The sequence below is a fragment of the Priestia flexa genome (assembly GCF_021441905.1).
In the GTDB taxonomy this organism is placed as follows: Bacteria; Bacillota; Bacilli; order Bacillales; family Bacillaceae_H; genus Priestia; species Priestia flexa.
Genome location: NZ_CP090431.1, coordinates 3,567,187 through 3,682,529, shown reverse-complemented (window position 1 = coordinate 3,682,529; position 115,343 = coordinate 3,567,187). Strand labels below are relative to the sequence as shown.

112 protein-coding genes (2 of these 112 only partly in view) are annotated in these 115,343 nt (G+C 37.8%); 82 read left to right on the top strand and 30 right to left on the bottom strand.

Features of this window, described 5'->3' with window-relative positions; genetic code table 11:
* The 5 genes from LZP85_RS18930 to LZP85_RS18910 all read left to right on the top strand — a co-directional run.
* A protein-coding gene (locus tag LZP85_RS18930; protein WP_234561874.1) for an ATP-binding protein crosses the window boundary here: on the top strand, positions 1-970 show its 3' portion. It extends 617 nt beyond the left edge of the window; only the last 970 of its 1,587 coding nucleotides appear in the window; the start codon falls outside the window, past its left edge; the stop codon is at positions 968-970.
* Between the two features lies 1 nt (position 971).
* The gene (locus tag LZP85_RS18925; RefSeq protein WP_062687023.1) at positions 972-1,652 is read left to right on the top strand and encodes a response regulator; all 681 of its coding nucleotides are present in this window, start codon (positions 972-974) and stop codon (positions 1,650-1,652) included.
* Between the two features lie 213 nt (positions 1,653-1,865).
* Positions 1,866-2,813 carry a tripartite tricarboxylate transporter substrate binding protein gene (locus LZP85_RS18920; protein ID WP_090752837.1) on the top strand — a complete coding sequence of 316 codons (948 nt, stop codon included), beginning with the start codon at positions 1,866-1,868 and terminating at the stop codon, positions 2,811-2,813.
* A gap of 13 nt (positions 2,814-2,826) precedes the next feature.
* On the top strand, positions 2,827-3,285 hold the full coding sequence (locus tag LZP85_RS18915) for a tripartite tricarboxylate transporter TctB family protein (RefSeq protein WP_062687025.1): 459 nt from the start codon (positions 2,827-2,829) through the stop codon (positions 3,283-3,285).
* 26 nt (positions 3,286-3,311) lie between these two features.
* Positions 3,312-4,811: a tripartite tricarboxylate transporter permease gene (locus LZP85_RS18910; protein WP_226639130.1), complete on the top strand. Its 1,500-nt coding sequence runs from the start codon at positions 3,312-3,314 to the stop codon at positions 4,809-4,811.
* A gap of 66 nt (positions 4,812-4,877) precedes the next feature.
* Here the strand turns inward: LZP85_RS18910 and ahpF are convergent, their stop codons facing one another.
* Positions 4,878-6,407: an alkyl hydroperoxide reductase subunit F gene (gene ahpF, locus LZP85_RS18905; RefSeq protein WP_062687029.1), complete on the bottom strand. Its 1,530-nt coding sequence runs from the start codon at positions 6,405-6,407 to the stop codon at positions 4,878-4,880.
* A 13-nt stretch (positions 6,408-6,420) separates the two neighbouring features.
* The gene (gene ahpC, locus LZP85_RS18900) at positions 6,421-6,984 is read right to left on the bottom strand and encodes an alkyl hydroperoxide reductase subunit C (protein WP_061786066.1); all 564 of its coding nucleotides are present in this window, start codon (positions 6,982-6,984) and stop codon (positions 6,421-6,423) included.
* Between the two features lie 634 nt (positions 6,985-7,618).
* Here ahpC and LZP85_RS18895 point away from each other — a divergent pair.
* The 6 genes from LZP85_RS18895 (at position 7,619) to LZP85_RS18870 (ending at position 16,896) form a co-directional block, all read left to right on the top strand.
* Positions 7,619-9,355 carry a cache domain-containing sensor histidine kinase gene (locus tag LZP85_RS18895; RefSeq protein WP_234561872.1) on the top strand — a complete coding sequence of 579 codons (1,737 nt, stop codon included), beginning with the start codon at positions 7,619-7,621 and terminating at the stop codon, positions 9,353-9,355.
* 55 nt (positions 9,356-9,410) lie between these two features.
* Positions 9,411-10,583: a response regulator transcription factor gene (locus LZP85_RS18890; RefSeq protein WP_025910432.1), complete on the top strand. Its 1,173-nt coding sequence runs from the start codon at positions 9,411-9,413 to the stop codon at positions 10,581-10,583.
* Positions 10,584-10,607: 24 nt separating this feature from the next.
* Positions 10,608-11,882 carry an ABC transporter substrate-binding protein gene (locus LZP85_RS18885; protein WP_061786068.1) on the top strand — a complete coding sequence of 425 codons (1,275 nt, stop codon included), beginning with the start codon at positions 10,608-10,610 and terminating at the stop codon, positions 11,880-11,882.
* 239 nt (positions 11,883-12,121) lie between these two features.
* A complete protein-coding gene (locus LZP85_RS18880) occupies positions 12,122-13,612 on the top strand; it encodes a glycoside hydrolase family 68 protein (protein WP_061786069.1) in 1,491 nt (496 codons plus the stop codon).
* 145 nt (positions 13,613-13,757) lie between these two features.
* Entirely contained in the window at positions 13,758-15,302 is a 1,545-nt protein-coding gene (locus LZP85_RS18875) for a glycoside hydrolase family 32 protein (protein WP_119543859.1), read from the top strand.
* A 148-nt stretch (positions 15,303-15,450) separates the two neighbouring features.
* Positions 15,451-16,896, top strand: coding sequence for a DEAD/DEAH box helicase (locus LZP85_RS18870; RefSeq protein ID WP_119543858.1), 1,446 nt, complete (start codon positions 15,451-15,453; stop codon positions 16,894-16,896).
* 35 nt (positions 16,897-16,931) lie between these two features.
* Here LZP85_RS18870 and LZP85_RS18865 read toward each other — a convergent pair whose 3' ends face one another.
* Positions 16,932-18,383, bottom strand: coding sequence for an alpha-amylase (locus LZP85_RS18865; RefSeq protein ID WP_119543857.1), 1,452 nt, complete (start codon positions 18,381-18,383; stop codon positions 16,932-16,934).
* Positions 18,384-18,563: 180 nt separating this feature from the next.
* Here LZP85_RS18865 and proB point away from each other — a divergent pair, with 180 nt between their 5' ends.
* The 3 genes from proB to LZP85_RS18850 all read left to right on the top strand — a co-directional run bounded on the left by proB (position 18,564) and on the right by LZP85_RS18850 (position 20,736).
* Positions 18,564-19,385, top strand: a complete 822-nt coding sequence (gene proB / locus LZP85_RS18860; protein ID WP_119543855.1) for a glutamate 5-kinase — start codon at positions 18,564-18,566, stop codon at positions 19,383-19,385.
* A 118-nt stretch (positions 19,386-19,503) separates the two neighbouring features.
* A complete protein-coding gene (locus LZP85_RS18855; RefSeq protein WP_025910425.1) occupies positions 19,504-20,265 on the top strand; it encodes a threonine/serine exporter family protein in 762 nt (253 codons plus the stop codon).
* Positions 20,266-20,280: 15 nt separating this feature from the next.
* Positions 20,281-20,736 (top strand): threonine/serine exporter family protein, encoded by a 456-nt coding sequence (locus LZP85_RS18850; protein WP_025910424.1) that lies wholly within the window; start codon positions 20,281-20,283, stop codon positions 20,734-20,736.
* Between the two features lie 56 nt (positions 20,737-20,792).
* Here LZP85_RS18850 and LZP85_RS18845 read toward each other — a convergent pair whose 3' ends face one another.
* From LZP85_RS18845 to LZP85_RS18800, 10 genes are all read right to left on the bottom strand, one after another.
* Positions 20,793-22,865, bottom strand: a complete 2,073-nt coding sequence (locus tag LZP85_RS18845; RefSeq protein WP_234561870.1) for an alkaline phosphatase family protein — start codon at positions 22,863-22,865, stop codon at positions 20,793-20,795.
* Between the two features lie 167 nt (positions 22,866-23,032).
* Positions 23,033-24,406, bottom strand: a complete 1,374-nt coding sequence (locus LZP85_RS18840; RefSeq protein ID WP_119543851.1) for an O-antigen ligase family protein — start codon at positions 24,404-24,406, stop codon at positions 23,033-23,035.
* Positions 24,407-24,431: 25 nt separating this feature from the next.
* Entirely contained in the window at positions 24,432-25,937 is a 1,506-nt protein-coding gene (gene murJ, locus LZP85_RS18835) for a murein biosynthesis integral membrane protein MurJ (protein WP_119543849.1), read from the bottom strand.
* Between the two features lie 27 nt (positions 25,938-25,964).
* Positions 25,965-26,300 carry an EamA family transporter gene (locus LZP85_RS18830; RefSeq protein WP_224840091.1) on the bottom strand — a complete coding sequence of 112 codons (336 nt, stop codon included), beginning with the start codon at positions 26,298-26,300 and terminating at the stop codon, positions 25,965-25,967.
* Positions 26,290-26,631 carry a DMT family transporter gene (locus tag LZP85_RS18825; RefSeq protein WP_076512284.1) on the bottom strand — a complete coding sequence of 114 codons (342 nt, stop codon included), beginning with the start codon at positions 26,629-26,631 and terminating at the stop codon, positions 26,290-26,292. The genes LZP85_RS18830 and LZP85_RS18825 overlap by 11 nt, the downstream gene beginning before the upstream one ends.
* Positions 26,628-28,334: a DUF6020 family protein gene (locus LZP85_RS18820; protein ID WP_224840088.1), complete on the bottom strand. Its 1,707-nt coding sequence runs from the start codon at positions 28,332-28,334 to the stop codon at positions 26,628-26,630. Before LZP85_RS18820 ends, LZP85_RS18825 begins: the two co-directional genes overlap by 4 nt.
* A 5-nt stretch (positions 28,335-28,339) precedes the next feature.
* A complete protein-coding gene (locus LZP85_RS18815; RefSeq protein WP_025910415.1) occupies positions 28,340-29,269 on the bottom strand; it encodes a glycosyltransferase family 2 protein in 930 nt (309 codons plus the stop codon).
* Positions 29,270-29,271: 2 nt separating this feature from the next.
* Complete coding sequence (locus LZP85_RS18810; RefSeq protein ID WP_035320951.1) at positions 29,272-30,366, bottom strand: glycosyltransferase; 1,095 nt, start codon at positions 30,364-30,366, stop codon at positions 29,272-29,274.
* A gap of 261 nt (positions 30,367-30,627) precedes the next feature.
* Complete coding sequence (locus LZP85_RS18805) at positions 30,628-31,416, bottom strand: endonuclease/exonuclease/phosphatase family protein (protein ID WP_119543845.1); 789 nt, start codon at positions 31,414-31,416, stop codon at positions 30,628-30,630.
* A gap of 2 nt (positions 31,417-31,418) precedes the next feature.
* Positions 31,419-33,056, bottom strand: coding sequence for a PTS transporter subunit IIBC (locus tag LZP85_RS18800; RefSeq protein ID WP_025910413.1), 1,638 nt, complete (start codon positions 33,054-33,056; stop codon positions 31,419-31,421).
* A 220-nt stretch (positions 33,057-33,276) separates the two neighbouring features.
* Between LZP85_RS18800 and pgmB the strand changes: the two genes are divergently transcribed.
* Complete coding sequence (gene pgmB / locus LZP85_RS18795) at positions 33,277-33,942, top strand: beta-phosphoglucomutase (RefSeq protein WP_234561868.1); 666 nt, start codon at positions 33,277-33,279, stop codon at positions 33,940-33,942.
* A gap of 115 nt (positions 33,943-34,057) precedes the next feature.
* Complete coding sequence (locus tag LZP85_RS18790) at positions 34,058-34,921, top strand: Cof-type HAD-IIB family hydrolase (protein WP_061785894.1); 864 nt, start codon at positions 34,058-34,060, stop codon at positions 34,919-34,921.
* 21 nt (positions 34,922-34,942) lie between these two features.
* Here the strand turns inward: LZP85_RS18790 and pdxK are convergent, their stop codons facing one another.
* From pdxK to LZP85_RS18775, 3 genes are all read right to left on the bottom strand, one after another.
* The gene (pdxK, locus tag LZP85_RS18785; RefSeq protein ID WP_061785895.1) at positions 34,943-35,767 is read right to left on the bottom strand and encodes a pyridoxine/pyridoxal/pyridoxamine kinase; all 825 of its coding nucleotides are present in this window, start codon (positions 35,765-35,767) and stop codon (positions 34,943-34,945) included.
* Between the two features lie 242 nt (positions 35,768-36,009).
* Positions 36,010-37,143, bottom strand: coding sequence for an alanine dehydrogenase (gene ald / locus LZP85_RS18780; protein ID WP_061786190.1), 1,134 nt, complete (start codon positions 37,141-37,143; stop codon positions 36,010-36,012).
* Positions 37,144-37,383: 240 nt separating this feature from the next.
* A complete protein-coding gene (locus LZP85_RS18775; protein WP_119543841.1) occupies positions 37,384-38,631 on the bottom strand; it encodes a PucR family transcriptional regulator in 1,248 nt (415 codons plus the stop codon).
* Between the two features lie 229 nt (positions 38,632-38,860).
* On the opposite strand from LZP85_RS18775, the gene LZP85_RS18770 reads away from it, so the two are divergent.
* Both LZP85_RS18770 and gndA read left to right on the top strand, forming a co-directional pair.
* Positions 38,861-40,270 (top strand): alanine/glycine:cation symporter family protein, encoded by a 1,410-nt coding sequence (locus tag LZP85_RS18770; protein ID WP_025910296.1) that lies wholly within the window; start codon positions 38,861-38,863, stop codon positions 40,268-40,270.
* A gap of 180 nt (positions 40,271-40,450) precedes the next feature.
* The gene (gndA, locus tag LZP85_RS18765) at positions 40,451-41,863 is read left to right on the top strand and encodes an NADP-dependent phosphogluconate dehydrogenase (RefSeq protein ID WP_025910295.1); all 1,413 of its coding nucleotides are present in this window, start codon (positions 40,451-40,453) and stop codon (positions 41,861-41,863) included.
* A 109-nt stretch (positions 41,864-41,972) separates the two neighbouring features.
* On the opposite strand, the gene zwf is transcribed toward gndA, so the two are convergent.
* Together zwf and LZP85_RS18755 are read right to left on the bottom strand one after the other, a co-directional pair.
* Positions 41,973-43,475: a glucose-6-phosphate dehydrogenase gene (gene zwf / locus LZP85_RS18760; protein ID WP_025908700.1), complete on the bottom strand. Its 1,503-nt coding sequence runs from the start codon at positions 43,473-43,475 to the stop codon at positions 41,973-41,975.
* Positions 43,476-43,679: 204 nt separating this feature from the next.
* On the bottom strand, positions 43,680-44,126 hold the full coding sequence (locus LZP85_RS18755; RefSeq protein ID WP_119543839.1) for a staygreen family protein: 447 nt from the start codon (positions 44,124-44,126) through the stop codon (positions 43,680-43,682).
* 183 nt (positions 44,127-44,309) lie between these two features.
* Here LZP85_RS18755 and LZP85_RS18750 point away from each other — a divergent pair, with 183 nt between their 5' ends.
* The 3 genes from LZP85_RS18750 (at position 44,310) to LZP85_RS18740 (ending at position 45,784) form a co-directional block, all read left to right on the top strand.
* Positions 44,310-44,990 (top strand): uracil-DNA glycosylase, encoded by a 681-nt coding sequence (locus tag LZP85_RS18750; RefSeq protein ID WP_119543837.1) that lies wholly within the window; start codon positions 44,310-44,312, stop codon positions 44,988-44,990.
* Positions 44,991-45,091: 101 nt separating this feature from the next.
* Positions 45,092-45,400 carry a YwdI family protein gene (locus LZP85_RS18745; RefSeq protein WP_234561866.1) on the top strand — a complete coding sequence of 103 codons (309 nt, stop codon included), beginning with the start codon at positions 45,092-45,094 and terminating at the stop codon, positions 45,398-45,400.
* Positions 45,401-45,415: 15 nt separating this feature from the next.
* Positions 45,416-45,784 (top strand): DUF423 domain-containing protein, encoded by a 369-nt coding sequence (locus LZP85_RS18740; protein ID WP_025908704.1) that lies wholly within the window; start codon positions 45,416-45,418, stop codon positions 45,782-45,784.
* Positions 45,785-45,824: 40 nt separating this feature from the next.
* Here LZP85_RS18740 and gerQ read toward each other — a convergent pair whose 3' ends face one another.
* The 3 genes from gerQ to hemQ form a co-directional block, all read right to left on the bottom strand.
* Positions 45,825-46,307, bottom strand: coding sequence for a spore coat protein GerQ (gerQ, locus tag LZP85_RS18735; RefSeq protein WP_061786193.1), 483 nt, complete (start codon positions 46,305-46,307; stop codon positions 45,825-45,827).
* Positions 46,308-46,334: 27 nt separating this feature from the next.
* Complete coding sequence (locus LZP85_RS18730; protein ID WP_119543834.1) at positions 46,335-46,757, bottom strand: cell wall hydrolase; 423 nt, start codon at positions 46,755-46,757, stop codon at positions 46,335-46,337.
* 115 nt (positions 46,758-46,872) lie between these two features.
* Complete coding sequence (gene hemQ, locus LZP85_RS18725) at positions 46,873-47,616, bottom strand: hydrogen peroxide-dependent heme synthase (RefSeq protein ID WP_119543832.1); 744 nt, start codon at positions 47,614-47,616, stop codon at positions 46,873-46,875.
* Positions 47,617-47,892: 276 nt separating this feature from the next.
* On the opposite strand from hemQ, the gene pta reads away from it, so the two are divergent.
* Positions 47,893-48,864 carry a phosphate acetyltransferase gene (pta, locus tag LZP85_RS18720; protein ID WP_119543831.1) on the top strand — a complete coding sequence of 324 codons (972 nt, stop codon included), beginning with the start codon at positions 47,893-47,895 and terminating at the stop codon, positions 48,862-48,864.
* A 33-nt stretch (positions 48,865-48,897) separates the two neighbouring features.
* On the opposite strand, the gene LZP85_RS18715 is transcribed toward pta, so the two are convergent.
* The gene (locus tag LZP85_RS18715; protein ID WP_025908708.1) at positions 48,898-49,752 is read right to left on the bottom strand and encodes an octanoyl-[GcvH]:protein N-octanoyltransferase; all 855 of its coding nucleotides are present in this window, start codon (positions 49,750-49,752) and stop codon (positions 48,898-48,900) included.
* A gap of 124 nt (positions 49,753-49,876) precedes the next feature.
* Positions 49,877-50,542 (bottom strand): RsfA family transcriptional regulator, encoded by a 666-nt coding sequence (locus LZP85_RS18710; protein WP_025908709.1) that lies wholly within the window; start codon positions 50,540-50,542, stop codon positions 49,877-49,879.
* Between the two features lie 209 nt (positions 50,543-50,751).
* On the opposite strand from LZP85_RS18710, the gene LZP85_RS18705 reads away from it, so the two are divergent.
* From LZP85_RS18705 to LZP85_RS18695, 3 genes are all read left to right on the top strand, one after another.
* Positions 50,752-50,976, top strand: a complete 225-nt coding sequence (locus LZP85_RS18705; RefSeq protein ID WP_025908710.1) for a YuzB family protein — start codon at positions 50,752-50,754, stop codon at positions 50,974-50,976.
* A gap of 112 nt (positions 50,977-51,088) precedes the next feature.
* Entirely contained in the window at positions 51,089-52,390 is a 1,302-nt protein-coding gene (locus LZP85_RS18700; RefSeq protein WP_206783016.1) for an HD domain-containing protein, read from the top strand.
* A 29-nt stretch (positions 52,391-52,419) separates the two neighbouring features.
* Complete coding sequence (locus LZP85_RS18695; protein ID WP_061785338.1) at positions 52,420-52,935, top strand: YwgA family protein; 516 nt, start codon at positions 52,420-52,422, stop codon at positions 52,933-52,935.
* 63 nt (positions 52,936-52,998) lie between these two features.
* Here the strand turns inward: LZP85_RS18695 and LZP85_RS18690 are convergent, their stop codons facing one another.
* Positions 52,999-53,184, bottom strand: a complete 186-nt coding sequence (locus LZP85_RS18690; protein WP_119543827.1) for a 2-hydroxymuconate tautomerase — start codon at positions 53,182-53,184, stop codon at positions 52,999-53,001.
* 146 nt (positions 53,185-53,330) lie between these two features.
* Here LZP85_RS18690 and LZP85_RS18685 point away from each other — a divergent pair, with 146 nt between their 5' ends.
* Positions 53,331-53,978, top strand: a complete 648-nt coding sequence (locus LZP85_RS18685) for a site-2 protease family protein (protein ID WP_025908714.1) — start codon at positions 53,331-53,333, stop codon at positions 53,976-53,978.
* Between the two features lie 18 nt (positions 53,979-53,996).
* A complete protein-coding gene (locus LZP85_RS18680; protein WP_025908715.1) occupies positions 53,997-54,506 on the top strand; it encodes a YwhD family protein in 510 nt (169 codons plus the stop codon).
* A 40-nt stretch (positions 54,507-54,546) separates the two neighbouring features.
* Here the strand turns inward: LZP85_RS18680 and LZP85_RS18675 are convergent, their stop codons facing one another.
* Entirely contained in the window at positions 54,547-56,619 is a 2,073-nt protein-coding gene (locus LZP85_RS18675) for a transglycosylase domain-containing protein (protein ID WP_206833346.1), read from the bottom strand.
* Positions 56,620-56,987: 368 nt separating this feature from the next.
* On the opposite strand from LZP85_RS18675, the gene speE reads away from it, so the two are divergent.
* The 4 genes from speE to argS all read left to right on the top strand — a co-directional run bounded on the left by speE (position 56,988) and on the right by argS (position 61,180).
* Positions 56,988-57,815 (top strand): spermidine synthase, encoded by an 828-nt coding sequence (speE, locus tag LZP85_RS18670; protein WP_025908717.1) that lies wholly within the window; start codon positions 56,988-56,990, stop codon positions 57,813-57,815.
* A gap of 222 nt (positions 57,816-58,037) precedes the next feature.
* A complete protein-coding gene (gene speB / locus LZP85_RS18665; RefSeq protein WP_234561864.1) occupies positions 58,038-58,916 on the top strand; it encodes an agmatinase in 879 nt (292 codons plus the stop codon).
* Between the two features lie 157 nt (positions 58,917-59,073).
* Entirely contained in the window at positions 59,074-59,523 is a 450-nt protein-coding gene (locus LZP85_RS18660) for a YwiB family protein (protein WP_025908719.1), read from the top strand.
* Positions 59,510-61,180 carry an arginine--tRNA ligase gene (argS, locus tag LZP85_RS18655; protein ID WP_206783015.1) on the top strand — a complete coding sequence of 557 codons (1,671 nt, stop codon included), beginning with the start codon at positions 59,510-59,512 and terminating at the stop codon, positions 61,178-61,180. Before LZP85_RS18660 ends, argS begins: the two co-directional genes overlap by 14 nt.
* Before the next feature lie 29 nt (positions 61,181-61,209).
* On the opposite strand, the gene uvsE is transcribed toward argS, so the two are convergent.
* Together uvsE and cls are read right to left on the bottom strand one after the other, a co-directional pair.
* On the bottom strand, positions 61,210-62,163 hold the full coding sequence (gene uvsE, locus LZP85_RS18650) for a UV DNA damage repair endonuclease UvsE (protein ID WP_225002383.1): 954 nt from the start codon (positions 62,161-62,163) through the stop codon (positions 61,210-61,212).
* Between the two features lie 22 nt (positions 62,164-62,185).
* Entirely contained in the window at positions 62,186-63,382 is a 1,197-nt protein-coding gene (gene cls, locus LZP85_RS18645) for a cardiolipin synthase (RefSeq protein ID WP_119543823.1), read from the bottom strand.
* A 191-nt stretch (positions 63,383-63,573) separates the two neighbouring features.
* On the opposite strand from cls, the gene LZP85_RS18640 reads away from it, so the two are divergent.
* The 9 genes from LZP85_RS18640 (at position 63,574) to LZP85_RS18600 (ending at position 76,783) form a co-directional block, all read left to right on the top strand.
* Positions 63,574-65,688, top strand: coding sequence for a 4Fe-4S dicluster domain-containing protein (locus tag LZP85_RS18640; protein ID WP_025908723.1), 2,115 nt, complete (start codon positions 63,574-63,576; stop codon positions 65,686-65,688).
* A 142-nt stretch (positions 65,689-65,830) separates the two neighbouring features.
* Positions 65,831-67,009, top strand: coding sequence for an acetyl-CoA C-acetyltransferase (locus LZP85_RS18635; protein ID WP_076512290.1), 1,179 nt, complete (start codon positions 65,831-65,833; stop codon positions 67,007-67,009).
* Between the two features lie 15 nt (positions 67,010-67,024).
* Positions 67,025-67,879 carry a 3-hydroxybutyryl-CoA dehydrogenase gene (locus LZP85_RS18630; protein ID WP_025908725.1) on the top strand — a complete coding sequence of 285 codons (855 nt, stop codon included), beginning with the start codon at positions 67,025-67,027 and terminating at the stop codon, positions 67,877-67,879.
* Between the two features lie 11 nt (positions 67,880-67,890).
* Positions 67,891-69,003 (top strand): acyl-CoA dehydrogenase family protein, encoded by a 1,113-nt coding sequence (locus tag LZP85_RS18625; RefSeq protein ID WP_119543821.1) that lies wholly within the window; start codon positions 67,891-67,893, stop codon positions 69,001-69,003.
* A 16-nt stretch (positions 69,004-69,019) separates the two neighbouring features.
* Entirely contained in the window at positions 69,020-70,159 is a 1,140-nt protein-coding gene (locus tag LZP85_RS18620; protein ID WP_119543819.1) for an acyl-CoA dehydrogenase, read from the top strand.
* A gap of 22 nt (positions 70,160-70,181) precedes the next feature.
* Complete coding sequence (locus tag LZP85_RS18615; protein WP_119543817.1) at positions 70,182-70,811, top strand: TetR/AcrR family transcriptional regulator; 630 nt, start codon at positions 70,182-70,184, stop codon at positions 70,809-70,811.
* Positions 70,812-70,829: 18 nt separating this feature from the next.
* Positions 70,830-74,057 carry a fused isobutyryl-CoA mutase/GTPase IcmF gene (gene icmF, locus LZP85_RS18610; protein WP_119543815.1) on the top strand — a complete coding sequence of 1,076 codons (3,228 nt, stop codon included), beginning with the start codon at positions 70,830-70,832 and terminating at the stop codon, positions 74,055-74,057.
* 210 nt (positions 74,058-74,267) lie between these two features.
* Positions 74,268-74,816 carry a DNA-directed RNA polymerase subunit delta gene (rpoE, locus tag LZP85_RS18605; protein ID WP_119543813.1) on the top strand — a complete coding sequence of 183 codons (549 nt, stop codon included), beginning with the start codon at positions 74,268-74,270 and terminating at the stop codon, positions 74,814-74,816.
* A 359-nt stretch (positions 74,817-75,175) separates the two neighbouring features.
* The gene (locus LZP85_RS18600) at positions 75,176-76,783 is read left to right on the top strand and encodes a CTP synthase (protein ID WP_119543812.1); all 1,608 of its coding nucleotides are present in this window, start codon (positions 75,176-75,178) and stop codon (positions 76,781-76,783) included.
* 45 nt (positions 76,784-76,828) lie between these two features.
* Here LZP85_RS18600 and LZP85_RS18595 read toward each other — a convergent pair whose 3' ends face one another.
* Positions 76,829-77,359: a DUF2529 domain-containing protein gene (locus LZP85_RS18595; RefSeq protein ID WP_119543810.1), complete on the bottom strand. Its 531-nt coding sequence runs from the start codon at positions 77,357-77,359 to the stop codon at positions 76,829-76,831.
* Between the two features lie 237 nt (positions 77,360-77,596).
* Between LZP85_RS18595 and LZP85_RS18590 the strand changes: the two genes are divergently transcribed.
* The 41 genes from LZP85_RS18590 (at position 77,597) to LZP85_RS18390 (ending at position 113,649) form a co-directional block, all read left to right on the top strand.
* Positions 77,597-77,971 carry a response regulator gene (locus LZP85_RS18590; RefSeq protein WP_094911018.1) on the top strand — a complete coding sequence of 125 codons (375 nt, stop codon included), beginning with the start codon at positions 77,597-77,599 and terminating at the stop codon, positions 77,969-77,971.
* Positions 77,972-78,196: 225 nt separating this feature from the next.
* Positions 78,197-79,054, top strand: a complete 858-nt coding sequence (locus LZP85_RS18585) for a class II fructose-bisphosphate aldolase (protein WP_094911019.1) — start codon at positions 78,197-78,199, stop codon at positions 79,052-79,054.
* Between the two features lie 121 nt (positions 79,055-79,175).
* Positions 79,176-79,820 carry a fructose-6-phosphate aldolase gene (gene fsa / locus LZP85_RS18580; RefSeq protein WP_025908735.1) on the top strand — a complete coding sequence of 215 codons (645 nt, stop codon included), beginning with the start codon at positions 79,176-79,178 and terminating at the stop codon, positions 79,818-79,820.
* 204 nt (positions 79,821-80,024) lie between these two features.
* Positions 80,025-81,311 (top strand): UDP-N-acetylglucosamine 1-carboxyvinyltransferase, encoded by a 1,287-nt coding sequence (locus LZP85_RS18575; RefSeq protein ID WP_025908736.1) that lies wholly within the window; start codon positions 80,025-80,027, stop codon positions 81,309-81,311.
* A gap of 498 nt (positions 81,312-81,809) precedes the next feature.
* On the top strand, positions 81,810-83,084 hold the full coding sequence (gene rho / locus LZP85_RS18570; RefSeq protein WP_025908737.1) for a transcription termination factor Rho: 1,275 nt from the start codon (positions 81,810-81,812) through the stop codon (positions 83,082-83,084).
* Positions 83,085-83,300: 216 nt separating this feature from the next.
* On the top strand, positions 83,301-83,501 hold the full coding sequence (rpmE, locus tag LZP85_RS18565) for a 50S ribosomal protein L31 (RefSeq protein ID WP_025908738.1): 201 nt from the start codon (positions 83,301-83,303) through the stop codon (positions 83,499-83,501).
* A gap of 200 nt (positions 83,502-83,701) precedes the next feature.
* Positions 83,702-84,313 (top strand): thymidine kinase, encoded by a 612-nt coding sequence (locus tag LZP85_RS18560; protein WP_119543865.1) that lies wholly within the window; start codon positions 83,702-83,704, stop codon positions 84,311-84,313.
* A gap of 91 nt (positions 84,314-84,404) precedes the next feature.
* Entirely contained in the window at positions 84,405-84,791 is a 387-nt protein-coding gene (locus tag LZP85_RS18555) for a hypothetical protein (protein WP_119543808.1), read from the top strand.
* Between the two features lie 86 nt (positions 84,792-84,877).
* Positions 84,878-85,945 (top strand): peptide chain release factor 1, encoded by a 1,068-nt coding sequence (gene prfA / locus LZP85_RS18550; RefSeq protein ID WP_119543806.1) that lies wholly within the window; start codon positions 84,878-84,880, stop codon positions 85,943-85,945.
* A 2-nt stretch (positions 85,946-85,947) separates the two neighbouring features.
* Positions 85,948-86,790: a peptide chain release factor N(5)-glutamine methyltransferase gene (gene prmC / locus LZP85_RS18545; protein ID WP_119543804.1), complete on the top strand. Its 843-nt coding sequence runs from the start codon at positions 85,948-85,950 to the stop codon at positions 86,788-86,790.
* Positions 86,791-86,870: 80 nt separating this feature from the next.
* Entirely contained in the window at positions 86,871-87,638 is a 768-nt protein-coding gene (spoIIR, locus tag LZP85_RS18540) for a stage II sporulation protein R (protein ID WP_119543802.1), read from the top strand.
* Between the two features lie 81 nt (positions 87,639-87,719).
* Positions 87,720-88,163: a GNAT family N-acetyltransferase gene (locus LZP85_RS18535; protein WP_061785827.1), complete on the top strand. Its 444-nt coding sequence runs from the start codon at positions 87,720-87,722 to the stop codon at positions 88,161-88,163.
* Positions 88,164-88,350: 187 nt separating this feature from the next.
* On the top strand, positions 88,351-89,391 hold the full coding sequence (locus LZP85_RS18530; protein WP_119543800.1) for an L-threonylcarbamoyladenylate synthase: 1,041 nt from the start codon (positions 88,351-88,353) through the stop codon (positions 89,389-89,391).
* Between the two features lie 70 nt (positions 89,392-89,461).
* The gene (locus LZP85_RS18525) at positions 89,462-90,022 is read left to right on the top strand and encodes a manganese efflux pump MntP (protein ID WP_076512295.1); all 561 of its coding nucleotides are present in this window, start codon (positions 89,462-89,464) and stop codon (positions 90,020-90,022) included.
* A gap of 196 nt (positions 90,023-90,218) precedes the next feature.
* Positions 90,219-90,653 carry a low molecular weight protein arginine phosphatase gene (locus tag LZP85_RS18520; RefSeq protein WP_119543798.1) on the top strand — a complete coding sequence of 145 codons (435 nt, stop codon included), beginning with the start codon at positions 90,219-90,221 and terminating at the stop codon, positions 90,651-90,653.
* Between the two features lie 50 nt (positions 90,654-90,703).
* The gene (gene rpiB / locus LZP85_RS18515) at positions 90,704-91,141 is read left to right on the top strand and encodes a ribose 5-phosphate isomerase B (RefSeq protein WP_119543796.1); all 438 of its coding nucleotides are present in this window, start codon (positions 90,704-90,706) and stop codon (positions 91,139-91,141) included.
* A 24-nt stretch (positions 91,142-91,165) separates the two neighbouring features.
* Complete coding sequence (locus LZP85_RS18510; RefSeq protein WP_061785831.1) at positions 91,166-91,717, top strand: TIGR01440 family protein; 552 nt, start codon at positions 91,166-91,168, stop codon at positions 91,715-91,717.
* A gap of 122 nt (positions 91,718-91,839) precedes the next feature.
* On the top strand, positions 91,840-93,084 hold the full coding sequence (locus LZP85_RS18505) for a serine hydroxymethyltransferase (protein ID WP_025908750.1): 1,245 nt from the start codon (positions 91,840-91,842) through the stop codon (positions 93,082-93,084).
* A 274-nt stretch (positions 93,085-93,358) separates the two neighbouring features.
* Complete coding sequence (gene upp, locus LZP85_RS18500; RefSeq protein ID WP_025908751.1) at positions 93,359-93,988, top strand: uracil phosphoribosyltransferase; 630 nt, start codon at positions 93,359-93,361, stop codon at positions 93,986-93,988.
* A 24-nt stretch (positions 93,989-94,012) separates the two neighbouring features.
* Entirely contained in the window at positions 94,013-95,161 is a 1,149-nt protein-coding gene (wecB, locus tag LZP85_RS18495; RefSeq protein ID WP_234561862.1) for a non-hydrolyzing UDP-N-acetylglucosamine 2-epimerase, read from the top strand.
* Between the two features lie 68 nt (positions 95,162-95,229).
* On the top strand, positions 95,230-97,425 hold the full coding sequence (locus LZP85_RS18490; RefSeq protein ID WP_326490223.1) for a S8 family serine peptidase: 2,196 nt from the start codon (positions 95,230-95,232) through the stop codon (positions 97,423-97,425).
* A 319-nt stretch (positions 97,426-97,744) separates the two neighbouring features.
* Complete coding sequence (locus LZP85_RS18485; protein ID WP_025908754.1) at positions 97,745-97,966, top strand: AtpZ/AtpI family protein; 222 nt, start codon at positions 97,745-97,747, stop codon at positions 97,964-97,966.
* 6 nt (positions 97,967-97,972) lie between these two features.
* Entirely contained in the window at positions 97,973-98,356 is a 384-nt protein-coding gene (locus LZP85_RS18480; protein ID WP_025908755.1) for an ATP synthase subunit I, read from the top strand.
* A gap of 6 nt (positions 98,357-98,362) precedes the next feature.
* Positions 98,363-99,076, top strand: coding sequence for a F0F1 ATP synthase subunit A (gene atpB, locus LZP85_RS18475; RefSeq protein ID WP_025908756.1), 714 nt, complete (start codon positions 98,363-98,365; stop codon positions 99,074-99,076).
* Positions 99,077-99,167: 91 nt separating this feature from the next.
* Positions 99,168-99,380 (top strand): F0F1 ATP synthase subunit C, encoded by a 213-nt coding sequence (gene atpE / locus LZP85_RS18470; RefSeq protein ID WP_025908757.1) that lies wholly within the window; start codon positions 99,168-99,170, stop codon positions 99,378-99,380.
* A 119-nt stretch (positions 99,381-99,499) separates the two neighbouring features.
* A complete protein-coding gene (atpF, locus tag LZP85_RS18465; RefSeq protein WP_025908758.1) occupies positions 99,500-100,012 on the top strand; it encodes a F0F1 ATP synthase subunit B in 513 nt (170 codons plus the stop codon).
* Positions 100,009-100,554, top strand: a complete 546-nt coding sequence (locus LZP85_RS18460) for a F0F1 ATP synthase subunit delta (protein WP_025908759.1) — start codon at positions 100,009-100,011, stop codon at positions 100,552-100,554. The genes atpF and LZP85_RS18460 overlap by 4 nt, the downstream gene beginning before the upstream one ends.
* 15 nt (positions 100,555-100,569) lie before the next feature.
* Entirely contained in the window at positions 100,570-102,078 is a 1,509-nt protein-coding gene (gene atpA, locus LZP85_RS18455) for a F0F1 ATP synthase subunit alpha (RefSeq protein WP_078989078.1), read from the top strand.
* A gap of 110 nt (positions 102,079-102,188) precedes the next feature.
* On the top strand, positions 102,189-103,046 hold the full coding sequence (locus LZP85_RS18450; RefSeq protein ID WP_119543788.1) for a F0F1 ATP synthase subunit gamma: 858 nt from the start codon (positions 102,189-102,191) through the stop codon (positions 103,044-103,046).
* 36 nt (positions 103,047-103,082) lie between these two features.
* Positions 103,083-104,504, top strand: coding sequence for a F0F1 ATP synthase subunit beta (gene atpD / locus LZP85_RS18445; protein ID WP_094911040.1), 1,422 nt, complete (start codon positions 103,083-103,085; stop codon positions 104,502-104,504).
* Between the two features lie 25 nt (positions 104,505-104,529).
* Entirely contained in the window at positions 104,530-104,937 is a 408-nt protein-coding gene (locus LZP85_RS18440) for a F0F1 ATP synthase subunit epsilon (protein WP_100346572.1), read from the top strand.
* Positions 104,938-105,116: 179 nt separating this feature from the next.
* Positions 105,117-105,356: a DUF1146 family protein gene (locus LZP85_RS18435; protein WP_025908764.1), complete on the top strand. Its 240-nt coding sequence runs from the start codon at positions 105,117-105,119 to the stop codon at positions 105,354-105,356.
* 105 nt (positions 105,357-105,461) lie between these two features.
* Entirely contained in the window at positions 105,462-106,205 is a 744-nt protein-coding gene (locus tag LZP85_RS18430) for a YwmB family TATA-box binding protein (RefSeq protein ID WP_076512298.1), read from the top strand.
* 31 nt (positions 106,206-106,236) lie between these two features.
* On the top strand, positions 106,237-107,544 hold the full coding sequence (murA, locus tag LZP85_RS18425) for a UDP-N-acetylglucosamine 1-carboxyvinyltransferase (RefSeq protein WP_206782892.1): 1,308 nt from the start codon (positions 106,237-106,239) through the stop codon (positions 107,542-107,544).
* Positions 107,545-107,699: 155 nt separating this feature from the next.
* A complete protein-coding gene (gene spoIID, locus LZP85_RS18420) occupies positions 107,700-108,731 on the top strand; it encodes a stage II sporulation protein D (RefSeq protein ID WP_025908767.1) in 1,032 nt (343 codons plus the stop codon).
* A gap of 170 nt (positions 108,732-108,901) precedes the next feature.
* Entirely contained in the window at positions 108,902-109,768 is an 867-nt protein-coding gene (locus tag LZP85_RS18415) for a stage II sporulation protein SpoIIQ (RefSeq protein ID WP_061785671.1), read from the top strand.
* Positions 109,769-110,015: 247 nt separating this feature from the next.
* Entirely contained in the window at positions 110,016-110,279 is a 264-nt protein-coding gene (gene spoIIID, locus LZP85_RS18410; RefSeq protein WP_025908769.1) for a sporulation transcriptional regulator SpoIIID, read from the top strand.
* Positions 110,280-110,463: 184 nt separating this feature from the next.
* A complete protein-coding gene (gene mreB / locus LZP85_RS18405; RefSeq protein WP_206782893.1) occupies positions 110,464-111,465 on the top strand; it encodes a rod shape-determining protein in 1,002 nt (333 codons plus the stop codon).
* A gap of 114 nt (positions 111,466-111,579) precedes the next feature.
* Positions 111,580-112,395 carry a flagellar hook-basal body protein gene (locus LZP85_RS18400; RefSeq protein ID WP_234561860.1) on the top strand — a complete coding sequence of 272 codons (816 nt, stop codon included), beginning with the start codon at positions 111,580-111,582 and terminating at the stop codon, positions 112,393-112,395.
* Positions 112,396-112,426: 31 nt separating this feature from the next.
* Entirely contained in the window at positions 112,427-113,251 is an 825-nt protein-coding gene (locus LZP85_RS18395; RefSeq protein ID WP_234561858.1) for a flagellar hook-basal body protein, read from the top strand.
* Positions 113,252-113,376: 125 nt separating this feature from the next.
* A complete protein-coding gene (locus LZP85_RS18390) occupies positions 113,377-113,649 on the top strand; it encodes a hypothetical protein (RefSeq protein WP_206782896.1) in 273 nt (90 codons plus the stop codon).
* 33 nt (positions 113,650-113,682) lie between these two features.
* Here LZP85_RS18390 and LZP85_RS18385 read toward each other — a convergent pair whose 3' ends face one another.
* Positions 113,683-114,105, bottom strand: a complete 423-nt coding sequence (locus tag LZP85_RS18385; protein WP_025908774.1) for a helix-turn-helix transcriptional regulator — start codon at positions 114,103-114,105, stop codon at positions 113,683-113,685.
* Positions 114,106-114,572: 467 nt separating this feature from the next.
* The gene (locus LZP85_RS18380; protein ID WP_119543779.1) at positions 114,573-115,040 is read right to left on the bottom strand and encodes a YwpF family protein; all 468 of its coding nucleotides are present in this window, start codon (positions 115,038-115,040) and stop codon (positions 114,573-114,575) included.
* A 121-nt stretch (positions 115,041-115,161) separates the two neighbouring features.
* On the opposite strand from LZP85_RS18380, the gene ssb reads away from it, so the two are divergent.
* Positions 115,162-115,343 carry the 5' portion of a single-stranded DNA-binding protein gene (gene ssb / locus LZP85_RS18375; RefSeq protein WP_025908776.1) on the top strand. 163 nt of this gene lie beyond the right edge of the window, so the window shows 182 of its 345 coding nt (coding positions 1-182); the start codon lies at positions 115,162-115,164; the stop codon falls past the right edge of the window.

Genomic DNA, 115,343 nt, shown 5'->3' with positions numbered 1-115,343 from the left:
TCAAATCGCTAGGCTGTACAAAGAGAGAGGAGCTATTTTAGAAGCGCTAAATGAAGGGTTAATTGCGACAGACCAAAAAGGGAATGTGACGCTCATTAATCATTCAGGCAAAAAGATTCTTGGAATTAGAGAGAATATCATTGGCCAACCGGTTCAAAAAGTTTTAAGAGATTCGGAAATTTCGCATGTGCTCGCTAATCAGCTGGCCACCGGTCACTATGAGACAATCTACGATAAAAAGCCGTTGATTGTACATTATAAAATAATTGGTGAAAAAGATAGTTACGCGGGCAAATTGGCTAGCTTTCAAGAGAAATCTGGTGTTCAAGAGCTAGTCAACACTTTATCGGAGGTTCAACAGTATTCTCAAGACCTGCGTGCACAAACTCATGAATATACGAATAAGCTATATGCCATTTCTGGATGGCTGCAGCTGGGGTATAGTGAAAAGGCCAAGCAATTCATTCACGAAGAAATTGGCCAACAAAAAATATATGAGCGTGTGTTATTCGAACGAATTACTGATTCGACTATACAAGCAGTTTTAATTGGCAAGCTTTCTAAAGCTTCTGAAAAGAAGATTGACTTTATTATTGATGAAGATAGCTTTATTCAGATGACTTGGCCAATTAAGATGACGGCAACTTTAGTCACTATATTAGGAAATATTATTGATAATGCGTTTGATGCTGTGGCAGAAGAAGCAGAACCACTTGTCGATTTGTTTCTAACAGATATAGGCGATGAATTAGTTATTGAGTTAGGAGATAATGGTTGCGGTATTGAAAAGGCGGATATCAACATGATTTTCAACGAAGGGTACACCACAAAAGCAGGGAGACATAGAGGTTTTGGATTAGCGCTTGTGAAAGCTGCTTTAGATGAACTCAATGGAACAATCCATCTATCAAAAAATCAGCCATACGGAACTGTTATTCATATACATATACCAAAAACAGGAGCGACATGATATGAAGGTTTTAATTGCAGAAGATGACTACAGAGTAGCAGATATTCACTGTCAGTATGTAAAAAGCTTAAAGCAAGTAAAAGAAGTGAAAACAGTTGCAACAGCGAAAGAAACTCTAGATGAAGTAAAGCGTTGGCAGCCTAATTTAATCTTATTAGACGTATATTTACCTGATCAAATAGGAATTGACTTGATTCACCAATTGAAAGAACAGTGTTTAACCGTACAGGTGATATTAATTACAGCTGCAACTGATATAAGCGTATTGAAAGATGCATATAACCTTGGTGTCATTGATTATCTAGTTAAACCAATTGAGCTTCAACGTCTTTCTGATGCTATTGAGAAGGTAAGCAGAAATAATCGAGTCTTAAATTCTCAGCAAAAAATTACTCAAACGATGGCAGACCAACTTTTTCAGTTTAAAAATACTAAAAAAATAGATGGAAATCATCTTCCAAAAGGTATCGATCAGTTAACTTTAGAAAAAGTGAGAGAATTATTAAAGCAGCAAAATGAAGGGATTACAGCAGAAGAACTTGGCAAACTTCTAGGCGCTTCTCGCACTACTTCAAGACGATATTTAGAATATCTAATCTCTATTCATGAAGTGAAAGCTGAGCTGGTATATGGGATTGTTGGAAGGCCAGAGCGAAAATACTATGTTGTTTATTCCGAATAAGGAGCTTTCAAAGAGTTCACTCTTTGAAAGCTTTTTTTGTGAACAAAATGAACTTAATTTGCAAAATAACCTTAATACACTTTAAAAAGAAAACGGTTACAAAAATGAACTCGGTAGGTAAAATTAGTTAAAAATAAAAAGGAGGCGCTTTCATTGATTAAAAAATGGTTAGTTTTACTTAGTGTAAGCTTAGTTGCATTAACCGGTTGTTCCATGCCAGTTCAACAAGGAAAAGTTAATGAACAAGGAGAGTGGGAGCCAGACCGATCTATTGAAATTATTGCGCCATCTGCAGCAGGTGGAGGATGGGATACTACAGCACGTATGTTAGCACGTACAATTGATGAAGAAAACTTAGCAAACAAAGGATTTGGCGTTGTAAATAAGCCAGGTGGGGGAGGCGCTGTTGGTTGGGCATACATTCATAAGCGAAATGACCCTCATAATCTGTTTATTAGTTCACCTCCTCTACACTTTGTTGCATTGAATGGACAGTCTCCATATGGTTACAAAGACTTTACGCCTATTGCAAATTTAATTGCAGATTACGGAGCTTTTGCAGTGCGCGGTGATGCTCGTTGGGACAGTTTAGATGAGCTTTTTGAAGAGATGAGAAAAACGCCAGAAAAAGTTACTGTTATTGGAAACTCATCACCAGGAAGCATGGACCATATGCAGTTTGTGTTATTCGCAAATGCAGCGGGTGTGGATATTACAAAAATTCGCTATATCTCTGATCAGGAAGGTGGAGCGATGACGGCTGTTTTAAACGGTAGTGTAGATGTGGTGTCAACCGGCGTATTGGACGCGGCTGAACAAGCACGAGCTGGGAAAATGAAAGTTTTGGGCATCACTTCACCTGAAAGGCTAAAAGGAGATAAGTTTTTAGGTACTTTGCCAACAGGAAAAGAACAAGGAATTGACGCTGAGTTTATTGTATGGCGTGGTATTTTCGGACCACCTAATATGACAAAAGAACAATTAGATTACTATCAAAAAATCTTTAAGAAAGCATCCGATTCAAAATCTTTTGCAAAGGTTCGCGAATCGTACGGCTGGGATGAACAATATATGGACAGCGAAGAATTTAAATTATTTTTAGATGAACAATCGAAAGAGCTAGAGACTTTATTAAAAGAGCTAGGGTTTATAAAAAAATAAAGGAGGTAACCGCATGAAGTGGTCTGTTAATAAGGGGTTAGGTTTAGCATTAATGACTCTATCAGTCGTCTATTTATTTTTAGCATTTAATTTACCTGAGTATGCGTTTGTTCCTGTAGATTCAGATCTTATTCCAAAAATGCTCGGCTTTGGCTTATTCGTGTTAGCTATCGTTCTCTTTTTTAGTCCAGATAGTGATACAGAAGAACAAAAGAAAAAGCGCGTCATTAAGCGGAACGAATTATTTATGCTTTTAGGGGTTATGGCTCTTATTTTAGCTTATATTACCGTACTAGAAGTAGTCGGCTTCGTTATTATGACAACGGCCTTTATTATTTTCTGCTCTCGATTTCTCGGTTATAAAAATTGGGTGGCGAATATTTTAACCGCCTGTATTTTTTCGATTGGGTCTTATGTTTTATTTAACTATGGTTTAGCTATTCGATTACCCGCAGGTATTTTGCCATTTTAATGAGATAAGAAAGGGGGAAGAGAGTCATGTTTGAAGGAATTGTACAAGGGTTTCAAGTTGCTTTTAGCTGGGAAGCTATACTATTTGTCTTCATTGGTGTTTTTATTGGAACAATTATCGGAATGATTCCAGGTCTAGGACCAATCAGTGCAATTGCGATTATGATTCCAGTGACGTATGGAATGGATACAACAAGTGCACTGGTTATGATGGCAGGAGTGTATTATGGTTCGATGTACGGTGGATCGACATCTTCCATTTTATTAAATGCCCCTGGAGTAGCAGGAACCGTTGCAGCATCATTCGATGGTTACCCGATGTCTCAGCAGGGAAAAGCGGGTAAGGCGTTAGCCATCTCAGCTATTTGTTCATTTATTGGGGGTACTGTTAGCGTTGTGCTCTTGATGATGTTCGCACCGATGCTGGCCAGCGTGGCCATCGTATTCGGTCCTCCAGAATACTTTGCGCTAATGCTCCTTGGGCTGACGGCCATTGCTAGCCTATCGGAAGGTTCAACAATTAAAGCGTTAATTTCAGCAGTTGTTGGTTTTATGGTTGTGACTATTGGAATTGATGCACAAACGGGTACGAGTAGATTTACATTTGGCAGCGTGAACTTATTAGATGGAATTGATTTTTTAATTATTGCACTTGGCGTATTTGCTTTAGCTGAAGTTTGCTTTTTAATATTAAACCGTAAGCAAAAACTAAAAGGATTAAATAATATCGGTAGTTTAAAGTTAAGTAAGCAAGACTATAAAGACATGGCTGGACCTATGACGAGACAATCCTTTCTTGGCTTTATCTTAGGGGTTTTACCGGGTGCAGGTGCGACAATTTCTTCGTTTGTAGCTTATATATCTGAAAAGAAGCTAGCTAAAAAGCCAGAGGAGTTTGGGAAGGGCTCTATTAAAGGTTTGGCAGCACCAGAAACAGCGAATAATGCAGCAACAAGCGGTGCGTTTGTACCATTATTAAGCCTAGGAATTCCAGGTTCAGGTACAACTGCTGTTATGTTGGGCGCATTTCTTGTTTTAGGTGTTCAACCAGGTCCATTACTCATGACGGAAAATCCATCTATATTTTGGGGAATTATTGCAAGTATGTATATCGGAAACGTATTTTTGTTAATTTTAAACCTTCCGTTGATACCATACTTCGTAAAAATATTAAAAGTGCCGCGTCCACTTTTAATTTCACTCGTTATTATTTCAAGCTTGGTGGGAGTGTACGCTGTAAGTTTCAGCACGTTTGATTTATATCTCCTCGTTTTGTTTGGAATTCTAGGTTACTTAATGAGAATCTTTGTGTTTCCAGCAGCACCATTCATTTTAGCTTTTATTTTAGGTGGAATGATGGAAAATTCGCTTCGTCAATCGTTGACGATTTCAGGGGGATCCTGGAATATTTTCTTGACGAGTCCATTGGCTATGTCACTGATTGTACTAACGATCTTAGCAGTGATAGTGCCAGCATGGAGAGGGCGTTCTAAGCGTAAAAAAGAAAATACTCAAATTGAAATGTAACTATAAAAAAAGAACCCTTGTCCAAAGACAAGGGTTCTTTCAATTGGATAAATCGTTAACTTTTAATCAGTTACGGATTAGATAATCAAAAGCACCTAAAGCTGCTGTTGCACCTGAACCCATGGAGATAATAATTTGTTTATAAGCACTGTCTGTGCAGTCTCCCGCAGCGAATACGCCAGGGATGTTAGTCGCACCATGCTTATCAACAACGATTTCTCCCATACGTGTACGTTCTACATCATCGCCTAACCAATCAGTGTTTGGTACTAAGCCTATTTGAACGAATACACCTTCTAATTCAACGTGTTTTTCTTCCTCTGTCTCACGATCAATGTAAGTAATACCGTTTACTTTATCAGTTCCGGTAATTTCTTTTGTTTGAGCGTTTTTCACGACAGTTACGTTTGGAAGGCTGTTTAGGCGCTCTTGTAATACAGCATCGGCTTTCAGTTCAGACATATATTCAAAAACAGTTACGTGATTTACGATACCTGCAAGGTCAATCGCTGCTTCCACGCCTGAGTTTCCACCGCCAATAACGGCTACGCGTTTACCTTCGAATAAAGGACCATCGCAGTGTGGGCAGTAAGCTACACCTTTGTTTTTGAATTCTGCTTCTCCAGGTACACCAACATTACGCCAGCGAGCACCTGTTGAAAGGATGACTGTTTTACTTTTTAAAACAGCGCCATTATCCAGCTCAAGTTCGACAAGGTCTTTTTTCTTTAAGCTACGAGCGCGTACTAAATTCATTACGTCAATGCCGTAATCTTTAACATGCTCTTCTAAGCTTGCTACGAGTTTAGGACCTTCTGTTTTCTTAACGCTAATAAAGTTTTCGATGCCCATTGTGTCCATAACTTGTCCACCAAAGCGCTCGGCTACAATACCCGTGCGAATACCTTTACGCGCTGCATAAATCGCGGCACTTGCACCAGCCGGACCGCCACCAACAACAAGTACATCGTAAGGATCTTTATCAGCAAACTCTGCTGCATCTGGGCCGCTGCCCAGTTTATTTAAAATTTCTTCGATTGTCATACGACCGCTGCCAAACTCTTCACCATTAAGGTAAACAGTTGGAACTGCCATAATATCTTTGCTTTCTACTTCTTCTTTATAAGCCGCACCGTCAATCATTGTGTGAGAGATACCATTGTTTAAGATACTCATTAAGTTTAGAGCTTGTACAACATCTGGGCAGTTATGGCAGCTTAAGCTGATATAAGACTCAAATTTGTATTCGCCCTTAATGTTCTTAATCTGGTCAATCACTTTTTGATCAACTTTTGGTGCACGTCCACTTACTTGTAATAAAGCAAGAACTAATGAAGTAAATTCATGTCCTAAAGGGACGCCAGCAAATGTTACACCTGTATCTTCACCGATACGATTTACGCTAAAGCTCGGTGTACGCTCTAATTCAGCTTTTTCAACTTTAATGCGAGATGACATTGTTGCTAGTTCATCTACTAATGAAAGCATGTCGCGAGATACTTTATCTTCTCCCGCGCTTACTTTTAGCACAATGTCACTTTCTAATAATTGAAGATACTGATCTAGCTGTGCTTTGATATTTGCATCTAATAACATGTAATCAAACTCCTTAGATTTTACCTACAAGGTCAAGTCCTGGTGTTAGTGTTTCAGAACCTTCTTGCCATTTAGCTGGGCAAACTTCACCTGGGTTTTTACGTACATATTGTGCTGCTTTAATTTTGTTAACAAGTGTGCTTGCGTCGCGGCCGATACCACCAGCGTTGATTTCAATAGTTTGGATAATGCCATCTGGATCGATGATAAATGTTCCGCGATCAGCAAGACCTTCTTCTTCGTTTAATACTTCAAAGTTACGCGAGATTTTTTGTGAAGGGTCACCAATCATAATGTATTCAATTTTGTTAATTGTTTCTGAATGGTCATGCCATGCTTTGTGTGTGAAGTGTGTATCTGTAGAAACTGAATATACTTCTACGCCTAATTCTTTTAATGCTGCGTATTGGTCTTGTAAATCACCTAATTCAGTTGGACATACGAAAGTGAAATCTGCTGGGTAGAAGCAAACTACGCTCCATTTACCTTTAAAGTTTTCTTCAGTAACCTCAAGGAATTCACCTTGTTGGTAAGCTTGTGCTACGAATGGTTTTACTTCAGTTCCGATTAATGACATATCGAAATTCCTCCTCAATAAATTATAATAATTCTAATTCAATACTCATTATTATATAAAACCTGTTGTTTTGTCAAAGGAAATATAGCAAGTTTTTTAAAAAAGTTGTCTGATCGTCTGATTTCCTTTGAAAAGCAAGGTTTTGTACAGTGTTTCTACATATATCTTATCACTCTTGTGCGTTTTTTATCTAATAATATGATTGTATAAACTGGAAATGTATAAGTGTCTTTTTTATCTAATGGAGGAAAGGAGGTATGAAAATAAAAGGTGATGATTGAGAATAATTGAAGCCCGTTACATTAGCTTCATTTTGCTGACAACAGAAAAGTATACGGTGTCATTTGAAATAGGATAAAAATGGTATTTTATTTATATTCTAATTACATTTTTTGAGTTTAAATACCTATATAAAAAAATATCTTAAGAAGAAAATGTATAAAAATTCATGAATTATAAATAGTAAATCTTATAAAAAAACCAGTATAAACCAAAAAAACATTATTTTACATATTTTTAGGGGTAGTAAGTATTACTTCGGTATGATTGACGTAATATAAGCCCTGTTATAGTCTATAAATGCTTTAGGAAGGGCTTTTCAGGTGGTTTAACAAGATAGAAAAGGAGCCAATAAATGAGAAGCTTTCAAGTTCGATTATTACTGCTTCTAGTAATATTTATTATCTTACCATACTTCCTGTCGGTGTTTATTATTTATGGAAATACAAAAAGTAGCATTGAGAACAAGGAGTTGGAAAAAAGCCGTGAAGAGCTACGTGAAGCGGGAAATGATCTTGAGCAACACTTTGAAAAAATGATTACATTGCCGTATTCCGTTTATAACATGCCAGATATACTACAAGTTTTTGATGAGGGCTTGCCAAAAGAAAATAGCAGTAATTTTTTATCTTTTGAAAAGAGTATTGAAACATTTTCAGCGACAAGGCCAGAATTGGTGCAGCTCCGCTTTTATTTTCACAAGGAAAAAGAATCATTGATTGTTTATAAATCAAATTTGAGCGCACCAAAAACACAAAGTAATTATGTCAAGCACCCTCCATTTAAACAGCTTTATCAATCAGAGCAAGATTATGTGATTGAAGAACCGCATAAAGCTAAAAATTATGACAACGTTCCAATTATCCCTAAGACAGAAGATTCCATGGTAGTAACAATGCATCATAAAATTAAAAACATTTTAAGTGAAGAGTTTCTTGGCTTTCTAACAATGGATATTGATATTACTTCGTACTCTCCATTAGTAAAACAGCTTGAGGGAGACGATGGTACATCGGTTTTCTTACTTAACGAAGATTATAAAGTAATGTATTCCAGTGATTCAAAGCAAATGGGACAAATGATTAGTAAAAAGGAGCTTACAGCATTGAGTGAGTCAACAGAGCTTGTACTCACTGAAAGCTTACAGGCACCACTGAATAACTGGCGAGTAGTGAAGATTATTTCTAAAGATGCCTTGTTTCAAGATGCTAAAAAAGCGGCTTATACAAACGTTGTGTTGGGATTGGGCGTGGTAGTGCTGGGAGTAATTATGGTTTTTCTAATCTCACGCATTGTCACAAAGCCAATAAGAGTTTTGAGTGATAAAGTACGATCCATTGAAGGTGGAAACATGGATGTGATGCTTACAACTTCTCGCAAAGATGAGATTGGCCATTTAGAAAATCATATGCAAGAAATGCTGCACCGTATTAACAATCATATTGATCGGGAATATAAGTTGGAGATTGAAGTAAAGAAAAGTCAGCTAAGAGCGCTCAAGTCTCAAGTGAATCCACATTTCTTATTCAATGCTTTGCAGTCAATAGGCGCTGTTGCTTTAGATTCTGGAGCAAAAGGGGTTTATGGATTGATCATTTCTTTATCAAAGATGATGCGTTACTCATTGCAAGCAGATCAATTAGTAACAGTAGATAAAGAGCTAGACTATATCCATTCTTATTTGGTGCTACAAAAAGAGCGGTTTGGTGAAGAGGTCGATGTTCAATTCTCAGTAGATAAAGAAGTTGAGAATGAGCTTATTCCGAGTATGCTCCTACAACCTTTAGTTGAAAATTATTTTAAGCATAGCTATGAAAAGTATAGTGACGAATCACGTTTAGAAATTATTGGTGAAAAAGAAAGGGGAGTTATTAAGCTAGCAGTGAAAAGTTATGGTCCAACCCTTCAAGAAGCTGAGCTGAATTCACTTCGTCAAACCATTTATAACCGTAGTGCTACACAAAAAGGTATAGGGTTGAAGAATATTTATGATCGGCTATTGCTACATTTTGGTCATGAAGCAGCGTTTCATATTGATAGCCTAGAGGGAAAAGGCTTTGAGGTAATGATGACAATTCCTATTAATAAGTAGAATTTCAATTTGAATAAAACAGCTATTGATTTGACTGCTAAGGGAGGTAAATATAGTGAAAGCGTTGATTGTTGATGACGAGAAAAATGTTCGTAAAGTGATGCGCCAACTAGGAGAATGGGAAAGCGTAGGAATCAATGAAGTGTTAGAAGCTACTAATGGCATAGAGGCTTTGGAGATAATTGAAAAAGAAAAGCCTGGTGTGATTTTTACGGATATTAAAATGCCAAAAATGAGTGGTTTACAGCTGATTGAAAGGTTAAATCAACATTCGTATACAGGAAAAGTCATACTTGTTACGGGGTATGATGATTATACATTTATGCGCAAAGCTATTCAATTAAATAGCTTTGATTACTTGCTGAAACCAATTGACCCCGAAGCTTTTCAACAAGTGTTAACAAAAGTAGTAGACTCTTTAGAGGCAGAACAAGAAGAAAACGAAGAAATACTAGCCGAGGCTAAAAAACTTCGTCACAGTCAACTAATGACGTCCTTATGTTTAAATGAAGGAACAGATACAGCATTTTTACATTCAATAATTCCAGAAGCGGAAGACATAGATTTTACACTGCTATATTTTTATCAAGGACATCAACCTGATCCTTGTATTAATGAGCTTTCAAATGAATTACAAGCGCGGAATATGGGAGCAACTTTTACATTTCAGGGTGAGGAGAATCTGTACATTGTCCTAACGGCAAAACATCAATGGGTTTATGTAGAGCGGTGGATAAGTGAAAATATTTCAATTCCAATTCGTTTGGTTCAAGATTCATTCTCTTCCTTTAATCAAATTCCAGAGGTGTTTAACGGTCTTTTGACAGCACTAAAGGGCAATCAATATCGAGCAATTCGTCAAGTGGATGAGCTAGAAGCACTGAAGCGTATGCAAGAAATAGTAGCATATGTAGAAGACTATTATATGGAAGATATTAGCCTCCAGAAACTATCAAAAATGTTTTTTTTAACAAGAGAACATATATCAAGGAAATTTAAAAAAGAAACGGGTATGACGCTATCTAAATATGTAACAAATTTAAGAGTAAGACAAGCGAAACAGTGGTTATTAGAAACGGCTGAAACCATTCATTCTATTTCGTTAATGCTTGGTTATCAGGATGAAAAGTATTTCTCGAAGCTGTTTAAGAAGGTAGTTGGTTTAACTCCTTTTGAATACCGGGCTTTATACGCCAATGTAAGAGATAGTGAAAAATCATCTATATAGGCTAAGAGAGGCAAGGGTGAATAAATGAAAGAAAAAATATGCTACCTGTTTTTTGTCTCTCTTTTACTGAGTGTGTTGACAAGCTGTGGTTCTTCAAACGCTCAAACTGAAACGGAAAATAAAGAAACAGAACAGGTCGTCTTAACTATACGTAATCCTAAAGTCGAAATTGCAACGCAGTTTGAACAAATGGTACAGGAGTATGAAAGACAGAACCCAAATGTCAAAATCCATGTCGAAACGGTGGGTGGAGCATCAGATGATTTCTCTGATATTATTGCCCAAATTGCTGCAGGTCAAGGGCCCGATATCTTTACAAATATCGGCTATGATGCGACAAAAGAATGGATTAATTATTTAGAGGACTTGAGTAGCCAGCCTTGGGTTGAAAAAGCATATCCTGATACGTTAAAGCCAATTACGGTAGAAGACAAAGTATATGGCATGCCGATGGATATTGAAGGTTTTGGAATTGTTTATAATAGAGAGCTATTTCAAAAAGCTGGTATTCAATCTATTCCTCGCACGTATTCAGAGTTAAAAGTGGCAGCAGAGAAGCTTAAAAACATCGGTGTTACGCCTTTTGCAAACGGCTATTACGAAGAGTGGAAGTTGGGTTATCACTTAACTAGCCTTGCTTTTGCAATTCAGCAAGATCCAATAAAATTTAATCATCAGCTGAAAAAAGGGAAAGAAAGCTTTACGACAAACGTAATCGCAAAAGATTTGCTATCATTCTTAGACTTAACTCTCCAATATGGAAATCAATCTGCAACGAAAACAGATTATTATACTGAAGTGGAGATGTTAGCAAATGAAGAAGCAGCGATGATACTGCAGGGAAGCTGGGTACAGCCGCTATTAGATGAGGAAGCTCTCGATAAGTCGTTTGGTATTTTTCCAGTTCCATTAAATGATAAAGCCAACAGCAAAATCTTAACAGGTGTTCCAAACTACTGGGTTGTGAATAAAAAAGCATCTTCAATAAAAAAGCGAGAAGCTAAAAAATTCTTAAATTGGATGGTTTCATCAAGTGAAGGTCAGCAATTTATGACTGAACGGTTTGGCTTTGCTCCAGCTTTTAAGCATATAAAAACAAATGATATAGGTCCCATTAGTAAAGAAGTACTGAATGTTTACCACACGAAAGAAACCTATAATTCCAATTGGTTTGCTTATTCATCATCTGCTAAGCGAGAAGCAGGTCGTACGCTAAAAAGATACTTAAATCGAGAGCTTTCAAAAGATGAAACACTTAGACAGTTAGATGAAGTTTTACGAGAAGATAGCAAGCCATAATCATTGAAGTCCTTTTTCAATTTGAGAAAGGGCTTCTTTTGTCATTCTTTTGTCATGTATATCAATTTAAGACGAAAACTCAATCAATTTATGCCGTATTCAGCCAAAGCATTGTTTTTTATACTTAATGTATCAGGTATGGAACGAACGATCAATCAAGCCAAAACTAATTAAAGTCAAAGAAGTATCGTCCGTGTCTTGCCAAAGCATGAAAAACTATCTACTAGGAGGAAAACTTGATGAACTTTCGTAATTTTGCGTCAAAAGCAACGGTAGCATCCCTAAGTGCAGCAATTTTATTAGGAGGTAGCTTTACACCTGCTTCTGCTAAAGGTAAAGGTGTAGATGAAGCACAAGCAAAATCCTATAAAGAAACGTACGGTACTTCACAAATTACGCGTGAAGCAATGAAGAACATGGTAAACCAACATGGTGACAAGCGCTATACGGTACCAGGCTTTGATGAATCAACAATCAAAAATGTAGAATCAGCTGTTAAAACAGATAAAAATGGAAACAAAATTAAAATGGACGTATGGGATACGTGGCCATTGCAAAATGCTGACGGTACGGTAGCGGAATATAACGGTTATCACATTGTATTTGGTTTAGCTGGAGATCCTAAGAACCCTAACGATACATTTATCTACATGTTCTATAAAAAAGCAGGAGACAATTCCGTTGACGCTTGGAAAAATGCTGGTCGTGTATTTGACGATAATGACAAGTACGAAGCAAACGACGAGCACTTAAAAGGACAAATAGAAGAATGGTCAGGATCTGCATTATTCACAGATGACGGTGAAATTCGCTTATTCTATACAAACCGTGGTGATTTTAATGAAAGCCAAAAATTATTCGGTAAACAAACTCTTACAACAGCACAGGTTAATGTTTCTGAACAACAAGAAAACACGCTGAAAGTTGACGGTGTTGAAGATCATAAATCAATCTACGAAGGTGGAGACAGCAAAACGTATGAGTCTGTAAACAAAGCTTTCGAAGATCGTAACTTTATGAACAACCATACGCTACGTGACCCTCACTACATTGAAGATAAAGGTCGCAAATATTTAGTTTTTGAAGCAAACACAGGTACTGAATATGGTTATTCTGGTGAAGAGTCTCTTTATAATCGCGCTTACTACGGCAACGGTATGAAGTTCTTCCGCGATGAGTTTAAGAACCTTGACAATAGTGACAAGAAAGATGAAGCAGAGCTTGCAAACGGTGCGATTGGTATCGTTGAAATTAACGATGACTACACGTTGAAAAATGAAATGAAGCCACTAATTGTATCAAATACAGTAACAGATGAAATTGAACGTCCCAATATCTTCAAAAAAGATGGCAAGTTCTATTTATTTACAAGCACACGTGGTTCTAAAATGACGACTGATGGTGTCGATGATAAAGATATTTACATGCTTGGCTATGTGTCAAATTCTTTAACAGGTCCATATAAACCAATGAATGACACAGGTATTGTATTGCATCAAGATTTAGATCCAAATGATGTAACATGGACATACGCACACTACGTGATTCCACAAAAAGACTCTGACAAATTTGTTGTAACAAGCTATATGACAAACCGCGGATTCTTTGAAGATAAGAAATCAACGTTTGCACCTTCATTCTTACTTGATATGAAAGGCAACAAATCTTCAGTTGTCCAAAATGGTACTTTAGAACAAGGTCAAATCACGTATGATGAAAAGAAAAAATAATCTTTGATATGAAATGAAAAAGAAAATGTCATGATAGTGGCATTTTCTTTTTATTTATTGGGTAAAACCATTGGGTGACATAATACTTTTAATGAAGCGTGGTGATAGTATGGGCAGGTTGAATTCAATACAGAGAAGGTGGACTATGCTAGTTATCATTTTAGCAATCATAATAGGCGCTAGCATTTATGTATGGATGAATCAAATGAATAAAGAAGATAAGAGCGAAAAAAAACCTGTGGAATCAACATTTTATCGCTCGTCTTACCATTTTACGGCACCTGATAAATGGAAAAATGATCCACAAAAGCCGATTTTCTATAATGGACAGTATCACTACTATTACCTTTACAATAAGGATTATCCCGATGGTAATGGAACTGAATGGCGCCATGCAACTTCGGAAGACCTTGTTCATTGGAAAGATGAAGGAGTAGCAATTCCAAAGTACACGAATAAAAATGGAGATCCATGGTCAGGTTCTGTTGTTGTTGATCGTAACAATACAGCTGGATTTGGAGAGAATGCATTTATCGCAGTTGTAACGCAACCTTCAGAAGACGGAGGGAAGCAAGAGCAGTATTTATGGTATAGCACAGATGAAGGAAAAACGTTTCAAAGTGCTGGCGATGAACCTGTATTATCCAATCCTGGCATAGAAGATTTTCGCGATCCCAAAATTATATGGGACGATGAACGTGATAAATGGGTGATGCTGCTTGCAGAAGGTTCTAAAATTGGATTTTATGAATCAGGGAATCTGAAAGAATGGAAGTTCACTGGTGACTTTCAAACGGAGGATTATGGCGTATTAGAGTGTCCAGATTTATTCCAAATGAGAGGCCCTAATGGCACTGTTAAGTGGGTGCTTGGTATGAGTGCAAATGGTGAAGCAGTCGATAAACCAAACAACTATGCTTATTGGATCGGTGACTTTAATGGAGAGAACTTTGAAAAAGAGCATGAAGAGCCTCAGTGGCTAGATTACGGTTTTGATTGGTATGGTGGCGTTACATTTGAAGATGGCCAGGCTGACGACAAGTTAAACAAGCGTTACGGACTTGCTTGGATGAACAAATGGTCATATGCAGACAACACTCCTACCATGGAAGCCGACGGATTTAATGGAACGGATTCAATTGTTCGAGAAATTACGCTACAAGAAGATGAACAGTACGGTTACGCATTAGCCTCTCAGCCTGTGGCTGATTTAAAACAGCTTGTAAAATCGGAGAAAAAATATAATGATATAACATTAATAGATGAATCTAACACACTGGACATGAAGGGAGAAACGTACCGAATAGAAGCTGATGTGTCTTGGGAAGACAGCGAAAATATTGGTTTGCGTTTACGTGAATCAGAGGACAAGTCTCGACATATTGATGTGGGATTAGCTATTTCTGAAAACTATTCCTACGTAAATCGAGCGTTTGTAGAAAATCCAGACGAAGAGAAAAAGTTTCAAGAAAGCCAAGCGCCTTTTGGTGGTAATAACAAAAATGCACGTCTTACGGTTCTCGTTGATAAAACAAGCGTAGAAGTGTTTATAGACGGTGGGAAAGTGGTGCATACCAATTTAGTATTTCCCTTAGCTGAAGACCAAGGCATTTCGCTATTTTCTTCTGGTGGTACAGCTACGTTTGAAAATGTGAAGGTTGAAGAGTTAGGAACAAATCAAAAAAAGTAAATAAGAATATGAAAAAGCTTCGGCCATAAGTAGCCGAAGCTTTTTTATTGTTTGTTCTCTCTCATAAATCGTTTATACTAATAAAAGCTTATAAAGTGAATTCTATATGTAACAAGGAACGTTAAATAATAAAAAAGCGAGGAACCATATGTCCAGTTCAACATTTACTGAATACGCAATTAGTGATCCAATCATAAAGGCCATAGATGCCTTAGAATATAACCAACCAACACCAGTTCAAGCGCGTGTTATTCCCAAAGTATTAGAAGATAAAGACGTAATTGTAACCTCACAAACAGGAAGCGGAAAAACGGCTTCCTTTGCCATTCCACTATGTGAAAAAGTAGATTGGCTTGAAAACAAGCCACAAGTACTTGTGCTGACGCCTACCCGTGAATTAGCGGCACAGGTTAGTGATGAAATGAAGAGTATCGGTCGCTATAAGCGTGTTAATAGCGTGGCCATCTACGGCCGACAGTCTTTTATGAAGCAAAAGACTATGCTAAAACAAAAAACGCATATCGTAGTGGGGACACCCGGCCGCGTCTTAGATCATATTGAAAAAGGCACGTTATCTGTTGAATGTTTAAAATATGTTGTATTAGACGAAGCAGACGAAATGTTAAATATGGGTTTTATTGATCAAGTATCAGCGATTCTAGATAAGCTTCCGACTAGTCGAACTACGATGCTTTTCTCTGCAACGTTTCCAGCTGATATTGAAGGTTTAGCTAAGAAATATATGATTAATCCTGAGCGTATCCAAATCGAAACAGTAGGAAAAGCACCGCAGCTTATTACACATCACGTGATGGAAGTGGAAGAAGGGAGTAAGCTTTCCTTGTTATCAGATGTCACGGTTGCTGAAAACCCAGATAGCTGCATCATCTTTTGTCGAACACAAGAACGAGTAAAAGAAGTTTTTCAGTACTTAGACGAACGTGATTATTCTGCTGATTTACTGCACGGAGCGATGGTTCAAGAAGATCGATTTGAAGTAATGGATGACTTTAAGCGAGGTGAGTTTCGCTATCTAGTAGCCACTGACGTTGCTGCTAGAGGAATTGACGTCGAAGATATTACGCTTGTCATTAACTTTGATTTCCCACTTGAAAAAGAAAAATACGTGCATCGTACGGGTAGAACAGGACGTGCTGGTAAGTCAGGAAAAGCCATTACGTTTATGACGTCTTATGAGCAAAAGTTCTTAGAAGAAATTCGTGAATACAGCCAAGCTGATATTCAGTTAAGTAACCCACCATCTGTTGAAGAAGTAAAAGCTAACAGAACGGCTTTTCAAGATAAAATGGAAGCACCGGTAGTTCTAAGAGAAGAGAAGCGTGAAAAAGTTAACCAAGATATTATGAAGTTATATTTTAATGGCGGTAAGAAAAAGAAAATTCGTGCGGTTGATTTTGTGGGAACTATTGCTAAATTGCCTGGTATGTCCGCTCAAGATATTGGGATTATTACCATCCAAGATAATCATTCGTACGTTGAGATTCTAAACGGTAAAGGTCCATCTGTATTGAAGGGATTAAAAAATAAAAGCATCAAAGGCAAGAAGTTAAAAGTGCATGAAGCGAAAAAGTGAAAAAAGCTCATCTACACGTTGTAGATGAGCTTTTTCTATTGTTTAATCCATACGGATACACTTTGACTATTAACTGTAAAACAACCATAGCCATTCTCATCAATTGTAACCTGATCGTCTCGTTTTTCAAGCATATCAATCCAAGTACTACCAGCGTGCTCTTTTCCTACAAACATTTGCTTATCTCCTTCATCTCCATTTGAAAGAATGACAGCACAGCCAGAGCCTTCAATAGAGGGGTCTCCGTGACGAACCCAGCCAATTGTATTGGGATGATCGAAATAGTCATCTTGGTCTCCATACGCTTTGTGGTAGCGCACCGATAAAAGCTTTGTGAGCATGTCCTTTTTTGCATCCATAGGGTTGTCCCCAGAGATACCGAAGAAATCCCCATAAAATATGCATGGGTATCCATCTTTTCGAAGTAAAATTAAGGCGTACGCTAATTCTTTAAACCAGTCTTCTATCCATGATTCAAGGGACTCGTTGGGCTGCGAATCATGATTATCTACAAAGGTAACCACATCTAATGGATGGATTTGGACAAGTGTATCATCAAATACTGTTTGTAAATCAAAATCTCTTCCTTTTTGTGAAGCTTCATATAACTTGTAGTGAAGAGGAACGTCGAAAATATCAATACCGTGTTCAACATGATCTAAAAAATCTGCTGCTGTTCTTAAGTCAGGATGCCAAAACTCGCCTATAAAATAAAAATCTTCTCCTTGCTCAGCAGCGACTTCTGATACAAATTCTTTGATAAAGTTATAGTTAATATGCTTAATGGCATCCAGTCGGTAGCCGTCACAATTTAACGTTTCTGCTAGCCATTTTCCCCAGGAAATCATTTCACCCTTAACATCGGGATGGTCGTAATCAATGTTGGCATACATGAGATAATCATAGTTTCCAAATTCCTGATCCACCTCTTCGTTCCACTTTTTATTTTCACCAAGGATTTTAAAGATACCAGAACGATCTTCTTTAGCATCATAGTCTGTTCCATTAAAATGTGTAAAATTCCATTGGAAATCTGAGTACTTATTGTTTCGACCGTTAAACGTAAATTTTGTCCACCCTTCAATATCAAAAGGCTCAGATATTTCGTTTGTTCGATTATCAGCATCTACTTCAATTACCTGAAAGGTCTCTGTTTCATCAGCCCCTGCTTTGTGGTTCATGACAATGTCAACATACACGCTGATTCCGTGGTCATGACACGCTTGAATTGCTTCGTGTAATTGCTCTTTTGTTCCATACTTTGTAGCGGTGCTTCCTTTTTGCTCAAATTCACCTAGGTCATAGACGTCGTATACGCTATAGCCATTGTCATCAGGTGAAGATGCCTTTGTAACTGGAGGAATCCAAACAGCATCAATGCCAGCTTCCTTTAGCTCAGGTGCTACTTCCTTTAAACGATTCCAATGATTTTGGTCAGCTGGCAAGTGCCATTCAAAAAACTGAATCATTGTGTGATTACGTTCCATTCATCTCATCCTCTCACACCCGTTTTCTAGTTATATTCCTACTATGCGTCTTATCTAAACCATGTATAAAGGAAATAATTTCAAAAACAGAAATTATCGAGTAATCAAAAAGAATAAGACTTTTCTGATGAAGTCTGCTATAATTTTTTAAAATTATAAGCTTTTGGAGGAATGAACAGCATGGGGTATCGAGATCAATTACATAGCTGTAAACGTATCGTTGTCAAAGTAGGGACATCAACTTTAACATACGACAATGGAGAGATTCATTTAGGGCGCATTGAAAAATTAACGCGTGTTTTGTCTGATTTAATGAATTCGGGTAAAGAAGTGGTATTGGTTACATCAGGTGCAGTGCAAGTAGGAGTCAAGAAATTAAAGTTAGCAAATCGACCAACGTTAATTCGCGACAAGCAAGCAGCGGCCGCTGTAGGACAGTCTGAATTAATGCATATTTATAGTAAATTTTTCGGAGAATATAGTCATATTGTGGGGCAAGTGTTGTTAACCAAAGACGTTATTGAAGATGAACACGTTCGAAATAACGTCGTCAATACATTTGAAAAGTTGATTGAAGACCGCGTCATTCCAATTGTTAATGAGAATGATACCGTAGCAATTGACGAAATTGAGAATATTGTACGCTTTGGAGATAACGATAATTTATCGGCTATCGTTTCAGTACTTATTCAAGCTGATTTATTGGTGATTTTATCAGATATTGATGGCTTCTTTGACTCAGATCCAACAAAAAATGAGAATTCGATGCTTATTAAAGTCATTGAAAAAATTACGCCTGAGCTAGAAGAGTTTGCGGGAGGCAGTGGAACTTCTGTGGGAACAGGTGGAATGGTAACAAAATTAACGGCTGCGAAGCGTGCTACGGTAGAAGGGATTAACGTGATTTTAGCAAACGGTAAAGACCCTGCTATCCTACGCGATTTAATTAATGGTAAAGAGCTAGGAACGCTGTTTTTATCTCAAAAGCAAAAAGTCCGTTAAGAAAAAAAGTGTGGGAAATCCACACTTTTTTTAATTAAGCATTGCGTATCATCCTTTGTTTCTTATACACTGTATGCTGTAAGAAACAAACCAGACTTTAGACGTTTGGAGTGAGAAGATGAAAGAAAAGAAATTAGATAGATATGACATTATGGACGTCTGCTTACTGGCAGGGAAAATTATGCTAGAAAGTGGAGCAGAGACATATCGAGTAGAAGATACAATGATGAGGATTGCTGCTTCATTTGGCATTAAAACATCACATAGCTATGTAACTCCAACCGGAATTATGTTTTCTCTGGAGACGAGTGAGCCCACTAAAACGAAGCTCATACGTATTTCTGAACGTACAACAGATTTAAAGAAAGTAACGTTAGTTAACAGCGTATCGCGTCAAATCAGTCAAGGTCAACTGCAATTAGAAGAAGCATATGACGCTTTAGAAACTATCGCAGAATCCAACGTTGCGTTTCCTTTATGGGTCCAGCTCGCGGCTGCTTCTATTTCAAGCGGCTGTTTTTTAATCATGTTTCAAGGTCAATGGTTAGACTTCATTCCAGCTATGTTAGCCGGAGGACTTGGCTTTTTAGCACTTGTCTATTTCCATCGTATTATTCCAATTAAATTCTTTGCCGAGTTTACTGCTTCTCTAACCATTGGTACGCTTTCACTGCTATTTGTCACAATCGGTGTTGGAAGTGAACTTGATAAAATTATTATTGGATCGGTTATGCCTCTGGTGCCAGGGCTTTTAATTACCAATGCTGTAAGGGACCTAATGGCAGGACACTTGTTATCGGGTTTGTCTAAAGGTGCAGAGGCTTTCTTAACGGCTTTTGCGATTGGTGCTGGAATCGCAGTTGTATTTACATTGTTATAAGAAGGAGGGCTGCATATGACAATCATTGAGCAAATTATTACAAGCTTTATCGCTTCTGCTGCGTTTGGTATTATTTTTAACGTTCCACGTGAATCATTATTAAAGTGTGGTTTTGTTGGAATGATTGGCTGGTTAATTTACTTTCTGATGACGATGTACAATATTGATGAAGTACCAAGTACAGTAGCATCTGCGTTTTTTATTGCAATTATTAGCCAAATTTATGCAAAGGTATATCGCATGCCCATTATTATTTTTACAGTTGCAGGTATTATCCCACTCGTACCGGGGGGAATTGCCTATGACGCCATGCGAAACTTCGTAGAAAATGATTACAATACAGCAATTAGCTTAGCTGCAAAAGCATTTATGATTTCAGGATCAATTGCCATTGGAATCGTGTTTTCGGAAGTAGTTAATCAAATTATTCGACAGTCGAAATTAAATGTGAAAGCAAAATATCGTCCATAAAGAAAAGAGGTCCCCCAACCTCATTGAAACGAATCAATTGAGATGAGAGACCTTTTTTATTTATATAATGACTCTTTTCCATATTGCTTTCCGGATAAGGTGTCGAATTCTAATAGTTGATATTGCTTCATATATTGAATAGCGTCTCGCTTTAAAGAAGAAGTGTCATGAACAACTTCTCCTTCATCATTTAGATAAATTTGCTTACGAAATGCTGGAATATGTTCTTTCATTTTTGATAAATAGCTATAAAATAGAGTTGGCTTATAGTTTAATTCATCTACAATCATTGGCGCAAAATACATAGGACTAATCGTTCCTAACTCTTGCTCCATGTTTAAATTAAAGTTCGCCATAAATAAGAGTGGTGTTTCATAAAATTCTTTTGATTTTTGAAATTCGTCTGTGTTGCCAAACCCACCCTCTATATAGCCTTGAAGATTTTTTCCTAGAGCAGGTAAATGATCTCCCCAAAATACAACAAGTGTAGGTTCATCGAGTTTTTGTATTTCAGTTTCTAATTTCTTCAGGGCGTCATCGGACTGCTTAATACCTTCAGCATAAATTTCAATTTCGCTTTTCATTTCAGGAGATAAGTTGTCACCTTCAACAGATATTGTTTTTTCACCATTATACTTTGTAGTTGGATATGGAAGGTGATTTCCGATTGTCACGGCGTGAATAAAAGCTGGCTTATCTGATTTTTTTAACGTATCTAAAACTTGATTAACAACTGAATCGTCCGAAACAAATCCTTCGTTATCTTTTTCCGTAAAGTCCATTTCATCAATAAATAAACTTTTTTCAAATCCTAGGTTTGGATAGACGTTTTGACGCATGTACATAATGCCGTTATTTGGATGCATTGCTTCCGTATAGTAGCCTAATTGATTTAGATAAGAAGCAAACGAAGGATATTCTTTTTTGCTTAAAATGTGTTGAAAAGGCAAACCACCAGGGTTAAACGTATTCATTGAATAACTTGTTAGTGCTTCAAACTCTACGTTAGCTGTTTCGCCACCAAATGCAGGGCTGAGCATGGACCCAGAAGGGTACTTCTTCATTAGTTCTTTTGTGTGCTCTAATGGATCTTTTGAAAAAGAAAGGTCTAGCTTGGTAGGGTCCCAAAAAGATTCATTCATGACAAAGACAATGTTTGGTTTTTTGTCTGCTTTAGAATCACTACTGAATGGCTTCACTTCTTTTTTCATATTCTCGACAGCAGCTGTGACGCGTTTTTCAGAGTAACCCTCAGGTTCTTCCAAAATATTTGTCTTGATATTCGAAATCATGCCGATAATGGGACCGTTATAATAATAATTATTTTGCTGATTCCACGGCATAATGGCTGAATATTTTTCATAGTACTTTTCCGCAAAGGTATCTTCAAAAAACAGGAATGATTTTGAGATAAACATGATTGGAAGAATGAGTATAATACGGATTCGCCAATCAATTTTTAACTTAGGTGAACGTAACCATAGAACGAACAAGGCTATTACGCTAATAACCACAAATATGGTGGTTGAAAGGGAGATAGACTCTCGAATCATTGGTATAACCTCTTTTAATTGGGTAACTTGAATGAAATCATTCGGGAAGAGCGGTTCGTTTCTAAAAATCTTTTTGTAGTGGTTCGTTAACGCAAGGATAAAAAACAATAGAATTGAAATTCCACTACCAATATAGACTTCCCCCGTCAGCAAAATGACTCCAAATGCTAGTAAACCAAGAATAAATGAGCTTAATAAATAGCGATCTGTATACTCTTGAATCCATTCAATCGATTTACCAAGCTGATGTAAATCAATATGATAAATGAGAAATAAAAGGGCACCTACCAACCCAATAAACGTTGCAAATAAAAATGCAGAAATGAGATGGTAAACTCTAGAATTAGCAACCTGAGTAATTAGTTCTTTTTTAACAAGTATCCAAACAGTTAGAAAGCTTAATAATAAAGCGATAAGGCTAACAAGTATCGTAAAAAAGGCGGTGTGAATCTGCGCCCAATCAAAAGCGAGATTGTAGTCACCTGTAAATGAAATTATGGTTATCCCATATAAAAATATCGTTAGGAATAAGTAAAAGATAAAGGTAGGTAAAAACTGAATGATGCGCTGATACATAAAGCATTCCCCCCAAAAAATAATAGCTTTACAAGCTTAACATAAAATTAACATTTTTGAAGGGAAAATGTTTTGGGAAGCTTAAGCAAAGGTAAACAAAGAAGAGGAAATTAGTTGTACTGACTATAAAAGCCGCTAAAGGCAGATGACCTCTAACGGCTTTGAAATTAATCTAACGCATTTGATTTATAAAAGTGAATACAAGCAAGATAAGCTGCTGTTACAGCAAAATAAATGGTTACAGCAGGAGCTGTAAAGACATGACCTGCAACAAATGCAATACCTAATGCTAAAACAACAGAGGTACTATACATCATAAATGACTCATTCCAAAGCTGAGAAGGCTCACGAATGAATCGTTTTATTACGTATAGAGCAATTATTAGAAGAGGTAAAATCCACAGAATAAATCCAATAATTCCAAGTGAGAAGAAAAGGTCATAAAAGTCCATTTCAATCATTTTTGGCTGCTGTTCTTCTGTGTAATTTCCTGCATAGCCCATTCCGACAAGCTTACGGGCGATAGGAGCTTCTGCATACTGCTCTTTATGGTGAGCTAAAAAGTCTTCGCGACTACTTAAAATAAGATTTTCAATATCGCTATTGTCTAACTTTTGTCGCTTTTTCTTTTTAGTATCAGTAGCATCATCTTCTTCTGGCTGCTCTGGTTGCTGCTCTTTCTTTTTATTTTCTAGCAAATCGATATGCGCATATGTGTTTGTGAAAGCAGGAGAGATAGGAGTTGTAACTCCAACTACTACCAACAAAATAATTGAGATAACTAAATTAGATTTTACTGCACGTTGTTTTGTTGCAAAGAGTTTAAGTACTAATACAACAAATGCAACCCCTAACGATAAAATAACAGCTCCTAATCCTACCTTTGTTCCAATCATAATTGAAGATACTGCAAGTAAAATAAATGGAATCCAAAAGTAAAATTGCTTTAACGACTGTGTTTTCTTTAAGCCAAATAAAAGTGTTAAAGGTAATAATAGAGCAACGATTGCTCCAAGTTCGTTAGCAGCGTAAAACCAGCCTTTAAATCCAGTTTTATTGTATTGATAACTTTCTAAAGCTGTACCAGTAAGCATGGTGCCAATGAACACAATACTGATAATAAGAGAAGCAGTTAATAAGTTTTTATTGAGAGCTTTTGAGACATTTACAGATTGGCGATACATTGTAAAAACCACAATAGCTCCTAAGAGCGTTACGTTCATATAAACAACTTTATTAAAGAACTTTACTTCTTGAGCTAAATAGTAAGGGTCTTTCCATTGACTATTAAAGTAAATATTAACACCAAGGAATAGTGCAAAGACAATTAAATAAAGAATTGAATATCTGGCCCACTTGGACTTTTTGAAAAATACCAGTAAGATAATCCCCACAAATACCATATACATGAACCGGATAATAACACCGATTGAAAGAGGACTTTCTACATTTAAAATCATGTATGTTGTTAGCATATCAATAATTGGCTGTATTGAAATAAAACCAACAAACAGAAAAAATAACCAGTATGTGTTCTTCATATAGTAATCTCCTGTTTTAGTGAATTTAACGTTTTCGTTTACGTAAAACCATCATAATGCCATCTACTTTAAATATAAACGTCGATATTAAGTATACTAAACCTCCCACTAAGCATACAACCGTAAATCGAACCAGAACATGCAGGTTGTTTAAAGCTTGTATATCCTTCAGGATGTACATAGCGACCATAACGGGGATGCTAGCTACTAAAATTTTTGTTGTTTCCTTTAGTAAATAGCGGAAGTGGAAGCCATTGATGAGACGATTTAGCATAACGAACACAATGGCAGTATAGAAAAACCCCACAACGGACATTGAAAGTGCAAGCCCTTGATAACCTAAAAACTTCGTGAATGTTAAGTTAAAAATGACATTCAGTAGGATTGACAGTAGTCCGATACGCATTATAACGTGGCCTTTTCCTAATGAATAGAAGCCTTTTGCTAAAATTGCTTGTAGTGAGTAAAAGAACACCGATCCAAAATAATAATAAGAAGCATCAGTAGTTTTCAAGGTAGATGTAGTGTCAAATGCACCACGTTCATAAGCAATTTGAACAATATCTTTCATATAAAAGCTCATAATCACAAGTGTCGGAACAAGTAACATCAGCATAAATGTTAGCCCTTTTTCGATTCCTGTTTTAAACCGCTCTTCATTTTTATCGTTCAGAGCTTTTACAATGAGTGGGTAAATGATTGTCGCAACGGTCACACCAAAGATTGCTTGGGGAATACTAACTAATCGAAAGGCATAGTTCAAGTAAGAAATAACGCCTTCTCCAAATGACCCTGCAAAAAAGAAGTTAACTGTTAGGTTAATTTGTCCCACCATGATGGTAACACCCACAGGAATAAAAACTTTATAAAAGATCTTAACTTCTTCTCTATCTATCTTCTGCTTCCATAGCAGCAGATTCTTTGGTTTAAAGTACACAACTTTAATGAGAAAGGAAGCAAGAGTTCCTAATAGATATCCTAAGGCAATAGCGTATCCACCCATTACATCCTGAAGTAAAATCGTACTTAAGATAGTAAATAAGACAACAACGGTTTGAGAAAATACAGAGAAGGAATATTGACTGTTAGCATCAAATACACCTTCATATACCGCGTTTACCCCAACTAAAGAAAGCGATAAAAAGTATAAAATTGCGGTATAGATACCAATATCAATCGCTGCTTTAGAAAAGTTAGGGTAGCTAGCAGGAAAATAAAAGAATGCTGCTATCGAGCCTAAAATAGAGATGACTAAGCAAATAAAAAACGTAGACTTTACAATGTTTGTAAGGTGCGATTTCCCTTTTCCTTCTTTTTCGTAGCGCAAATAGCTAGGGATAAAAGCATCTTTCATTCCCGTGAGCATAAATAGAATAAATGCGTTGGGAATAATCATCGCTGCGTTATAGGCATCTACGATATAGCTTGTACCAAAGTAATTGGCGATTACTAAATCTCGAATCATACTGGAAAACTTTAAAAACAAGGTTGAAACAAGTAATAAAATACTTGCAATCTTTAAGCTTTTCATAAATTAAAACTCCTGCCTTTATGCTGTTTAGCTATTAGCAATAATAAAACAACCAATGATGATAAGAGCGCATCCAATCATTTGTTTGACAGTTACTTTTTCTTTTAACAAAAAGTAGCCAAACAATAGTGTCCATACATAGGTAATGGACGTTAACGGGAAGACAACAGAGTAAGGCAGCAAGGTTAAGACATATACGTTTAACAATGCTGATATTCCGTAAAATGAGCCCCCACCTATCAAGTAGATAATAGCCATTTTCGTGTTTTTAGCGCTTAAAGCTGTGGAGATCTGTTTGAAAAAGACAGCTCCAACTGAACCTAGAAGTGTCATAATAAGTAAAATCGGTATACTAATCATCATGGCCACCTACCAATAGTACCCCAACAATAATAACAGCTGTACCAATTAGTTTCGTAAAGCTAACAGCTTCATTTAATAAAAAGAAACCTAATGCAATACTGATGACATATCCTAAACTTAAAAAAGGGTGAAGAAGTGAAACTCTTTCATATTTAAAGGCTAAAATCATAAAAATAGCTCCAAATCCGTAGAGTAAGAAGCCAATTATTAACATAATGTTGAATGAACCATTGGACAACTTCCAGAGAAGCTGCCCAATGGCTGTAAACATGGAGGCAATGATAATTAAAAATATGCCTAATTTTCTATTGTACTGTACGTTGTTTGTCAAAACTGACCCCTCTCTTCTTCACCTTTTCTAACAAAAGCTAATCCGACAAAGAAGAAGCTGACAAATACGCTTGCTAGTAAGTAGCGGAAGTCTTGTGCAGGTAACGCTGCTAAAACTGATAACGTATTTAATAGCCATGGAAATAAAACAATGGAAGACGTGATTCCCTTTCTTGCAATGAAGAAAAGAGAAAATAATAAGATAACACAGTGATAAAAAGCAGGCTTCCATAAGAAAAATAAAGAAGGGTTTTTAAAGACTTCCAAATATGCTTTTGCTGTGTTTGTAATCAACGGTGAAACCACGGTATTTTCAAGTCCAAATTTATTTCCGTAGTATACGTTGGTTACATACGTGTCGGTATATCCATCTTCAAATGGCGTTGTTTGCCATACCAGTGCCGTTTGTTTTAGAAATCCTTCCATTGCTAGATATGGATTCTTGATAACAATGCTCATGTAATTTTTAAAATATAAACCAAGGTCTTGAAAAATAAACTCTCGGTCGTAATATTCCCACGTGAATTTAATTGGGTCACTTTTATATGGATTATATTTTTCTTTCCAAAGCTCAATCGGGAGAACGTTGTTAAAGTATTCACGCTCAGATTTAGACATCTCTCCATCATTGACAATAATGTTGGCAATTTGTTGTGTCGGAATCGATAACGCTTCATTAGGATCAGAAGGTTTAACATCTAACCAGTTGAACACAGGGCCTGTGATAATTCGTTGTAAAATAAAAATCACTAAAAATAGCGGAACCAAGCGTTTCCAATACTTTCTAAACAATACGATTAAACATAAAAATGTAATAACGAACACAGGGAATCCATTATGTCTAAAAAAGGCTACACCAAAAGATGATAAAAGAAGCATAAAGATTCCATATTTAGACTGAATAAATGCTCCGTTTGATAAATACACTCTCGCAATATTTACCGTAAAAAATAGCAAAAAGGCGCTGTATAGGATATCTTTCCAGATAACAATGGAAAAGATTAAAAAACTCGGTATTAATAATACGAGTAATGTTAGAATTCCTAAAACAATAGGTGGAACTTGCTTTTTAATAAGAAAGTGAAACGTGTATAAATAAATACTAGACACGACTAAGATTTGAACAATCGTAATCATTCCAGGGTGATCCCATATTTGAGTTAGTATCATAATTAACCAAGTGATCATGATCGGGTGCCAGTCATTAAATTCACGAGTATGTGCTTGTTCCCACTGAGCCAGAGAATCGGGCGTCATTCCACCTGGGAAAAAGGCTAACCAATAAAAGGCGCTCATAGCTAAAATACAAATGCCAATAATCCATTTATATTTGTTTGGATAATCAACAGACGAATCTGGATTAAAATGTGCTTTAAAGGTTGTTGCACAAGCAATTACAAACCCTAATGCAATCACCCATCTTCCAAGAATATAAAGAATAAAGTTGAAGATAGTGGATGCTGTCATATGCAAGTTACTTAATAAAGAAAACTGTATGATGAAGCTGACTGCTATGATCAGGAGCCATTGTATTGATGTAAATGAAGCATAAGCTCTATTTTTATAAATAAAAATAGAGCTTATGCCTACTAATACTAACAACATAAAAACAGAAGAAAAACTTACTCCGTCAGGGGCTCCAATAAAAATACCTATCAATGCAAAAGCAGTCGCTATTAAATAAAGAATAGGTTTTTTATTCACGGTAATTACTCCCTTATTTGTTCAATCTTCTTATTTAATTCTAGTTCATATTGTTTGCGGTTTAACGATGCAATTGTATCTAGGATAAGTCCGGAAACAAACGATAATACACCAAGCAGAATTAAGCCCGTTGCTAGGATTGATGAAGGGACCTTTGTAATAAAGCCTGTTTTGAAAAATTCATAAATAACAGGTGTTCCTACCGCTAATCCAGCAACTAAGAATAATAAAGTCCAAAGTGAGAAGAACTGTAACGGCTTGTACTCCTTGAATAGAGTAAAAATCATTTTAAGTACTTTATATCCATCAGAGAAGGTGTTTAGCTTTGACTCACTACCCTCTGGACGATCTCGATAATCAATAGGAATCTCTTTCAAACGGAAGCGTTTGTCCAAAGCATGTAAGCTCATTTCTGTCTCAATTTCAAATCCAGGGCTCATGACAGGGATTGATTTTACAAATAGCTTGTCGTAAGCTCGGTATCCTGTCATGATATCGGTAATGTTACTTTTATATAGCTTATTAATTAATGAACGAACTAGGTTGTTTCCAAAGTTATGGAATGGACGTTTATTTTCTTCAAAATACGTACCGTTTGAAAGACGATCACCAATAGTCATATTTGCTTCTTTGTTTCTAATAGGTTCAATAAGCTGGTGAACAAACTCAGCTGGGTACGTGTCATCACCATCAACCATTACATAACAATCAGCGTCTATATCTTGGAACATTGATCGAACAACGTTTCCTTTTCCTTGCTTTAATTCTTTTTTAACAATAGCCCCATGAGCTAATGCAATTTCACTTGTTTTGTCTTTAGAATTGTTATCATAGACGTAAATATCAGCTTCGGGTAACTCTTGCTTAAAGTCATCAATTACTTTTCCAATTGTTACTTCTTCGTTGTAACAAGGAATTAAAACTGCGATTTTCATTCTTACACCTCATTAAAGAAAATTGTTGGTAGTTGCTGAGAAATCTCATCTACACTGTATAACTTAGCTGTTTTCACAGCTTGTGACGACATGTTTTCCTTCTGTTCCGCAGATGATTCCATAAAAAGGCGCAATTTCTCCTTCAGCTCTCCTGCCTGACCAGGTTCAAAGAAAAGGCCATTTTGACCATCAATAATGTAATCTTTGAGTCCACCGATACGGCTACCGATTACAGGAGCTCCACAGGCCATGGCTTCTAATCCTACTAGACCTAAGCTTTCTCCTTTACGGATTGTTGGAAAGACAAATGCGTCGATTACATTATAGACATAGGCTAAAGAGGATTGTGGGAGCAAAGGAAAGTGAATGATTTTATCTGCTAAATTCAACTCTTGAACCATCTGTTTAAACTTTGGCTCGTCCTTTCCACTACCAACATAAATGTATTTATAATCCGTAAGGCTTTCAGCTTCTAACTGCGCGATGGCTTGTAAATAAAACTCCCATCCTTTACCGACATCAATGCGACTTACACAGCCAATATAACGTTGCTTTGGATTTAAATTCAACTCTTTATAAGCCTCTTCTTTAGTAGAAAATGAATAAAACAATTTAAAATTAACGCCTCCGCTAGGAAAGATATAAATAGGCGTTGTCACTCCATACTTCTCTTGAACTAGTTCTTTATAGTAAGGAGATGGAGTAATAATTTTATGTGAACGATGCAACAGTTCTTTTACCCGTGGCTGAAACTTTTCTTGTGAAGGGACTTCGGGAACGACATCTGAACCGTGAACGTTTGTTACAATCTTCACACGTTTATTTAACTTCTTTAAAATAAGCAAGGGTAGAGCATTGTGAGAAGCATAATGCACATAAAGGTAGTCATACTTTTTTGTTAAGCCACTTGCTATTATTTTTAAATAATGCGAAGCATATCCAACTAGCTTTCCGAGTTTGCCTGTTCGTTTTGTCATGACAGCTTTGTCTACTGAAACACCATTATCAAGTAATATCTGCTCAGTATTTTTCACAAAGACACCATAGCTTGGAAAATCTTTAGATGGATACATATTAGAAATGAGCAAAATTTTCATTTTGATTCTGCACCTATCTTCTTTGATTTTAGTATTTTCGCTATGTTAACACATGAATTAAATGTTAGATAAGTAAATAAAAGGAATATTAATTCTTGTATTAACAACAACACATTATAGCATATTTACATTTTTAAATGTCAAAGTATTATACAATCAACAAAGATTTAATAAAGCTTTATATTATTATCATGTGCATTTACTATCATTCCATGTGAAAAGCTGTTGAAGTCTAGACTTCAACAGCTTTGTTTAACGTGATTATGTTAATGCTACTTCTACGCCAAAATGGTCGGAAACAACAGGTTTATTAGTACCATTAAAGATGACGTGGGATTTAGCTGTCTTATAAGGGTCACTTGTTAAGATTAAATCAATACGAAGCTTCTCTTTGTTTTCATCCCATCCAGCAATTTTACCTTGGACCGTAATTCCTTCATCTTTTTCAAGAGCAAGGTCATAGGTGTCGTATAAAGGGTGCTTTTTCATATAGTCATATCCTTCATTTCGAATAAAGGCATTGTTGTTAAAGTCACCTAATAAGAAAAATGGATGATCTTTTTTTATGGAAGTCCATAGAGAGTCAAACTGGTCTTTAAACGGTTCTTTATCATCTTCCCACCAACCTAGATGACAAGAGTAAAATGATAGCAGTTCGTCGTTATAAGAAATTGTTGCTCCAACAACTCTTCTTGTTTTCCAGTCGTTTACGTCAGATGTTCTTGAAATGAAGAAAGAGTGCTCTTCAACAACAGGGTGCTTTGTTAAGATAGCCAAGCCTTCCTCGTAAACTTCATACCCGATGTGAGCCATGTCCCATACAAGCTCATAATCGTGAACACCTAGCTTTTTCAATTCTTGTAACAGAACATATCCATAATTATCGGATTTAATATGCTTATTCACATAAGGAGCCTCCATATGCTGGCTAACTTCTTGTAGAGCAATTACATCATAATCTTTCTCTTTAATTACAGAAGCTAGACAAGAAATCTTGTCTAGCTGGTTTTCTTCTTGCCAAGAATGGCAGTTTAAAGTGAGTAATTTCATCTTCACGCTCCTAGTAAGTCTTGAATATCAGATTTAAGAACATCAGCTTTTGGACCATAAATAGCTTGAACACCTTTATCTTTTACGATTAAGCCTAGAGCTCCGTTTTGTTTCCATTCCGCCTCAGTAGCCACGGAGCTAGTATCTTTTACTGTTACACGAAGGCGAGTCATACAAGCGTCAACATCTTCAATGTTTTGTTGACCACCTAACAATTCAATAATAACAGGTGCTAGAGAATCATTTTTTACGTTTGAAGTACCGCTAGTTGAAGCTTCATCTTCGATATAGTTTCCGTTACGTCCCGGAGTAGGGAAGTTGAAACGTTTAATCATAAAGTTTGCTACTGCAAAGTTTAATCCGAAGAATACAAGACACGCAATAATAAAGTTCACTAAATCTAACCATAATCCTGCTTTAACAATCATTGGCGTACGTGTAATCAATTCGATAACACCGAATGCGTGAACGCGGACATCAATAATATCAACAATGGCAAAGGCCATACCTGTCATGATTGCGTATACAACATAAAGAACTGGAGCAGCAAACATGAACATGAATTCGATTGGCTCTGTAACGCCAGTTAGGAATACAGCTAGTGCAGCAGAGAAGAACATTGATTTATACTTTCTGCGTTTATCTGCATCAACGTTGCGGTACATTGCAAAAGCAATACCGATTAACGCAGCACAAGATAGAATCATTTGACCAACTTTAAAGCGAGCTGGCGTTACTTCATTTAACAATTGTTGATAGCTAGCTGTGTCACCAGCTGCTAGGAAGTTATTTAAGTCAGCAATCCAAGCTAACCATAATGGATCTTGACCAGCTACTGTTGAGCCAGCACCAGAACCTGTTAAAATTTGATACGTTCCACCAAGTTCAGTATAGTTGATTGGAACCGTTAACATATGATGTAAACCGAAAGGTAATAATAGACGTTCTAATGCACCAAAAATAAATGGAGCCAAGATTGGTGCTGTGTCACGAGATGTTGCAATCCACTGACCAAAGCTGTTTAAAGCACCTTGGATGAATGGCCATACAATCGATAAAATAATTGCTGTAACAATTGATCCACCAATAACAACAAAAGGTACAAAGCGTTTACCGTTAAAGAATGATAAAGCTTCAGGTAATTTATCGTAGTTGTAATACTTGTTAAATAAGTTGGCTCCAAGGAAACCGGCAATGATACCAACGAATACGCCCATGTTTAAAGCAGGAGCACCTAAAATTGATGTGAAGTAATCTTTTACAACAAGTTCTTGTCCGAATAGAGACGTAATTTTTGCTTCAGGATCTGCTAGCATATCGGCGTTAACCCCGAAGATTGCACCAGTAATACGGTTAATCAACACAAAAGCGATTAGTGCAGCGAATGCTCCACCCGCACGTTCTTTTGCCCAAGATCCTCCAATCGCTACCGCAAACAAGATATGGAGGTTTGTAATAATACCCCAACCTATATCTTCCATCACTCGGGCAATCGTTTGCACAAGTGCCATTTCTCCACCAGTCATACCAACTAGCTTTCCAAGTGAAATCATAATACCTGCAGCTGGCATAACAGCTACAACAACCAGTAAGGCTTTACCAAACTTCTGCCAAAAATCAAATGAAAAGAATTTCTTCATGACTATTTCCCCTCCCCGTTGTATGGGCTTTCAATATGTTGTGTGCGTTTACAGTTATTTTATAGCTGAAACGAATATAAATAGTGCAACCGTTTGCATAAACTTATTTTAATAAAAGGGCTTTCATAATGCAATACTTTTTTGAAAAATAAAAGTAGGAAATTTATTTCAATAATCGATATGATAAAAAGAATAGATAGTTGAAGAGGAGAGATTTCATATGCAGGCACAGTTTGAAGCGCTTATTTTTGACTTAGATGGTGTAATTGTTGATACAATAAACTTATACTACCAAGCAAATAAAATGATTGCTGATGAAACAGGTGTTCATTTTACACACGATTGGAATCAACAAATCCAGGGAATTAGCCGCTATGAGACAGTTAAGCAAATTGTAAGACAAAGTGACAAATTTTATTCTGAAGAAGAGATGCATGCATTAGCGGAAAAGAAAAACCGTCATTATCAAGTGTTAATTGAAACGTTAGATGAAAAGGCCATCTTACCAGGCATTTTTCAGTTGATAAAAGAAGCAAAAGCAGCTGAGACCAAGCTTGCAATCGCTTCTTCTAGTTCAAACGCGATGCATGTATTAGAAAAAATCGGTTTGCAGTCTTATTTTGATAAGGTTGTAACCAGTAGAGACGTAACGCGTGGGAAGCCAAATCCAGAAATTTTTTTAACAGCAGCAAAAGCGATAGGTACCCACCCTAAAAACTGTGTTGCGATTGAGGATGGAATTGCAGGCTTAACCGCGATTAAACAAACGGATATGTTTTCCATAGGAGTAGGATTACATGAAGGAATGGAACAAGCGGATTGGCAAGTAGCTTCTACTCATGAACTAACGTTTAAGAGCGTGAACAAGAAGTTTGTAAACCGTTAATTGGCTGAATGTAACGTCGTCTATACAAATACTTATTATATTGTTTACATAGAAGTCAAAGACTACGTAATAAAACATGTTAACCTAAAAATAAAAAACAGCAGGGGGACTCAGAATGATTAAATGCGTTGCAACTGACATGGATGGAACATTAGTAAATAGCGAACAAAAAATTAGTGTAGAGAACAGCAAAGCAATTAAAGCTGCACAGCGTGAAGGTGTAGAAGTTATTGTGGCGACTGGACGCTCTTATGAAGAAGCTGCTTTTTTACTAAAAGAAGCTGGCATTGAGACGTTTCTTATTTGTACAAATGGAGCAGAGGTAAGAAATAAAAAAGGTGAGAAGTTAGAAGCGTTTGGAATGTCTCTGGATAAAATTAAAGCTGTTGAAGAGGTTTTTAATAAGCATGAGCTGTACTTTGAGGTGTATACAAGTGATGGAACATACTCAAATGACTATGATAAAGCACTTTCTGTTGTAATGGATATTTATATGAGTGCTAGCTTAAAAAATCAATACGATGAGTTATTAAAAGCAGCTAAAAAGCGATTTGAAGAAGGAAAAGTAAAGTTAATTGAAGAGTATGAGCCACTCTTTCAGGATTCAAATATATTGATTTATAAAATGTTGGCTTTCTCATTCGATGATGAGAAGCTAAATCGTGCGCGTGAAGAGTTAAAAGCTTTTCATGGAATTGCTGTAAGCTCTTCAGGTAAAGAAAATATTGAAGTGAATAGTGAAGAAGCTCAAAAAGGAATTGCATTAGAAAAGTTCGTCAAAAGCCGAGGTATCTCCTTACAAGAAACAATGGCAATTGGTGATAATTATAATGACCTTTCGATGTTTCATAAAGCAGGAAGAGCCGTTGCAATGGGCAATGCACCGGATGAAATAAAGCGTCATGCTCATGTCGTAACAAAAACGAATGATGAACATGGTGTAGCGGAAGCTATTGAGAGTATCTTTAAGCCAGTATAAAAAGCACGCTTGCGCGTGCTTTTAATTTGTTATTAACACATTTTTACGACGATAAGCACCGTGGTTTGTTGGACCTACGTATTGGTTTAATGGGAAAGAATGGCGAATTGCTTCAGTAATAAACTCTTTAGCTGTATAAATAGCTGATTTTACATCATTACCTTTGGCTAATTGTGCTGTAATCGCTGCAGAGTATGTGCAGCCAGCCCCATGAGTGAAAGTCGTTTGGATTAGTTCAGATTCTAACAGTTCAAATGTTTGGCCGTCATATAGAACGTCTACAGCCTTATCGTGATTTAGTTTACTTCCGCCTTTAACTAATACAAACTGTGCACCTAGTTCATGGATTTTTTTCGCAGCTTCTTTCATTTCATCAATTGTTTTAATAGCTCCAATGCCGCTTAGTTGTCCTGCTTCAAACAAGTTTGGAGTAACAACCGTTGCTCTTGGCACTAATACATCGCGTAGACTAACTGCTGTTTCTGGGTGTAATACTTCATCTTCCCCTTTACACACCATAACAGGATCAATTACTACATTTTTAAGAGCGTGCTCATCAATTACTTTTGCTGCTAGCTCAATAATTTCAACTGAGCCCAGCATGCCTGTTTTAAGAGCCTGCACACCTACGCCTTTTACAATGGTATCTAACTGTTTGGCAACAGTTGATGTTTCTTGTGGAAAAACATTGTGTGACCAGCCGTTTTCTGGATCCATTGTAACAATTGTAGTAAGAGCGGTCATGCCATAAACACCTAACTCTTGAAATGTTTTTAAATCGGCTTGAATACCTGCACCACCACTAGTATCTGAGCCAGCAATTGTTAGTACTTTATTCATACTCATGGAAAATCTCCCTTCGATCTAAGCTATTTATTTTCTTCTATTCTAGCGCTTTTATAGTAGAGATTCAATTTACAAAATTAAACTTTTTAGAATTAACAATAACTATTCAATGAGAGGTAATAATATTTTACTAATATATAATTCAAAAGGGAGGAATAGGAGGGTGAGAGATGATGGATGTTTTCTTTGAATAACTCGTTATAAACAACAAAGGCCTCTCTAGATAGAGAGACCTTGATTTATTAAATAGAAGTTAATTCTTTGTTTAAAGCAACTTCAACCGGTACATAATCATAGCCTAGGTCGCGTGCAACTGCTTCATACGTAATTGCGCCATTTGCTACGTTTACACCTAATTTAAGTGCTGGGTTTTCTTGAATTGCTTTATAAGCACCTTTAGATGCAATTTGTAAAGCGTATGGTACAGTTACGTTTGTAAGAGCAATTGTAGATGTACGAGGTACTGCACCTGGCATATTTGCAACAGCATAGTGAACTACACCGTGCTTTTCGTACGTTGGTTGATCGTGAGTAGTGATATGATCAACTGTTTCAACAATACCACCTTGGTCAATTGCTACGTCAACAATAACAGATCCTGGTTTCATTGATTGTACCATTTCTTCTGTTACAAGCTTAGGTGCTTTTGCACCTGGGATTAACACAGCGCCAATCAATAAGTCTGCTTGAGCAACAGCATCAGCGATGTTATAAGGGTTTGAAACCAGCGTATTGATTTGGTTTCCGAAAATATCGTCTAATTGACGAAGGCGTTCAGGGCTTAGGTCAATAATTGTTACATCTGCACCAAGTCCGATTGCTAACTTAGCAGCATTTGTTCCAACAACACCGCCACCAATAATTGTTACTTTTCCACGGCTTACTCCAGGTACGCCAGCTAATAGAATTCCTTTACCGCCGTTTGATTTTTGTAAGAATTGAGCACCGATTTGAGAAGCCATGCGTCCCGCTACTTCACTCATTGGTGTTAATAATGGCAACGTTCTGTTTACTGCAACTGTTTCATATGCGATAGCTGTGACACCTTTATCTTTAAGCGCTTGTGCTAAAGCAGGTTCTGCAGCTAAGTGTAAATAAGTAAATAAAATTAAACCTGGGCGGAAATAATCATATTCGCTAGGTAGAGGCTCTTTTACTTTCATGACCATTTCAGCTTGAGCCCAAACGTCAGCAGCTAATTCAACAATTTCTGCTCCAGCTTTCATGTAGTCTTCATTCGTAAATCCACTTCCGATTCCTGCTTCTGCTTCTACTAAGACACGATGACCTGTACCAACAAATGATGCTACTCCTGCAGGCGTAATCGCTACACGGTTTTCGTTGTTTTTAATCTCTTTTGGTACACCAATAATCATAATATGTTTCCTCCCTTAAAATAGACGAAATCTTATTTCTAGCTACAGTATATAAAAAACTTCTTTCTTTTTCTTTGTCAGGAAAAAAGAAATCAATCGTATTATTTTGTGAAAACACACAAATGGAAGCGTTTACTATTTTGATTTTTCTGATTATTTGTTAGTTGTTCTGACATAGGTTGGGTCTTTTGGTCTATCAATAAGCAAAGAGCCATCCTATATGCAGAATGGCTCTTTTACTTAATTTGATGGGTTATTTTTATATTTTTGTAATTTAATATCTAAATAAAGCGTAATTTTTTGGTTTGTATCTTTTAAGTTAATATCACCAATCTCTGAAATACGCTTTAAACGGTAACTTAAAGTATTAATGTGAACGTTTAAAACTTTAGCAGCATCGTTAATGTTGTTGTCTGAATCTAAAAATACTTCGAGTGTTTCCACTAAGGTACTATTGTGGCGCAAATCATACTCGTTTAATTTAGCTAATGAGTAATTTTCAAAGTGATCTTGCGTTCTTTTCTCTAGCAGTACATCTAAAAATTGATAGATCCCTAATTCTTGATAGCCTGCGATGTGGGCCGTTTCTTTCGGGAACTTTCTCTTAATGTTCAATACGTTTAGTGCTTCATTGTAACTTTTGGCGATATGATCATAAGAAGAATACATGCTGCTAAAGCTAGCTTCAATTTGCTCAATTGAGAACCTTTCTTTCATTGTATCTTTAAAGAATGTTACAAAATCATGCTGATCTTTTAATGGAGTTAAAATTGAATCCAAAGAAAGGAACAGAATAAGATCATTGCAATCAATTGTATATAGAATAATTTTCAAACGATGCATGGTTTTTAGTAAATAAGAAATTTGGCGTTCAGCTTCTGGCATAATATCTTCCTGAAATCGAAATACTGCAATTGAAAAAGACGTGGGTGGAGTAATTTGCGCATCATAAAAAGCTTGCGTGATATCCTCTTTTGACTCCATATGTCCTGTGAGCAGCTTCCAAAAAAACTCTTGTGAACGTTCTTCGCGCTTATATTTACGAATTTGAAGTTGAAGTAATTTATTGCGAAGTACGGTAGCAGCTTTTTTTAATAGAAGTAACTCTTCTTCATTTAAGGTTTTATCGACTTCTACAGCCCAAATAAAACCTAATACTTCGTCGTTTTTCCAAATTGAAATAGCTACACGATTCCCTAGTCCAATTTCATTGATATTTTCAACGCGAATAGGGTCATCCGTTTTTAATAATTGAGGAATAATACCTTCTTTCCACAAGTTATTAATTACTTTCTCGGGTACGCGTCGACCGATAATCGTTGCGATACGCGCCTGATCTGTCCGCTCGTCATGCGTACTATATGCCAAAAGACGGTGGTTCGAATCTTCAATAGTAATTGGGCATTGTAAAACTTCACTAATACGGTCTGCAAACTCTTCAAGTGTGTCAAAGTTTTCCTTAAATGGATCTCGAATCGGTTTGTTCATATTAAATCCCTCTTTAATAAAAATAATTACATATTGATTTATCATAAATCTTTTGATAATCTTTTGACTATTGATTAAAAACATTTTGTGAAAATAGACAAAAACCAACTATCCTTTTTAATGATTTTAACAAAAAAACTTGTCTGAGAAAATGTTAAAATTATATCAGGGAATCATTTATTAGAGCTTATTTAGAATGTAAGCGCTAACAGATGGGGAGGAAGCATCAATGGACATTCTAGATATTTTAGGGAAAATCAATGGAATTCTTTGGGGAACACCGAGCTTAATTCTTTTATTTGGGACAGGCTTATTTTTAACCTTTGCATTAAGGGGTCTACAGTTCCGTAAGTTGATGTATGCGTTCAAATTAGGATTTACAAAAGAAAAAGAAGAAGATGCAAAAGCTGAAGGTGATGTAAGTAATTTTAAAGCCTTGATGACAGCTTTAGCTGCAACAATTGGTAACGGTAATATCGCTGGTGTAGCCACGGCTATCACGTTAGGTGGCCCAGGGGCAATCTTCTGGATGTGGATTGTAGGTTTACTGGGTATGGCTACAAAGTACGCTGAAGCCTTATTAGCAATGAAATTTCGTGTGAAAAATGATAAAGGTGAGTACTCAGGCGGTCCGATGTACTATGTGGAAAAAGGGCTGGGACCGAAATTTAAAATTTTGGCTATCGCATTTGCTCTTTTTGGAGCCTTTGCAGCATTAGGTATTGGAAACAGCGTTCAGTCTAATACCATTGCAAGCGTTGTAGATGAAAGCTTTGGTATTAGTGGAATTGTGACGGGAATCGTATTAGCGGTTTTAACAACTCTGATCATCTTTGGTGGTATTCAACGCATTAGTACCGTAGCAGGGTTTTTTGTACCGATGATGGCTTTACTATACATTGCAGGGTCATTATTAATTATTTTCTTAAACGTTGATAAAATTATTCCATCATTTGCATTGATTTTCGAATATGCATTTTCACCAGTAGCTGCAACAAGTGGATTTGTTGGTATCGCGGTTTCTGAAGCAATTCGTAGTGGGGTATCACGTGGAATCTTCTCAAATGAAGCGGGTTTAGGAACAGCAGCTTTAATTGCAGGAAATGCTCGGTCGGATCATCCGGTTAAACAAGCCCTTGTAGCGATGACGGGTACATTCATTGTTACCATCATCGTTTGTACGATGACGGGGTTAGTACTAATTATTACAGGCTTCTGGGATCCAACAGGAGGTGCTATCTCTGGTGTGGCGCATAATGCCAACTTAGATGGCGGAGCTTTAACTTCAGCAGCCTTTGCGTCGTCCTTAGGTCAAATTGGTGAATATATTGTTGCATTTTCTGTTATTTTTTTCGGGTTCTCAACAATTGTAGGTTGGTATGTATACGGAGAAAAATGTTTTGAATATTTATTTGGTACGAAAGCAACAGGTCTTTATCGTACAATTTATGTAGCGGCTTGTGGCCTTGGAGCAGTAGCAAACTTAACGGTTGTTTGGGCGTTTGCAGATATGGCAAATGCGCTGATGATGATTCCAAACTTAATTGCTCTTGTGTTGTTATATAAGGTTGTTGTTCATGAAACAAACGATTATTTTGAAAATCATTACAAAGTAGCAACAATGAAAAAAGCAAGCTAATATTAAAAAGCGTCTGCATAAGCAGGCGCTTTCGTTTTTTTTTTAATACAACCATGGTACTATACAAATATGTATAATAGATGATATGAAGGTTGCTGCATTCTAGCTTGAATGTTTTTATGTGGTTCAGTTAAGATTAAAGTGACTAATTCATATTAAAAAACGAAGGGAAGAGAGAACATGACAAAGCAGCAAATTGGTGTTATTGGCTTAGCGGTTATGGGGAAAAACCTTGCGCTAAACATTGAAAGCAGAGGCTATTCAGTATCTGTTTACAACCGCTCACCGGAGAAAACAGAAGAGTTTTTAAAATCCGAGGCAGAAGGTAAAAACTTTGTTGGTACATACAGTGTCGAAGAGTTTGTTAATTCTCTTGAAAAACCACGTAAAATCTTATTAATGGTTAAAGCTGGTGCAGCAACAGATGCAACAATTGATTCATTAAAACCATACCTTGAAAAAGGTGATATTTTAATTGACGGTGGTAACACATTCTTCCAAGATACAATTCGTCGAAATAAAGAATTAGAAGAGCTTGGTATTAACTTTGTTGGTACAGGCGTTTCAGGTGGAGAAGAAGGTGCGCTAAAAGGTCCTTCAATCATGCCTGGTGGTCAAAAAGAAGCTTACGAGTTAGTAGAGCCAATTTTAAAGTCTATCTCTGCTAAAGTAAACGGAGATGACTGCTGCACATACATCGGACCAAATGGTGCGGGTCACTATGTAAAAATGGTTCATAACGGAATTGAATATGGTGATATGCAACTGATTTCTGAAGCGTATTTCATTATGAAAAACGTTTTAGGTTTAGAAGCAGATGAATTACATGAGGTATTTGCTGAGTGGAATAAAGGAGAGCTAGATAGCTATCTTATCGAAATTACAGCTGATATCTTTACAAAAAAAGACGACGAAACAGGCAAGCCGCTTGTTGATGTGATCTTAGATACAGCAGGACAAAAAGGTACTGGTAAATGGACAAGCCAAAGCTCATTAGACTTAGGTGTGCCTCTACCAATCATCACAGAATCTGTATTTGCTCGTTTTATTTCAGCAATGAAAGAAGAGCGTGTAAAAGCAAGTAAAGTATTAAGTGGTCCAGAAGCAACTTCTTACGAAGGCGATAAAACAGAACTAATCGAAGCAATTCGAAAAGCGCTATATATGAGTAAAATTTGTTCATACGCACAAGGATTCGCTCAAATGAAAGCTGCGTCTGAAGAGTATGATTGGAATTTACAATATGGGGATATTGCGATGATCTTCCGCGGTGGTTGTATCATTCGTGCACAATTCCTACAAAAAATTAAAGAAGCATACGATCGTGATGCAGACTTAACAAACCTATTGTTAGACCCATACTTCAAAGACATCGTAGAAGGATATCAATCTGCGCTTCGTGAAGTTATTTCAATCGCGGTTAAACAAGGTATTCCAGTGCCAAGTTTCTCAAGCGCGTTAGCTTACTATGACAGCTACCGTACAGAAACACTGCCAGCAAACCTTTTACAAGCGCAACGCGACTACTTTGGAGCTCATACGTACCAACGTATTGATAAAGAAGGCGTATTCCACACTGAGTGGTTAAAATAAGAAGAATAAATAAGAAAGGGGATTGCTGTTGAAAGCAATCCCCTTTCTCTATTCGACAAAGGACCTGTCGAATAAAAACGCAGCGAAATTCGCTGCGTTTTTATTTATATTATTTATCGTTTGAGAAGTTACTTTCCCCAACAGGCCACCATTGGAAGCCTTCTTCAGCAAGAAGAGCATCTGATGCTTTTGGTCCCATTGAACCTGATTCATAGTTCGGGAAGTCTTTTGCTTTGTTTTGTTCCCAAGCTTCTGAAATAGTATCAACAAACTTCCATGATAGAGCAACTTCATCCCAATGTGTAAAGTTTGTTGCATCCCCAAGCATGCAATCGTAAATTAGGCGTTCATAAGCTTCTGGCGTATTCATCTTATCTCCGCAGTTGTTGCAGTAGTTAAGGTTAATTGGTGTAGAAGCCGTTGCTCCTGGTGTTTTACGCGCATTTAGGTGAAGAGTAATTCCTTCTTCTGGTTGAATATGAATTACAAGCAGGTTAGGGTGAATATCTTTACCACGATTGAAATATAAGTTCATTGGTAAATCTTTAAATTGAACAACAATCGTTGTTGCTTTTTCTTTCATGCGTTTACCTGTACGAATATAAATTGGCACACCAGCCCATCTAAAGTTGTCAATCATCAGTTTACCTGAAACGAATGTTGCAGTATTAGATTCTTCATCTACAGAATTTTCTTCACGGTAGCCAATTACTTCGTTTTCTTCCACGATACCTTTTCCATATTGGCCGCGTACAAAGTATTGATCTACCTCATCTATTGACATTGAACGAAGTGCGCGTAATACTTTTACCTTTTCGCTACGAATTTCTTCTGGTGTTAGTTTAATTGGTGGCTCCATAGCTAATAAAGCAACCATTTGTAAGATATGGTTTTGAACCATGTCACGTAGTGCACCTGAAGATTCGTAATAGCGTCCACGATCTTCTACACCAAGCGTTTCACTTGATGTAATTTGGATATTTGAAATATATTGGTTGTTCCAAAGTGGCTCAAATAAAGCATTTGCAAAGCGAATGACTTCGATGTTTTGAACCATTTCTTTTCCAAGGTAGTGGTCAATACGATAAATTTGATCTTCAGAGAAAGCGTGACGAATTTGTTCGTTAAGCTCTTTAGCAGATTGATAATCGTGACCAAATGGCTTTTCAATTACTAGACGGCTCCAGCCTTCAGTAGCTGTTAAGCCTTCATTTTTTAAATTAGACGCAATTGTTCCAAAGAATTCTGGGGCCATTGCTAAATAGAAAATGCGATTTCCAGGAACGTTATATTGTGTATCAAGCTCTTCTGTTAATGTTTTTAACTCTTGATAAGATTCTACGTTTGTAACGTCAAATGGCTGGTAGTAGAAGTGTGAAGCAAACTTATCAATATCAGTGTCTTCTGTTTGCAGATTACCCACAGACTTTTTAACATTTTCACGCAACTCTTCGTTTGTCCATGGTCTTCTGGCTACTCCAACAACTGCAAAATCTTCGGATAGTTTATTTTCTCTGTATAAGCGGAAAATAGATGGAAATAGTTTGCGTTTTGCTAAATCACCTGTAGCTCCAAAAATTACAATAATTGATTTTGGTTGTTCATTTGTCATTGCTTCTAGACCCTCTCTTTATCAAAATTACGTTTAGTGTACGCTAATATATCTAATATAAAATTGTAACGATTTATAAATGGTAAAGCAAATCTATATGATTTGTAGTTATTATTCCATGTTTTGAATGAGTTTAAAAGTATTTTGTTTGGTAAATGAAAAAAGCTACGCCAATTGAATGGCGGTAGCTAGGTTTTGAAAGCGCTATTTGTATTGATATAATGCACCTAATGATTTTTTACCATCTAAAAAAGAATGCGAAGAGTCCGTATATAAAAAAATTGGACAATGTTCTAGCAACGGGTGCTTTTGAAAGAATAATTTTTCAGAATGATATAGGGTATTTAGATAGACAGGCAAAATTTCTAAGAGGTGAATATAACGCTCTAGTGCTGCATCTTCTGAAATAGTATGGTCAATATAAAAATAAAGTGAAAGTGAATAGAAGCCTTTATTAAATAAAAAAGACGCCAAGCATTCATTACGACTTTTGCTGATATGATCGTAGGCAAATTCTAAACCGACGTAAATGGATGGTATTGACGATTGATGAGATGGGAAAATGGTATATTTTCGAGGAATCATCGGTTCGGTAGATGTAATTCCTAATCCATATGTGACATCTACTTGGCGGGGACTAGCAATTATCATATAAACCCCTCCTTATATGAAAAGATGCACTCCTTATAGTGTATACAAAAGCGACTTGAACATGACTTCAACTGGAGAGATATGGTGATTATAATGTGCTCTTCACTGAAAGTGTAGAGTTTAGGTACAATAACAAAAGAGTGAATGGTTACACAATGATTAAATATGAAGGGAACGAATGGGATGTCTATTTTAAAAAATGATTGGAATGAGTTATTAAAGGCAGAATTCGAAAAGGAATATTATATCCAACTTCGTCAATTCCTTGTAAATGAATATAATAGTGAAACTGTATATCCTGAACGTTATGATATTTTTAACGCTCTACATTATACCCCTTACAAGGATGTTAAGGTTTTATTATTGGGTCAAGACCCTTATCACGGACCTGGTCAAGCTCACGGTTTAAGCTTTTCAGTTCAGCCCGGAGTGAAAACGCCGCCTTCACTTGTCAATATTTATAAAGAATTACATCAAGAGCTTGGTTGTGAAATTCCCAATAATGGATATTTGATTAAATGGGCTAAGCAGGGAGTGTTGCTTTTAAACACGGTATTAACGGTTCGACGCAGCGAACCGAATTCCCATAAAGGAAAAGGGTGGGAGATTTTCACAGATCGCATTATTGAACTGGTTGCACAAAAAGAGGCACCTGTGGTGTTCTTACTTTGGGGTAAGCATGCGCAAGCCAAGAAAAGCTTAATTACGGGAAATCACCATTTAATTTTAGAGAGTCCTCATCCAAGTCCATTCTCTGCTAACCGTGGATTTTTTGGCAATAATCATTTTCGCTTAACGAATGATTTTTTACAAAAGCATGAGTGTACGCCAATTGATTGGCAAATTGATAACATCAAATCGTGAACATTTATCGAACTACAATTGAATCATCGCTCAGCCTGTGAATTTTTGATAAACTATAAACAGATTAGATTCGCAATGGGCAAAGTAAAAGAGGTGAAATAATGGAAATAAAGTTAGAACAGCTATTAGATAAAATGAGCGCAGAGCTAGCAAAAGCGAAACAAGAAGCGCATCATTCTGCTCGTGTGAGAGATCAATTAATTGCAATTAAAACATTATGTGAACTGGCATTAACGGATGGAAAGTCTTCTTCAGTACAACCAACGGCTCCATCAAGCGTTGTTATGCCTTCACAAATTCAAGCTCAGCCTTCGATGCAACAACAAATTATTCAATCATCTACGCAAAATTTTGAAGGGAAAACGCTTGTTTCAGACGATGCTAACGGGGATAGCTTATTTGATTTTTAAAAAAGGGGTAGAGACATGAAAATCTTTGTTATTTTAGGTGCTATTAATGCAGCTTTAGCTGTTGCGTTAGGTGCATTCGGCGCTCACGGTTTAGAAGGTAAGATATCGGAGAAATATTTAGAGGTATGGAAAACAGGCGTCCAGTATCATATGTTTCATGCTATTGGTTTATTCGTAGTCGCTCTTTTACTTGCAAAAGCTCCTCAGTCATCATTGTTGTCAACGTCAGGTTGGCTTATGATGGCTGGTATTATATTATTTTCAGGTAGCTTATATGTTTTAAGTATATCCGGAATTAAGGTACTAGGTGCCATAACGCCTCTGGGTGGAGTGGCTTTCATCACAGCGTGGATATTGATTGTTATTGCAGCCTTAAAGTGGTGAAAAAAAGGCCCCTAGCGTTCAGCTAGGGGCCTTTTATCTATTATCGAGGTGAATAGTTGCTTAATGGAGGTCCGCTACTGTTAAATGGATAGGTATACTGAATTTCCTCATCGAACGTAATATAATCTAAGTAAACCATTAATAGTAAGTAGCGTTTCCCTGTTTGTGGATCACTTAAGATTAAGTGGTCACGCCCAGCAGCTTCAATAATACCTTTAAAGACTTTAGCGTTCCATTGGTTATTATTTTCAAATGTCATATAAACCGTTGCAACTTTTCCGCGGTTTAGACGCAAAATGTTTTCAATATATGACTCTTCTAGTGGTAGCTGACCAGGGTCTTGAGGCGCCCCTGATCCTCCGGAAGGAATTTGAGGAGGCATTTGTCCCGATGGACTTTGTTGCTGACCTCCACCAACTCCTTGTGGCTGTTGATAAGGCGTATAGTAAGGATAGTTATAGCTCATATATGGGTTTTGCATATAAGGCTGGGTCTGATTTTGATTACCTTTTGGCTTTTTCATAGTACCCTCCTTTAATTCTACATGTATTTAGTAAACGCTCGGACAATCTGCTCGAGTTGGTGCAAAAAAGCAATGAGACTTGAATCTTCCGGTATTTGGTTGGTTATACCATGTGGCGGGACAGCTACCGCCTGGTTTAAAAAACCATAGAGAATTCGTAGCTGGTGAAAATCTTTCTCCTCTTAATACACGGCGAGCTAAATCAATATCTGCTTGCCGTGCACGCTGATAAAAATATCCTTTCTGCGTGGCTTCAAAGCCTCCAGGGCTTTGGAAGACCATCTGTCTAATAGTTCGAATATTTTTAAAGTCTAAACAAGAGGCTCTTGCTCGGTTAACACCCACATTACCTACAAGGAGCATTCCTTGTTTTCCTTCACCTTCAGCTTCAGCTCGAAGAAGTCTGGCTAGAAGCTTAACATCTTCTTCGGTGTGCGCGACAACCGCCATTTCCTCACCTCACTTACCTGTGACGCTATTGTATGTATATGAATAAAAGAAGAGAATATGACCATAAAAAAGGCACAAAAAATGCTTCCCCTAATGAGAGGGGAAGCAAAAAGGTTTAGACTGAAAGGAAATGACTGAATCGATCAATTTCAAGTAAGTTACCAACAAAGAAGCTACCAAATTCTCCGTAGCGTGCACTTACCTCATCAAATCTCATTTCATATACGAGTTTTTTAAATTGTAATACGTCATCAGCGAATAGCGTAACGCCCCATTCGTAGTCATCAAAGCCAACAGAGCCCGTAATGATTTGTTTTACTTTACCTGCATATTGACGACCAATCATGCCGTGACTACGCATTAAGCTACGACGCTCTTCCATCGGTAACATGTACCAGTTGTCGTTACCTTGACGGCGCTTATCCATTGGATAGAAGCAAACATACTTCGATTTTGGAAGAGTCGGGTATAAGCGTGCACGGATATGTGGATTTTCATACGGATCTTCACCTGCTGGTAAGTAGTTACTTAGCTCAACAACGGATACATACGAGTAAGCTGGCACAGTAAATTCTGCTAGCTTTGTTTTATTAAATTCATTTTCAATTTCATTTAGTTCTTCCATTGTTGGACGTACAAGCATGATCATAAAATCTGCTTTTTGACCGACAATACTATATAGTGCATGACTTCCTTCAGCTGCATTTTCCGTATTTGTCCATTTTTCTGTTAAAGCTAAAAATTCATGGATAGCTGTTTCGCGTTCTTCATTTGATAACTGTTTCCATGCTGTCCAATTAATTGTTCGAAAATCATGAAGAGCATACCATCCATCTAGTGTTTGAGCTGCTTCTGCCATATTCTTTCACTCCTAAATTACAGTATAATGACTTCTAGTTTTACTATATCATAGTTTATCCGAATGTTCGGATTGAAAAACTCATGAATTGTGATTAAAAAAGCACAATTTACGCTATGATAAAAGGGAAGTTGAAAGTATATTTAATTGAATTTTAGGAATTTAAAGACTTTTTACGGTTATCAAATTGTTAAAGGACATGCCTTTGATTTTTTTTCGAAGTGGAGTATCCTATTACGTGGAAACTGTTTTTTAACATATTGAGGAGGACTTAGTTTGAGCAATTTATTTACTGGTTTAAAAGAAAAGGTATCTGCAAGCAATGTATCAATCGTATTCCCAGAAGGTTTAGATGAGCGTGTTCTTGGAGCGGTAGCTCGTTTAGCTGCAGATAAAGTCGTAACGCCAATCGTTGTTGGAAACGAAGAAGAAGTACAAGCTAAAGCAAAAAGCTTGAACTTAATTTTAGATGGAGTGCAAATCTTTGATCCTCATAACTACGATGGATTTGATGAAATGGTAGCTTCATTTGTAGAACGTCGTAAAGGAAAAGCGACTGAAGAAGCGGCGCGTAAAATTTTATTAGACGAAAATTACTTCGGCACAATGCTTGTTCATATGGGTAAAGCAGATGGCCTTGTAAGCGGAGCTGCACATTCAACAGCTGATACAGTGCGTCCAGCGCTACAAATTATTAAAACAAGAGAAGGCGTAACAAAAACATCAGGCGTATTCATCATGGTTCGTGGTGACGAGAAGTACGTATTTGCTGACTGTGCAATTAACATTTCGCCAAACAGCCAAGATTTAGCTGAAATTGCAATTGAAAGTGCACGCACAGCTGACATGTTTGATGTAGATCCACGTGTTGCAATGCTTAGCTTCTCAACAAAAGGATCAGCTAAATCACCGGAAACTGAAAAAGTAGCGGAAGCTGTTAAAATTGCAAAAGAGATGGCGCCAAGCCTAACTTTAGACGGTGAATTCCAGTTTGATGCAGCATTTGTACCATCTGTTGCTGAAAAGAAAGCACCGGGTTCAGATATAAAAGGTGATGCAAACGTATTTGTATTCCCAAGTCTTGAAGCTGGTAATATTGGATACAAAATCGCTCAACGCTTAGGTAATTTTGAAGCGGTTGGTCCTATTCTTCAAGGTTTAAACAAGCCGGTTAACGACCTTTCACGTGGTTGTAACGAAGAGGATGTATACAAATTAGCTTTAATTACAGCTGCTCAAGCACTGTAAAAGCATAAAAAAACGCCGTTAAACGGCGTTTTTTTATGTGTTTAGAACAGAACCTAGTGCTTTTTCATTTCGGTCATACATTCGCTGTAGCTGTGTATCAAACAATTCAAGTTCCGCTGCTTGTAGGGGAATCATTTCTAACGAAGCTCCGGTGGATTGTAATGTTTGGAGCGTTAGCATCATTAGATCGCTTACGGTTAATTCAACGTTTAACAGCTGTGAAAGAGAAGCCATTGTCTCTGGAACAATCGTTGGGTATGTAAACTTTGTCTCAGCTTCTTGTAGGCCTCTTTTGTAAAATTCTTTAATAACACTGGCTCTTTTTGCTCCATCACCTGATACGCAGAGATAAATCTGTACAGCTACTCCACCTCGTACACGACGCTGTGAGATACCTGCAAATTTTTGACCATCGATGCTCAAGTCGTAGCTTCCAGGACAGTACGAACCGACAATTTCTTTTGCTTCAATATCAGTTGTGTGAGAAGCAAACATCGCTTTAATTAAATCAAACATCGCATCATATCCTCGGTCGATATCAATGCCTTTTTCTGCATCCGGAAAGATAAGTGAAATGTTCAGTACGCCTTCATCAAGTACGACGGCTAGCCCTCCAGAGTTACGAACAATTGGTTTATAGCCTTGTTCTTGCAAATAGTGAATGCCCTCGGCTAAATGCGGTAGCTTTGTGTCTTGGATACCAAGAACAATCGTATCGTGATGCACCCAAGAGCGAACCGTAGCTGGAGACGCGTTTCTTCCAACACTTGTGCAAAGCGTATCATCTATCGCGAAAGATTGCTTTGCATCAAAGCCCGGACCTAAGCTTGATTGATCAATGATGCGCCATTTTGGCTGTAGTAAAAGATTTGGTTTATATATAGACATGTTCCATAACTCCTTTATGAAGTAAACGAACATATTATAGCACATTTAAACGTTAGGGTTTGGTATGCCTCAGGTTATAACCCATGAAAAAAGGTGGCATAGGAATGCCGCCTTTGGATTGGTATTATTCAGCTAATTTTTCTAAATTCCCGTTGCGATCCATTTTAAATGAAGTCGCTGAGCGATCCTCTTCATCAAATAACACCAGTTTGCGAGCACGGTTCATGATTTGCATCAATGTTTCATAGTCTTCTTGAATAGTAGTAGCATTTGCTTCAAGCTGAGTTACTTGTTTTTCAAGCTCTTGGATTTTACGATGTAGGTCATCATTTTCCTTACGTAAACGAGAATTCTCATGTTGAATTGCTTGCATGTTTCCAGTTTGGCCTCTAAATGTTTCTAAATAGCGGATGACTACGTCAATCGATAAATCGTCGTTAGAAGTTGTTATAGTAGGGGAAGAGACTGGGATTGCCTCGTACACTTCCTCTGTAACATTTTCTATACTTGGTGTAGGTGGTGTATATAAAAGCTTTTTCTTACCTTGTTCTTGTCCGAGGGCACGCATGCGTTGCTTACGCTGTTTTTTCGCGAGCTGGAGCGCTTTTTCATACTGATGTCTTACCACGGCATTCCAGCGAAATCCGCAAGCCGCAGACGTACGATTTAGTTCATCTCCAACTTCTTCAAACGCGTTTAACTGAGTGCTTCCTTCTCTTACATGTCTTAAAACTGTTTCTGCTAAAAGTAAATCATTTTCTTCTGTCCACGCATCTTGTCTATCTTTCACGTATTTCACTCCTCATTTTTATATGATTGGTAGCTACCATGTTTTGTAGTATTCAGTATGTACAGATTAGCGTATAGTTATACTATTTTTTCTAGAAGTATGATAGATTTTGGCATTTTTCGAAACTTGCACTCCTATGCAAATAGCGGTAAAATACCCTTTAGGCAAAAAAAGATATGTGTAAGCACTTTTGAAAGGATTGTGTCAGCATGGCAAATGAATTTAGAATTTGTGATGATTGTCAGGCAACAAATGTGAAGACGTTGTTACCTCGACTTCAAAAAATAGATGCATGTGCAGATGTGAAAGTGGGCTGTCAATCGTACTGTGGTCCAGGACGTAAAAAATCATTTGCATTTGTAAATAATCGCCCTGTAGCTGCACCAACAGAGGACGAGCTAATTGAAAAAATTGAGAAAAAACTAAACAAATAAAATAAAATCACCTTTGTTCTAAGCAAAAGGTGATTTTTTATTCTGACTAGGAATTTTTAAACACCTTGTCGAAGAAGACATACTAACAACGTCAAGATAGAGAGGTATGTAAATGGCATATCTAAATGAAAAACTTAGTGAAGAAAAAGTATTTAAAGACCCTGTACATCGCTACATCCACGTACGAGACCGATTGATTTGGGAGCTGATCGGTACATCTGAATTTCAGCGTTTACGTCGAATTCGCCAGCTTGGAACAACCTATTTAACGTTTCACGGTGCCGAACATAGTCGTTTTAATCACTCTCTAGGAGTATATGAGATTGTTCGCCGAATCATTGATGATGTGTTTCGAAATCGTCCAGAATGGGACGATGATGAACGACTTCTTTGTTTATGCGCAGCGCTTCTACACGATTTAGGGCATGGTCCATTCTCTCATTCTTTTGAAAAAGTATTTCACCTTGATCATGAAGAGTTTACTCAAGCGATTATTTTGGGGAATACAGAAGTAAACCGTGTATTGAAAAAAGCTGGAGCAGATTTTCCGAAAAAAGTAGCAGAGGTTATTGCAAAAACGTATAAAAATAAGCTGGTTGTAAGCTTGATTTCAAGCCAAATCGACGCCGATCGAATGGATTATTTACAGCGTGATGCCTATTATACGGGGGTGAGCTATGGACACTTCGATATGGAGCGTATCCTGCGCGTAATGCGTCCACAAGAAGATCAAGCTGTCATTAAGCATAGCGGTATGCATGCAGTTGAGGATTACATCATGAGTCGCTACCAAATGTATTGGCAGATTTATTTTCACCCTGTAACTCGTAGTGCAGAAGTTATCTTAACTAAAATTCTACATCGTGCGAAAGAACTTCATCAAAAATCCTATGAGTTTCGCCAGCCGCCTGTTCATTTTTACTCTATTTTTAAAGATGAAATATCGCTCGAAGAGTACTTAAGGCTGGACGAGTCTGTTGTCATGTTTTATTTTCAGGCTTGGCAAGATGAAGAAGATAATATTTTAGCAGATTTATGTCGCAGATTTATGAACCGTAACCTATTTAAATACATTGAGTTCAATCCAAACCTTCAAATGAAGATGTGGATGGAGCTAACAACATTATTTAAAAAAGCTGGAATTGACCCTGATTATTATTTAGTTGTTGATTCATCCAGTGACTTACCGTACGACTTTTATCGTCCAGGTGAAGAAGAAGAACGCTTGCCAATCCATTTGTTGATGCCAAATGATGAAGTAAGGGAGCTATCGCGACAGTCTGAAATTGTTGAATCGATTTCGGGGAAAAAACGAACGGATCACAAACTTTATTTTCCACAAGATTTAATTGACCAGCTATCGTCAAAAAGAAAAGTGAAAGACCAAATTTTACAGCTATTAAAAAGTAATTAGAGTTAAATAGTATAGGAGTTGAAGGGGCTGTGTTAAATGATCACGCGAAGATTATTAAAGTGTTCTCAGCAGCAGGAGAAATTGTAGGGAGAAAAAAGCTCCAAAAAATGATTTTTATTGGAAAAAAGCTAGAGTTTCCTTTTTATGAACGCTATAATTTCCATTTTTTTGGTCCATATTCAGAAGAGCTTACCCTTCGAGTAGAAGAATTGTGTAATCTAGGCTTCTTGCAGGAATTGAAAGAAAATAAGGGTGGCTACATGCAGTACCGATACGCGCTAACTCAGGCTGGAAATGAATTCTTAAGCCATTATGAGCTAGAGTTACCCCACCTAGAGGAAGTCATGACGGATATGAACAACCAGTCTTCAAAATTTTTAGAGCTTGTCTCAACGATTTTATACTTTGATGGGTTATCGAAAGAAGAAGTGAGTGAAAAAGTGTTTACGTTAAAGAGTAAACAGAACTATACAGAAGAAGATATTGAACAAGCATATGCATATATTGAAAATTTAAAAGCAGTGACGTTTGACCGTGTTCACTAATACAAAGCAAAGCCCTCTGCATCCGTTCAGAGGGCTTTGTTCAATGAATAAACGATATGTAGTTTATTGGTCGCTTAAGCGTTTACCGTTTACTGCATAGTGGTTTTTTGACATTTCTTCAATAAAAACCGCAATCTTTTCAGAAGGGGCACCTGTTGTTTCAGATACAGCAGCCGTTACTTTTTCAACAAGGGCTTTTTTTTGATCTTCAGTGCGACCTTCAAGCATTTTTACTGTTACATATGGCATACTAATTTCACTCCTTTTCTTCAGTGTCTTCTTCAGTGTAGTCCTTTTACATTGAAAAATACACCCTCATCTAATGATGAAATAATTAAATTATAGTATACTCGATGTATTATTGTAATTCAGAATGATTATAAAGGAGAGAGCGAGTGAATCAATTTTTAGCTTTTCCGCTTGAATATATTCCGTACGTTGCTATTACGCTAATTATCGCATTTACGCTACATGAATTTGCCCATGCTTTTGTTGCATACAAGTTTGGAGACGAGACGGCAAAGAAACAAGGGCGTTTGACACTATCGCCTCTTTCACATTTAGATCCACTAGGAACAATTCTCCTACTGGTAGTGGGATTTGGATGGGCTAAGCCTGTACCAGTTAATCGCTTTTTCTTTAAGAATCCCCGTCTAGCTGGCGTATTGGTTTCAATTGCAGGGCCGCTTAGTAACTTATTCCTTGCATTTTTAGGGGTTCTTGGTTGGTTTTTGATTTTGCAGTTTGCTGGTTATATAGATCCACTATATAAGTTTTTTAATATGTTTATCACCATTAATATTGTTTTATTTTTATTTAATTTGCTGCCATTTCCGCCGCTCGATGGCTACCGTATCGTAGAAGATCTTGTTCCAAACACAGTGCGAGCAAAAATGACGCAGTATGAGTCGTGGGGAATCTTGTTATTTTTAGTGTTAATTATTACACCGCTCGATCGCTATATCATTGCCCCTATATATGACATTGGAATCCCATTTTTTGTTGAGCTATTTCAACAACTTCTGGGACCTTTATTAACTTAAGTAAGGAGCGTTTTAACAATGGATCAACCGAAAAAAAAGAAGAATATTGGATTTAATATTATTAAGAATGATTCAACAGATGGACATGGAGGCTTTGGGGTTGGTGCGCTAAGCTTAGAAAATATTTCACCTGTTTTTGTATGCCCATCAGACGAAGAAGCTTTTGTTGATATCGGTGCGATGCATGCTCGAAGCGTGGTTGAAAAGGGAATTAAGTTTTTATCCAACAAAGACGAAGTTCCTAACGGCAAGCTCTATTGGCTTGTCTGGGTAACCATTGACCGCAATCCAGCAGGCCCTTATTATGCTGGCGTAACGGCATGTGAAATGACCGTAGATCGTGAAATTCGCCGCGGTTATAAGTCGCTTCCAGAGCATGTAAATAAGATGGATAAATCTATGAAGCGTCGCATTATGGTAGACGAAATGGATAATAAGTCAAAAGCAATCTTAAAAGATTTTCTATCTGCTCATGATAAGGAAATATGGGAACGTTCTAGTGATGAACTAAAAGAAGCTTTATCATAAAAAGGAGAGGCCCTCAGCTTAGACTGAGGGCCTCTCCTTTTTAAAACCAATCGCGGAGGCGATGAAAGAATCCATCTTGTTCTTTCTGCTTCTGTGGCGCCTGGTTTTTCTCTTCAGAAACGCCTTTATCGCGACAATACGTAGTCGGTTGGGTACCTGTTAAATAGTATGCTTTATATTTTTTCGAACAGGACTTTGTTGCGATATCCCCCGTTTCGGGGTTAATATTTACGCTGACTAACCCTTTTGGTGCTTTGAATGCTTGTTTCTTTTTTCCTTCAAGCGCATCTTCCATAAACAATGCCCACATTTTTTTTGCATAAGCTTTTTCTTCAACACGCTCAATCTGTTTGCCTTGGTCATAGCCTACCCAAACACCTGATACAAGCTGAGGGGTGTAGCCAATCATCCAGCTATCTGTCGGCGTAGTACCAGATTTACCAGCATAATCTCTTGACAAGTATTTTAGAATTGGCTTTCCAGTTACTGTTGTATAGCCGTTTAATTCTTTTTGGAACATGCCTGTCATCAAATGCGTTGTTAGAAATGCTAATCGCTTGTCAACAATTTGTTTCTTTTCTTGAGGTGCTTCATACACCATGTCTCCATCAGCTGTTTCAATGCGCTTAATGAATGTTGGTGAAATTTCTTTTCCACCGTTTGCAAAAATGCCATATGCATTGACCATATCAATCACGCGAACAGGTGATGTTCCAAGAGCAAGGGACGGTACCTGCTTCAGTGGAGTAGAAACTCCTAATGACTTAGCCGTTTCGACCAATCGGTGCTCCCCGATAAATAAATGTGTTTTAACAGCATAGATGTTATCTGACAGCGCAATAGCCTGTGCTAGTGTAATGGGATTGTTTGCATAGTAGCTGTTATAGTTACTGGGTTTATATGTTGAAACCCCATCATCTAACGTGAAGGTTGTCTCTTCACTTTGCATCGCGGTAGATTCCGTAAAGCCGTCTGCTAAAGCAGCATAATATAAGAATGGCTTCATCGTAGAGCCCGGCTGGCGCACAGCTTGAGTTGCTCTGTTAAATGGGCTTTTCTTATAATCTCTACCGCCAATGAGCGCTTTAACTGCACCTGTTTTTGGATCCATTGCGACAAATGCTGTTTGAATATCAGAATCTTTATTCATAACGGTATTCATTGCTTCTTCTGCTTTCTTTTGCACGTCAATATCAAGCGTTGTGTAAATGCGTAAGCCATTTGAATGGATCATTGCTTCTGTAATTCCCAATTCATTCGTTAACTGAGATAAAGCTGCACTCATGAAGTAAGACGCATCTTGTTTCTTTGCGTTTGCTTCATCTTGTGCTTTTTTTGCATAGAACAAAGGTGTTACAAATGCTTTATCCGCATCTTTTTGTGAAATTTTTCCTTGGTCAACAAGTAAGTTTAAGATGATGCGCTGACGCTCTTTTGCATTTTCTTCATGAAGAAGAGGAGAATAGTAAGTAGGCCCTTTCGGAATCCCAGCTAGCATACTAGCTTCACTTAGCGTTAAGTCCTTTGCTTTTTTATTAAAATACGTTTTTGAAGCAGCCTCAACTCCATAGGCGCCGTGTCCATAGTAAATGGTATTTAAATAACCTTCAAAAATTTTATCCTTGTCATAATTAAATTCCAGGCGAATGGTATAAAGCGCTTCTTGGAATTTTCTTGTCCATGTTTTATCGTGTTCTAAAAAAAGATTTCGTGCGTACTGCTGCGTAATTGTGCTAGCACCTTGTACCTTACTCATTGCTTTAATATCGGCAACAATTGCCCCGCCAATACGTTTAATATCAAAGCCGTTATGATCATAAAACCGCTTGTCTTCAACTGCTAATGTAGCTTCTTTAATATTGTCAGATACGCTTTCTAGAGGGACCCAATAGCGTTTTTGACCGTTGTGTAATTCGTCTAATACTTTGCCATTGCTGGAATAGAAAATAGCGGTTTGCGGGACAGTTAGCGTAGGTGGACCAGCGATTTTTGCATATAAAAATATACTGATATAAGCAATCCCAATACATACAGTACATAAAAGTGCAAGAACAAGTAGAATGCGAAAAAGACGTCTAGCTTTCTTAAAGTGTTCAATTAATACAGTTTCCATTGTCATCACCTCATGAGTTAACTCCTTCGTTTCCTAAAAAAGTTACGTTTTAAAGGGTACCCAGATTGATACAGTCTTTTTATTATCAAAAGATTTTTTTACGAGCTAGATCCATTTATTTAAGCCTTTTAATGTGTAGGTTTATATAGGTAATTTAGGTAAATATAGACTTTTGAAATGAGGTTATAGCAATTTAAAGGAATATATAGTTTAGTATGAAAAAGAAAAAGCTCTTTTAAACCTAGAAGTCTAAAAAAAACCTTTGCTTTTCACTTAAATTCATCTATACTTTTTTTCATGTTTGTATAAATTATGTTAGGGTAATCTATGCATAGGCTAAATTCTCAAAATAGAAGGGAAGAGTTTAAATGGAATTATGGTTTACTGAGAAACAAACGAAGAATTTCGGAATTACGGCGAAAATTAAGCGCACTTTACATACAGAACAAACTGAGTTTCAAAAGCTAGACATGATTGAAACAGAAGAGTTTGGTAACATGCTAGTTCTTGATGGAATGGTAATGACAACTCAAAAAGATGAGTTTGTTTATCATGAAATGGTGGCACACGTGCCATTATTTACACATCCCAATCCTGAAAATGTCTTAGTAGTAGGCGGCGGAGATGGTGGCGTAATCCGTGAAGTATTAAAGCATCCTAGCGTAAAGAAAGCGACGCTAGTTGAAATTGATGGAAAAGTTATTGAATACTCTAAGAAGTATTTACCGGAGATTGCTGGTGAATTGGAGAATGAGCGCGTTGAGGTAAAGGTCGGCGACGGCTTTATGCATATCGCAGAAAGCGAAAATGAATATGATGTTATTATGGTTGATTCAACTGAGCCAGTAGGTCCAGCGGTGAATTTATTTACAAAAGGCTTCTACGCTGGGATTTCAAAAGCGTTAAAAGAAGACGGAATTTTTGTAGCTCAAACGGACAACCCTTGGTTTACTCCAGAGTTAATTACAAACGTACAGCGTGATGTAAAAGAAATTTTCCCGATTACTCGTCTTTATATAGCAAACATTCCAACGTATCCAAGTGGTCTGTGGACGTTCACAATCGGTTCTAAGAAGCATGATCCACTAGAGGTTAGTGAAGATCGCTTTATTGATATCGAAACAAAGTATTACACGAAAGAGCTTCATAAAGCAGCATTTGCTTTACCGAAGTTTGTAGCAGATTTAGTAAAATAAGGTGAAGCTTCAATTGGTGGGAGGCTTCATCTCCCGCTCATTGTTAGTGCAACCAATCGGGCTTTTAAGGACAGTGTAGCCCTCTGCTTATCTTCCAGCGATTTTCCCTGAGCTTGGAAGCGGAAGCCTTACTGCCAGTTAAGCTCGGATAAAGTACAAACTATAGACAAGATGTCAGTCAAAAGGCTTGGCGTCTTGTTTTTATGACAAGGAGGCATTCTCATGCGTTTTGATGAAGCATATTCAGGTAATGTATTTATAAAAAGTCACCCTAGCTTTGAAGAAAGCGAAGTCGTACTATACGGTATGCCAATGGATTGGACAGTAAGCTACCGACCGGGGTCTCGCTTTGGTCCAACTCGTATTCGCGAAGTATCAATTGGGTTAGAAGAATATAGCGCATATTTAGATCGTGAGCTTGAAGAAGTAAAATATTTTGATGCTGGTGATATTCCACTTCCTTTTGGAAATGCACAGCGAAGCATCGACATGATTGAGGGCTATATCGATGAGCTATTAGCAGCCGATAAGTTTCCGCTTGGAATGGGTGGCGAGCACTTGGTTTCATGGCCAGTTATGAAAGCGATGTATAAGAAATATCCGGATCTTGCTATCATTCATATGGATGCGCATACGGATTTACGTGAAGAGTATGAAGGTGAACCTTTGTCTCACTCCACACCAATTCGTAAAATTGCCGAGCATATTGGGCCAAGCAACGTTTATTCATTTGGTATTCGTTCAGGTATGAAAGAAGAATTTGTATGGGCGAAAGAGAACGGCATGCATATTTCTAAATTTGAAGTATTAGAACCTTTAAAAGAAATCTTACCTAAGCTAGCGGGCCGTCCAGTTTATGTAACGATTGATATCGATGTGTTAGATCCAGCCCATGCCCCAGGTACAGGTACAGTAGATGCGGGGGGCATAACATCAAAAGAGCTATTAGCATCTATTCATGAGATTGCTAAATCAGATATCCGCGTTGTGGGTGCAGACTTAGTAGAAGTTGCCCCAATCTATGATTCCTCTGAGCAAACGGCCAATACAGCTAGTAAGCTTATTCGTGAAATGATTTTAGGTTGGGTTCAAAAGCGCTAAACAAATATATAGAAGAGTAGGTTGCATTGATAGAAATGTGGCCTACTCTTTTTTTACAAGATGAGCGAAAACTTGAAGTATTATTGAATTCTTGTCTCGGAATGTTTATACTATTTAAGTTATAAAGTATTCGTAAAAATTAAGGAAGTGTCTTGAGATGAATAACGCTTCAACGATTAAAAAGCCAATCGCAATTAAGATTGTGACGGACATTCGAGACGGACACATGAAGGAAACAACGGCGGTTGAGGCTCAAGGAACGTATTATAAAAAAGACGAAGTCGTTTATTTAACGTATACGGAGCATCAAGAAGAAGTAGGGGATATTAAAACGTTACTGAAGATTAAAGAGGATGAAGTAACGATTAACCGTACCGGTGCCGTAAAAATGAAGCAGTCTTTTCGTAAAAAAGTTAAGCTTGAAGGAACGTATATGAGTCCTTATGGCCGTATGGATATGATGACATATGCTCATAACATTGAATATAAAAAGCTCCAAAAAAGAGGTCATCTCTTTTTTACGTACGATTTGACATTGCAAGGTCAATCGGTAGGGAAGTACGCTGTAACGATAACATTCAAGGAGGAAGAACATGAACATTGTTGAACAAGTGCAAAGTAAGTTAAAAGCTGAGATTCAAGATGCAGTTGTAAAAGCTGAGTTAGCAACAAAAGATCAGCTACCAGAAGTCGTGTTAGAAGTACCAAAAGATAAAGCCCACGGTGATTATTCTACAAATATGGCGATGCAACTTGCACGAATTGCAAAAAAAGCACCTCGCGCTATTGCAGAAGAGCTAGTAGCACAGTTTGATAAATCAAAAGCTTCAATTGAAAAAATTGAAATTGCGGGCCCTGGATTTATTAACTTTTACATGAACAACTCATATTTAACAGAATTAATTCCAACCATCTTAAAAGCAGGAGAAGCTTATGGTGAATCAAACGTTGGAAACGGTGAAAAAGTTCAGGTTGAGTTTGTATCAGCAAACCCAACAGGAGATTTACATTTAGGGCATGCTCGCGGCGCAGCTGTAGGAGATTCTTTATGTAATGTTCTTGCTAAGGCAGGTTATGATGTATCTCGTGAATATTATATCAATGATGCTGGTAACCAAATTAACAACTTAGCGTACTCAGTGGAAGCGCGTTATATGCAGGCTTTAGGTATGGACAAAGAAATGCCTGCCGATGGCTACCATGGTGAAGATATTATCAACATTGGTAAAGAGTTAGCTGAAAAGTATGGAGATCAGTATGCAAAAGCTGATGAAAAAGAGCGCTTTGAGTTTTTCCGCCAGTACGGATTAGATTATGAGTTGGAAAAATTGAAGCGTGATTTAGAGCAATTTCGTGTAAAATTCGATGTATGGTACTCTGAGACATCTCTATATAAAAACGATAAAATTCAAGTTGCGCTTGATACGTTAAAGCAACAAGGTCACGTTTATGAAGAAGAAGGAGCAACATGGTTCCGTTCAACAACATTTGGTGATGATAAAGACCGAGTATTAATTAAAAACGATGGTTCATTTACTTACTTAACGCCGGATATCGCTTATCACCAAGACAAAATTCAGCGTGGCTTTGACAAGTTAATCAACATTTGGGGTGCTGACCACCACGGTTACATTCCGCGTATGAAAGCTGCAATCCAAGCCCTTGGTTATGGAAAAGATACGCTAGAAGTTGAAATTATTCAAATGGTTCAGCTGTATCAAAACGGTGAAAAGATGAAGATGAGTAAGCGTACAGGTAAAGCTGTAACGATGCGTGACCTTGTAGAAGAGGTTGGCTTAGACGCAACTCGCTACTTCTTTGCAATGAGAAGTGGAGACACGCACTTAGACTTCGACTTAGACTTAGCAGTTTCTCAATCCAACGAAAATCCGGTATATTATGCACAATATGCACATGCTCGTATTTGCAGTATCTTAAAGCAAGGTGCTGAAATTGAAGCATTAACAAAAGGAAACGTAGAGTATACGCTAATTCAGTCTGAGAAAGAAATGGACCTACTAAAGAAAATTGGTGAGTTTCCACAAGCTGTTTCTGAAGCGGCAACAAAACGCATTCCTCACCGCATTACAAACTATATCTTTGACTTAGCATCAACGTTCCACAGCTTCTACAACGCAGATAAAGTTATTGACACAGATAATATCGAAACAAGTAAAGCACGCTTAGAGCTTATCAAAGCAGTGCAGGTTACTCTACAAAATGCATTGAAATTAATTGGTGTTTCGGCTCCTGAAAAAATGTAATAAAAGATCCCCTTTCAAAGGGGGTTTTTTTATATCTTTAGCGTAGCTCCACCAATTCTTTTTACACCGCGAATTTTGGATAAGTCCTCTACAAGCTTTAATAGTGCTTGGTCTTTTAGTTTCGCTTCAATCATCACATCAAAATTTTGATTCAGCTCTTTGGCTAGTTGGAAAAAAGGCTTCACAAACTCAGAAGATACGTAATCAGCATGACTGCGAAATGCTTTTTCGGACTTTGGTGAAGAGATATGTACCTTAGGTCTGATATTTACATGCTTCCAGGTTTCAAAAATCCGTGGTAGTAAATCTTCAAGAGGCTGTGTTCCCAAGTTTGCTTGATGGTGGTGAAAGTCAAATACAAGCGGAATTTGCTCTTTTTCACAAACTTCTAACGTTTCTTCTGTTGTGTAGGTTTTATCATCGTTTTCAAGCGTCATCTGCTTTTTAATATGCATTGGAAGCTTCTTTAAGTTTTGTTGAAAACGCTCCAAGGCCTTAACCTTATCTCCGTAAGCTCCACCAACATGAATGTTAATTAACGATCCATCTACCACATCCATTGCTTCTAGCATTTGATAGTGATAGTTCATATCTAAAACAGCATTGTCAGTAATCTGCGGCTTATCACTCGTAAACAAAGTGAACTGGTTAGGATGAAAGCTTACCCGTAGATGATGAGACTTTACTAAGTGACCAAGTTCTTTCCATTCTTGTTGAAAAGGTGTTACAAAATCCCATGCGACTTCAGGATGAGTAGCTAAAGGAACAAGGGAAGAAGAAAGACGGTAAAGCATGATTTCATGTGCAATGTTATAATGTAAAGCTCGTTTTGTATGGTACAAGTTCTGTTGCGTAACTTCATATAACTTCTCTATGCGTTCCTCTTTTGAGAGTTTACTCCAGCGTGCAAACGTTAACGTTTTTGCAGGTGAGCAGTCCCACAAGGACAAAGCGTGGGAAACATAGCCAAATCTGATATTCATGTCTGTTAACTCCTTTTCATAGCTATAAAAGTGGGGATATAAACGTAGCTACCCCTTGTTTAAATTTATCAAACCAAGTCCGCTTTTTTATATCAGATAAAGAAAGAAGAGGACAGTCGTGTAAACAGGTGTGGAACGTTTCTTTTACATGCTTAATAAAAACAGGGTCAAAGATAAAGCAATTGATTTCTCCGTTTAAAAACAAGCTTCTTTTATCAAAGTTAGCAGTTCCCACATCACAAATTCGCTCATCAGCAATCATCACTTTTCCGTGATAGAAACCATAATAAAATTGATGAATCTGGCACCCCGCTTCGACTAAAGCAGGAAGATAAGAGAAGGCTGCATCGCGAACGAGTGGGTGATCTGCTCTCATTGGGATAAGGATATACACCGTTACGCCTCGTTTACGCGCTTCTAAAATAGCCGCCATTAAAGATTCTGTTGGGATAAAATAAGGAGTTCCAATACAAAGTTCATTTTTTGCTTCATTGATGATGTGCAAGAAATGATCTTCTAAGGAAACACCTTCCGTTGAGCGGAATTGCACGATTTGCATAGAGGGGTCTTTTATTTGTCTGTCAATTACCTCTTCGTGCTGCTCTTCATCGTTCATAGATGAGCTCCAATCTCTTAAAAACTGCGTTTGCAAATCATTTACTGCTTCTCCCGTTACTTTTAAGTGATAATCTTTCCACGTCCCTAATGTGGGATCTAAGCCTAAATATTCTTGGCCAATATTAAACCCTCCAATGTAGCCGATGGACTGGTCGATAATAGTCATTTTTCGATGATTCCTTGCGTTTATTGTATAAAATAAATAAGGGAATTTTAGCCGACGACTAAATGAAAACTTCACTCCGCAAGCCAGAAGGTGTTTTCTCATCTTCCGATTGAGCTTTATGCTACCGATGCGGTCAACGAGTAGCCGAACGTCAACTTGCTGATTTGCCTTTTCGCAGAGAAGATCCACAAATTTTTTGCTAACCTCATCGTTTTTGACAATATAAAAAGAAATGTGAATGGAATGTTTTGCTTGTTCGATTGATTTAAACAAGTCATTGTAAAACTTCGTTCCATCAGTGAAAAGTTTGAGAGATGCTTGACGCATTGGAAATGTACGCTCTTTTTGCATGAGTTCCTTTTTGCCAACACCTAAATCAATGGCAAACCATGCGACAATCAAAATAACGATTAAAATAATTACAGTAGCCAACATTTCCTTTCCCACCCTCCATCAACCGAATAATTCACGATAATCATCTGATTTCTGTTCTTAGTTTCACCTCGTTTAAATAGAATATGAACAAAAAAGAAAGAAAACATGTTGACTGAATGTTCATTCATTATATAAAATGAAGAAAAGTTCATTATTTTCTAAATTTTCATCAGGGAGAAGGAGGGAATTATGTGTCAGCTTTATTGTGGGCCAATTTAATTTTATTTCTAATTGTAACCGCTTACGCAGGGTCGTTGTTTATTTACTTAATTCGAACGAGGTTAATGTACATCCAATTAGGTAAGAAAGTGGAGTTTGATCAAAAACTAAAAGAAAGACTGAACAAAGTATGGGTAAATGTTTTTGGCCAAAAAAAATTATTAAAAGATAAGAAAAGTGGAATCATCCACGTTCTCTTTTTCTACGGATTTATTCTAGTTCAGTTCGGTGCGATTGATTTTATTTTAAAGGGGTTAGTTCCTGGAGCGCATCTGCCATTAGGTCCGCTATATCCAGGCTTTACATTCTTTCAAGAAATTATAACTGTCTTGATTTTAGTTGCGGTTATATGGGCTTTTCACCGCCGTTATGTTGAAAAGCTTGTTCGATTAAAAAGAGGGTTTAAATCAGGTTTGGTTCTTTTGTTTATCGGTAGCTTAATGCTTTCAGTACTAATTGGAAATGGGATGTCACTAATCTGGCACAACCATGACTTAGCGTGGACTGAGCCAATTGCATCATCCGTTGCCTTTCTTTTGAATGGAATTGGCGAAACCGCATCTATTGTCATCTTCTATGTAGCATGGTGGATTCACTTACTTGTTTTATTAGCATTTTTAGTTTACGTACCGCAGTCTAAGCATGCCCATTTAATTGCAGGTCCAGCGAACGTGTTTTTCAATCGCGTTTCTAAGCCAGGGAAGTTAGAGAAAATCGATTTTGAAGACGAGTCTCAAGAAACATTTGGTGTAGGGAAAATTGAAGATTTTACACAAAACCAACTCATCGACTTATATGCATGCGTAGAGTGTGGACGATGTACAAACATGTGTCCAGCGACTGGAACAGGGAAAATGCTTTCACCGATGGATTTAATTTTGAAACTACGCGATCACTTGACTGAAAAGGGTGCTGTCGTAACGTCCAGAGCGCCTTGGGTGCCTACGTATGCTTTTGCCAATACAAAAGGAAACCAGCTTGCGGTCATGGGAGCAAGCCAAAGCAGCAGCGAAGTAGCAGCTACTTTGGAATACAACCCGTCTTTAATAGGAGAAGTCATTACAGAGGAAGAGATTTGGGCGTGTACGACCTGTCGTAATTGTGAAGATCAGTGTCCAGTAATGAACGAACATGTGGATAAAATCATTGATCTTCGTCGCTTTTTAGTTTTAACAGAAGGGAAAATGGATCCAGATGCTCAAAGAGCGATGACGAACATCGAGCGTCAAGGAAATCCATGGGGATTAAATCGTAAAGAAAAAGAAACTTGGAGAGAAATGCGAGAAGATATTCATGTACCGACGGTTAAAGAAATGAAGAAGAGTGGAGAAGAATTTGAATATTTATTTTGGGTCGGTTCGATGGGAGCTTACGATAATCGAAGTCAAAAGATTGCGCTTGCTTTTGCAAAACTGCTAAATGAAGCAGGAGTTAAGTTTGCTATCTTAGGAAACAAAGAGAAAAACTCTGGAGATACGCCGCGTCGATTAGGAAACGAGTTCTTATTCCAAGAGTTAGCTTCTAAGAACATTGAGGAATTTGAAAAGAACGAAGTGAAAAAGATTGTCACGATTGATCCTCATGCATATAACATTTTCAAAAATGAATATCCAGACTTTGGGTTAGAAGCAGAAGTGTATCATCATACGGAGCTTTTAGCACAGCTTGTGAAAGAAGGAAAGTTAAAGCCCAACTTTCCAATTGAAGAAACCGTTACGTTTCATGATTCCTGCTATTTAGGCAGATATAACGAAGTATATGACCCGCCGCGTGAAATTTTAAAAGCAATTCCAGGAGTGAAAATGGTTGAGATGGCTCGAAATCGTGAAAGTGGAATGTGTTGTGGTGCAGGAGGAGGGCTCATGTGGGCAGAAGAGACCTCTGGTCAACGAATCAACGTCGCGCGTACAGAACAAGCCCTGGAAGTAAACCCAGGCATTATTAGCTCTGGCTGTCCGTACTGTTTAACGATGATTAGCGATGGTACAAAAGCGAAAGAAGTTGAAGAAAAAGTAGGAACATATGATGTAGCAGAGCTCTTAGAAAAATCAATTTTTGGCATAAACGAAGCAAAACAACCTGTATGATAAGGGAGTTTATTACAGAAGGTTGAAGGTTTAAAGCCCCCAAATGCTACTAAAAGCACGGGGGCTACAACCTTGTAAGAGATAGAGATTTTGTTTGTCATCAAGTTGAGCAAACGTTCAATAGGAAAAGGGGGAGTTATAGATGAGGAGATCTGTCATTGTCAGTGCTGTGCGTACGCCTTTTGGTAAATTAGGAGGAGCTTTAAGCTCACTAACTGCCTCAGAGCTCGGTGGCCACGCTATAAAATCCGCGGTTCAGCATGCTGGTGTAGAAGCGGAAAACATTGATTCGGTTATTATGGGCTGTGTGCTTCAAGGGGGGCAAGGACAATTGCCATCTCGTCAAGCGTTGCATCATGCTGGTTTACCTTGGAGTGTGCAAACAGAAACCATTAACAAAGTATGTGCATCAGGAATGAGAAGCGTGATGTTAGCAGATCAGTATATTCGTTTAGGAGAAGCTTCAGCGGTTGTGGCCGGAGGAATGGAGTCTATGAGCAATGCACCATATCTGTTACCAAAAGCAAGATGGGGCTTTCGAATGGGAGATGGCCAAGCGAAAGATTTGATGATTCATGATGGCTTAACATGTAGCTTTACAGGAGTTCATATGGGGACTTACGGAAATCGATTGGCAAGTGAACTGAATATTTCCCGGGAAAAGCAAGATGAATGGGCATTGCGTAGTCATCAGCTGGCCGTTCAAGCCGAGAAAGAGGGGAAGTGGCAGGATGAGCTTGTGGCCATTGATGTAAAGACGCGTAAAGGAACAGAAGTAGTTAAGCAAGATGAAGGGCCTCGTCATGATACTTCATATGAGAGACTTAGCACACTGCGACCAGTATTCAATCATGATGGAACAATTACTGCGGGAAACGCACCTGGTGTAAATGATGGCGCAGCAGCTCTACTTGTAATGGACGAAGAAGAAGCAAAGAAAAATGGTTATCAACAAATCGCAACAATTGTAGGTCATACATCATTAGCTGTTGAGCCACAAAACTTCCCTATTACGCCAGGGTTAGTAATAGAGAAGTTGTTAAAGCGTTGCAATAAAACCGTTCAAGATATTGATTTATTTGAGATTAATGAGGCTTTTGCAGCCGTAGCGCTTATGAGTATGCAGGTAGCTAACTTACCCGCTGATAAAGTGAACGTAAACGGAGGAGCTATCGCACTTGGCCATCCAATTGGAGCAAGCGGAGCGAGGATTCTAGTTACTCTTATTCACGAACTAAAGCGCCGTGGGGGTGGCTTAGGAATTGCGGCAATTTGTAGTGGCGGTGGCCAAGGGGACGCTGTGATGGTAGAAGTACATTAAAAAGGGGAGAAGGCCATGGATATTAAGAACGTACTTGTAATCGGAGCAGGACAAATGGGACTAGGAATTGCTCAAGTTTTTATGACGTCAAATTACCACGTTTCACTTTACGATATGTCAGAAGAACAGATCAAAAAAGGAATCGCATTTATCGATAAGCAATTAAATCGTCAAGTAGAAAAAGCAGCTATGACAAAAGTTGAAAAGGATGAAGTTATGAATAGGCTTTATCCAATTTCGTCCCTTTCTAATGCAGCGCAAGTGGATTTAGTAGTGGAAGCCGTCGTGGAGAAAATGGAGGTTAAGCAATCACTCTTCAAAGAGCTAGATCAACTTATGCCACCTCATACAATCTTGGCTACCAATACATCTTCACTGCCTATTACAGAAATTGCAGCCGCAACGAGCCGACCTCAACAAGTCATTGGAATGCATTTTATGAACCCAGTACCTGTGATGAAGTTAGTTGAAATTATTCGAGGGTTAGCTACAAGCGATGAAGTGTATAAAGTGATTCACGAAACGTCTGAGCGCTTAAATAAAGTTCCCGTAGAAGTAGAAGATTTTCCTGGATTTGTATCAAACCGAATTTTGATGCCGATGGTTAATGAAGCCATTTATACGTTATATGAAGGTGTTGCAAGGAAAGAAGATATTGATGCAGTGATGAAGCTTGGCATGCGCCATCCAATGGGGCCGCTGACGCTAGCTGATTTTATTGGCTTAGATACCTGTCTATTTATTATGGAAACACTTCACAAAGGATTTGGAGACGATAAATATCGACCGTGTCCGTTGCTAAGAAAATATGTAAAAGCAGGTTGGCTAGGAAAGAAAGTAGGCCGTGGCTTTTTTACATATGACAAGTAAGGAGTGGTGAGATGCTTGCTTTTACGGATAAACAGCTCAGCTTTCAACACCTCATTCGTAAATTTGTTGCGGATGAAGTGATAAAAGTGGTTCCAAAAATGGAAAACGGAGAGTTTCCAAAAGAGACCTTAAAAGTAATGGGAGATGCAGGCCTACTTGGGATTCCCATTCCAAAGGTTTACGGTGGTCAAGAGCTCGATTTTATTTCATATACCATGGCAATTCATGAAATATCCAAAGTAAGCCCTGCTTTAGGCGTTATTTTATCCGTTCATACGTCCGTTGGTACTAATCCAATCCTTCGTTTTGGAACGGATGAACAAAAGCAGAAGTATGTCACGAAATTATCCCAAGGAATATATTTAGGCGCTTTTGCTTTAACCGAACCAAATGCAGGATCTGATGCATCTAGTCTAAAAACAAATGCTGAGAAACAAGGAAACCACTATATTGTAAACGGTTCCAAAGTTTTTATTACAAACGGCGGAGAAGCAGATACGTACATTATGTTTGCAAAAACTAACAGCAGCTTAGGTTCCAAAGGAATCACGGCTTTTATTATAGAGAAAAATATGGTTGGGTTTCACGTTGGAAAAGATGAAAAGAAGATGGGCTTGCATGGATCTCGTACTGTGCAGTTGCACTTTGAAAATATGAAAGTACCAGTTTCTAATCGCCTTGGGAATGAGGGAGAGGGCTTTAAGATTGCGATGGCCAACTTAGATGCAGGGAGAATTGGCATTGCAGCGCAGTCCCTGGGAATTGCAGAAGGAGCCCTTTATGAAGCGAACAAAAATATAGTATTCACGGAAGAAAAGGAGAGTATTCTTCAACAAGGAAAGCTTGCTGATATGGAAACTCAAGTGGAAGCAGCTCGGCTACTCGTTTATCGCGCAGCTTATTTATATCAGCAAGGCATGAAGTGTACAAAACAAGCTTCAATGGCAAAGCTTTTTGCTTCGCAAGCTGCAATGAATCTTACGACGGAAGCCATTCAACTTATTGGAGTTGGAGCAGTGATACAAGGAAATGTTGTAGAACGTTTATTCCGAGATGCAAAGGTATGTGAAATTTATGAGGGAACAAGTGAAATTCAGCGTATCGTAATCAGTAAATCTTTATAAACTGGGGGAGTTTAACATGTATTTTAAACTATCAGAAGAGCATGAAATGATTCGTAAAATGGTTCGAGATTTTGCTAGGAATGAGGTAGGACCTACAGCTGAAGAGCGAGATGAAGAAGAGCGTTTTGACCGAGAGATTTTTCGAAAGATGAGTGAGTTGGGATTAACTGGCATTCCGTGGCCTGAAGAGTATGGGGGAATTGGAAGTGACTATTTAGCGTATTGCATAGCTGTTGAGGAGCTATCACGCGTATGTGCATCAACAGGGGTGACACTGTCAGCCCATACATCTCTTGCTGGGTGGCCAATCTTTAAGTTCGGGAGCGAAGAGCAAAAGCATAAGTACTTAAAGCCCATGGCGCAAGGAGAAAAAATAGGTGCTTACGGACTTACTGAGTCGAGTGCAGGATCTGATGCGGGAGGCATGAAAACGACCGCTGTAAAAGAAGGCGATTTCTATGTATTAAATGGCTCGAAAATCTTTATTACAAACGGTGGAGAAGCGGATATTTATGTCGTATTTGCCCGCACAAATCCAGAAGAAAAACAAAAAGGAACGAGCGCATTCATTGTGGAGAAGGATATGGAAGGATTCTCTGTTGGAAAGAAAGAAAAGAAGCTAGGCATTCGTTCATCGCCCACAACGGAAATTATTTTTGAGAACTGCCGAGTGCCAAAAGAGAACCTACTGGGTAAGGAAGGAGACGGCTTTAAAATTGCCATGATGACGTTGGATGGTGGTCGAAACGGTATTGCTGCTCAAGCGGTAGGGATTGCTCAAGGAGCTCTAGACGCAGCAGTTGCGTACGCAAAAGAGCGTCACCAGTTTGGTAAACCAATTATTGCACAGCAGGGAATTGCGTTTAAGTTAGCTGATATGGCAACCAGTATTGAGGCATCACGCTTATTGACGTATCAAGCAGCTTGGCTAGAGGGAGAGGGGCTACCTTACGGAAAAGAATCAGCCATGTCGAAACTCTATGCAGGCGATACTGCTATGAAAGTCACGACAGAAGCTGTTCAAGTATTTGGTGGATACGGATATACAAAGGATTATCCAGTTGAGCGATATATGCGTGATGCGAAGATTACCCAAATTTATGAAGGGACTCAAGAGATTCAGCGTTTAGTTATTTCTCGTTACCTTTCAAAATAAAGAGCGGAGAAGGTGGATGTTAATGAGCAAAAGGGAAGTGCTTACCTCTATTAAGGATGAGCGGTTAATTGAAGAAAGACGGACGCAGATGGTGAAAGGCGCAGTTAGTCTTTTTAAAGAAAAAGGTTTTCATCGAACGACCACGAGAGAAATCGCAAAATCATCAGGTTTTAGTATCGGTACGCTTTATGAATACATCCAGTCAAAAGAAGATGTTCTTTATTTAGTTTGCGACAGCATTTATGAAGAGGTAAGAGAGCGCTTAGAAGAAGAGATGCACCTTGAAGGCTATACGGTTCAATGCTTAGAAAAGGCAATTACGCATTATTTTAAGGTTATTAACGAACTTCAAGATGAAGTCCTTGTTATGTACCAAGAAGCAAAATCATTATCAAAGGATGCTCTTCCTTATGTATTAAAGAAAGAGCTTGAGATGGTGGGCATGTTTGAGGCATTAATCCGTGGTTGCATCCAAAGCGAGCAATTCCTTCTAGATGACAAAGAGATAAAGCTGCTATCCCATCATATTTTTGTCCAGGGGCAGATGTGGGCATTTAGACGTTGGTGGCTGCAGCAACACTATACGCTGGAAGAATACACAAACATACAGCTGAAGTTTTTGCTAAAAGATTTTTCAGTCCAATCTGTTTAATGGGGAGGCATTATTATAATGGAGCAAAAGAAAAGAGTACGTTTTGTAACGGCGGCTAGCTTATTCGATGGCCATGATGCGTCCATTAATATCATGAGGCGTATTTTGCAATCGTTAGGAGTGGAAGTCATTCACTTAGGCCATAACCGATCTGTTGAAGAGATTGTGAGCGCGGCCATACAGGAGGATGTTCAGGGAATTGCTGTTTCGTCATACCAAGGAGGTCACGTCGAGTACTTTAAATATATGTATGATTTGCTAAAAGAGAAAGGTGCTTCCCACATTCGTATTTATGGAGGAGGTGGTGGGGTTATCATTCCAAGCGAAAGAGAAGAGCTTCACCATTACGGAATTGCTAAAATTTTCTCTCCAGAGGATGGACGCTTAATGGGGCTGCAAGGCATGATTCAATATATGGTAGATGAGTGCCAGAAGATAGTTTTGCCTGAAATACCTTCGGTCGATCAATTGGAAAAAATCAACCATCAAGCCATTGCTCAGTATATTACAGTGGTTGAGAACGCGCTTTTAAATGGGGCTATGCAAGAACAAGCGGCAACCCTAGAAGCTATTAAAAGAGATTTAAAACAGGCGTCCAATATTCCTGTTCTAGGTATAACAGGAACAGGAGGAGCTGGTAAAAGTTCTTTAACGGACGAATTAATTCGTCGCTTTTTAGAAGAAGATGAGTCCCTTCATATTGCCGTATTATCAATTGATCCAACCAAGCAAAAAACAGGAGGAGCGCTGTTAGGAGATCGAATTCGAATGAACAGCGTTTCATCCAATCGAGTTTATATGAGAAGCTTGGCAACACGTTCTTCTAAACATGAGCTATCAGCAGCTATTAAAGATGCAGTTGATATTGTAACGGCAGCTGGTTTCGACATGGTTATTGTCGAAACGAGTGGTATTGGGCAAGCGGATGCGGAAATTAAAAATCTGGCCAACGTATCCATGTACGTCATGACGAGTGAGTTTGGTGCCCCATCGCAGCTTGAAAAGATTGAGATGCTTGATTATGCCGATTTTGTTGTTATTAATAAATTTGAGAAAAAAGGGTCTGAAGATGCGAAGCGCCAAGTTCAAAAGCAATACCAGCGCAACCATGAACGTTTTGAAGACTCACTAGGTGATATGCCTGTTTATGGCACAATTGCAAGTCAATTTAACGACCCAGGAACAAATCATTTATATAATGAGTTGATTCGTACGATTAATCAACAGTTCAATATTCAGCTTAAGCCAACCCTATCTACAGATGAAAAACAGTCACATACCATTATTCCTCCAGATAAACAGCAGTATTTACAGGAGATTGTAAATACAGTGCGAGATTACCATAACTATGCAAAACAGCAAGGGGATTTTGCGCATAAAACTCAGCAAGTAAAAGACGTTATCAATAAGGTCAAACATAAAGACAGTCAGCATGAACTGAAGGGGCTCTTGCAAAACTATGAAAATCAGCTATCCAAAGAATCAAAAGAGAAGTTAGAAAGGTGGGCAGAATTAAAGAATGATTATCGTCAGCCCATCTTAAGGACATATGTGCGAGGAAAAGAAATCAAAACAGATTTACAAATTGAGACATTGTCAGGGTTAAAAATTCCAAAGGTAGCGTTGCCTACATTTCGAGATGATGGAGATATCTTACATTGGTTATACCGAGAGAACGTTCCAGGTGAATTTCCATTTACAGCAGGAGTTTTTCCATTTAAGCGAAAAGGTGAAGACCCGAAACGACAATTTGCCGGAGAAGGCACACCAGAAAGAACGAACCGTCGCTTTCATTATTTGTCCAAAGATGATGATGCGAAGCGTTTAAGCACGGCTTTTGATTCCGTGACGCTATACGGTGAAAATCCAGCGGAACGGCCTGATATTTTCGGTAAAATTGGTGAAAGTGGCGTTAGCGTATGTACATTAGATGATATGAAAAAGTTGTATGAAGGCTTTGATTTATGTGCACCTTCTACATCTGTTTCCATGACCATTAACGGGCCGGCTCCTATTATATTAGCGATGTTCATGAACGTAGCGATTGCTCAGCAAGTGAATAAAAGGGAGACAGAACTAAAGCGCCAGCTGAGTCTAGAAGAATATGAAACGGTGAAAAGCAAGGCGTTAAGTACAGTTAGAGGAACTGTCCAAGCAGATATTTTAAAAGAAGATCAAGGGCAGAATACATGCATTTTCTCTACAGAGTTTGCGTTGAAGATGATGGGGGATATCCAAGAGTATTTTACGAAGCATCATGTGCGTAACTACTATTCTGTATCTATTTCTGGCTATCATATTGCAGAGGCAGGAGCTAATCCAATTTCTCAACTTGCGTTTACGCTTGCTAACGGATTTACGTATGTCGAGTACTACTTAAGTCGCGGCATGAATATTAATGATTTTGCACCGAATCTTTCCTTCTTTTTCAGCAATGGACTTGATCCAGAATATACGGTAATTGGTCGCGTAGCTCGTCGTATTTGGGCTATTGTTATGCGTGATAAATATGGAGCAAACGAACGGAGTCAAAAGTTAAAGTACCATGTACAAACGTCTGGTCGCTCACTTCATGCTCAAGAGATTCAGTTTAACGACATTCGTACAACATTACAGGCATTAATGGCTCTTCACGATAATTGTAATTCTCTGCACACGAACGCGTATGATGAAGCTATTACAACACCTACGGAAGAGTCAGTGCGCCGTGCGATGGCTATTCAATTAATTATTACGAAAGAAAATGGATTGACAAAGAATGAAAACCCGCTTCAAGGCTCTTTTATTGTAGAAGAGTTAACAGATTTAGTAGAGGAAGCGGTTTTACAAGAGTTTGAACGTATCAACACACGAGGTGGAGTGTTAGGTGCTATGGAGCTACAATATCAGCGTGGCAAAATTCAAGATGAGTCAATGGAATATGAAATGAGAAAGCATAATGGTTCTTTACCAATCGTTGGAGTAAATACGTACCGTAATCCCAATGAGCAAGGTGATACAAGTGTTAATGATATGCAGCTTGCTCGTGCATCTTGGGAAGAAAAGAACTATCAAATTGAGCAGCTAAAAGCGTTTCAAGAAAAACATGCTGACAATGTAAAGCCAGCGCTTGAAAGGTTAAAAAAAGCTGCCAACAACGGAGAAAACATTTTCGCAGAGCTCATGAATACCGTCCAGTTTGCAAGTTTGGGTGAAATTACACAGGCGCTTTATAAATGTGGTGGACAGTATCGTCGAAATATGTAAATCGGTTTAGAAACAGAAACTATTAGCCATATGGCGCTAGTAGTTTCTGTTTCATTTTGCAATTTCCAAGAGATTTTTAGAATCGAGGCTAGCATAAATGTATTGAATTTGTTTATAATGAATGGTATGTATTTATTCGTGTCCATCATTTGAACTTATGATGAATTGATTTAATAGATTTTAGATATACATAGAAAGGGCGTGTCACCTTTGAGTTTAGAAAAATACTCAAAAGAAGAATTAAAAGAGATGTCAATGATCGAAATTGCGTATGCGCTGTTAAGTGAGAAAACAGACCGTCAAGCTATTTCATTTCAAGAAATTATTGATGAAATCGTAAAAGCAACAGAGATGTCAGATACAGAATTAAAATCAAGAATTGCTCAGTTCTATACAGATATTAATATCGATGGTCGATTCCTAACGGTTGGTGAAAACTATTGGGGGTTAAGGGGTTGGTATCCTTTTGATCAGGCAGAAGAAGATATTGTGCCAGCAGCTAAGCCGAAGAAGAAGAAAGCGAAAAAAGCTGTTGTAGACGAGCTAGATGATTTTGATGATTTAGAAGAAGAAGATCTAGATTTCGATGATCTTGATGAATTAGCTGAAGAAGAAGATGACGGTGATTTTGAAGATTTAGATGAAGAAGATGTTATTGAAGAAGAGGAAGAAGACTTTGACGATTTAGATGAAGATCTAGATGAAGAAGAAGCAGATGAAGAAGCCGAAGAAGACCTTGAGTATGAGGATGAAAAATAATCTATCATAATGGTTCTTGACTTTTGTCATTGAAATATGTAGAATCTTTTTTGGGCTCTTTAAACGAGTATTTAAGAAGTTTAAACATATTATATAGAACATTGCTCCCAATCCTGTTATGGCATTGGGAGCAATTTTTTTTTTAAAACTTGGCACCTTGGAGCTAGAAACCATACAGGCTCATCTTGCGGTCGAGTTTTTGCTTTTTCGTACTGAACAGTTGAATTCTTATTCTTCTTCAATAAGCATTCCCAATAATGCTTTTAATAATTTCATGCATGATGATGAATGAATTGTGATTGTTTATGTAAAAACTTTTAGTATTGTACACTTTAACAAATTTAGAGGGGGAAGACCAAATGACAAAATATATTTTCGTAACAGGTGGCGTTGTATCTTCTTTGGGGAAAGGGATCACTGCTGCTTCTCTAGGTAGACTATTAAAAAATCGTGGATTAAACGTAACTATTCAAAAGTTCGATCCATACATTAACGTAGACCCAGGAACAATGAGCCCATACCAACATGGTGAAGTATTCGTTACGGATGATGGTGCAGAAACAGATTTAGATTTAGGGCACTATGAGCGTTTTATCGATATTAACTTAAATCGCTATAGTAACGTAACAACAGGGAAAGTTTACTCAACTGTATTGAAAAAAGAGCGTCGCGGTGACTACTTAGGTGGAACAGTTCAGGTAATCCCTCATATTACAAATGAAATTAAAGAAAAAGTATTCCGTGCAGGTAAAGAGACAAACGCAGACGTTGTTATTACGGAAATCGGAGGAACGGTAGGAGATATCGAATCTCTGCCATTCTTAGAAGCTATTCGTCAAATTAAAAGCGATATCGGTCGCGATAATGTAATGTACATTCATTGTACATTAGTGCCATACTTAAAGGCTGCAGGCGAGATGAAAACAAAGCCAACACAGCATAGCGTTAAAGAACTTCGTAGTTTAGGAATTCAACCAAACGTTATTGTTGTACGTACAGAAATGCCAATTTCTGAAGATATGAAAGAAAAGCTAGCTCTATTCTGTGATATCGATAAAAAAGCAGTTATTGAATGTGCAGATGCGGAGACATTATACGAAATTCCACTATCGCTACAAGACCAGCACTTAGATCAAATCACGTGCGATCACTTAAAATTAGATTGTAAAGAAGCCGATATGACGGAGTGGAAAGAGCTTGTAGCTAAAGTAAAAGGCTTATCTAAAACAACGAAAATTGCTCTTGTTGGTAAATATGTAGAGCTTCAAGATGCTTACATCTCAGTTGTTGAAGCAATGCGCCATGCTGGTTATGCATTTGATGCAGATGTAAACATTCAATGGGTTAACTCAGAGCAGGTTACGCAAGAAAACGTAAGTGAACTATTAGGTAATGTTGACGGTATCTTAGTACCAGGTGGATTTGGTGACCGCGGTATCGAAGGTAAGATTGTAGCTACTCAATATGCTCGTGAGCAAAAAGTTCCATTCTTAGGTATTTGCTTAGGTATGCAACTTGCATCTGTAGAGTTTGCTCGCAACGTATTAGGTTTAGACGGAGCGCACTCTGCTGAAATTGCTCCAAGCACAAACTATCCAATCATTGACCTATTACCAGAACAAAAGGATGTTGAAGATTTAGGTGGAACACTTCGCTTAGGATTGTATCCTTGTAAGTTAACAGAAGGTACATTAGCTCATCAAGCATACCAAGATGAAGTTGTTTACGAGCGCCATCGTCACCGTTACGAGTTCAACAACGAATATCGTCAAGAGATGGAGAAGAAAGGCTTTATCTTCTCAGGTACAAGCCCAGACGGTCGTTTAGTGGAAATCGTTGAGTTAAAAGACCATCCATGGTTCTTAGCAGCTCAATTCCACCCAGAGTTCACGTCTCGTCCAAATCGTCCACAACCTCTATTTAGAGAATTTATTCGTGCATCAATTGAATTAGGACAACAACAATAAAAAGTAACAAAAAAGACGCTGTGACAGACAGCGTCTTTTTTGTTGTTACTCATTTTCATCCATGATTTCTTTTAATGTAAAGGATAAGCCATAATACGCATAAAGAGTAGTCATAAGAGCTGGAAATCCAAAGCGTTCCCCGCTATCATCAGGGATAAGTGGCTGTAAAAGATACGTATTAATATGCACATCTGCTAGTTCATGAATACTGTCACCTTGAACCTCTTTGGGAATAGCTCCAATGCTAACAAACGGAATTCCTTGTTCCAGTAGAGTATGTGCTACTTGAACTGCTTTTTCGTCTGTAGAAAACCTTGTAACAATGAGTACTCGATCTACGGATGTTAAGCGACTAATGTCATTGAGCTCTAGAGATTTTGCATGAGCTAACGGCTCTGCACTCTGCGTCGCTTCGTACATCACGGCTTGCATTTCATTTACTCCATAAATATAAATGTTTCCTTCTCCAATGGCTGCTTGAGCTAAAATACGAGCACCATCTTCCAAGTTGAATTCTTCTTTTTCGCCTATGCGTTTAAAATAGCTAGACAATTGTGTTGTGAAAATTTTAAGCATGATAAAGTCACCTTTCTCTTTCTCAAGAGTGTTTGCTAATCATTATATCGAAAAAATATATCCATATTCTAGTGTAAAACAAGTTATAATAAAAAAGTATGGAAAAACAAAGTAAGAATAATGACTAAAATTCCTGTATTTTGTAAGATTTTCTTAAATGAGCAGGGATTTGTCGCTTTATAACGAAATACATATGTTAGTTTTGTCTCAACAAGAGGCTGTATAGAAGGTGGGATTATGTTGACTGAAAAAATCTTAATTGTAGATGACCAGTACGGAATTCGTATTTTACTAACAGAAGTATTGCAAAAGGAAGGGTATCAAACTTTTCAAGCAGCGAATGGGTTTCAAGCGATTGACATTGCAAAAGAACAACAACTTGATCTTGTCTTGCTTGATATGAAGATTCCAGGGATGGACGGAATTGAAATTTTAAAACGATTAAAAGAGTATGATAAGACAATAAAAGTAATTATAATGACTGCTTATGGTGAATTAGATATGATCCAAGAAGCAAAAGATTTAGGTGCGTTAACGCATTTTGCAAAACCGTTTGATATTGATGAAATTAGACAGGTTGTTAGGGAATATATACCATTAAAGTCTAAGTAAGTGCTTACAAATAGGCGTGTTTCTAAGAAATTTTCAATATTAACCTAAAAATCTTGCTGTTTTGTTTTTAAGTTGGTATCCTAATTACTGTATTAATCATTCGACAACATATTGTGTGCAGATACACCGCATTTCTACATGGAATGTCAGATTCAAGAGCATACTACTTTAGGTAGGCTTTTGGTTAGTATCTAACTCACATAGATTATTAAGGAGGATTTCAACATGCCTTTAGTATCAATGAAAGACATGCTTATCAAAGCAAAAGAGGAAGGCTACGCAGTAGGCCAATTTAACCTAAACAACTTAGAGTTCACTCAAGCTATCTTAAAAGCAGCTCAAGAAGAAAACTCTCCAGTTATCCTAGGTGTATCTGAAGGTGCAGCACGTTACATGGGCGGTTTCAAAACTGTAGTATCAATGGTTAAAGGTTTAATCGAAGACTACAACGTAACAGTGCCAGTTGCAATTCACTTAGACCATGGTTCAAGCTTTGAATCATGTGCAAAAGCAATTCATGCAGGATTCACTTCTGTAATGATCGATGCTTCTCACCACCCATTTGAAGAAAACATTGCAACTACTGCTCAAGTAGTTGAACTAGCACACTTCCACGGTGTATCTGTAGAAGCTGAGTTAGGAACTGTTGGTGGACAAGAAGATGACGTAATTGCTGATGGTGTTATCTACGCTGATGCAAAAGAGTGTGAAGAGCTTGTTAAACGTACAGGTATCGACTGCCTTGCTCCAGCATTAGGTTCAGTTCATGGTCCTTACAAAGGTGAGCCAAACTTAGGTTTTGCTGAAATGGAAGAAATCGGTCAAATTACTGGTTTACCATTAGTATTACACGGTGGTACTGGTATCCCAACAAAAGACATTCAAAAAGCTGTTTCTTTAGGAACTGCTAAAATTAACGTAAATACAGAAAACCAAATTGCTTCAGCTAAAGCTGTACGCGAAGTACTAGCTGCGCAACCTGAGCAATATGACCCACGTAAATACTTAGGACCAGCTCGCGATGCAATTCAAGCGACAGTTCAAGGGAAAATGCGTGAGTTTGGTTCTTCAAACAAAGCATAATTACCATTCCACATTAAGTGATTAATGATGAGATGGTGCAAAGCCGCCTTGCTCAATAGTTGTAAGGCGGCTTTATTTTAATTATAATTTTCATATAATTAAGAAAAAGGGGATAGGACAGATGAAATTTTTCATTGATACAGCTAACTTGTCAGAAATAAAGGAAGCGCATTCATTAGGGGTTATTGCTGGTGTTACAACAAATCCAAGTTTGGTAGCAAAAGAGAATATCACATTTGAAGATCGTCTTCGTGAGATTACAGAGCTAGTTGAAGGGTCAGTGAGCGCCGAAGTCATTTCTTTAGATGCAGAAGGAATGATTCGAGAAGGTAAAGAGTTAGCGGCCCTTGCACCAAATATTACGATTAAAGTACCGATGACTCCTGATGGTCTAAAAGCAGTAAACGAATTTACGAGTCTTGGAATCAAAACCAACGTCACGCTTATCTTTTCTGCTAATCAAGCATTATTAGCTGCAAGAGCTGGTGCAACATATGTTTCACCATTTTTAGGTCGCCTTGATGACATTGGATTTAATGGTATGAACTTAATTTCAGATATTGCAGAGATTTTTGCTATTCACGATATTCCAACTGAAATCATTGCTGCTTCTATTCGTCACCCAATGCATGTAACGGAGGCTGCTAAGCAAGGAGCTCATATTGCAACAATTCCTTATAAAGTAATTATGCAGCTTTTCAAGCATCCTTTAACGGAAGCAGGAATCGAACAGTTTCTAGCAGATTGGGAAAAACGACAAAAATAATGTAAATAAGATGGTATGGCATTTGCGAATAAATTGAGTAAATGCCATATTTTCTTTAAAATTGTCGAAATTATACATGATTTTTGGATTTTCGTGTACACTAGTAGATAAGAGGAAAAATACAAGTAGTCTACATAGTGGTAGTTCCAATTTTTTCCTTAACTACAGAGTCGAAAACTTTCTTTCGCTGGAAGGGAGCTATAAATGGAAAAGCTGAAAATACAAGGTGGCTTTACTCTAAGTGGAACAGTTCGTGTAAGCGGTGCTAAAAATAGCGCTGTGGCGCTGATTCCAGCTACGATTTTAGCGGAGTCACCTGTTACAATAGAGGGGCTACCTCGTATATCAGATGTTGAATTGCTGAGTGATTTAATTGAAGAAATTGGTGGCACTGTCACAAGTGATAATGAAGAATTAACGGTAAACCCAACTCATATGACGGCCATGCCTTTACCAAGTGGAAAGGTAAAAAAGCTGCGTGCTTCTTATTATTTGATGGGAGCAATGTTAGGGCGTTTTAAAAAAGCTGTTGTTGGTCTTCCAGGCGGCTGTTATTTGGGACCGCGCCCAATTGATCAGCATATTAAAGGTTTTGAGGCACTAGGTGCTACTGTTACAAATGAACAAGGTGCTATTTATTTACGTGCTGAAGAATTAAGAGGAGCTCGTATTTATTTAGACGTGGTAAGCGTTGGTGCAACCATTAATATCATGCTAGCTGCTGTCAGAGCAAAGGGACGTACTGTTATTGAGAATGCAGCTAAAGAACCTGAGATTATTGATGTTGCGACGTTGCTAACGAGTATGGGAGCAAAAATTAAGGGTGCTGGAACAGACGTTATCCGCATTGATGGCGTAGATACTTTACATGGATGCCGTCATTCAATCATTCCAGATCGTATTGAGGCGGGCACTTACATGGTAATGGGTGCTAGTATGGGGAAAGAAGTGATTGTGGATAATGTGATTCCACAGCACTTGGAATCTTTGACAGCTAAAATGAGAGAAATGGGTATTCATATTGAAACAAGCTCAGACCAAATTTTGGTTGCTACAAGAGAATTATTAAAGCCTGTAGACATCAAAACATTGGTTTATCCAGGATTCCCAACAGATTTGCAGCAACCTTTCACTACTTTATTAACAAAAGCATCTGGTACAAGTGTAGTAACAGATACAATTTATGGAGCTCGTTTTAAGCATATTGATGAGCTAAGACGTATGAATGCTTCGGTTAAAGTAGAGGGTCGCTCTGCAATTATTAATGGGCCAATACAGTTGCAAGGTGCGCGTGTTAAGGCTTCTGATTTACGAGCAGGAGCAGCTCTAGTAACAGCTGGTTTAATGGCTAAAGGAATTACTGAAGTTACCGGATTAGAACATATTGATCGAGGATATAGTCACCTCGTGGACAAACTATCAAGTTTAGGCGCAATGATTTGGCGAGAAGAAATGACTGAAGAAGAAATTGAACAATTCCAAAATTCTTAATCACAAATTTTCTCATCATGTCATCTACTAGACATTACGTGAATTTCGTCTATAATAGAGTAAGTTGAAAATCAGTGAGGGAAATCCCTCACTGATTATTTATTCGTTATAAATAATAAATCGGTGTGTGCAATGTATTTGTAGCTATCATTTCTTATTTAATATGAATTGAAAAGGTTTTCAGTAGAAGCTAGTAAACTATAACATGTTTTTTTTTTGTTGAACGCTATGCGTCAAAAAAAGATTGATTAAAAAGATAGAAAAAGGTTAGAATATAAGTTGCTACATTAAACAATTCGTGGTTTTTGCCACTTCGTTATGAAAGTAACCTGTTTTTTCTTCTAATAAGTGTATAATTATAATTGATTCTACTTATGTATACTTCTAGATTACCTTCTCCATCTTTAACACATTGTTCCGACCGTATCATTTTCTAATAGATAGTAACTTAATATGGAAGGAAACTCAAAAATTATTCATTAAAAGCGTGGTGTCCTAATGAACTTAACATTATCCAGTTTAGAAAATATGAAATTAAAAGAGCTATATGAACATGCGAAAGCATATAAAGTTTCTTATTATAGCAAGCTAACGAAAAAAGAGCTTGTTTTTGCAATTTTAAAAGCACAGGCAGAGCAAGACGGTCTGCTTTTCATGGAAGGTGTCCTTGAAATTATTCAATCGGAAGGGTTTGGGTTTTTAAGACCAATCAACTATTCTCCAAGCTCTGAGGATATTTATATTTCCGCGTCTCAAATTCGCCGTTTTGATTTACGAAACGGAGATAAAGTATCTGGTAAAGTTCGTCCCCCTAAAGAAAACGAGCGTTACTATGGCTTACTACATGTAGAAGCAGTTAATGGTGAAGATCCAGAGACATCAAAAGAACGTGTGCATTTCCCAGCGTTAACGCCTATTTATCCAAATGAGCAAATGCGTTTGGAAACACAGCCTAGAAGTTTCTCAACTCGAATTATTGACCTTATCTCACCGATTGGTTTTGGTCAAAGGGGATTAATTGTTGCACCACCTAAAGCTGGTAAAACAATGCTTCTAAAAGAAATTGCAAACAGTATTACAACAAATCATCCAGAAGCAGAGCTCATTGTTCTCTTAATCGATGAGCGTCCTGAAGAAGTAACAGATATTGAAAGATCTGTTGATGGGGATGTTGTAAGTTCAACGTTTGATGAGGTACCAGAAAACCATATTAAAGTCGCTGAGCTTGTGCTGGAGCGTGCAATGAGATTAGTGGAGCATAAAAAAGACGTTGTCATTTTAATGGATAGTATCACTCGTCTAGCTCGTGCTTATAACCTTGTTATTCCGCCAAGTGGAAGAACATTGTCAGGTGGCATTGACCCAGCTGCTTTCCATCGTCCAAAGCGATTCTTTGGTGCTGCCAGAAACATTGAAGATGGCGGAAGCTTAACAATTCTTGCAACAGCTTTAATTGATACAGGCTCTCGTATGGACGATGTAATCTATGAAGAGTTTAAAGGAACTGGAAATATGGAGCTTCACCTTGATCGTTCACTTGCGGAAAAACGTATTTTTCCGGCAATTGATATTCGTCGTTCAGGTACACGTAAAGAGGAGCTTCTTATTCCAAAGGAGCAGCTTGATCATTTATGGGCTATTCGTAAGTCAATGGCTGATGCGCCTGATTTTGCTGAAAAGTTCTTAAAGCGTCTTCGTCAAACAAAATCAAATGAAGAGTTTTTTGCTTTGTTAACTGAAGAGAAGAAAGCTCTATTAGCTAATAAACGATAACAGAAAACATATGTAATTGGTTTTATAAAGATTTTAAATGAAGTGTCAGTTGATGGAAAAAGATGTTTTGAATAGGTGGTTGCAAAACGAAACAACCCTTGTTATAATTTCATCATGTGTGTTGATAAGATACACGATGGTGCGATTATGCTCATCATTTTTTCTTATCAATAAACTCTGTTTCAGAATGATTCAGGGCGGAAGGAGATGAAAAGAATGAAAACAGGAATTCATCCAAAGTACAACAAAATCATGGTGAAATGCAGCTGTGGTAATGAGTTTGAAACTGGTTCTGTAAAAGAAGAGATGCGCGTTGAGACTTGTTCACAATGTCACCCATTCTATACGGGCCGTCAAAAATTCGCTGAAGCTGGTGGCCGTGTTGATCGTTTCAACAAAAAATACGGTCTTAAATAATCAAGATTGTCGAAGCAAACAGGCAAGTAGCTTATCTCTTGCCTGTTTTTTTACTTCTAAAAACACGAAATAAGTAAAATATTTCCACTGTGGGTGGAGAAATCTTTTTATATACATGTTCTACATAATTAAAGGTAGACTAGATAAAGTTAGTAGCGGTTCGCTCATAATGGAGTGATAGGAAGGGAGAGTCCCGCATGGTGTACGTAATGAAACAAAGCGGTTGGATTGAAGTAATTTGTGGAAGTATGTTCTCAGGGAAATCAGAAGAATTAATTCGTCGTGTTCGTCGCACGCAGTTTGCCAAGCAAAATGTGCAGGTGTTTAAGCCAGCAATCGATGATCGATATAGTGAAGAAGCGGTTGTATCACATAATGGAACATCAGTTATTGCCCATCCTATATCTATTTCTACTGACATTTTAGATATAGTTAGCGAAGATACAGATGTAGTGGCAATCGATGAGATTCAATTCTTTGATAATCAAATTGTTGAAGTTGTACAAGCTCTTGCAGATAAAGGGTTTCGTGTCATTGTAGCAGGACTTGATCAAGACTTTCGTGGTGAGCCTTTTGGACATGTACCTCAGCTGATGGCAATAGCTGAATCGGTTACAAAACTGCAAGCTGTTTGTGCATCATGTGGATCTCCAGCAAGTCGTACTCAACGTTTAATTAACGGAGAGCCAGCTTCTTATGATGATCCCATTATACTAGTGGGCGCATCAGAATCTTACGAACCTCGCTGTCGCCATTGTCATGTGGTGAAAAGTTCAAAAGCAGCAAGTAACTTTCAAGAACTAACCAAATAAAAAAAGCAAGGCCAATTGGCCTTGCTTTTTTTTATGAAACTGGATGAAAAGGGAGGAATGTGGAAAACTAACAAGATAGGAGGGGGATAGTATGAAACACTTAATTGCAATACTGTTTACCGCTTTTCTTTTAGCCGCATGTAACCAAGGAGACCAGCCCCAAGACACTCAATCAAAAAAAGAGCGAGCTGAGCTTGAAAATTATGAAGAATTTACGGATCAAAACCCTAATTTTTTAAATACAACCAATGAACAAACTGCAGTAAAAGATGATGCTACTAAAATTGAAGAAATTATTAACGTCAAAACTCCTTATAAGGCTGGAAATATTGTTATTAGTGGAAAAGATGCGTGGGTGACAGTATACGTTGGAAAAGAATGTAGCGCTCGCGAGAAAAACAAGATTATAAAAGATCTCAATGAGGTTTTCTATGAAGGTTTGCCTAGACTTCAATTTCATGTAAACGTCAAGCCATAATCCTTGGTAAAACTCACTTTGTTTTGACTGAATCCATGAGCTATACTATAATTAGAACGTTATGGATAAAAAATGAGGTGAATGACGTGTTTGATCGTTTAGAAGCCGTGGAGGCACGCTATGAGAAGTTGAATGAGCTTCTTAGCGACCCTGAAATCGTAAATGACCCATCTAAATTAAGAGAGTATTCAAAAGAACAATCAGATATACAAGAAACCGTTACGTGTTATCGAGAGTATAAAGAAGTAAAAGAGCAGCTGCAAGATGCAAAAGCAATGCTCGAAGAAAAGCTTGATGCTGATATGCGTGAGATGGTTAAAGAAGAAATTCAAGAGCTAGAGCCGCAAGCAGAAGAATTAGAAGATAAACTTCGCATTCTGTTAATCCCGAAAGATCCAAACGATGACAAAAACGTTATTATGGAGGTTCGTGGTGCTGCAGGAGGCGATGAGGCAGCTTTATTTGCGGGTAACCTATACCGCATGTACTCACGCTTTGCCGAGGCTCAAGGCTGGAAAATTGACGTAATGGAAGCTAATACAACAGGTGTTGGTGGATATAAAGAAATTATTTTCATGATTAACGGTAAAGGTGCTTATTCAAAAATGAAGTTTGAAAACGGCGCACACCGTGTTCAACGTGTACCTGAAACGGAATCTGGTGGACGTATTCATACTTCAACAGCAACAGTTGCATGTCTACCGGAAGCTGAAGAGGTAGAGGTAGAAATTCATGAAAAAGATATTCGTGTTGATACGTTCGCATCTAGTGGACCAGGTGGACAAAGCGTAAATACAACCATGTCAGCTGTTCGTTTAACGCATTTACCTACGGGAACGGTTGTATCGTGTCAAGATGAAAAGTCACAGATTAAGAATAAAGAAAAAGCAATGAAGGTATTACGTGCACGTGTTTATGATAAGTTCCAGCAGGAAGCTCAAGCTGAATACGATGCAAATCGTAAGCAAGCAGTAGGTTCTGGGGATCGTTCAGAGCGTATTCGTACGTATAACTTCCCTCAAAACCGTGTAACGGATCATCGTATTGGTTTAACAATTCAAAAGCTTGATCAAATTCTAGAAGGTAAGCTAGATGAAGTCATTGATGCATTAATCATGGAAGATCAAGCGAGAAGAATGGAAGATTCGAATTAACAATGAAAGTTTTTGAAGCCCTAAAATGGGCTTCTTCTTGTTTAAAAGAAGCGCAAAGAGATGAAAATGCTGGTGAGATGTTGTTGCTTCATCACCTTGGCATGACTCGAACTTACCTACTTGCTTCATTGCAAGAAGAAGTCCCAACAGAAATCATGCAAAAATTTCAGCATGATGTTAAAAAACATGTAGCTGGGATACCAGTACAATATCTCATTGGTTCGGAAGAGTTTTATGGAAGAACGTTTCAAGTAAATCAGGAAGTGCTTATACCGCGTCCGGAAACTGAAGAGCTTGTATTAGGCTTAATTGATCGTATGAAACAAAAGTTTGGACACGCTCCAATTCAGGCTGTTGATATTGGAACAGGTAGTGGTGCAATAGGTGTTACACTTGCTTTAGAAGTTCCAGCGATAAAAATGACGTGCACAGATATTGCAGAAGAATCGCTAGCAGTAGCCAAAGAAAATGCTAAACGCTTGGGTGCGAAGGTTCAATTTTTACATGGAGATTTATTAAAGCCTTTTATTGAGGCATCTCAGCGATTTGATGTTGTCGTGTCTAACCCTCCATACATTCCTGATAGTGACGAACTATCAACCGTTGTGAAGGACTATGAGCCTAATCGAGCTCTTTTTGGTGGTCAAGACGGTTTGAATTTCTATCGACGTTTTATGGAAGAGCTCCCGCTTGTTATTAACAAACAGGGAATTATTGCATTTGAAGTAGGGTTTGGACAAGCTGATGCAGTATCAGATATGTTAAAAAAGCAGTTCCCTAATGCAAAAGTTGAAGTTGTTTTTGATATCAATGGGAAAGATCGAATGGTATTTGCTTCTTTATAAAAATAATAGATTTTAATAAGTTGCTAGTTTAGGATAGAAAATCATTGTCCATACTATCTTGTGAAGGGATGGTGGACATAATGAAAAAACAAGCAATTATTTATTTTCTTTTACTTATTATTGGAGCGAATATCCAAATTCTATATACAAATCAAAAGGTTGAGGCTACTGAGCCGATGGTTATTCCAGATGAAGCAATTCGTTTACGTATTCTTGCAAATAGCGATAGTGAGAAAGACCAGCATGTAAAACGATTAATTAGAGATGAAGTAAATGCACAAATTACTACATGGGTTCAAGAGTTAACGTCAGTGGAAGATGCAAGAGATGTAATTAAAAGCAACTTACCCACATTAGAAGCGATTGCTAAGAAAGTTATGAAAGAACAAGGTATGGATCAGTTTATACACGTTGATTTTGGAAAGGTGAGCTTTCCAACCAAGCTATATGGTCAATTTCTTTATCCAGCTGGTGAATATGAAGCAGTTTTAATTACGTTAGGTGAAGGTGAAGGAGCAAACTGGTGGTGCGTACTGTTTCCACCTATGTGCTTTTTAGATTTCTCAAACGGGGAAGCTATTGAATCACCAATGCCTGAAGAAGAGCAGCCTGTGGAAAAGAAAGAAATGATAAAAGCGGTAGCTGAAGAAGTAGAAAAAGTAGATGCTAATCACACTGACCATTCAAACCTTGTTGCATCAACTTCAAATCTGGCACAAGAAGTAGCTGTAAAAGAAGCGAAAAAAGAAAAGCAGCAGGAGAAGTCTAGTAAAAAAGTACAGGAGAAAGAAGAAGAAGTAGAAGTGAAATTCTTTATTGTAGAACTAGCTTCATCTTTATTCAAATGATAGAAAATAAAAGTATATAGTTCTATTTGTTTCTCATATTTCATAGTTTTGTTACTAGAAACTAAAATGAGGTGATGAGAAATGAAGGAACAATTAAAGTTAGCAGAAGTGAAAGATTGTGGGCGAATTCAATCTTTCTTAACAAAAGCAGGTATTAGTTCAGAAGGTGTAGCAGAAAGCATTCATCATTTTGTTATTATGGAAGATGAGAATGACGAGCTGTTAGCAACTGTTGGATTTGAAAAAGATGGAGAGCATGGGTTATTACGTTCTCTTGTTGTTTCACCTTCCCTCATGCGATCGGATATTCTATTGTTATTCAAAAGCATTGTACAGCTAGCTAAAAAAAATGATGTTCATCAATTATATTTAGTGACGAACAAGGCTTCGTCCGTACAGTTTTTTTCAATGATGAATTTTCAGCAAATCAGTTACGAAAATTTGCCAGATGGCTTGAAGTATCATTCTTATCTACGAAATCTTTCAAGCTTAGAGCAAGTATATGTAATGGCTTATCAAGATTGAATTTCACACATGTGGATAAAGATCATCCACAAAGTTATTAACAAACAAACAAGCTTTATCCACATTTTGTGGATAAAGCTTGTTTGTTGCAACCGTCTATTGATAAAATAAATTAAAATCTTGTATAAATAGTAGGTAATATAGATGTTTTTACCTATATATAGTTGTACCAATAGGAGTGAATGAAATGAACACAAAAATCTGGTCTGTGGATAAAGAAATGAAAAATCAGGATGGTTATCCACAGATAGAAGAAGCATCTTTGTTGTTAAGAAACCAAGAAGTCGTTGCGTTTCCTACAGAAACAGTCTATGGGTTAGGGGCAGATGCAACCTCTGAACAGGCTGTGGATAAAATTTTCAAAGCGAAAGGTCGTCCGAGTGATAACCCGCTTATTGTACACATTGGTGACGTGGAACAGTTAGATAGTATTGTAGCCGAGGTGTCAGAAACGGCTCGGGAAATAATGAAAGCTTTTTGGCCAGGACCTATTACGCTCATTTTTCCTAAAAAAGGATTTGTAGCAGAGAACGTTACGGCAGGTTTGGATAGCGTTGCCGTCCGAATGCCTTCGCATCCCGTAGCTCTAGCTTTATTAAAAAAAGCAAGTGTACCAGTAGCTGCACCAAGTGCGAACCTATCCGGAAAGCCAAGTCCAACAAGTGCTCAGCATGTTATGAACGATTTGGAAGGTAGAATTAGTGGAATTGTTGATGGTGGAACGACCGGAGTTGGTCTAGAATCTACGGTACTGGATTGTACGGAAGACATCCCAGTCATTTTACGTCCTGGTGGCGTTACAAAAGAACAATTAGAAGCTTTAATTGGAGAAGTAAGGGTAGACCAAGCTCTTAAAGATGAAAAGGAAGCGCCAAAATCTCCAGGAATGAAGTATACACATTATGCTCCTAATGCGCCGCTCATCATTGTGAAAGGTTCAGAGAAATTTTTACAGGAGCAAGTTGAGTATTTTCAAAAACAAGGAAAGAAAGTTGGAGTTTTAACAACCCATGAAAATAAAAACTCTTATCATGCAGATCAGATTTTAACTTGCGGCTATCGAGATAAGTTAGAAACGGTTGCGAGTGAACTTTATCATGTTTTACGTTCTTTTAACGACTATGACGTAGACGTTATTTTAAGTGAAAGCTTTCCTGAGCATGGAGTAGGTCAGGCTTTAATGAATCGGTTAGTGAAAGCGGCTGGTCATCAGTTTATTGTTCAATAATTTTAGATTCATCTTCTAAACCATTTCGTGCGTGCATAAGGTGAAATAGGCACGTCCGAGGAGGTTGAAGATGGATATTTCAGGATTAATTAGTGAACTGATTACATTAGTTATTATGGCATTTGCGTTAGGAATGGACGCCTTTTCGGTCGGACTCGGAATGGGTCTAGTCCGTTTACGCTTTCGCCAAATTTTTTACATCGGAGTAATAATAGGTCTTTTCCATATATGGATGCCCCTTTTGGGTATGTTTATTGGAAAACTGTTGTCTGATAAGCTGGGAATGTTAGCTACATATGGTGGAGGCGTATTACTTCTCATATTAGGAATACAAATGATTTACTCATCCTTCAAGCGTGACGAAGAGCCGTTTATTAAACCTGTAGGATGGGGATTAATTATCTTTGCATTGAGCGTTAGCTTAGATAGTTTTTCTGTGGGCTTAAGCCTTGGGATTTTTGGAGCAAGAACATTTTTAACAATTATGATTTTCGGCGTAGTAAGTATGCTGTTAACATGGTTAGGTCTTTTGCTTGGAAGACGTGTTCAAGGTTGGTTAGGTTCGTACAGTGAAGCGTTAGGGGGAAGCATTCTCCTTGCATTTGGAATCAAGCTTCTTTTTCAATTATAAATAGCTTATTAATTTAATACTCTAAAAAAGCAAGCATAAAAAAGCAAGCTCTATTAGCATAGAGCTTGCTTTTTTATGCTTACATTTAATGAAAAGTATCATAGGTCATGGGTGTTGAACTCTTCTATCTATTAAGGATAAAATAAAGGCAATGTAAAAAGGGTTTATTAGTAGTAAAATAAGGAGAGATTTTAGATTGAAAAAAGTCTTATTTGTTTGTACAGGAAATACATGTCGAAGTCCTATGGCGGCAGCTTGGTTAAGCAGTCAAAAAAAGCATGGAATAGAAGTAAAATCAGCGGGTTTATTTGCAATGGACGGTCAACCGATTTCTGCGCATGCAGCAGCAGTTTTAGCGCAGCAAGGTATTGATTCATCGCATACATCATCTAGTATTACAAGAGAAATGTTAGATTGGGCAACTCATATTTTTACTATGACAAGTAGTCATAAACAGATGCTGGCAAACCAAGCTCCAGATACTATAGACAAGCTGTTTACGCTAAAAGAATTTGTAGGTGAAAATGGAGACGTTGTCGACCCTTACGGAGGCGATTTATCTGTTTACCAAATGACATTTGAAGAAATGCAGCAGCTTATTAATCGAGCTGTTAAAAAATTAGAAAATTAAAAATGGTAGCTATAAAAGTTACTTTTAATAGCTTATAAGGAGGATCCATTATGAAAGTAGCGATTGCATCAGATCACGGTGGTATAAATATTCGAAAAGAAATTATGCAGTTAATGGAAGAACTAAATGTTGAGTATGTTGACTTAGGCTGTGAGTGCAGTGATTCAGTAGATTATCCAGACTATGCAATTCCAGTTGCTGAAAAAGTAGCAGGTGGAGAGGTTGATAAAGGAATTCTAATTTGTGGAACAGGAATTGGAATGAGTATTGCTGCGAATAAAGTAAAAGGTGTTCGCTGTGCACTTGTCCACGATACGTTTAGCGCAAGGGCGACCAGAGAACATAATGACACAAATGTACTAGCGATGGGTGAGCGTGTGATTGGCCCAGGTTTAGCTAGAGATATTGTTAAGATATGGTTAACAACGGATTTTGAAGGCGGACGTCATGAGAATCGTGTCAACAAAATTAAAGCATATGAAAAGTAAATGATGTAAAGGAGGCGCTTTAGAATGTCTAATGCTCAAGATTGGGCCCGTGAATTAGAAGTTGTGCTAGCAGATTTTTCACAACAGGTAACACTTCAGCAAGATAGTTTGTTTGTAGTTGGTTGCAGTACAAGTGAAGTTGTTGGAGAGCGAATCGGAACATCAGGAACTGAAGAAGCAGCTGAGGTAATCTATGGTAAGCTTCAAGAGTTTGCAAAGGAAAAAGGCATCGATTTAGCGTTTCAATGCTGTGAACATTTAAATCGAGCGCTAGTGGTAGAACGAGAAACCGCGTTAAAGCAAAACTTAGATCTTGTAACGGTTATCCCAGTTCGAAAAGCAGGTGGAGCAATGGCTACGTACGCATATCATCATTTCAATGACCCTGTTATTGTTGAATTTATTAAAGCCGATGCAGGTATTGATATTGGGGATACGTTTATTGGTATGCACTTAAAGCATGTGGCTGTTCCTGTTAGGTGTTCCCTTAAACAAATTGGTCAAGCGCACATGACTATTGCTTATACTCGACCAAAACTAATTGGTGGACCTAGAGCTATTTACGAACGATTGTAAATAAATATATTAATATAATGCACATTTTTTGTTTTTTATTCTAAATAAACCATGTTACAATGTAGATGAATTAATAAAAAACGAACATTGTTCATACGAAACGAAACGAGGAGAGGATTTCGATGGAGAAAAAGTTAGTGCAGCAAGATCCAGCAGTTTATAATGCAATTCAAGATGAATTAGGGCGTCAACGCACAAAAATTGAGTTAATTGCATCAGAAAACTTCGTTACAACGGCAGTAATGGAAGCTCAAGGTTCTGTACTTACAAATAAATATGCAGAAGGTTATCCAGCAAAGCGTTATTATGGTGGCTGCGAGCACGTAGACGTAGTGGAAGACTTAGCTCGTGACCGTGCAAAAGAAATCTTTGGTGCGGAGCATGTGAACGTTCAACCTCACTCAGGTGCTCAAGCAAACATGGCTGTATACTTTACAATTTTAGAGACAGGAGATACGGTTCTTGGTATGAACTTATCTCACGGTGGACATTTAACGCACGGTAGTCCGGTAAACTTCAGCGGTGTGCAGTACAATTTCATTGAATATGGTGTAGATGCAGACACACATCGTATTAACTATGAAGATGTATTAGAAAAAGCACGCACTCATAAACCAAAGCTGATCGTTGCTGGTGCTAGTGCGTACCCTCGTGAAATTGACTTTAAGAAATTCCGTGAAATTGCAGATGAAGTGGGAGCATATTTAATGGTAGACATGGCTCACATTGCTGGACTTGTAGCAGCTGGCCTTCATCCAAACCCAGTTCCACATGCTCATTTCGTTACAACAACTACGCATAAAACATTACGCGGGCCACGTGGTGGAATGATTTTATGTAAAGAAGAATTTGCAAAAGCAATTGATAAATCAATCTTTCCTGGAATCCAAGGTGGACCATTAATGCACGTTATTGCTGCTAAAGCAGTAGCGTTCGGTGAAGCGTTACAAGCTGAATTTAAGCAGTATGCACAAAATATCATCGACAATGCAAATCGCTTAGCAGAAGGGCTAACAAAAGAAGGCTTTAAGTTAGTTTCTGGCGGTACAGATAACCACCTCGTTCTAATTGATGTAAGTTCAATGGGATTAACGGGTAAAGTTGCTGAAAAAGCGTTAGATGAAGTTGGAATTACAACGAATAAAAACACGATTCCTTACGACCAACAAAGTCCATTTGTAACAAGTGGAATTCGTATCGGAACAGCTGCTGTGACAACTCGTGGATTCGGTGCTGAAGAAATGGATGAAATTGCTGCTATCATTGGCTTAACACTAAAGAATATTGATAATGAAGAAAAGTTAGCGGAAGCAACAGCTCGTGTAGAAGCATTAACAAGCAAATTTGAAATGTATGCATCTCTATAATCTATAAGAAATAGTAAAATGCGAAAAGAAAAGTTGGGAATTTACCCAGCTTTTCTTTTTGTGTCAACGTTTCAAGATGAATGATGTGGTTACACTATTGTTATAGAAAAATATCTATTTTTGGATTAAGCTTGAACTCAAAAATAATTTTCTGTAAAATAGATGCAATGCTTAAGTTATGTTAACGTTATCGTTTTTTTAAAAAGTAGGTACCATTCAAGCGCTTGAATGGTATTTCAATGTGGACATTTTTAAATTCAAAGGAGAGATTTCAGTGGGCAAAGTATACGTATTCGATCATCCTCTTATTCAACACAAATTAACATACATACGTGATGTAAAAACGGGAACAAAAGAATTCCGTGAGTTAGTAGACGAAGTAGCAAGCTTAATGGCTTTTGAAGCAACTCGTGATTTACCTTTACAAGATGTGGAAATTGAAACGCCAGTATGCAAAACGACTTCAAAAGTAATCGCTGGTAAAAAACTAGGGATTGTACCAATTTTACGTGCAGGTATCGGAATGGTTGATGGTTTCTTAAAATTAATGCCGGCAGCAAAAGTAGGGCATGTTGGCCTGTACCGTGATCCAGAAACACTTCAACCAGTGGAATACTATGTTAAATTACCAAATGATGTAGAAGAGCGTGATTTTATTGTTGTAGATCCGATGCTTGCAACGGGTGGTTCAGCAGTAGAAGCTATTAATTCATTGAAAAAGCGTGGCGCAAAAAACATTAAATTTATGTGCTTAATCGCTTCTCCAGAAGGAGTAGAAATCGTAAAAGAAGCACATCCAGATGTTGATATTTATATCGCAGCTTTAGATGAAAAATTAAATGACCATGGTTATATCGTTCCAGGTTTAGGAGATGCGGGAGACCGTTTATTTGGTACAAAATAATTTCTCAGATACGGGTGATAAATAATGAAGCAACCAGTTAAAGTAATGACGATATTTGGTACTAGACCGGAAGCTATTAAAATGGCGCCACTTGTTCTTGAGCTAAAGAAGCGTCCCAAGGAATTTGAAGCAATTGTGACCGTTACTGCTCAGCACCGTCAAATGCTGGATCAAGTGCTATCCATTTTTAATATCGAACCAGATTATGACTTAAACATTATGAAAGACCGTCAAACATTAATGGATGTAACAACTAGAGGATTAGAAGGTTTAAACGATGTGATGCAAAAAGTAAAGCCGGATATTGTGTTGGTTCATGGAGATACAACAACAACATTTATTGCTGGACTAGCAGCGTTTTATAACCAAATTCCTGTAGGCCATGTAGAAGCAGGTCTTCGCACATGGAATAAATATTCACCTTATCCTGAAGAGATGAATCGCCAGTTGACGGGTGTACTAGCAGATTTACACTTTGCTCCAACAACGAAGTCTTCTGTTAATTTGAAAACAGAAAACAAGAATGAAGAAAACATTTTTGTGACAGGAAACACAGCTATTGATGCGCTAAAAACAACTGTAAAAGATTCGTATGAGCATGAAGTCTTACGTAATCTTGGCAGCGATCGCCTTATCTTATTAACCGCTCACCGTCGTGAAAATTTAGGTGAGCCAATGAAAAATATGTTTAGAGCGGTAAAGCGTATTGTAACTGAACATGATGACGTACAAGTTGTCTATCCTGTGCATCTAAATCCTGTTGTACGTGAAACAGCTAATGATATATTGGGCGATGATGATCGCATTCATCTTATCGAACCGTTAGATGTAATCGACTTCCATAACTTTGCGAATCGAGCACACCTCATTTTAACGGATTCCGGTGGCGTTCAGGAGGAAGCACCTTCTCTTGGTGTACCCGTATTAGTATTGCGTGATACAACGGAGCGTCCAGAGGGCATTGAAGCAGGAACGTTAAAGTTAGCTGGCACAGAAGAAGAAACTATTTACAACTTAGCTAAAGAGTTATTAATCGACAAAGCTGTTTATGAAACAATGTCTAAAGCATCTAATCCTTACGGAGACGGCCATGCTTCTGAGCGTATTTGCGATGCGATTAGCTACTACTTTAAACATCGTGAAGAAAGACCTGAAGAATTTAAGCCACTATAAAAAATAAACCTAACACCTCTCACATGAATGCGGTCTCTTTGTGACACGCTATGTAGAGAGGTGTTTTTATGTGGAAAATAACCATTTTATTACTGTTAATGTTTGGAATAAACAGCACAAGCACGTACGGTGAAAGTGTAGAGTTTCCAGATATTCAATCATTTGAAAAGCAGGTGCAAAAAACATACATTCTCATGCTGAACGAGCAGAATGTAGCGATTGCCAAACAAGAAATAAAAAAAAAGTATCCAAATGTGAGCATTAACCACGAGTTTCGGGAGGTCTTTACAGGGCTATCCGTATCGGGGACTTTATATGACTTACAAAGACTTCGAGAAGAACCTTATATTGATAGTTCGCATGCTTCTGTTTCGTATCATGCAAAAAATGAAGGAAGTGCATCCTACATTGGCAGTGAAAAGGTAAGGGGCATGTTTGATAAGAAAAACCAGCGCTTGACGGGTCGAGGGATAAAGGTTGGAATAATTGATACTGGAATTGACTTTAATCATCCTGATTTAAAGTCAAATTATCGAGGTGGCTATGACGTTGTGGACCAAGATTATTCTCCAATGGAAACAGTAAGCAAGCAAGGAGAACCTACGCTTCATGGTACCCATGTGGCCGGTATTATAGGAGCAAACGGGAAGATGCGCGGAGTAGCATCCGAAGCTGAAATTTATGCCTACCGAGCCCTAGGTCCAGGTGGGTCTGGCTCGTCTGAAAATGTTATTCTAGCTGTTGAAAAAGCAATTCAAGATGGGGTCGATGTCATTAACTTATCGTTAGGAAATGACATTAATGGTCCAGATTTACCTACAAGCTTAGCGTTAAATAAAGCTGTTGAAAAAGGGATCGTAGCAGTAACTTCTAGCGGTAATTCAGGGCCTGGTTTGTGGACCGTAGGCTCTCCTGGAACGGCTCAACAAGCTATTTCGGTTGGTGCTTCAGTTTCTCCGACACGTATTCCATTTATAAAAATGGAAAAGTTATCACAGCAAATTTCTCTATCTCCTTTACCAAATGCCGCGAAGTGGGATATTGATCAGACAATTGTATTAACGGACGCAGGAAGCGGAAGGGAAGTAGCAGATGTTGGAAACAAAGTTGTCCTTATGAAAACGGGAGAAATCTCTCTATCGAAAAAAATCAGTAAAGCTGAAAAAGCTGGAGCTAAAGCCGTAATTGTATACCATGCTATTAATGGAGTGGTAGACGAGAGTGTAAGTGAATCGTTTTCAATTCCAGTAGTTATGGTTTCGAGTGATGTAGGAGAATCCATAAAGAAAGAAATTCAAAAAGGGAACGTGTATGCATTCGCTTCTATGGAAACTGTAGAAGACATTATTACTCCTTTTAGCTCCAGAGGTCCAGTTACGAGCACCTGGGATATCAAACCTGATGTGGTAGCACCAGGTTACCAAATTATGAGTACGGTACCGAACGGGTATGAGCCTTTAAATGGAACAAGCATGGCAGCACCTCACGTAGCGGGAGCCTGTGCGTTACTTTTACAGGCTCACCCCAATTGGTCTCCAGAACAAGTAAAAGCGGCACTTATGAGTACGGCAAAGCCAATTCGTAACTTAAAGGGTGAGCTCTATCACTCGTATGAACAAGGAGCAGGAAGAATTCAAGTGGAACGTGCTGTAAAGGCAACAACGCTGTTATCACCTAGCACGCTGTCGTTTGGAGTTTTTGAAGGACAAAGTAACAAAAGGATTAAAATGCGTATTTTTAATGAGGCGAATTACAAAAACGTTTATCATGTTACGCCTCCAACAAAAACGTTTGGTGAAATTTGGAGAGTGCCGCTTTCTTTCACATTGAAGCCGAAAGAAACGAAGACCATTGCAGTTGATCTTCAGGTAAACAGCCATCAAAAGAAAAAAGGCATATATGATGGGCGTTTAGAAATTCGTGATTCACGTGAAACAATATCAATACCCTATTTGTATATGGTTGAAAAGCCAAATTACCCTCGTGTTATGGGACTACAGGCCGTACAGGGAAGTGACGAAAAAACGTATCTATACGAATTGTTTTTGCCTGAAGGAGCAGATGAATTTGGTATTGCTGTTTATGACATAGACACCCTTCGGTTTGTCTCTTATTTAGATGTAGATAAAAAACTAGAAAGAGGGATGTTAAAACGGAAAATTCAGCTGCAGGAAGAGTTGCCCAAAGGTGAGTATAAAGTGTTCGCATACGCTAAAAAAGATGGTAAAACAGAGGTAGCAAACGCAGGGCTAGTAATTGAGTAAAAGGGCGTAAAACCAAGGTTTTACGCCCTTTTACATTGTTCTTATTTAAATATGAAATATGTGTGGCAAAAATGTGAACATCCCTTTTTAGATTGTGAAGTTTTTAGCTTAAACACATTGACATTAAATATGCGCTATTGTATGCTAACAATGGATATAAATGATAAGGTTTTCAACACTTGAAAATCAAGGTTCGCTTGTGTTTTTGACTAACTGTTTTTAACTTTTTTGGTAATTTATACATAAGCTCGCATAGTTTTAGAGTAGAGTATGTAGATTTTTTTTAAAAAAAAGAATTTACCAAAAAGGGGTTTTCTAAATGACTAAGCAAAAACGGCATTCATTACAAGCGATTGCATTGATGTCCACCATTCTTTCTCAGTTAGCAGGTTCCGTATTAATCGGTCTATTTGGTGGCAAATGGATTGATGGAAAAGTTGGGACTGAGCCACTTTTTTTAGTTTTAGGCCTTCTTTTAGGGCTTGCAGTTGGCGTCTATGCCATGCTGCGCACAGTCCGACAATTTTTTTCAGGAGATTAATAATCCATGCAAGAATTGCAACATTTATTTCCAAGACTTCGATCCTACATATTTTATTTACTAGCACTATACGTTCTCGGATGGGGATTTACTCCTTATCAAACCGTGTTTTTAGGCCTGATTTTAGGTACAGCACTCAGTTTGTATAACCTTTGGGTTTTAGTAAGAAGGGCTAAACAGTTTGGACAAGCGCTGGATGAAGGAAAACGACCTCGTTCAGTAGGAACATTTGCAAGGTTTGCAACCGCTGCTCTAGCAGTTGTAATTACAATCTCTTATCCAAATACTTTTCATATTATTGGTGTAGTTATGGGATTAATGACATCCTATCTTGTCATTATCATAGATTTAGTTGTTCAAAATATACGCAGGAGATGGGAAGAGAGGTGAATATAGTTGGGTCATGAATCACCAACTCAAGATTTCTTTGGTCTTACGTTTAATCTCAGTAACATGTTGATGATTACCGTGGCGTCAGTCATTGTGTTTTTAATTGCAGTTTTATGTACTCGTACTTTAGCAATGAAGCCTACAGGTATGCAAAACTTCCTGGAATGGGTATTAGACTTTGTAAAAGGCCTCATTAACAGCACAATGGATTGGAAGACGGGTGGTCGTTTCTTAACATTAGGTGTAACGCTACTAATGTATATCTTTGTCGCCAATATGTTAGGATTACCATTTGCCGTTGTTGTCGATCACGAATTATGGTGGAAATCACCGACTGCTGATCCGACGATTACATTGACTCTAGCAGCAATGGTCGTTGTCTTATCACATTATTATGGTATTAAGATGAAGGGATTTGCAGAATATGGTCGAGATTACTTCAAACCAATGCCTTTTCTATTCCCATTAAAGATTATTGAAGAGTTTGCAAATACGCTAACGCTTGGTCTACGTCTTTTCGGGAATATCTATGCAGGAGAAATTCTGTTAACTTTATTAGCAGGGCTTGCTACAAGTGGTACTGCTCTTGGATTATTTGGGGCAGTTGTGCCAACATTGGCATGGCAAGGCTTCAGTATTTTCGTAGGTGCAATTCAAGCTTTTATCTTTACAATGTTAACAATGGTTTACCTGGCACACAAAGTGAGTCAAGACCATTAATTTATAAAACCTTCGCTCAAGCTTTACCCGTTTTGAGCGAGTTTAAAACATGTTGAAAAAATTCTATTTCACTAAGGGAGGACTTTATAAAATGGGTTTATTAGCAGCTGCAATTGCAATTGGTTTAGCGGCACTAGGTGCTGGTATCGGTAACGGTCTTATCGTATCAAAAACAGTAGAAGGTATCGCTCGCCAACCAGAAGCACGTGGTACATTAACAACGACAATGTTCATCGGGGTTGCATTAGTAGAGGCGATTCCTATCATCGCTGTAGTAATCGCGTTCATGGTTCAAGGTCAATAATCAGTAACTTAAAACGTTTAAAAGTGGCGAAGATCATTCGAAAAGAACCTTCGCCATTGCTTTATGTCTTTAATGAGCAAAATCATAGATGTTAAGTCTTTGAAGGGAGTGAAGCAGCCGTGTCAAATACGTTTGTATTAGGAGCATCAGGCTTTAACGGTGGAGATATTTTATTCCAATTAGTAATGTTCCTTATCTTGCTAGCATTGTTACGTAAGTTCGCGTTTGGTCCAGTAATGGGTATCATGAAACAGCGTGAAGAGCATATTGCAAGTGAAATTGATTCAGCTGAACAGCAGAATCAACAAGCACAGAAGCTTGTTGAGGAGCAGCGCGAGCTGTTAAAACAGTCTCGTGAAGAGGTTCAAGTTTTAATGGAAAACGCAAGAAAATCTGCTGAAGAGAAAAAAGAAGAAATTGTTGCTGCTGCGCGTGAAGAGTCTGAGCGTTTAAAAGCATTAGCAAAACAAGAAATTCAGCAAGAAAAAGATCAAGCAGTTACTGCACTTCGTGAGCAAGTTGCATCATTATCTGTATTAATCGCGTCGAAAGTGATTGAAAAAGAATTGTCAGAGCAAGATCAAGAGAAATTGATCAATGAGTACATTCAAGAAGTAGGGGATGTACGATGAGTCAGTCGGCAGTCGCGAAGCGTTATGCATTAGCTCTTTTTCAATTAGCTTCTGAAAAGCAATCAATCGATGCTTTACAAGAAGAGTTAGACGTAGTGGAAGCAGTTTTCGCTCAAAACGATGATTTAATTGAAGTGTTAACGCATCCAAAAATTTCAACCAACCGAAAAAAAGACTTAGTTCGCCAAACGTTTTCAACGTTGACAGAAACGGTTCAAAATACGCTCCTTTTATTATTAGATCGTCATCGCATCCAAGTAGTAGGGGAGATTACTCGTGAGTATCGTGCTCTTGCAAATGAAGCACGAGGTGTAGCTGCAGCTACAGTATACTCTGTAAAAGCATTATCTTCAGATGAAGAGCGTGCTATTTCTGAAACATTTGCACCAAAAGTAGGAAAGCATTCATTATATATTTCAAATGTAATCGATAAGAGCCTAATCGGCGGCGTGAAGCTTCGCATCGGCAACCGTATTTATGACGGAAGTATTTCCGGAAAATTAGAATCGGTACATCGCGAACTTCTTGCACATAGATCGTAGATAGGGGTGAAATTCATGAGCATCAAAGCTGAAGAAATTAGTGCGCTGATAAAACAGCAAATTGAAAACTATCAGTCTGAGATTAAAGTGAGTGATGTAGGTACTGTTATCCAAGTTGGGGATGGTATCGCACGTGCTCATGGCCTCGACAATGTCATGGCTGGAGAGTTAGTTGAATTTTCAAATGGTGTCATGGGTATGGCACAAAACTTAGAGGAAAACAATGTCGGTATCGTTATCTTAGGACCTTACACTGGAATTCGTGAAGGGGATGAGGTACGTCGTACAGGAAGAATCATGGAAGTTCCTGTAGGGGAACAATTAATTGGTCGTGTTGTAAACTCATTAGGTCAACCTGTAGACGGCTTAGGCCCAATTGGAACAACAAAAACACGTCCAATTGAAAGCCAAGCTCCTGGCGTTATGGATCGTAAATCTGTACATGAGCCACTTCAAACAGGTATTAAAGCGATTGACGCTCTTGTACCAATTGGTCGAGGTCAGCGTGAGCTTATCATTGGTGACCGCCAAACAGGTAAAACATCTGTAGCAATTGATACAATTTTAAATCAAAAAGACCAAGATATGGTTTGTATTTACGTAGCTATTGGGCAAAAAGAGTCAACAGTACGTAACGTAGTAGAGACATTGCGTAAGCATGGAGCGCTTGATTACACAATTGTTGTAACAGCATCTGCTTCTCAACCAGCACCAATGCTGTTCTTAGCACCTTATGCTGGTGTAACAATGGGTGAAGAGTTCATGTATAACGGCAAACACGTACTTGTTATCTATGATGATTTAACAAAACAAGCATCTGCATACCGTGAACTTTCATTATTACTTCGTCGTCCTCCAGGTCGTGAAGCATATCCAGGGGATGTATTCTACTTACATTCTCGTTTATTAGAGCGTGCTGCAAAATTATCAGACGCTAAAGGTGGAGGGTCATTAACAGCTCTTCCATTTATCGAAACACAAGCAGGAGACGTATCTGCTTATATTCCAACAAACGTAATCTCGATTACGGATGGACAGATTTTCTTGCAGTCTGACTTATTCTTCTCAGGTGTACGCCCAGCGATTAACGCAGGTCTTTCAGTATCACGTGTAGGTGGATCAGCTCAGGTTAAAGCGATGAAGAAAGTAGCTGGAACGCTGCGTTTGGATTTAGCATCTTATCGTGAGCTTGAATCATTTGCTCAGTTTGGATCAGACCTTGACCAAGCTACACAAGCAAAGCTTAACCGTGGTGCACGTACAGTAGAAGTATTAAAACAAGGCTTACACAAGCCGCTTCGTGTAGAAAAACAAGTAGCGATTTTATATGCGTTAACAAAAGGCTTCTTAGATGATGTGCCAGTTGCTGATATCACTCGTTTTGAAGATGAGTACTTAGCATGGTTAGATTCAAATCGTAAAGAAGTTCTTGAAACAATTCGTACAACTGGTGGACTGCCTGAAGATGGTGCATTTGAGTCTGCTCTTGAAGTGTTCAAGAAAACATTTGTAGCATCTGAGTAATCGTTAATTTTGTCAAAATGGTATGTTAAGACAAGCTTTTATTAAGGTAAAGGTGAACTTATGTTCACCTTTCATACCACGTGATCTTCTAAAACAAGGTGGTGAAACCTGTGGCATCATTACGTGATATACAAACGAGAATTACATCAACGAAAAAAACGAGTCAAATTACAAAAGCAATGGAAATGGTTTCAGCTGCAAAGTTAAACCGTGCCGAGCAGAACGCTAAGTCTTTTGTTCCTTATATGGAAAAGATTCAAGAAGTAGTTGCAAGCGTAGCAGGAGGCAGTAAAGGCGCTGCACATCCAATGTTAACGGCTCGTCCTATTAAGAAAACGGGATACATTGTCATTACTTCGGATCGTGGCTTAGCAGGAGCTTATAATAGTAACGTTTTGCGCGCTGTCTCACAAGCAATTGAAAAACGTCATACATCTCCAGATGAGTATGGTGTAATTGCAATTGGGAAAGTCGGGCGTGACTTCTTTATAAAGCGTAATATTCCAGTGTTTTTAGAAATTACTGGTTTATCCGACCAACCATCTTTTGCTGATATTCAAGGAATTACTTCGCAAACGGTGCATATGTTTGCGGACGGTACATTTGATGAATTGTATTTGTACTATAATCATTTTATTAATACAATCTCTCAAGAAGTAACGGAAAAGAAGCTGTTGCCGTTAGCTGACTTAGCTCCAACAGGAAAGCTTGTATCCTATGAGTTCGAGCCTTCTCAAGAAGAGATATTAGAAGTGCTATTGCCGCAATATGCAGAAAGCCTTATTTATGGTGGCTTACTGGATGGAAAAGCAAGTGAGCACGCAGCGCGTATGACAGCGATGAAAAATGCAACGGATAATGCAAAAGACCTTATTAATAATCTTACCCTATCATATAACCGTGCTCGTCAAGCAGCAATCACGCAAGAAATTACGGAGATTGTTGGTGGAGCAGCGGCTCTAGAATAGAAATAAGACTTGAAAAGCAAGTTAGGAGGGAACACGATGGCAAAAGGACGCGTTACTCAAATCATGGGTCCAGTTGTAGACGTAAAGTTTGACAGCGGACACCTTCCAGCAATCTATAACGCCCTTAAAATTTCTCATAAACCTGTTAGTGAAAGTGAAGTAGCAATCGAATTAACATTAGAAGTTGCGATTCACTTAGGTGATAATACAGTTCGTGCAGTAGCAATGTCTTCAACTGATGGATTAGTTCGTGGACTAGAAGTAGAAGATACAGGAGCACCAATTTCTGTACCAGTTGGTGATGTAACTTTAGGTCGTGTGTTTAACGTATTAGGTGAGCATATCGATTTAGATGGACCAATCAGTGCAGGAGCTCGTCGTGATCCCATTCACCGCGAAGCACCAAAATTTGAAAACTTATCTACACAAGCTGAAATTCTCGAAACAGGAATTAAAGTAGTTGACCTTTTAGCTCCTTATATTAAAGGTGGTAAAATCGGTTTGTTCGGTGGAGCCGGTGTAGGTAAAACTGTACTTATCCAAGAGTTAATCAATAACATTGCACAAGAGCACGGCGGTATCTCAGTATTCGCAGGTGTAGGTGAACGTACTCGTGAGGGGAACGATCTATACCACGAAATGACAGATTCTGGCGTTATTAAAAAGACGGCGATGGTATTTGGTCAAATGAACGAACCACCTGGAGCACGTCAACGTGTTGCATTAACTGGTTTAACAATGGCTGAATATTTCCGTGATGAGCAAGGACAAGACGTTCTGTTCTTTATCGACAACATCTTCCGCTTTACACAAGCCGGTTCAGAAGTATCAGCCCTACTTGGTCGTATGCCTTCAGCGGTAGGTTACCAACCTACACTAGCAACGGAAATGGGTCAATTGCAAGAGCGTATCACATCTACGAGCGTTGGTTCTGTAACATCAATCCAAGCGATTTATGTACCAGCCGATGACTATACGGATCCAGCTCCTGCAACGACGTTTGCTCACTTAGATGCAACAACTAACCTAGAGCGTAAGCTATCTGAAATGGGTATTTACCCAGCGGTAGATCCATTAGCTTCGACTTCTCGTGCGCTTTCTCCTGAAATCGTAGGTGAAGAGCATTATAATGTTGCACGTCAAGTTCAGCAAACATTACAGCGCTATAAAGAATTACAAGATATTATTGCAATCCTAGGTATGGACGAGTTATCTGATGAAGATAAACTTGTTGTACAACGTGCTCGTCGTGTTCAATTCTTCTTATCTCAAAACTTCCACGTTGCGGAGCAATTTACTGGTCAGAAAGGTTCATATGTACCAGTTAAAGAAACGGTTCAAGGATTTAAAGAAATCCTTGAAGGTAAATATGATCATTTACCAGAAGATGCTTTCCGTCTAGTAGGACGTATTGAAGAAGTAGTTGAAAAAGCGAAAAGCATGGGAGTAGAAGTATAATATAGGGACATAGGAGGTTTTTTGAATGAAGACAATCCATGTCAGTGTAGTCACTCCTGATGGCCCAGTTTACGATTCGGAAGTGGAAATGGTCAGTGCCAGAGCCCAAAGTGGTGAACTCGGTATCTTACATGGACATATTCCGATGGTAGCTCCATTACAAATTGGAGCCGTCCGCTTGAAAAAAGGAAGCAGCAGTGATGAAGTTGTAGCTGTTAGTGGAGGCTTTCTTGAAGTAAGACCTGACAAAGTAACAATCTTAGCACAGGCAGCAGAAACGTCAGATATGATTGATGTTTCTCGTGCAGAAGAAGCAAAAAATAGAGCGGAAACACGACTGCAAAGCAAGCAGGATGACGTTGATTTTAAACGTGCTGAGTTAGCTTTAAAGCGTGCTTTAAATCGCATAGAAGTTACTAAACAGAAAATGTAATAACAAAAGCCTCCTTAAGCTTTTAAGGGGGCTTTTTTATATAAACAAGAGGGTTAATTTAGTTAAAATATGTAAATTAAGTTATATAGAGGTAAACCTTTGCACATTGCGCTCGACTGTGATTAAATGAGATAGTGGCTTTTCTTTGTTGTTTATCATTATGCTAAGGAGGTGTGATCATGCTAATTGGTGGTATTGGTCCGCAGGCGCTATTAGCGATGGTTTCTCACCTTATTTTTATTGTAATTACATGGTATGCGCTTCAAGGTTTTCAGATTGAGAAATTAATGAAGCCAAATCGTGTAGTACAAGCAAGAATCATGTTAATCTTGCTTACCATTACAATCGCGTCCACGGTTAGTAATTTCTTTTTGGATTACTTATTCTGGTCGCAGCGAATTCCTTCCTTATTTCAATAGAAAATAGTTCTTCCCTCTTAAAAGGCTGTCTAAAAATGACGACGAAACAGGTGTATTCATCTGGTTAATTTGGACAGGCTGATAGTAAGAAGAGGGAGTGAGGAAATGGGAAAAAAAATTAGTGTCTTTTTGGCTATTTTCATTGTAGGTGTAATCGTATATTATGGAAGTTACGTGACCAATGCACAAGCTTCAAATTCAACGCTTGAAAAAATGGTTAACGTCTTAAATAAAGAAGCTGTAGAGATGAAAGAATGGTCATTGTATGCACGTGAAGAAGCTACAGACGTTACTAGTCTAGTAAACTTCCAAATGAAATCAAAACAGCTTCAAACTAAATATAAAGGTTTTAAATGGGACATTAAAAGGGAAAACGGTGTATGGAAAGCTAAAGGTACAAGACAAGCGGGATCTGTGAAAGAATTGATTATGTTAACCTATACGGGAGATAAAAAAAGCACAGGTGGATATATCTCATATGAGTTAATAGGACAAGAATTCACGACTCAAAATGTCAGCGATGCCGAGGGGATTTTTAAAGACAATTATGAGAAACTTTTCCTAACAAATCCATTAATTTTCTCTTGTATAAAAGGTGAAATAAATGATAAGATGGAAAGTGTTTTGTCTTTACAAGTCAAGCAATTACTAACAGCATTCAATGCCCAGCAGATTGAATCGCTAATGGAAGAGTCATTTGTATCAGTATCAGCATATACTGGACTGTGGGAAGAAGCTCTTTCAAGTCAACAACAGGAAATGAACTTACAAATTGCATTACGCAAGACAGGAATGGGCGGCCAAACAACCCTGGTTGTTGGCACACCTATTATTACGTCTGAATATTAATATATAGAAAATGGACGCGGAGGGGAATACCTTGGAAAAAATCATCGTCCGCGGTGGAAATAGATTAAACGGTACAGTAAAAGTAGAAGGTGCAAAGAATGCCGTTTTACCTATTATCACTGCAACATTATTAGCTAGTGATGGAAAAAGCATTTTAAATGATGTACCAGCTCTCTCCGATGTATTTACGATTGGCGAAGTTTTAAGACATCTGAATGCAGAAGTGGATTTTGAAACAAATCGTGTAGTTGTAGATGCATCAAGAGAATTAGAAACAGATGCACCTTTTGAGTATGTAAGAAAAATGCGAGCATCTGTATTAGTAATGGGTTCTTTATTAGCCCGTACTGGTAAAGCGCGTGTTGCATTACCAGGTGGATGTGCAATTGGTTCTCGTCCAATTGATCAGCACCTTAAAGGCTTTGAAGCAATGGGAGCAAAAGTTACGGTTGGAAACGGCTTTATCTATGCTGAAGTTGAAGGAAGATTACAAGGTGCAAAGATTTATTTAGATTTCCCAAGTGTAGGTGCTACTGAAAATATCATGATGGCAGCAACGCTTGCTGAAGGTACAACAATTATTGAAAACGTAGCAAAAGAGCCTGAAATTGTAGATTTAGCAAACTTCTTAAATGCGATGGGCGCGAAAGTACGTGGGGCTGGAACTGGTACAATCCGAATTGAAGGTGTTAACAAATTATATGGTGCCGAACATTCAATTATTCCGGATCGCGTTGAAGCGGGTACGTTTATGGTAGCAGCGGCAATTACAGGTGGAGATGTGCTTGTACGCGGTGCTGTATCTGAACATTTGAGCTCGTTGGTAGCGAAGATGGAAGAAATGGGTGTCAAGATTATTGAAGAAGGCGATGGACTGCGTGTTATTGGGCCAGAGAAATTAAAGCCTGTTGATATTAAAACGATGCCACATCCTGGCTTCCCAACAGATATGCAATCTCAAATGATGGCATTATTATTAGCAGCTGAAGGCACAAGTATGATTACAGAAACAGTTTTCGAAAATCGCTTTATGCATGTCGAAGAGTTTCGTCGTATGAATGCAGATATTAAAATTGAAGGTCGTTCTGTTATTATTAATGGTCCTTCAAAATTACAAGGCGCAGAAGTGGCAGCAACGGATTTACGTGCAGCAGCAGCGTTAACGCTTGCTGGCTTAGTAGCTGATGGCTATACGCGCGTTACTGAATTAAAGCATCTAGATCGTGGCTATGTGAACTTCCACCAAAAGCTAGCAGGATTAGGTGCTGATATTGAACGTGTAAATGATAAAACGCATCAAGTTGAAATATCGCAACAAGTATCTGATGTAAATATGTAAAAAAAAAGTATCTCGCTTTGTCGAGATACTTTTTTTTATGGACAAATTTAGAAAAGGTTTTGGAGTGTCATAAAAGCTTGTCCCTATCCATAAATATGAACTATAAGGATTGTTGAGTTCCTTGATAAATTCATAGATATGGAGGCTCTGTATACATGAAGCAAATAAAGCCAATGATTATTCTAGCAGCGATCTTCTTTCTCGTCATTCTTTTAATTCCAACTTTATTGGTGATACCTTTTATTGAAAAGGAAAGCGAGCCATTAACGAATGAAGAGAATAAAAAAGCGGAGCAGTCTGAGGTACAAAAATCACCTGGCTCACAGTTAGATGTTGATGTGGGCGTATACCGCTCTCAGTCAGAGCAGGTAGAGACACTACCTCTAGAAGAGTACCTAGTGGGCGTGGTAGCGGCTGAAATGCCTGCAGAATTTGAATTGGAAGCATTAAAAGCGCAAAGTCTAGCAGCACGCACTTACACTGTTCAAAAGCTTATGAATAGAGCAAATGCGGGCTTACCAGAAGGTGCAGACATTACGGATACTGTTAACGATCAAGTATATTTAAGTGAAAAAGAATTAAAGAAGCATTGGGGAAAAGAATATGAGTGGAAAATCAAAAAAGTGAAAGAAGCGGTTAAAAAAACGCAAGGACAAATCTTGACGTATAACAATAAGCCCATTGATGCCACGTTCTTTTCAACTAGCAATGGCTATACAGAAAACTCAGAGTCGGTGTGGTCAAATTCTATTCCTTATTTAAAGAGCGTAGAGAGTCATTGGGATACGAAATCACCTAAGTTTAAAAATGAAAAGATGATGTCTATTTCAGAGTTTGAACAGAAACTAGGCGTCAATATTTCACAGTCTACTGATATAGGTGATATTATTTCAAAAACGCCTGGAAAAAGAGTAGACTATGTGAAGGTTGGCGATAAAAAGATAGCTGGGACTGTGGTGCGTAATAAACTAAACCTGTCTTCAGCTGATTTTACATGGAAACGTGAAAATGATCATATTGTCATTGAAACCAAGGGGTATGGACATGGGATTGGTATGAGTCAATACGGTGCTAACGGTATGGCTATGGAGGGTAAATCTTATAAAGATATTGTGACACATTATTATACAGGAGTAGCAATTGCAGGTTCAGACCAGTATGTTGCACAGTTAACAGCTAAAAAATAAACAGTAAAGTTTACTTTAGGCAAAAATCTAGAGTAAGCTTTTTTTTTAGGGGAAATAAATCACTGTGTGTATATTTTTAAAACCTTTGTCGAAAAATAATCGAAAAAAACTTTTAGGTTGTGTATATATTCTTAAAATTGTGTTCAAACTGATTGCTGAGGTGATGATACATGAGAGAGGAAGAAAAGAAACGTACTTCTCAACAATCAAAGGTTCACAAACTTTTTAGAAAGCGTTGGATTTTTCCAGCAATCTATCTGGCAAGCGCAGCAATTATCCTTACAGCCGTTCTTTGGTTTCAAGCGAATGGAAATAATAACCTAAGCGAAGATGCTAAAGATCGTTATGGACAAGATGGAACTGCATATACAGAAGATGCCATGGAAGTAAACGCATCGCTTGAGAATTTAAAAATGCCACTTGTAAATGATAAGGATGCTGTTGTAAAGAAACCATTTTACGATGATCAAGCATCAAAGAAACAACAAGAAGCAGCACTCGTATTTTATAATAATACGTATCACCCAAACACAGGCGTTGATTTAGCTATAGAAGGTGATAAATCATTTGATGTAACAGCAGCAGCAAGTGGAACTGTTACAAAAGCAGAAAAAGACCCGTTACTTGGATTTGTAATTGAAGTGGATCACAAAGATGGACTTGTTACCCAATATCAATCTTTAGATGAAGCAACTGTTGAAGTAGGAGATGTTGTGAAACAAGGTCAAGTACTTGCCAAAGCTGGAAAGAACTTATACAACCAGGAAGCGAATAACCATGTTCACTTTGAAATTCGCAAAGATGGTGTTGCTATAAACCCTAGCGATTACTTTGGTAAATCAGTCGCTTCTATTAAAGAAGTGAAAGCTGCTGAGGTTACAGAACAACAACCTACTACAGCTGAAGAACCATTAAAAGATGAAGAAACATCAAAGGATAAAGAAGAGTCAAAGCAGGAAGATAAAACTGGTGACGAAGCACCTAAAGCTCCTGAAAATAAAGAGCAATCAGCAGATGAATCAAAATCAAATGCATAATATAAACCACTAGAAGCCTTCCTTCTCTTAAGTTCAATTCTGGATTAAGAGAAGGAGGTTTTTTCTCTATTTTTTAATAAAATAGATGAAATTTTTAAAAAAATAAAATAAATCACTTGTCCCTCTTGACTTTTATAGCATATATCTTCGTATAAGCTAATACACTGTTACAAACCTACAAAGAGAATGGTGGAAAAATATAGAATTTTTTCATCATCTCACATCCAATTTAGGGAGGGCGAGTAGAGTGCACGATTACATCAAAGAGAGAACTATCAAGATTGGGAAGTATATCGTGGAAACTAAAAAGACCGTTCGTGTAATTGCGAAAGAGTTTGGAGTTTCTAAAAGTACTGTCCATAAAGATTTAACAGAAAGATTACCTGAAATAAACCCTGAACTAGCAAATGAAGTAAAAGAAATACTTGATTATCATAAATCAATTCGACATCTGCGTGGAGGGGAAGCAACAAAATTAAAATACAAAAAAGAAGAAGAAATTGTAAAGTAGCACGATTCCCCTTTACTATCAAAGAAACAGGGTAGGAAAGGGGAATTTATATTGGTTAAAAAAGTAAAAAAAGAAAATTTTTTATTAATAAATACATACATATACAATTTGTGATAAAATAGTAAATTAGGAAAAAAGAATGGTATGCATGCAATTATATGTAAACTGAAGGAGGATTTAAGGTATGTTAGCAAAAGACATCGGTATCGACCTTGGTACGGCTAACGTCTTAATTCATGTAAAAGGCAAAGGAATCGTATTGAATGAACCGTCGGTTGTAGCAATCGATAAAAATACAAATAAAGTGTTAGCAGTTGGAGAAGAAGCACGTCAAATGGTTGGGCGTACACCTAGTAATATTGTAGCAATTCGTCCGCTTAAAGATGGTGTAATCGCAGATTTTGATATTACAGAATCTATGTTGAAATACTTCATTAATAAACTAAATGTGAAAGGTTTTTTATCAAAACCTCGTATTTTAATTTGCTGTCCTACGAACATTACATCTGTAGAACAAAAGGCAATACGTGAAGCAGCAGAGAAAAGTGGCGGTAAAACAATCTATTTAGAAGAAGAGCCAAAAGTAGCAGCCATTGGTGCGGGAATGGATATCTTTCAACCAAGCGGTAATATGGTAGTAGATATCGGTGGTGGAACAACTGATGTGGCTGTTTTATCAATGGGTGATATTGTAACAGCTTCGTCTATTAAAATGGCTGGAGATCGTTTTGATGCTGAAATTTTACAATATATAAAAAACAAATATAAGCTGTTAATTGGTGAGAGAACAGCTGAAGAAATTAAGGTGAAAATTGGAACGGTTTTCCCTGACTCAAGAGAAGAAGAACTTGATATTAGAGGTCGAGATATGGTGTCAGGCCTTCCTCGCACGGTTACAGTAAAATCTCATGAAGTAGAGGAAGCGCTAAGAGAATCTGTTAGCGTCATTGTACAAGCATCAAAAAGTGTTTTAGAACGTACACCTCCAGAGCTTTCTGCCGATATTATAGATAGAGGTGTTATCTTAACAGGCGGAGGAGCTTTACTACACGGTATAGATCAGCTGCTAGCAGAAGAACTAAAAGTTCCCGTACTGATTGCTGAGAATCCAATGGATTGTGTTGCAGTTGGTACAGGTATCATGCTAGACAATATCGATCGACTTTCTCGCCGAAGTATTATTTAATAATGAAACTCTTATCATACGCTTTTTCTGAAAAGCATAAATAAGATGATAACTCCTCTTTGTAAAGTATTACAAGGGGAGTTTTATTATTTCGAAAAGTGTGAGGTGGACAAGTTGTTTAAAGGCTTTTATACAGCGACAGCAGGGATGCTATCCCAGCAGCGAAGAACGGATATGCTTACAAATAATATTGCGAATGCAAATACTCCCGGCTTTAAGGAAGATCAAGGAGTCATTCGAGCGTTTCCAGAGATGTTACTGCAGCGTATCGAAGAGCAGCAAAACGGAAAAAGCGTAACTCGCTCTCAAGAGAATATTGGGAGCTTAAATACAGGAGTATACTTACAAGAAACGGTTCCTAATTTTGTGCAAGGAGATGTCCAGCAAACTGATTACCAAACAGATCTAGCTCTGTTACAAACGAGCGTGCCAGACAAGGAAGGTGGCTTATTTTTTGCAGTACAAAGCTCTGAAGGTAACCTTTCTTATACCCGAAATGGTAACTTTACAGTAGACCTGGCAGGATTCTTAACCACTAATAATGGTGAATATGTGCTCAATACAAATAATGAACCAATTAACGTCCAAAATGAGGAATTCAAAGTAGATAATCAAGGCAACGTAACGGTTAACGGTGAAGTAGCGGGGCAATTAAATATTGTTTATGCTAACTCAATGGAAACAGTAATTAAAACAGGAAACGGAATATATCAAACTGAAAACGGTCAGCCGTTGCCTTCAGCTGTTGGAAACGGTGAAGCTTCTTATGACATTAAACAAGGCTTTGTGGAGCGCTCTAATGTAAATATGTCACAAACTATGACGGAACTACTTACTGCTTATCGTACATTCGAAGCAAATCAAAAAGTGATGCAAGCTTACGACCGTAGTATGGAAAAAGCAGCCAACGAAATTGGTAAAGTAAGATAAGCAATGTACTAAACAATTGGAGGAATAATATGTGAATCGCTCGATGATTAATGCTACAAACACAATGACTCAATTACAACAGCGTTTAGATTTAGTTGGAAGCAACTTAGCAAACATAAATACAGTTGGTTACAAAAAGCGTGATGCATCATTTAGTGATATGTTGTATCAACAAATTAATAATCAATCGGATGAAGCAAGCGAACAAGGAAGAAAGACACCGCTTGGCATTCGTCAAGGGGCAGGAGCGCTTCTTAGTCAAACGAAACTTGTTACCACACAGGGCTCGCTTCAAGAAACAGGGCGACAATTAGATGTTGCATTAACCAACCCAAATACTTTCTTTCAAGTGCAGAAGGATAATGATGGTACAGTAGAAACGTACTATACAAAGAACGGTTCCTTTCACCTTACACCACTTGGAAACGGAGAAGTACAGTTAGTGAACACAGATGGGAATCCAGTCTTAGATAGTGAAGGTAATACCATTTCCTTTAGTAGGGATTTTCGTGAGCTTCAAATCAATAAAGCTGGAGAATTAACCGTTGTTAGTAATGAAGGGAATGAGATCTTTGCTCTTGGCTTAACTCGAGTAAATCGTCCCCAGTCACTAGAGGCAGTGGGCTCATCTTTATTTAGGGTTCCAAATACCCTAAATCAAGAAAATGGCGTACAAAATTTACAGGGTGATGAACGTGCCGGAGCCGGTATTCAACAAGGGTTTTTGGAACAATCGAATGTTGATATGAGCAAAGAAATAACGGATATGACATTGACCCAAAGAGCTTATCAGTTTAATTCCCAATCCATTTCAATTGCTGACCAAATGATGGGACTTGTAAACAGTATACGTTGATTATTCGTATTATTTTTGAATAAATTAGTAAATTTTACCTTATCTTTAAATTTGGTCATAAACTATACCTTCACGTGGCATTCTAAGTACGTAAACTTAATTTATGTAAAAGGAGAGTTGCTACGATGAAGAAAAAAATACTTATGGGCCTGGGCTCAGCTGTGTTTGCACTTACAACATTAGGAGCTTGTAATACACAAGACCCGCCACCAGAAGAAGAACAAATGGAAGAGCAAGAGCAAGAAAACATGCAAGAACAAGAGATGCAAGACGAAAATGATATGAACAACATGGATGATAACCAAAACCCAAACGATGATGAAAACAACGAGAATGACCAAGAAGACCCAGTAGAAGATATGAAGGATATGGAAGATAAAGATCGTAAAGATGAATAGAATGAGTGTAAACAAACATGTCAGCGCACGTTGTCATGTTTGTTTTTTGTTTGAAAGCGTATATAGGTACCGAAATAAAGGGGTGATGGTATTTAATAGCTCTTTTTGAGGTCCTTCTGGCAAAGCGTGCAGCTTTTGTAAAGCCTTTTTTAAATCAGGGTATTTTTGAAAGAGTATAAGTAGAGTGTGAACATCGCTGTCGTACACATGATAAGTAGCAGGTGAAGAGTTGAGTTTATGAGGTTGTTTAAGGTGAGGTGTAGATTCCAAAAACTCATCGAGATTGATTTTGAAATGACTTTTAAGCAAAAGGCAGTCTGCTATATCGGGGTATTGAATGGAAGTTTCCCATTTTGAAACTTTGGAGCGAGAAATATTCAGTAATTTTGCAAACTGGTCTTGAGTCAAACCTGCATTAGCACGAAGCATCTTAATCTTAACAGCAATTTCTAACATAAGTACCACTTCTTTCTTCATATAGATTGTGTTCGGAATTAGGTCTAAAGGCATAAAAAACGGGTAATATTCGAACTTAATTAAAAAAATACAATAAAATTACAGAAAATTCAAGATAATATTCGTGTATTTTTAAATTAAATGAAATGAGATAGGAATTTATGAAGGAAAAAGCGGTGAAAAAAATAAAGAAAAACTGATAAGAAAAAAGGTGAAGAAAAAGTTGTTGAATCATGGTAAAAAATGTATTAGTATACATAATACAAACGAGAAAGGAGTAGAGAAATGACGAAATATTACTTGAAACGTAATCAAATTAATCATCGCAAAAGAAAGAGCGGCCGGACAAATGATTTACCTTTATTTCTGGGCAAGCGAGAGTTTAAGCCCATTAACCCTTTACCCTCCAACCATAACCTTCACCGTATGACTCAACACCCTTTTAAATAATACAAACTTTTTATTCTTCACGTATTTTTTATATTTTCTTTTTCATCAGCAGGAAGAGGTTTTGTACTTCGGTTTTTATTATGAAGCTGATATTTAAATTGTGTTAATAAATCAGAGCCTGTTAAACCTTGTTCGATAAGGTTAGCCAGAATCATTTCAGCAAAGTGTAGTTTTCTTTCAAGTAATGTACCTTTCATTAATACGCTTATTTGCTTATCGTTAATTGCTTTTACTGAAACCACTTGAACAGAAAACAAAGCGGGGTCATTGGTTGGTTTTGAGATAAGCGCTTCAATTTGTACAGGTTGGTGATCTTTTAGTGGAAGCTCAAATAAATTTGTAAACTGCTGGTCAATGACAGCTTCGAGAATCCAATGGTTGTCTGTGTCTTCTTTATTAATAATTAACCCTTTGTTTAATTCTAAGTTATGTTTTTCTCCTTCATGATCAATTAGTTGTAGGCCGACTAATCGAAATGTTTTCATGCGAAAGTTTCCTCCTTTAACAAATATGTTATTCGTATATCACTATTATAACATGAGGTATAAGAATATTCTTATTATTCAACCTTTTGGTTGTGTAGAAATCGAAGAAAGAGGTGGTCAATTGATTAATGAAGTAGTGCTAGTAGGGCGTTTGACACGAGTTCCTGAACTGAAATATACATCCGAAGGAATTCCTTTTTCCCATATTACAGTAGCTGTGAACAGAAACTTTCGTAACCAGGAAGGAGAAGTGGAAGCTGATTTTGTATCAATTACGTTATGGAGAAAAAACGCTGAAAACAT

Excerpts from the sequence above, each read along its gene's own strand:
- LZP85_RS18660 (WP_025908719.1), top strand. The coding sequence starts at position 59,074 with ATGAATAACGCTTCAACGATTAAAAAGCCAATCGCAATTAAGATTGTG.
- LZP85_RS18730 (WP_119543834.1), bottom strand. The coding sequence starts at position 46,757 with ATGGCGGTTGTCGCGCACACCGAAGAAGATGTTAAGCTTCTAGCCAGA.
- spoIID (WP_025908767.1), top strand. The coding sequence starts at position 107,700 with ATGAAGCAAATAAAGCCAATGATTATTCTAGCAGCGATCTTCTTTCTC.
- prmC (WP_119543804.1), top strand. The coding sequence starts at position 85,948 with ATGAAAGTTTTTGAAGCCCTAAAATGGGCTTCTTCTTGTTTAAAAGAA.
- LZP85_RS18690 (WP_119543827.1), bottom strand. The coding sequence starts at position 53,184 with ATGCCATATGTAACAGTAAAAATGCTTGAAGGTCGCACTGAAGATCAA.
- argS (WP_206783015.1), top strand. The coding sequence starts at position 59,510 with ATGAACATTGTTGAACAAGTGCAAAGTAAGTTAAAAGCTGAGATTCAA.
- LZP85_RS18595 (WP_119543810.1), bottom strand. The coding sequence starts at position 77,359 with ATGCTTAAAATTTTCACAACACAATTGTCTAGCTATTTTAAACGCATA.
- LZP85_RS18925 (WP_062687023.1), top strand. The coding sequence starts at position 972 with ATGAAGGTTTTAATTGCAGAAGATGACTACAGAGTAGCAGATATTCAC.
- LZP85_RS18870 (WP_119543858.1), top strand. The coding sequence starts at position 15,451 with ATGTCCAGTTCAACATTTACTGAATACGCAATTAGTGATCCAATCATA.
- pgmB (WP_234561868.1), top strand. The coding sequence starts at position 33,277 with ATGCAGGCACAGTTTGAAGCGCTTATTTTTGACTTAGATGGTGTAATT.
- LZP85_RS18810 (WP_035320951.1), bottom strand. The coding sequence starts at position 30,366 with ATGAAAATTTTGCTCATTTCTAATATGTATCCATCTAAAGATTTTCCA.
- LZP85_RS18590 (WP_094911018.1), top strand. The coding sequence starts at position 77,597 with ATGTTGACTGAAAAAATCTTAATTGTAGATGACCAGTACGGAATTCGT.
- speB (WP_234561864.1), top strand. The coding sequence starts at position 58,038 with ATGCGTTTTGATGAAGCATATTCAGGTAATGTATTTATAAAAAGTCAC.
- LZP85_RS18680 (WP_025908715.1), top strand. The coding sequence starts at position 53,997 with ATGGATCAACCGAAAAAAAAGAAGAATATTGGATTTAATATTATTAAG.
- mreB (WP_206782893.1), top strand. The coding sequence starts at position 110,464 with ATGTTAGCAAAAGACATCGGTATCGACCTTGGTACGGCTAACGTCTTA.
- LZP85_RS18390 (WP_206782896.1), top strand. The coding sequence starts at position 113,377 with ATGAAGAAAAAAATACTTATGGGCCTGGGCTCAGCTGTGTTTGCACTT.
- LZP85_RS18815 (WP_025910415.1), bottom strand. The coding sequence starts at position 29,269 with ATGAAAATCGCAGTTTTAATTCCTTGTTACAACGAAGAAGTAACAATT.
- LZP85_RS18750 (WP_119543837.1), top strand. The coding sequence starts at position 44,310 with ATGTCTATTTTAAAAAATGATTGGAATGAGTTATTAAAGGCAGAATTC.
- LZP85_RS18895 (WP_234561872.1), top strand. The coding sequence starts at position 7,619 with ATGAGAAGCTTTCAAGTTCGATTATTACTGCTTCTAGTAATATTTATT.
- wecB (WP_234561862.1), top strand. The coding sequence starts at position 94,013 with ATGAAGCAACCAGTTAAAGTAATGACGATATTTGGTACTAGACCGGAA.
- ald (WP_061786190.1), bottom strand. The coding sequence starts at position 37,143 with ATGATTATTGGTGTACCAAAAGAGATTAAAAACAACGAAAACCGTGTA.
- LZP85_RS18875 (WP_119543859.1), top strand. The coding sequence starts at position 13,758 with ATGCTAGTTATCATTTTAGCAATCATAATAGGCGCTAGCATTTATGTA.
- LZP85_RS18620 (WP_119543819.1), top strand. The coding sequence starts at position 69,020 with ATGTATTTTAAACTATCAGAAGAGCATGAAATGATTCGTAAAATGGTT.
- LZP85_RS18745 (WP_234561866.1), top strand. The coding sequence starts at position 45,092 with ATGGAAATAAAGTTAGAACAGCTATTAGATAAAATGAGCGCAGAGCTA.
- ahpC (WP_061786066.1), bottom strand. The coding sequence starts at position 6,984 with ATGTCATTAATCGGAACTGAAGTAAAACCATTCGTAGCACAAGCTTAC.
- atpD (WP_094911040.1), top strand. The coding sequence starts at position 103,083 with ATGGCAAAAGGACGCGTTACTCAAATCATGGGTCCAGTTGTAGACGTA.
- LZP85_RS18635 (WP_076512290.1), top strand. The coding sequence starts at position 65,831 with ATGAGGAGATCTGTCATTGTCAGTGCTGTGCGTACGCCTTTTGGTAAA.
- spoIIR (WP_119543802.1), top strand. The coding sequence starts at position 86,871 with ATGAAAAAACAAGCAATTATTTATTTTCTTTTACTTATTATTGGAGCG.
- LZP85_RS18440 (WP_100346572.1), top strand. The coding sequence starts at position 104,530 with ATGAAGACAATCCATGTCAGTGTAGTCACTCCTGATGGCCCAGTTTAC.
- LZP85_RS18490 (WP_326490223.1), top strand. The coding sequence starts at position 95,230 with ATGTGGAAAATAACCATTTTATTACTGTTAATGTTTGGAATAAACAGC.
- LZP85_RS18775 (WP_119543841.1), bottom strand. The coding sequence starts at position 38,631 with ATGAACAAACCGATTCGAGATCCATTTAAGGAAAACTTTGACACACTT.
- LZP85_RS18525 (WP_076512295.1), top strand. The coding sequence starts at position 89,462 with ATGGATATTTCAGGATTAATTAGTGAACTGATTACATTAGTTATTATG.
- LZP85_RS18380 (WP_119543779.1), bottom strand. The coding sequence starts at position 115,040 with ATGAAAACATTTCGATTAGTCGGCCTACAACTAATTGATCATGAAGGA.
- LZP85_RS18630 (WP_025908725.1), top strand. The coding sequence starts at position 67,025 with ATGGATATTAAGAACGTACTTGTAATCGGAGCAGGACAAATGGGACTA.
- speE (WP_025908717.1), top strand. The coding sequence starts at position 56,988 with ATGGAATTATGGTTTACTGAGAAACAAACGAAGAATTTCGGAATTACG.
- LZP85_RS18740 (WP_025908704.1), top strand. The coding sequence starts at position 45,416 with ATGAAAATCTTTGTTATTTTAGGTGCTATTAATGCAGCTTTAGCTGTT.
- LZP85_RS18585 (WP_094911019.1), top strand. The coding sequence starts at position 78,197 with ATGCCTTTAGTATCAATGAAAGACATGCTTATCAAAGCAAAAGAGGAA.
- LZP85_RS18430 (WP_076512298.1), top strand. The coding sequence starts at position 105,462 with ATGGGAAAAAAAATTAGTGTCTTTTTGGCTATTTTCATTGTAGGTGTA.
- LZP85_RS18830 (WP_224840091.1), bottom strand. The coding sequence starts at position 26,300 with ATGATGATTAGTATACCGATTTTACTTATTATGACACTTCTAGGTTCA.
- LZP85_RS18415 (WP_061785671.1), top strand. The coding sequence starts at position 108,902 with ATGAGAGAGGAAGAAAAGAAACGTACTTCTCAACAATCAAAGGTTCAC.
- LZP85_RS18535 (WP_061785827.1), top strand. The coding sequence starts at position 87,720 with ATGAAGGAACAATTAAAGTTAGCAGAAGTGAAAGATTGTGGGCGAATT.
- LZP85_RS18615 (WP_119543817.1), top strand. The coding sequence starts at position 70,182 with ATGAGCAAAAGGGAAGTGCTTACCTCTATTAAGGATGAGCGGTTAATT.
- hemQ (WP_119543832.1), bottom strand. The coding sequence starts at position 47,616 with ATGGCAGAAGCAGCTCAAACACTAGATGGATGGTATGCTCTTCATGAT.
- LZP85_RS18435 (WP_025908764.1), top strand. The coding sequence starts at position 105,117 with ATGCTAATTGGTGGTATTGGTCCGCAGGCGCTATTAGCGATGGTTTCT.
- fsa (WP_025908735.1), top strand. The coding sequence starts at position 79,176 with ATGAAATTTTTCATTGATACAGCTAACTTGTCAGAAATAAAGGAAGCG.
- icmF (WP_119543815.1), top strand. The coding sequence starts at position 70,830 with ATGGAGCAAAAGAAAAGAGTACGTTTTGTAACGGCGGCTAGCTTATTC.
- LZP85_RS18840 (WP_119543851.1), bottom strand. The coding sequence starts at position 24,406 with ATGAAGAACACATACTGGTTATTTTTTCTGTTTGTTGGTTTTATTTCA.
- LZP85_RS18880 (WP_061786069.1), top strand. The coding sequence starts at position 12,122 with ATGAACTTTCGTAATTTTGCGTCAAAAGCAACGGTAGCATCCCTAAGT.
- LZP85_RS18510 (WP_061785831.1), top strand. The coding sequence starts at position 91,166 with ATGTCTAATGCTCAAGATTGGGCCCGTGAATTAGAAGTTGTGCTAGCA.
- ahpF (WP_062687029.1), bottom strand. The coding sequence starts at position 6,407 with ATGTTATTAGATGCAAATATCAAAGCACAGCTAGATCAGTATCTTCAA.
- LZP85_RS18485 (WP_025908754.1), top strand. The coding sequence starts at position 97,745 with ATGACTAAGCAAAAACGGCATTCATTACAAGCGATTGCATTGATGTCC.
- LZP85_RS18715 (WP_025908708.1), bottom strand. The coding sequence starts at position 49,752 with ATGTCTATATATAAACCAAATCTTTTACTACAGCCAAAATGGCGCATC.
- LZP85_RS18505 (WP_025908750.1), top strand. The coding sequence starts at position 91,840 with ATGGAGAAAAAGTTAGTGCAGCAAGATCCAGCAGTTTATAATGCAATT.
- atpE (WP_025908757.1), top strand. The coding sequence starts at position 99,168 with ATGGGTTTATTAGCAGCTGCAATTGCAATTGGTTTAGCGGCACTAGGT.
- LZP85_RS18865 (WP_119543857.1), bottom strand. The coding sequence starts at position 18,383 with ATGGAACGTAATCACACAATGATTCAGTTTTTTGAATGGCACTTGCCA.
- LZP85_RS18385 (WP_025908774.1), bottom strand. The coding sequence starts at position 114,105 with ATGTTAGAAATTGCTGTTAAGATTAAGATGCTTCGTGCTAATGCAGGT.
- rpiB (WP_119543796.1), top strand. The coding sequence starts at position 90,704 with ATGAAAGTAGCGATTGCATCAGATCACGGTGGTATAAATATTCGAAAA.
- cls (WP_119543823.1), bottom strand. The coding sequence starts at position 63,382 with ATGTTGGCTACTGTAATTATTTTAATCGTTATTTTGATTGTCGCATGG.
- LZP85_RS18920 (WP_090752837.1), top strand. The coding sequence starts at position 1,866 with ATGCCAGTTCAACAAGGAAAAGTTAATGAACAAGGAGAGTGGGAGCCA.
- LZP85_RS18790 (WP_061785894.1), top strand. The coding sequence starts at position 34,058 with ATGATTAAATGCGTTGCAACTGACATGGATGGAACATTAGTAAATAGC.
- LZP85_RS18755 (WP_119543839.1), bottom strand. The coding sequence starts at position 44,126 with ATGATAATTGCTAGTCCCCGCCAAGTAGATGTCACATATGGATTAGGA.
- LZP85_RS18700 (WP_206783016.1), top strand. The coding sequence starts at position 51,089 with ATGGCATATCTAAATGAAAAACTTAGTGAAGAAAAAGTATTTAAAGAC.
- LZP85_RS18460 (WP_025908759.1), top strand. The coding sequence starts at position 100,009 with ATGAGTCAGTCGGCAGTCGCGAAGCGTTATGCATTAGCTCTTTTTCAA.
- murJ (WP_119543849.1), bottom strand. The coding sequence starts at position 25,937 with ATGAAAAGCTTAAAGATTGCAAGTATTTTATTACTTGTTTCAACCTTG.
- LZP85_RS18600 (WP_119543812.1), top strand. The coding sequence starts at position 75,176 with ATGACAAAATATATTTTCGTAACAGGTGGCGTTGTATCTTCTTTGGGG.
- rpmE (WP_025908738.1), top strand. The coding sequence starts at position 83,301 with ATGAAAACAGGAATTCATCCAAAGTACAACAAAATCATGGTGAAATGC.
- LZP85_RS18915 (WP_062687025.1), top strand. The coding sequence starts at position 2,827 with ATGAAGTGGTCTGTTAATAAGGGGTTAGGTTTAGCATTAATGACTCTA.
- LZP85_RS18845 (WP_234561870.1), bottom strand. The coding sequence starts at position 22,865 with ATGTATCAGCGCATCATTCAGTTTTTACCTACCTTTATCTTTTACTTA.
- pdxK (WP_061785895.1), bottom strand. The coding sequence starts at position 35,767 with ATGAGTATGAATAAAGTACTAACAATTGCTGGCTCAGATACTAGTGGT.
- proB (WP_119543855.1), top strand. The coding sequence starts at position 18,564 with ATGGGGTATCGAGATCAATTACATAGCTGTAAACGTATCGTTGTCAAA.
- rho (WP_025908737.1), top strand. The coding sequence starts at position 81,810 with ATGAACTTAACATTATCCAGTTTAGAAAATATGAAATTAAAAGAGCTA.
- LZP85_RS18625 (WP_119543821.1), top strand. The coding sequence starts at position 67,891 with ATGCTTGCTTTTACGGATAAACAGCTCAGCTTTCAACACCTCATTCGT.
- LZP85_RS18910 (WP_226639130.1), top strand. The coding sequence starts at position 3,312 with ATGTTTGAAGGAATTGTACAAGGGTTTCAAGTTGCTTTTAGCTGGGAA.
- atpA (WP_078989078.1), top strand. The coding sequence starts at position 100,570 with ATGAGCATCAAAGCTGAAGAAATTAGTGCGCTGATAAAACAGCAAATT.
- LZP85_RS18705 (WP_025908710.1), top strand. The coding sequence starts at position 50,752 with ATGGCAAATGAATTTAGAATTTGTGATGATTGTCAGGCAACAAATGTG.
- LZP85_RS18805 (WP_119543845.1), bottom strand. The coding sequence starts at position 31,416 with ATGAAATTACTCACTTTAAACTGCCATTCTTGGCAAGAAGAAAACCAG.
- LZP85_RS18885 (WP_061786068.1), top strand. The coding sequence starts at position 10,608 with ATGAAAGAAAAAATATGCTACCTGTTTTTTGTCTCTCTTTTACTGAGT.
- LZP85_RS18850 (WP_025910424.1), top strand. The coding sequence starts at position 20,281 with ATGACAATCATTGAGCAAATTATTACAAGCTTTATCGCTTCTGCTGCG.
- LZP85_RS18555 (WP_119543808.1), top strand. The coding sequence starts at position 84,405 with ATGAAACACTTAATTGCAATACTGTTTACCGCTTTTCTTTTAGCCGCA.
- LZP85_RS18480 (WP_025908755.1), top strand. The coding sequence starts at position 97,973 with ATGCAAGAATTGCAACATTTATTTCCAAGACTTCGATCCTACATATTT.
- uvsE (WP_225002383.1), bottom strand. The coding sequence starts at position 62,163 with ATGAATATCAGATTTGGCTATGTTTCCCACGCTTTGTCCTTGTGGGAC.
- LZP85_RS18770 (WP_025910296.1), top strand. The coding sequence starts at position 38,861 with ATGGACATTCTAGATATTTTAGGGAAAATCAATGGAATTCTTTGGGGA.
- LZP85_RS18800 (WP_025910413.1), bottom strand. The coding sequence starts at position 33,056 with ATGAAGAAATTCTTTTCATTTGATTTTTGGCAGAAGTTTGGTAAAGCC.
- LZP85_RS18675 (WP_206833346.1), bottom strand. The coding sequence starts at position 56,619 with ATGGAAACTGTATTAATTGAACACTTTAAGAAAGCTAGACGTCTTTTT.
- LZP85_RS18575 (WP_025908736.1), top strand. The coding sequence starts at position 80,025 with ATGGAAAAGCTGAAAATACAAGGTGGCTTTACTCTAAGTGGAACAGTT.
- gerQ (WP_061786193.1), bottom strand. The coding sequence starts at position 46,307 with ATGAAAAAGCCAAAAGGTAATCAAAATCAGACCCAGCCTTATATGCAA.
- LZP85_RS18530 (WP_119543800.1), top strand. The coding sequence starts at position 88,351 with ATGAACACAAAAATCTGGTCTGTGGATAAAGAAATGAAAAATCAGGAT.
- LZP85_RS18855 (WP_025910425.1), top strand. The coding sequence starts at position 19,504 with ATGAAAGAAAAGAAATTAGATAGATATGACATTATGGACGTCTGCTTA.
- zwf (WP_025908700.1), bottom strand. The coding sequence starts at position 43,475 with ATGACAAATGAACAACCAAAATCAATTATTGTAATTTTTGGAGCTACA.
- gndA (WP_025910295.1), top strand. The coding sequence starts at position 40,451 with ATGACAAAGCAGCAAATTGGTGTTATTGGCTTAGCGGTTATGGGGAAA.